Source organism: Tranquillimonas alkanivorans, assembly GCF_900115595.1.
Classification (GTDB): domain Bacteria; phylum Pseudomonadota; class Alphaproteobacteria; order Rhodobacterales; family Rhodobacteraceae; genus Tranquillimonas; species Tranquillimonas alkanivorans.
The window spans coordinates 56,093-169,099 of record NZ_FOXA01000003.1 but is presented as its reverse complement, the minus strand read 5'-3'; the positions used below and the strand labels follow the sequence as shown (position 1 = coordinate 169,099).

Genomic DNA, 113,007 nt, shown 5'->3' with positions numbered 1-113,007 from the left:
GGATGTCGAGGTCACGGTCGTCGAGACGGATCATGCCCCGACCCTAGCGCCTGCCCGCGGCGGTTGCATCCCCGTCCGACGCGGGACGCGCACCCTGCATCATCTCTGGTCTGTAAATATCCCCGCCGGAGGCACCCGCGCCCACCACGCGCGCCGCCACCGGCACAAGGGCGCGGACGGCCGCCAGGGACCGCCCGGTCACGAGGCCGCCCGGTGCCCCGGTGCGACCTCGCTCAGGTTCAGGCGCGTGGGCGGGTCGCCGATGCGGCGGATCGGGCTGCCCAGCCCCGGCTCGGCCTCGGCTCGCGGCGGACGGCGGCGGTGCGGGTCGGGGATCGGGACCGCCGACAGGAGGCGCCGGGTATAGGGGTGGCGCGCGTCGTGAAGCACGGCGTCGCGCGCGCCCTCCTCGACCACTTGCCCCAGCCGCATGACCATGACGCGGTCGGCCACCTGCTCGATCACCGCCATGTCGTGGCTGATGAACAGGTACGCCAGGTCGTCCTGCGACTGGAGTTCCTGCAACAGCTCCAGCACTTGCGCCTGCACCGAGACGTCGAGCGCCGAGACGCTCTCATCTGCAACAATCACCCGCGGCGACAGGCTGAGCGCGCGGGCGATGCAGATCCGCTGGCGCTGCCCGCCCGAGAATTCGTGCGGGTAACGGTCCATCATGTCGGCCTTCAGCCCCACCCGGCGGAACAGGTACTCCACCCGGTCGTCAAGCTCCGCCCCCTTGGCGATGCCGTGCACCCTCATCGGTTCGGCCACCTGGTCGCGCACGGTCATGCGCGCGTCGAGCGACGCTCCCGGGTCCTGGAACACCATCTGGATGTCGCGGCGCACCGGCTTGAGCATCCGGGGCGACAGGCCATGCGTCTGGCGTCCGGCCACCCGGATGCTGCCCTCCCACGGGACGAGGCCCAGGAGCGCCTTGCCGATGGTGGACTTGCCGCAGCCGGACTCGCCCACCAGCGCCAGCGTCTCGCCCTTGCGGATGTCGAAGCTCACGCTTTCGACCGCGTGGACGCGGGCGACGGGGCGGTTCAAGACGCCGCCGGTGATGTCGAATCGCACCGTCAGGTCGTCGACCTCGACCACCGTCTCGCCCAGCTTGCGCTGGGGGCGCGCCGGGGCCGCACCCAGGCGCGGAACGGCGGCCAGAAGCTCGCGGGCATAGTCGCTGCGCGGGGCGTCGAACAGGTCCTTGACCGGCGCGGCCTCGACCTCCTGCCCGTGACGCAGGACGATCACGCGGTCGGCCATCTCGGCCACCACGCCCATGTCGTGGGTGATCATCAGGACGGTGGTGCCGTGCTCTTCCTGAAGCAGGCGGATGAGGTCGAGAATCTCGGCCTGCACCGTCACGTCGAGCGCGGTCGTCGGCTCGTCGGCGATCAGCACCTCGGGCTCGCAGGCCAGAGCGATGGCGATCATCACGCGCTGACGCATGCCGCCCGACAGCTCGTGCGGGTATTGTTTCAGCCGCCGCTCGGGTTCGGTCAGACGGACGTCCTTGAGCAGCGCGAGCGCGCGGGCCGGTGCCTCGGCGCGCGAGCAGGTGTCATGCTCCAGCAGGACCTCGACCAATTGCTGCTGCACCGTCATCAGCGGGTTGAGCGAGGTCATCGGCTCCTGGAAGATCATCGCGACGCGGTTCGAGCGCACGTCGCGGTAGCCGGCCTCGCTCAGCTCGGTCAGCTCCTGCCCGCCCAGCTTGATCGAACCGCCGGTGATCCGAGCCATGGGCTTGGGCAGAAGACCCATGATGGCCAGCGCCGTCATCGACTTGCCCGAGCCGCTTTCGCCCGCAAGGCACAGCGTCTCGCCCGGCATCAGGTCGAAGGACAGCCCGTCGAGCACGGTCTTTGCGCCGCCGGTCGTGGCCACCTGCACCTGCAGATCGCGGACGGTGAGGACAGGGCGCGCGCCGCCCTGCCCGTCGGTGTTGGCCGTGGCCGTCATTCGAAAACCACCCGGGGGAAGTAGAACGACACCACCCAGTTCGGCATGTCCACGATCTCGGAAATGCGCAGATCGCCGCAGACCGAGCAGAGGAGGTACGCATCCTCGGCCGACAGCCCGTGCTGCTTGCCCAGCAGGTCCACCATGGCCGACACCGCGTCGCGCGCGCCGGTCATCATGTCCGGCCCGATGCCGGTGGTGACCTCGTAGCCCTTGGCGTCGAGGTGCCGCGTGACCGGGCCCGGCGTGGTAAAACGCGGGAAGGCCAGCTTCTCCTGCTTGATGAGGTCGAGCTTGAGATCAACGTTCATCGGGCTCTCGATCGCCGTCCCGCAGACCTCTCCGTCGCCCTGCGCGGCGTGGGTGTCGCCGATCGAGAACAACGCCCCCGCCACCTCGACCGGCAGGTACAGCGTCGTGCCTGCCGCCAGGTCGCGGATGTCGAGGTTGCCGCCCATCCGGCGCGGCGGCACGACCGAGTGCAGCCCGGCCTCGGCCGGGGCCAGCCCGATGGTGCCCGCGAACGGCTTGAGCGGCACGCGCGCGAGGTCCGAGAAGACCGACGGCGCCAGCGTCTCGGGGTCGTACTTCCACACCTTCAGGTGCGGGTCCTTGAACTGGTCGGCCAGCAGGCCGAAGCCGGGAATGTTCGCCGTCCAGCCGAAGCCCGAGGGATGGAATGCCTGGATTTCGACCTTCAGGACGTCGCCCGGCTCGGCCCCGTCGACATAGACAGGGCCGGTGACGGGGTTGATCTTGCCGAAGTCCAGCGTCTCGACATCGGCCGTGACGCTGTCGGGCGTGAACTGGCCGCCCGAACTGTCTAGACATTCGAAGTGCAGGGTCGATCCGGGTGCCACCGTCTCGACGGGCGGGATCGAATGATCCCACCCGTGATGATGGTGCGCCCCGTGAATCGTGTAGTCACAGTGCTTGCACATGAGGTTACTGCGCCTCGGTCGAGTAGACGTAGTCGTAGTTCACCGGGATGTGGACCGGGTCCACGAACAGGCTGTCGTCACCGGCCAGACGGTCGGACGTGTAGGTGAAGCGCTGCTCGTTGAAGACCGGCACCCACGGCGCGTCTTCCATGACGTCAAGGTAGATCTGGCGCCACGCGTCGATGCGCGCCTCCGCCTGGTCCGGATCGGTCATCGAGTCCGCCTCGGCCGCGCGCGCGTCGAGCTCCTCGTTGCAGTACCACGCCCAGTTCCAGCCGCCCTGCACCGCGCCGCCGCAGCCCAGGATCGGGCCGTAGAAGTTCGACGGATCGGGGAAGTCCGCGATCCACGCCATGCCGCCCGACCAGATCATCGGCGCCTGGTCCGGCTCGCCACCCGCGGCGATGACGTTGGCCTGCGCGAGATTGCGGATCTCGGCGTCGATGCCGATGGCCGAGAGGTCCTGCTGGATCGCCTGCGCGATACGCGGGTTCGGGTCCACGTTCATCACGTAGAGCTCGGTCGAGAAGCCGTCGGGATAGCCTGCGTCGGCCAGCATCTGCTTGGCCTTCTCGGGATCAAAGGCGTAGCCCTCGTAATCCTCGGCATAGCCCGGCATGGTGGGCGGCAGCGGCTGGTTCGCCGGAACGGCGCGGCCGTTGATGATGCGGACGATGCGATCCTTGTTGATCGCCATGTTGACCGCCTGGCGCACCGCCTTGTCGTCGAACGGCTCCATCTGCGTGTTCAGCGTGATATAGCCGGTGTGAAGCTGGCCGCCTTCGACTACGTTGTCGGCCTGCTCGGGGTCGTTCATCACCTGCAGGAACTGCGCCGGCGGGATGCCGTCACCCGGGATGTCGGCCTGGCCCTGCTGCATCCGCAGAAGCGCGACGGTCGGCTCAAGCCCGATCTCGAAGGTGATCTGGTCGAGCTTCGGGACGCCCGCGCGGTGGTAATCCTCGAACCGCTCGAACACGACCTGCTGGCCCGGCGTCCAGTCGGCGAGCTTGTAGGCGCCCGAGCCCACGGGTTCGCGACCGAAATCCTCGCCCGAAGCTTCGACGGCCTCCTGCGGCACGACCGACGCGAAGTTGAGGGCCATGACGTGCCCGAAGGTGGCGTCGGGGCGGTTCAGCGTGATCTCGACGGTCTTGTCGTCGATGACCTTCACGCCCGACAGGCCCTCGCCCTCGCCCGCGTTCCAGTCTTCGAAGCCCTCGATCATGCCGAAGAAGCCGGCGCCGGGGCTGCGGGTCTCGGGGTTGGTGACGCGCTCGAGCGAGTACTTGACGTCCTCGGCCGTGATCTCGCGCCCGTTGTGGAACTTGATGCCGTCCTTCAGCGTGAAGGTGTGCACGAGGCCGTCGTCCGAGATGTCGTGGCTGTCGGCCAGTTCGAGCCGGAGAGTCGTCGTGCCGGGCTCGTAGCCCATCAGCCCGTCGAACAGCGACTTGATCATCGACCAGTTCTGCCAGTCATAGCCGATGGCCGGGTCCAGCGTGGCCACGTCGTCCTTGTAGGTGACGATCATCGAGCCGCCGGTCGGCGCGTCCTGGTCCACCTGCGCGATGGCGCCCGTGGCGCTCAGCGCGATCCCGGCGATGCCGGCGTAAAGCAGCTTTTTCATGTCATTACTCCTCTGTCGGTTACTTGGTCTTGATGCGCGGATCGATGAGCGGCGCGACGAGGTCGGCCAGAAGGTTGCCCATCACGATCGCGGTGGCGGACACCATCGTGACGCCCATGATCACGGGGATGTCGACGCGCTGGATGGCCTGCCAGGCAAGCTGCCCGATGCCGGGCCAGCCGAAGACGCTTTCGACCACGACGATGCCGGACATGAAGAGGCCGATGTCGATGCCGATCATCGCGATGATCGGAAGGATCGCGTTCGGCATGACGTGGCGCAGGATGATGCGGCCCTTGGACAGGCCCTTGGCGCGTGCGGTTCGCACGAAGTCCTGCGCCAGCACGTCGATCATCGACGACCGCATCATCCGGCTGTACCAGCCCGCACCCAGGAAACCGAGCGTCACCGCCGGCAGCACGAAATGCGCAGGCGTGCCGTAGCCGCCGATGGGGAACCAGCCCAGCTGCACCGCGAAGACATAGAGCAGCAGGATGCCGATCACGAATTGCGGGGCCGAGATCGAGACGAAGCTGAAGATCATCAGCGAATGGTCGGCAAACTTGTTGCGGCGCAGCGCCGCGACCACGCCGATGGTCAGGCCCATGATCAACTCGGTCACGATTGCCGCGACCATCAGCATCAGGCTTGCGGGAAGCCGTGCCGCGATCAGCTCGGACACCTCGGCGCGCTGGAGGTAGCTGCGCCCCATGTCGCCCTGGAACAGGTTGCCCAGGTAGCGGGCGTACTGGACGAAGAACGGGTCGTTCAGGCCAAGCTGGTCGCGAATGTTCTGCACCGTCTCGGCGGTGGCCGAGCGCCCCGCGATCTGCCGCGCCGGGTCGGCGGGCACGAGGTAGAGCAGGATGAACGTCACGAGCGTGATGCCCAGGAGGATCAGCGCGCTCTCGAACAGGCGCCGGATGATGTAGCCGCGCATCAGTGCCGTCCCTTCAGCGTCGGATCGAGGATGTCGCGCAGCGCGTCGCCCACGAGGTTGAAGGCCAGCGCCAGCAGCACGATGGCCGCGCCGGGGAAGAACACCAGCCAGGGCGCCGTGCTGAAATAGGTCTGGTTCTCGAAGATGATGTTGCCCCAGGACGGCGTCGGCGGCTGCACGCCCACGCCGAGGTAGGAGAGCGTCGCTTCCAGCAGCACCGTGGTCGAGATTCCGAGCGTGCCGAAGACAACGATCGAGGACAGCAGGTGCGGCAGCAGGTGCGAACCCAGAACCCGCAGCGTGCCCGACCCGATGGAGCGCTGGACCTGGATGAACTCGCGTTCCGCGAGGCTGCGCGTCTCGGTATAGATCACGCGGGCCATCTGCACCCAGTTCACCATCGCGATCACCAGCGCCACGATCAGCAGCGAGGGCTGGAAGATCGCGGCCAGAACGATGGCCAGCAGCAAGGCCGGGAACGCCATCATCAGGTCGGTGAAACGCATCAGGATCGCACCGATCCAGCCGCCGAAATAGCCGGCGGTGATGCCAACACCCGCGCCCAGGATCACGGCGATGCCGTTGGCCAGCACCCCGATGATCAGAGACGTCCGTGTGCCCAGGATCAGACGTGAAGCCAGATCGCGGCCCAGAAGGTCGGTGCCCAGCGGGAACTCTCCGCCCGGCGGCAGAGGCGCGCCGGCCAGCGTCAGGCCGTCGAAGCTCTGCTCGAACGGGTCGTGCGGCATCAGCCACGGCGCGAAAACGGCGGCGATGGCCATGATGGCGATGACGATCAGGCCGAACGCCGCGCGCGGGCGGCGCATCAATTCGCCGAGGACGGCGGCAACCTTGCGGGCGCGGCCGCGGCGCGCGACGGCGGGCGGGTCGATGACGCTCACTGCATGCCCCTCCGCGCGGCCGGGTTCTCGGACAGGTAAAGCGCCGCCGCATCCTCGAGCGATACGCGCTCGACCATGGCGAAGGCGCGCAGCTGCTTGAGCGCGACAGCCTCGTCCACCCCGCTCTCCTGCATCAGCTTGAGCACGGCGCGGATCACGTCGAGCCGCCGGCTGGACCGCCGCGCCGTTTCGGCGTCGCGATCGCGCTGTTCGACCTTCGCATCGAACGTGGCGCGCGCGATGACCAGCGCCGAATAGATGTTGCCCAGTGCCGCCAGCGGGAGGAACGCGTCGACCCGGTTCTCCAGCGCCCAGGCCAGCCGGCCTGGGCTTTCCGAGCCGATCAGCGCCACCACCGGCATCGGCGCCTGCGCCCGCTGCCACGGGAACTGGTCGTCGTGGGCCAGGTCGGTGTCGAGGATCAGGAAATCGGCCTCGCGGTCCGCTTCCTCGAGCTTCTCCCAGCGGCCCACGGCGTGGACGCCCAGGACCTTCAGCCGCGCCGTCAGGCGGTCGCGCACGTCGTCGGAGTGATGCAGCACGACCGCGGTCGCGCCCGAGAAGTGGTGGGTCAGATGCCGGCTCATTGGACAATCCTCAGGTCGGGTCTGAACGGCCGCGCCTTCCCGGCCGGCATGTTCGTCAGGTAAGGATCGGCGGGCACGGGGGCCTCGGCCGATTGTATCACGTGAAAGTCGCCCTGCCCCGCCAGCGCGAGGTGCGGGCGCAGGGCCGCGTGGCGGGTCACCGCGTCGATGTCGAGCGGGCCGAGCACGGTGTCGGTCGGAGCGCCGGAGGCCGCCCGGAACACGGCCCGCGGATCGTCCGTGCCGGCCCGCGCCACCGCCTCGGCCAGCGTCTGCACGGCCGCGTAAGAGGTGGCCAGGAACGACGACACCCGCCCGTTCGGCGCGCGCGCGGCGACGCGGCGGCGGAAATCCCCGTCGGCCAACTCCTCGAAGAAGCTCGCCGCCGACAGCATTCCGTCGCCCGCCGGGCCCAGGTCGGCCAGGTCGACTTCGGTCTGGTTGCAGCTGACGACGCGCCCCGGCTCGCCGCTGCCCCAGCCGGGCCGTTCGCCCAGCGCCCGCATGAACGCCACGTTCGACGGGCCGATCAGGCTGTTGACGATGACGTCGGGGCGCTGGTCCTCGATCTCTTTCATCACGTGCGCGAAGTCGGTCGAGCCCAGCGGGATGTACCGCTCCCCCGCCACCTCGCCCAGCCGCATGCCCAGCCGTTCGCGCGCCAGGCGCAGGGTTTCCCAGCCCCAGACGTAGTTCGAGCCGATGAGATAGGCGCGCCGCGCCCCCGTCTCGGCCACCCGGTCGATAAGCGGCAGCATGTGGTGGTTCGGCGCGGTGCCCAGGTAGACGACGTGATCGTTGCTCTCGAACCCCTCGTAGGGGCACGGGTACCACAAGAGCCCGCCGTGCCGTTCGAGCACCGGGATCATGTCCTTGCGGCTCCACGACGTGATGGCGCCGACCACGTGCCGCACCGCGCCCGCGCCCAGCACGTCCGCCGTCGCGCTTTCGTACCGCGCGGGATCGCCGCCCGGGTCGCGCAGGACCGGCTCGATATCCGCCACGCCCGCCGTCCGCAGGTCGTCGATCGCCATCGACGCGCCGCACAGCGCGCTCTGGCCCAAAGCGGCATACGGGCCGGAGGTGGAGAAGATCAGGCCAAGCTGGAAGCGGATCATGAAGCCCCGAACGAAAAAAGCCCCGACTCCCGTTGCACGGGAGAGCGGGGCGCGATTGCCGACGGCCGCGATCCGGCCGGTTGTTGTCCCTTCTTACCAGACGAGACGCGCCTGTCGACACGGTTGACGCAAGAATATTCCTTCGATACCCGCAGCGCCCGAATTTAAGGCACGATTCAGCCCGCGATGCGCATCAAGGACGCGACCCTCGGCCGGATGCGAAGCTCGTTGTGCACAAACGCTCTCTCTCTGCATCCGCGGCTCCCGGCCCTGCAGCCCATCCCAAGCCCTCGGCTGGCGCGCGACGGCGGATTCGTCGCGCGCCAAGGCGGTGCCTACAGGCAGGCCTCCAGCAGCTTGCGCGTGTTGTCGTAGGTCATCTCGACCGGGTTGCCGCCCACGCTGGGGTCGGTCAGCGCGGACTTCGTGAGCACGTCGAGGTCGGGATCGGTCACGCCCAGCTCGGTCAGCGTGCGGGGTATGCCGAGCGAGGCGTTGAGTTCGTCCACGAAAGCGCAGAACCCTTCATAGCCGCCCTCGATCCCCAGATAGGCCGCCGCGCGGTCCAGCACGCCCTCGGCCGCCGGCCGGTTGAAGCGCAGCACGGCCGGCATGACCACCGCATTGGTCGTGCCGTGGTGGGTGTGGTGATGCGCGCCGATCGGGTGGCTGAGCGCGTGAATCGCACCGAGGCCCTTCTGGAACGCCGTGGCACCCATGGCCGCCGCGCTCATCATGTGGGCGCGCGCCTCGATGTCCGCGCCGTCGGCATAGGCGCGAGGGAGATACTCCTTCACCAGCCGCATCCCTTCGAGCGCGATGCCCTGGCTCATCGGGTGGTAGTGGGGCGAACAGAACGCCTCGACGCAATGCGCGAAGGCATCGAGCCCGGTGCCGGCGGTGATGTGCTTGGGCATCCCGACCGTCAGCTCGGGATCGCAGATCACCACGGCGGGCAGCATCTTGGGGTGGAAAATGATCTTCTTTTCATGGGTCTCGGAGTTCGTGATCACCCCGGCGCGCCCGACCTCGGAGCCTGTCCCGGCGGTGGTCGGCACCGCGACGATGGGCAGGATCCTGGACGCGTCCGCGCGGGTCCACCAGTCGCCGATATCTTCGAAGTCCCACAGCGGGCGCGTCTGTCCGGCCATGAAGGCCAGCGTCTTGCCAAGGTCGAGCCCCGAGCCGCCGCCGAACGCAACCACGCCGTCGAAGCCGCCGTCGCGCAGGACGGCCAGCCCGGCCTCGACGTTCTTCTCGTTCGGGTTCGGGTCGACGTCCGAGAACATCGCGCGGCCCAGCCCGGCCTTGTCCAGCAGGTCGAGCGTGCGCGCGGTGATGTCCATGCCCGCCAGCCCCTTGTCGGTGACCAGCAGAGGCTTCGACATGCCGGCGGCGCGGCAGGCCTCGGCGATCTCGGCGATGCGGCCCGCCCCGAAGCGCACGGGGGTCGGGTAGGACCAGTTTCCAACCAGTTTCATCTGTCAGGCTTTCTTCAGGTGATACGATTTCGGCCGGGTCAGCGCGTGGAAGCCCAGCACCGACAGCCCTGCGCCGCGCCCGGTGTCCTTGCACCCGGTCCAGCAGAGCGCCGGGTCGAGATAGTCGGCACGGTTCATGAACACCGTCCCCGTTTCGAGCCGCGCGCCGATGGCCTCGGCCGTCTGCGCGTCCTTGGTGAAGATCGCGGCGGTCAGGCCGAAGACGCTGTCGTTCATCAGGCGGATCGCCTCTTCGTCGTCCTTGACAGGCATGATGCCGACGACCGGTCCGAAGCTTTCGTCGCGCATCACGCGCATGTCGTGATTGACGTTGGTGAGGATCTGCGGCGTGAGGTAGGCGCCGCCGTCGTCCTCGGGAAAGCGTTCGATGTGGGCCACGGCGCCGTCGGCCACCGCCTCCTCGATCTGCGCACGCACCTCGGCGGCAAAGCGGACGTTGGCCATCGGGCCGATGGTCGTCTCCTGCTCCAGCGGGTTGCCGAGCTTCATGCCTTTCACCAGCGCGACGGCCTTCTCAACGAAGGCGTCATAGAGGCTTTCGTGGACGTAAATCCGCTCGATCCCGCAGCAGCACTGGCCCGCGTTGAACATCGCGCCGTCCATCAGCCCGTCGACCGCCGCATCCACGTCGGCGTCGGCCCGGACATAGCCGGGATCCTTCCCGCCAAGCTCGGTCGCCACGGGGGTGAAGGTGCCGGCGGCGGCGCGCTCCATCGCCTGTCCGCCCTTCACCGAGCCGGTGAAGTTGACGAAGTCGAAGGCGCGCGAGGAAATCAGGCCGCTGGTCGTGTCATGATCGAGGAAGACGTTCTGGAACACGTCCTCGGGCACGCCCGCGGCATGGAACGCCTCGGCCAGCCGCTCGCCCACCTGCAGCGTCTGCGTGGCGTGCTTGAGGATGACCGCGTTGCCCGCGATCAGCGCCGGGGCGACCGTGTTGATCGCGGTCATGTAGGGATAGTTCCACGGCGCGACGACCAGCACCACGCCGTGCGGCTCGCGCAGGATCTTGCGGGTGAAGGCGCCGCTGTCCTCGATCACCATCGGCGCGAGAGCTGTCTCGGCGATGTCGGCCATGTAGCTCGCGCGTTCCTCGAACCCGCCGAACTCCCCGCCATAGCGGACGGGGCGGCCCATCTGGTGCGCCAGTTCCACCGCCATCCGGTCGGTCGTCTTGCCCACCTCGGCCACGGCGGCGCGCACCAGGTCCACCCGTTCCGAAAGCGGGCGGGCGGCCCAGGCGGTCTGCGAGGCGCGGGCGGCCGAGACGGCGGCGTCGGCCGCCGCGCGGTCGAGCACCGGGCGTTCCAGGTATACCGACCCGTCGATCGGCGAGATGCACTTGAGCGTCTTGGTCATGTCAGGCCCTTTCGAAGCCGCGCGCGATTTCCCAGTCGGTGACGACCCGGTCGAACTCCTCCTGTTCCCACTCGGCGCAGCGGGTGTAGTGGTCGATCACGTCGTCGCCCATCGCCGCGCGCAGCATGTCCGAGCCCCGCAGCGTCCCGGTCGCCTCGCGCAAGGTATGGGGGACGTCGCCGGACGACTTGTCCTCGTAGATGTCGCCGCGCGTGGCGGGCGCAAGCTCCATCTTCTCCTCGATGCCCCTGATCCCGGCGGCGAGCAATCCCGCCTGCGCGAGGTAGGGGTTCAGGTCCGAGCCGCCGATGCGGCACTCGATCCGCACGCCCTTCGTCCCCTCGCCGCACAGCCGGAACCCGGCGGTGCGGTTGTCCACCGACCATGCGGTCTTGGTCGGTGCGAAGGTGCCCTTGGAGAAGCGCTTGTAGCTGTTGACGTAGGGGGCCAGGAAGAACGTGATGTCGCGGGCATGGGCGATCTGCCCGGCCACGAAATGGCGCATGAGCTGCGACATGCCGTGCTCGCCGCTTTCGTCGAAGAAGGCAGGCTTGTCCCCTTCCCACAGCGACATGTGCACGTGGCTCGAGCTGCCGACCTTGTCGTGGTGCCACTTGGGCAGGAAGCTCGCGGCGCGGCCCTGCTGCCAGGCGATTTCCTTCACCGCGTTCTTGGCGATGGTGTGGTGATCGGCGCAGGCCAGCGCGTCGGCGTAGCGGATGTTGAGCTCTTCCTGTCCGGTCTCGGCCTCGCCCTTCGTATTCTCCACGGGGATGCCGGCGGCGTAGAGATGGTTGCGCACGGCCCGCAGCACGGCCTCTTCCTTGGTGGTCTGGAGGATGTGGTAATCCTCGTTGTAGCCGCTGATCGGGGTCAGGTCGCGGAAGCCGCCCTTGCGGATCTCGTCATAGCTCTTCTCGAACAGGAAGAATTCCAGCTCGGTCGCCATCATGGCGGTCAGCCCCATGGCCTCGAGCCGCTCGACCTGGCGCTTGAGCACCTGGCGGGGCGAATGCGGCACGGGCTGGTGCGTGTGGTGGTCGAGCACGTCGCACAGCACCATCGCGGTGCCGTCGAGCCAGGGCAGCCGGCGCAGCGTCGCCAGGTCGGGCTTCATCACGTAGTCGCCGTAGCCCGCGCGCCAGCTGGTGGCGGCATAGCCGTCGGGCGTGGCCATCTCGAGATCGGTGGCCAGCAGGTAATTGCAGCAGTGCGTTTCTTCGTGCGCGCTGTCGAGGAAGTTCTGCGCGTGGAAGCGCTTGCCCATCAGCCGCCCCTGCATATCGACGAGGCACACGAGCACCGTGTCGATCTCGCCGGTCTGCACCGCCGTCTGCAGCGCCTCGAATGTCAGATTGCCAGCCATCTGGGGCCCTTTTCTTTGTCGTGTCGGACGCGCGCGGCCCCGACGGATGCCGGGGCCGCGCAGGATCTCTCAGGCCGTCAGCTCGCGGTGTAGCGATAGGGCCGGCCGGCGTTCTGCATGTCGGCGTTGTACTGCTTGAAGATCTCGACGACCCGGCGCTTGGTCTCGGACTCGGCCGCGATCTCGTCCCAGAAGGTGCGCGCGGCCTCCTCGACGGTGTCCCACTCGTCGTCGGGAATCGAGGTCAGCTCCATCTTCTCGCCGTGGACGCGCAGGCGGGCCTCGCCGCCCCAGTACCACCACTGGCGGTAGTAATGCGACTGATCGGCCGCGAGCTGGAACAGCATCTTCAGGTCGTCGGGCAGCTCCATCCAACGCTCGTTGTTGGCGAAGAAGTGCCCGATCCACGCGCCCGAGATGTTGTTGGTCAGGAAATAGTTGGTCACGTCGGCCCAGCCGACGGTGTAGTCCTCGGTGATGCCCGACCAGGCGATGCCGTCAAGCTCGCCGGTCTGCACCGCGACCTCGATATCCTCCCACGGCAGCGTCACCGGAACGACGCCGAACTGCGACAGGAAGCGGCCCGCCGTGGGGAAGGTGAAGACGCGCTTGCCCTCGAGGTCCTTGAGCGATCGGATCGGCTCTTTCGTGGCGAAGTGGCACGGGTCCCACGCGCCGGCCGAGACGTGCTTCACGCCGACCTTGGAATATTCCTCCTCCCAGATCTCCTTGAGCCCGTACTGGTTGAACAGCACCGGCACGTCGAGCGAATAGCGCGAGGCGAAGGGGAAGTAGCCGCCGAACACCGTCACCTCGGTGGGCGACTGCATCGAGTCGTCGTCGGACTGCACCGCGTCGATGGTGCCGCGCTGCATGGCGCGGAACAGCTCGGACGTGGGCACCAGCTGGTCCGCGAAGAACAGCTCGATCTGCATCCGGTCACCGGCGATCTGGTTAAACATGTCGATCGCCGGCTTGACCACGTGCGCGGCCAGCGCCGGTCCGGCATAGGTCTGCATCCGCCAGGTGATGGTCGATTGCGCGACCGCCGGGGCGGCCAGCGCCGCGGGCGCCGTGGCGGCGGCGCCGGCAAGGAACTTGCGTCTTGTCGTCATGGGAACCTCCTGTTGAAAGGCACTTTCGTGATGTCGCATCGCTTCATTCGCTGAAGTTCTGGTTGTTATCTTCCGTAAACATAGTCGGGCAGCCACAGCGCGATCTGCGGGAACATCATCACCAGCGTGAGTGCGCAGACCATCACCAGGACGAAGGGCAGGATCGAGCCGTAGATGTCGCGCAGCGTGATCTCGGGCGGGGCCATCGCGCGCATCAGAAACAGGTTATAGCCGAAGGGCGGGGTCATGTAGGCGATCTGCGTCGTGATGGTGTAGAGGACACCGTACCATATCAGATCGAAGCCCAGCGCCCCCACCAGCGGCACGTAAAGCGGCGCGACGATCACCAGCATCGCCGTGTCGTCCAGGAACGTGCCCATCACGATGAAGCTCAGCTGCATCAGGATCAGGATCACCCACGGGCTCAGGCCCAGCCGCTCGGTGAACAGGTCCTCGATGGCGCGCACCGCCCCCAGCCCGTCGAACACGGCGCCGAAGGCCAGCGCGGCGAGGATGATCCACATGAACATGCACGAGATGGCGAGCGTCTGGCGCACGCTGGTCTCGAACACCGCCCAGGTCATGCGCCGCTTGAGCACCGCCGCCAGCAGCGCCGCCAGCGCGCCGATGGCCGAGCTTTCCACCAGCGACGTCCAGCCGTTCACGAACGGCACCATCATCACGAAGAAGATGCCCAGCGGCAAAAGCCCCGCGCTCAGCAGCCGCAGCTTTTCCGGCCAGCCCACGTCGCGCTCCTCGGGCGACAGGACCGGGCCGAGCGACGGGGTGATCTTGCAGCGAATGGCGATGTAGATGACGAAGAACGACGCCATCACCAGCCCCGGCACCACGCCTGCGAGCCACAGCTGCCCCACCGGCTGCCGCGCGATCATGGCGTAAAGCACCAGCACGACCGACGGCGGCACGAGGATTCCCAGGGATGATCCCGCCTGGATGACCCCCGTCACCATCCGCTTGTCGTAGTTCCGGCGCAAAAGCTCGGGCAACGCGATGGTCGCGCCGATGGCCATGCCCGCCACGCTCAGCCCGTTCATGGCCGAGATCAGCACCATCAGCCCGATCGTCCCGATGGCCAAGCCCCCCGACAGGCCGCCCATCCAGACATGGAACATGCGGTAGAGGTCGTCGGCGATGCGGCTTTCCGACAGCACATAGCCCATGAAGATGAACATCGGCAGCGTCAGCAACGGATACCACTTCATCAGCTTCATCAGCGCCGAGAAGCCCAGGTCGTACCCGCCCCGGTCGCCCCAGAGCAGCAGCGCCGCGACCACGGCAACAAAGCCGATGGCCCCGAAGACCCGCTGGCCGGTCAGCAGCATGACCATCATGGTCGAGAACATGAGGATGGCGATCAGCTCGTACGGCATCAGATGTCCTCGCCCCGGAGCCTGAGGATGTCCTTGGCCAGCTCGGACAGCGTCTGTAGCAGCATCAGCGCGATGCCGGTGCACATGATGATCTTGATCGGCCAGAGATACGGCCGCCACGCCGTGGGGCTGCGCTCGCCCCCGTACTGAAAGGCATAGATCGTACTGTCGATCCCGCCCCACAGAAGCACGACGAGATAGGTAATCAGGAAAAGCGCCGTGACGGTATCCACCGCCGCCTTCCGCCGGTCCGACCATTCGCCGTACAGCAGGTCCATCCGCACATGCGCGCCCATCTGCATCGAGTATGGCCCGCCCAGGATGAAGTAGGTGACCATCGCGAACTGCGCCATTTCGAGCGTCCAGATCGACGGCAAGAAGAACGTCTTCGAGATCGAGGACCACAGCAGGATCCCCATCATCACGAAGATGCCGAACATCACGATCCTGCCGATCAGCCGGTTCGCGCCGTCCACCCACCGGATGTAGGCTTTCGCTGCCCCCATCGCGCCCATGCTCCCCTCGTCCTGCCGGCCCGTCACGCGCGGGCCTTTGTCGTTCTTTCCAGCCCCGGCACCGCGTCCCGGACCATCCCCTCGAGCCCCTGCGCCACGCGCTCGATGCCCGCATCGTCGCGCAGAAGGTCGTTGCGCACCTCGATCATCACGTTCGGCAGGCCGCGCGGGATCGCGTGCGCCCGCAGCGTGTGCGTCACCCCGTCCGCGGCCGCGTAGGGTTCGTTCAGCCGGGTCTCGAACTCCAGGTGCTCCGGCGCCGCGCGCAGCATCGCCTGCGCCAGCGCCGCATCCTCGTCGTGCAGCAGCCCCAGCTCCACCTCGCGCGGCGCGCCGAAATAGACCGGGGTGAAGCTGTGCACCGTAACCACCGCGCAGCGGCCCTTGGCATCGAGCGTGCGGGACAGCAGGTCGCGGAACGGCTCGTAAACCTCGCGCACCCGCGCCGCACGCGCCTCGGCGGACAGGTCCCGGTTGCCCGACACCTCGATGACCTCGCTCTTGGCGGGGACGGCATCGGCCCGCTCGGGCGGGCGGTTGCAGTCATAGACCAGCCGCGAGATGCGCGAGAGGACGAGCGGCGCGTCCAGCGCCGCGCTCAGCGCCCGCGCAAGCGGCTCGGCCCCGATGTCCCACGCGGCGTGCGAAAGCCGCGCCGCCTCGTCCAGCCCCAGCCCGTCCAGCGCGGCGGGAATGCGGCGGCTGGCATGCTCGCAGACCAGCACCAGCGGCGCGGCGCCGTCCGGGCACACGACTTCGGCGACGGGGGCCTCGTCGGCTGATATGATGTTGCGCGGGTTCGGAGCCATGTGAAATGTTAATTACAGCCGAGCCGCGCCTGTCAACATCGTTTCTGTAGACGCCGTTTCAGCGCTGCAATATCCTGAAGCAGGTTTTACAGAAGGACGCGCGATGCCCACGGCCCCTGTGCTGGTCAAGCAGATGATCCGCAGCAGCATGGAGACGCTCACCCCGTCGGAACGCCAGCTCGCCGACGTGCTGCTCAGGGATTATCCCGTGGCGGGGCTGCAATCGATCACCCGGCTGGCCTCGGCCGCCGGTGTCTCGACCCCGACGGTCATCCGCATGGCCCGCAAGCTGGGGTTCGACGGCTTCCCCGACCTGCAAGAGCGCCTGCGCGAAGAGGTGTCCGAGCAGATCAAGAAACCGATCTCCAAGCGCGACCCGTGGCAGACCCGCGCGGGCGACGAACACGTTCTGAACCTGTTCGGCCGCGCCGTTTCGGAAAACCTCCACCACACGCTCGACCGGCTGGACCCCGAGGTCTTCGACCGCGTGGCGGCGCTGCTGGCCGACACGTCGCGCGACGTCTACCTGGTGGGCGGGCGCATCACGCGGTCGAACGCGGACTACCTGTTCAACCACCTCCAGATCATCCGCCCGAACGTCACGCTGCTCAGCCAGTCGGCCAACGTCTGGCCGCAATACCTGCTGGACATGGACGCGCGGTCGATCCTCATCGTCTTCGACATCCGCCGTTACGAATCCGACCTGCAGAAACTCGCCCGCCTCGCCGCCGACCGCGGCTGCGACATCGTGCTGTTCACCGACCAGTGGGGCTCGCCCGTGGGCAAGGTCACCGACCTCGTGTTCAACGCGCAGGTCGAGGCCCCGTCGAGCTGGGACTCGACCATCGCCATCATGCTGATCGTCGAGGCGCTGGTCGCCGAGGTGCAGACCGCCCGGTGGGAGGAGAGCCGCGAGCGGATCGAGGAGCTCGAGTCGATGTTCGGCGCGACCCGGCTTTTCCGAAACTTCAACTGAGCGGGCCGCCCGACCCGCTCAGGAAGGTCATCGGCCGGGCGGGCCGCACAACCGTCCCCCGGCCCAAAGCCTCAGGCCACGCCGGTGCCGATCGGACAGCTCACCCCGGTCCCGCCGATCCCGCAATAGCCGGCGGGGTTCTTCGCAAGGTACTGCTGGTGGTAATCCTCGGCGAAGTAGAACTCGGGCGCCGGCACGATCTCGGTCGTCACCGAACCGAACCCCGACTGCGCCAGCTTGGCCGCATAGGCGCGCATGCTCGCCTCGGCCGCCTTCCGCTGCTCGTCCGAGTACGTGTAGATGCCCGAGCGGTACTGCGTGCCCATGTCGTTGCCCTGCCGCATGCCCTGCGTCGGGTCGTGGTTTTCCCAGAACGCCTTGAGCAGGTCCTCGTAGCTCACCACCGACGGGTCATAGACCAAGCGCACCACCTCGTTGTGGCCGGTCCGCCCGGTGCAGACCTCCTCGTAGGTGGGGTTCGGCGTGTAGCCGCCGGCATAGCCCACCATCGTGAGGTGCACGCCGGGCACCTGCCAGAAGATACGCTCCACGCCCCAAAAGCAGCCCATGCCGAACAGCGCGACCTCCATCCCCGGCGGCACGTCCGCCGTCAGCGCCCGGCCCGACACGAAATGCGTCTCGGCGGTCGGGATCGGCTGGGCGCGTCCGGGAAGGGCGGCGTCCTTCGCCACCATCTCCATCTTCTTGCGCTGGAACAGGTTCATCTCGTGGCTCCTCGTGCTCGCGTGGCCCTGATATAGGGGGCCGCCTCGCCCGGGACCATCCCTGTCACTCCGCCGGCGTCGGCAGGCGGCCCGCGAACACCGTCTCGTGTCCCGGCGCCGGGTGGCGCGGGATCATCAGAGCCAGCCCCAGCGACGTCACCGCCATCCCGGCGGCCAGGCCGAACACCGCCCCCGGCGCCGTCACCCACAGATAGCCCAGCAGCGCCGGCAGGAAGACGGCGGCGATGTGGTTGATGGTGAAGGCCACGGCGGCGGTAGGGGCGATGTCGCCCGGATCGGCGATCTTCTGGAAATATGTCTTCATGGCGAAGGCCAGCGCGAAGAACATGTGGTCCACGACGTACAGCGTCGCCGCCAGCACCACGCCCCAGCCAAAGGCATAGATCCCGCCGTAAAGCAGGAACACCAGCGTCAGCCCCGCATACTCGAACACCAGCGCCGCGCGCTCGCCGAACCGGCCCACCGCGCGGCCCATGATCGGGGCGAAGATGATGTTGGCGACGAAGTTGATCAGGAACAACGCCGTGACCTCGTGCACCTCGAAGCCGAAGCGCTCGACCATCATGAAGGCGGCGAAGACGGTGAAGATCTGCCGCCGCGCGCCCGACATGAACTGCAGCGCGTAATACAGCCAGTAGCGCCGGCGCAGCACCATCCGCTTGACCTGCGGGGCCGGCGCCTCGAACTGCGGATAGGCGAACAGGCAGACCACCGCGATGGCCACCGTGATCCCGCCCGAGACCAGGTAGACAAGGTTGTAGCTCAGCTCGAACGCCCGCCACGTCACCACCAGCAGGCCATAGGACAACAGCGCCGCGGCGGAGGCGACCGACAGCAGCCATCCCAGCACCTGCGGCGCGCGGTCCTTGTCGATCCACTGAAGCTGCAGCGACTGGTTGACCGTCTCGTAATAGTGGAACCCGATCGACGAGATCATGGTCACCGCCAGCAGCCCGCCCAGGCTGGGGAACCACGCCGTCACCGCCGTCGCCGCCCCCAGCATCAGAAGCGACACCAGCCCCAGCACCTGCTCGCGCATGAAGATGATCACGGCGATCACGCCCACGGCAAGGAAGCCGGGGATCTCGCGCACGGTATGCAGCCAGCCGATCTCGACCCCGGTGAACCCCGCGACCTCGATGACGAAGTTGTTCAGAAGCGCCGACCACGTGGCGAACGCGATCGGCATGGCAAAGGCCATGAGAAACAGAAGCGTCACGGGCCGTCGCCAGAGCGGGAGGTCCCGGGCCTCGGCGAGGGGGACAGTGCGCATGGCCCCGCTCATAATCCCGTCCCACGGACGGGGAAAGCCCCCACCGCGCCTCGCCTCAGGCCCGCGCCGGCCGCGCCGCGTCCGCCGCGATGGCCCGCGCGTCCAGGCCCGACTGCCTGAGCTGCCCCTCGGGCGAGGCCTTGAGCGAGGCGAAGTAAAGCCCCGGCCACGCCGTCCGCCCGCCCGTCACCCGCGGCCGGCCTCCCTCGTCCAGCACCTCGGGCGCATCGCCCAGCAGCGGCCGCAGGTCCACGGCATAGCCCGTCGCCAGCACCACCGCGCCGTACGCCTCCCGCGCGCCGTCTGCGAAGACCACCGCGTCCCCCTCGAACCGCTCGATCCCCGGCCGCACCGTCACGCGCCCCGCCCGGATCGCCGCAAGCGCGCCGTGGTCGATCAGCGGCACCTTCCCGTCCTCCACCAGCTGCGCCATCGGCCCCTTCTTCGGCACCGGTAACCCGTAATCGGCCGGCGAGCCCAGCTTGCGCCGCAGCACCGGCGCGGTGATCCGGTCGGCCAGCCGGTACCCGAAAAGCCGCCGCAGCAACGTCATCGAGGTCGTGGGAATCCCGAACAGCTCCTTCGGCACGATGTTCACCGGCCCCCGCACCGACAGGTCCACGCGCGCCACCACCGCCGACAGGTCCACCGCGATGTCCCCGCCCGAGTTCCCGAACCCCACCACCAGCACCCGCTGCCCCGCGAAGGGCGCGGCCGTGCGGAACTCCGAGGAATGCAGCACGCGCCCGCCGAACCCCTCCATCCCCGGCCAGTCCGGCCGCCGCGCCGCCCCGTTCAGCCCCGTCGCCACGACCACGACGTCCGCCGCCTCGACGCCGCCGTCATGCCCGACGCGCCAGCCCCCGTCCGCGCGCCGCACCGACGCCACCTCCGTGCCGAAGCGCGGCGCGATTCCGAAACGATCGGCATAGGCCTCCAGGTACTCGATCATCTGCGCGCGCGTCGGGTACCTCCCCCAGTCGCGCGGCATCTCCATCCCCGGCAGGCCCGAGCGCGACCGCGCCGTATGCAGCTTCAGCCCCTCATAGTGTCCGCGCCACGATGCGCCGACCGCGTCCCGCCGCTCCAGCACCCGCACCTCCGCGCCCTCGCCCTTCAGGCAGGCCGCGCAGGCCAGCCCCGCCGGTCCCGCCCCGATCACCACGGCCCTCGGTCCCGCCATGCTGTCCCCTCCCTCTCTGGTCCCCGAAATATCCCCGCCGGAGGCACCGCGCCGGGCGCACGCCCGGCGCCAACCATCGCGTCGCGCCGCAGGCGCGTCCTTTTGCTAGCACATCCTCAGAAGAAACTCTGCGGATCGATGTCGATGCTCAGCCGCAGGTTCGCCGGCAGCTTCAGCTGCGCCGACCACACCGCCAGCGCCTCCTGCAAGGGCGCGGCCTTCTCCGCCTTCACCAGAAGCCGCACCCGGTGCCGCCCCCGGATGCGCGCGATCGGCGCGGGCGCCGGCCCGAAGACCTGCGCCCCAATCCGGCGCAGCGGCGCGTCCCGCCGCGCCAGTTCCCCGGCCACGTCGAACACCTCCTGCACGTCCGGAGACGACAGCACGATCCCGGCCATCCGCCCGAATGGTGGCACGCCCGCCGCCCGGCGCTCGTCCGCCTCCGCCCGCCAGAACCCCTCCTCGTCGCCCGCCAGGATCGCCCGGATCACCGGGTGCTCGGGCTGGAACGTCTGCAAAAGCGCCGTCCCCGGCCGTTCCGCCCGCCCTGCGCGGCCCGCCACCTGCCGCATCAGCTGGAACGTCCGCTCCGCCGCCCGCAGGTCCGACCCCTGAAGCCCAAGGTCCGCGTCGATCACCCCCACCAGCGTCAGCAGCGGGAAGTTGTGCCCCTTCGCCACGATCTGCGTGCCGATCACGATGTCCGCGCCGCCCCGCGCGATCTCCTCGATCTGCGCCTTCATCGCGCGGGCCGAGCCGAAGAGGTCCGACGACAGCACCGCGATCCGCGCCTCGGGAAACTGCGCCGCCGCCTCCTCGGCCAGCCGCTCGACACCGGGCCCCACAGGGGCCAGCCGGTCCTCGGCCTCGCAGGACGGGCAGACGGTCGGCATCGGCTTCGTCTCGCCGCACTGGTGGCAGACCAGGCGCTTGAGGAACCGGTGCTCGACCATCCGCGCATCGCACTGATCGCAGCCGATCTGGTGCCCGCAGGCCCGGCACAGCGTGATCGGCGCATAGCCCCGGCGGTTGAGGAACAAGAGCGCCTGCTCCCCCTTCTCGATCCGCGCGTTCACCGCCCGTGCCAGCGTGGGCGAAATCCAGCGCCCCGAGGGCAGGTCCTCGTTCCGCATGTCGATGGCGCGCATCTCTGGCATCACCGCCTCGCCGAAACGCGCCGTCAGCTCCAGCCGCGCGTACTTCCCGGCCTCGGCGTTCACCCAGGTCTCGAGCGACGGCGTGGCCGAGGCCAGCACCACCTGCGCCCCGCAGATCGAGGCCCGCAGCACCGCCATGTCCCGCGCGTTGTAAAGCACCCCGTCCTCCTGCTTGTAGGAGGTGTCGTGCTCCTCATCCACGACGACGAGCCCCAGGTCGCGATACGGCAGAAACAGGGCCGAGCGCGCGCCGACCACCAGCTGCGCACCTCCCTCGCCCACCATGCGCCAGCAGCGCCGCCGCTCGGTCATCGTCACGCCCGAGTGCCACTCCGCCGGCTTCGCGCCGAAGCGCTTTTCGACCCGCGTCAGGAACTCCGAGGTCAGCGCGATCTCTGGCAGCAGGACCAGCGCCTGCCGCCCCTGCCGCAGGCACTCGGCCACCGCCTCCAGGTACACCTCGGTCTTGCCCGACCCGGTGACGCCCCGCAGCATCGTGGTCCCATAGCGCCCCGTCGCCACCGCAGCGCGCAACTGTTCCGCCCCCGCCGCCTGCTCCTCGGTCAGCGTCACGCTGGGCAGGTCCGGGTCGAGCCGCGGATAGGGCGTGTCGCGCGGGCTGTCCTCCTCCAGCACCGCACCTTGCTTGACCAGCCCCTTCACGACCGAGGACGTGACCCCGGCCATGTCGCACAGCTCCTTCTGCGTGAAGGCCAGCCCGCCGTAGTCCCGCAGCACCTCCAGCACCCGGCCCCGCGCGTCGGTCATCCGGTCGGGCGCGGCATGGCCCAGCCGGTACACCTTGCGCATCGACGGAGGGTCGCCCAGCCCCGGCGAGCGGGTGGCGAGCCGCAGCATCGCGGGCATCGGCGTCAGCGTGTAGTCGGCGACGCGGCCCAGGAAGGTCTGCATCTCCTCGCGCATCGGCGCCGCGTCGAGCACCCGGATGACCGAACGGACCTTCGCAAGGTCGTATCCGCCCTGCCCCGGCCCCCAGACCACGCCCAGCACCTTGCGCGGCCCCAGCGGCACCTCGACGAAGGCCCCGGCGAAGCATCCGCCCTCGGGCGCGCGGTAATCCAGCAGCCGGTCCAGCGGCTGTGTCGTGAGAACCGAGACGAGCGCCCCTTCGTCGAAGTATGATGTGCTCACGCCATCCCCCCACTCCGGGCTTTCGAGCCCGTCCGGGTTGGGGTATCAGGACGGCGAAACGCTGGCACGGACAACGGGACACACCTCATGAAATTCTTCGTCGATACCGCCGATGTGGACGCGATCCGCGAACTGCACGAACTCGGGATGGTCGATGGCGTGACCACCAACCCCTCGCTCATCATGAAATCCGGGCGGAACATCAAGGAGGTCACCAAGGAAATCTGTGACATGGTCGACGGCCCCGTCAGCGCCGAGACCGTCGCGCTGGATGCCGAGGGCATGATCGCCGAGGGGCGGGAGCTGGCCAAGATCGCCGACAACATCACCGTCAAGGTGCCGCTGACCTGGGACGGGCTCAAGGCCTGCAAGACGCTCAGCGACGAAGGCCGCATGGTCAACGTCACGCTCTGCTTCTCGGCCAACCAGGCGCTGCTGGCCGCCAAGGCCGGCGCGACCTTCATCTCGCCTTTCATCGGCCGGCTCGACGACATCAACATCGACGGGATGGACGTGATCGCCGAGATCCGTCAGATCTACGACAACTACGGATTCGAGACGCAGATCCTCGCCGCCTCCATCCGCACCGCCAACCACATGAAGCAGGCCGCCCTGATCGGCGCGGACGTGGCCACCGCGCCCCCGGCCGTCATCCAGTCGATGGTCAAGCACGTGCTCACCGACAAGGGCCTCGACGCCTTCCTCAAGGACTGGGAAAAAACAGGGCAGAAAATTCTCTGATCCTCGGCTATAGTCCCCCCTATCGAGCTGATAACAATGAGAAGTGAAGGGGCAGGCATGGGCAAGGGTGCCGCTATCGAGGATGATCTGCGTGCGCGGATCATCTCTCAGCCCGACGTCATCCTCGAGGATATCGACGTGATGCGCGCGCTCGTCTCGGCGAACGAACGGGCGCGCGGCGCGAACGTGGTGGACCTGCGGTCGGTGGCGATGGAACGGCTTGAGGCGCGCCTCGACCGGCTCGAGGACACCCACCGCAGCGTCATCGCCGCCGCCTACGAAAACCTCGCCAGCACCAACCAGGTGCACCGCGCGATCCTGCGGATGCTCGACTCGGACGATTTCGAGACGTTCCTCCACGACCTCGGCGGCGAGGTCGCGGACATCCTGCGCGTCGACACCCTGCGCCTCGTGCTCGAAACCGAGCGCGAGGACGACGACGACCCGGCCCTGCGCAAGCTGGGCGACGTGCTCTGCACCGCCGAGCCGGGCTTCGTCGACGCCTATATCGAGACCGGGCGCGACCGCGCCGGGCGGCAGGTCACCCTGCGCAAGCGCGACCGCGACGACGCGCGCATCTTCGGCGACCGCGCCTCCTGGGTCCGGTCCGAGGCCTGCCTGAGGCTCGACCTGGGCACCGGGCGGCTGCCCGGCATGCTGGCGCTCGGCTCCGAGGATGCCGAACGCTTCAGCCCCACCCACGGCACCGATCTGCTGTCGTTCTTCGCCAGCGTGTTCGAGCGCACCATGCGGCGCTGGCTGTCGTGATCTCGCCCGCCGCGCGCGACGCGCTCGAGGACTGGCTGGCCGGTCTCTCGGCGCTCGGCGGCGCGGCGCAGGCCACCCGCGACGCCTATCGCGCCGATGTCGTGGGCTGGCTGAGCTTCCTGCAAAACCACCTGGGCGGGCAGGCCGGGCTCGCCCCCCTCGCGCGGGTCACCGTCTCGGACATGCGCGCGTGGATGGCGCACGAACGCGCCCGCGGCGTCTCGGCCCGCTCGCTCGCACGCGAGCTGTCGGCGGTGAAGTCCTTCACCCGCTGGCTGGCCGAGCGCGAGGATTTCGATCCCACCGCCATCCTCTCGACCCGCTCGCCCAAGTTCCAGCGCAAGCTGCCCCGCCCCTTGGCCGAGGACGCCGCGCGGCAGGTGCTCGACACAGTCGAGCTGCAATCCGAGGTCCCCTGGATCGCCGCGCGCGACGTCGCCGTGGTCACGCTGCTTTACGGCTGCGGCCTGCGCATCTCCGAGGCGCTGTCGCTCACCGGCGCCGACCGGCCCCTGCCCGACACGCTGCGCATCACCGGCAAGGGCGGCAAGGAACGGCCCGTCCCGGTCCTGCCCGCCGCCCGCCGCGCGGTCGAGGCCTATGCCGCGCTCTGCCCCCACGACCTGTCTCCGGGCGAGCCGCTGTTTCGCGGCGTGCGCGGCGGCAAGCTGAACCCGCGCGTCATCCAGAAGGTGATGGAGCGCACGCGCCTCCAGCTCGGCCTGCCCGCCACCGCCACGCCCCACGCCCTGCGCCACTCGTTCGCGACCCACCTTCTGGGCGCGGGCGGCGACCTGCGCGCGATCCAGGAGCTTCTGGGGCACGCCTCGCTCTCGACCACGCAGGCCTATACGTCGGTCGACACCGCGCGGCTGATGGAGGTCTACGACAAGGCGCACCCCCGCTCATGAGCGCCACGCCGTCCCGCGCCGGGTCAGGCGGGAAGGCCGGAATTTGCCGGACATGGCGGCCTTGCACGCATGGAAATCGGCACCGTCGTTGCCGGTTATCAAGATCGCCGGAACGGACGCCAGCGGACAACTTGGGACGCCTGAATGCGAGCCCTCGGTGTCGCGACTTCCTCCGCCCCGGCGCAACCGACGCGCGGGCGAAGTGTTTGCGCAACGGCACCTTTTGCTTCATGAGGAACACATGACGCCCCAGCGCAGCGCCCTTCTCGTCCACCTGCTCACCGCCACGGGCGCGGTCTTCGCCATGCTTGCGATGCTCGCCGCCGCGCAGGACCAATGGGGCCTGATGTATGTCTGGCTGGTCGTGGCCTTCGCCGTCGACGGATTCGACGGCCCGCTGGCACGCAAGTACGAGGTCAAGACCAATTCGCCGCGCTACGACGGCGTGTTGATGGACCTGATCATCGACTACCTCACCTACGTCTTCATCCCGGCCTTCGCGCTGTTCGAATCCGACCTCCTCGAAGGCTGGACCGGCTGGATCGCGATCATCGTGATCACCTTCGGCAGCGTGCTGTATTTCGCCGATACAGGCATGAAGACGAAGGACAATTCCTTCGCGGGCTTTCCCGGCTGCTGGAACATGATGGTGGTGGTGATGTTTGCGCTCGAGCCGAATTTCTGGATCATCCTCGCCATCGTGGTGCTGCTGACGGTGGCGATGTTCCTGCCGCTGAAGTTCGTCCATCCGGTGCGAACCGAACGCTGGCGCCCGCTTACCCTGCCCCTCGCGCTCCTCTGGACCCTCCTGGCCATCCGCGCCGCCTGGGTCGACTTCGACACCGGCGTCTGGGTGAACTGGGGCCTCGCGTTGACCTCGATCTACCTGGTCCTCGCCGGCATCCTCCAGCAGGTGATCCCCGCGCGACGCTGACCGCCCAGCCCGCGGCAGCCGAGTCCGGGAGGCCGGTCGCGCCAACGGCTCGACAGGGTTCCCGCTCCCTTCAGCCGTCTAACGCCACCGCAAAGGGCAGAGCCCGGCCGCGGGTGGGGGCAAAGCGCCCGCAACCGGCGATAAGCACAAGGCACTACGACTCCTCCGCCGTCTCACACCACCCCAAAGGGCAGAGCCCGAGCGCGGGCGGGTGCGAAACGCCCGCCCACGGGGGCGGCCGGGCGCGGCCCGGGCCACGGGCCCGGGCGCAAGAGCGGAGAGACCGGCACTCCTACACATCCATCCCGAGCATCGCCCCCCTCCCCACCGTTTGCCATCCGCCCCGCCATCCGACAAGCTCCCGCCGAACCCGAACACGGAGGCCATCCCATGCGCATTCTCTTTACCGGCGGCAGCGGCAAGGCCGGGCGGCACGTCATCCCCTACCTGCTCGAACAGGGCCACCGCGTGGTGAACCTCGACCTCGCGCCGCTCGACCACCCTGGGGTGGACAACATCACCGCCGACATCACCGACTCGGGCCAGGTCTTCGGCGCGCTCACCTCCTACGCCGACCTCGACGAACTCAAACCCGGCACCGGCGTGCCCCGCTTCGATGCCGTGGTGCACTTCGCCGCCGTGCCGCGCATCCTGCTCAGGCCGGACGTGGAATGCTACCGCGTCAACACCATGGGCACCTACAACGTGATCGAGGCGGCGGTGAAACTCGGCATCCGCAAGGTCGTCTTCGCCTCGTCCGAGACGACCTACGGCATCTGCTTCGCCGACGGAGAGCGCAAGCCCGAGTACCTGCCCGTGGACGAAGAGCACCCGACCATCCCCGAGGACAGCTATGCCATGTCCAAGGTCTGCAACGAGGCGACGGGCCGCAGCTTCCAGCGCCGTTCCGGCTTCGACATCTACGCGCTGCGCATCAACAACGTGATCGAGCCGCACGAATACGAGCAGAACTTTCCCGCCTACATGGAAAACCCGGACCTCCGACGCCGCAACTTCTTCGCCTATATCGACGCCCGCGATCTCGGACAGATCGTCGACCTGTGCCTGAAGACCGACGGCCTGGGCTACCAGGTCTTCAACGCGGCGAACGACGGCCACTCGGTCAACCTCCCCACTTCCGAACTGATCGCGCGCTACTACGAGGGCGTGCCCGTGAAGCGCGAGATGGGCGAGGACGAGACCTTCTACTCGAACGCGAAAATCCGAGAGGTTCTGAGTTTCCGCCAACAGCACGACTGGCGCATGTACCTGACCGACCCGGAGGGCTGAGCGCCACCCGGACGGGCGCTCTTGCCGCCTCGGAAAGCTTCGGCTAACGCCCGTCCATGACCCATGCCACGACGATGCCCCGGCGGACCCTCGCGGGCCACGCTCGCGCCGCCCTCGCGCTTGGCCTGCCGCTGATCGGCAGCCACGTGGCGCAGTTCGCCATCACGCTGACCGACGCGATGATGCTGGGCTGGTACGACGTGCAGGCGCTCGCCGGGCAGGTGCTGGGCGGAACGATGTTCTTCGTGCTGTTCATCATGGGCTCGGGCTTCGCCTGGGCGGTGATGCCGATGATCGCCCACGCGGCCGGGGCGGGCGACGCGACGCAGGCGCGGCGGGTCACCCGCATGGGCCTGTGGCTCTCGCTCGCCTTCGGGGCGCTCTGCCTGCCTGCCTTTCTCGCCGCCGAGCCGATATTCCTCGCCGCAGGGCAGCAGCCCGGCACCTCCGCGCTCGCCGGCGACTACCTCCGCGTCGCGGGTTGGGCGATCTTCCCGGCGCTCGTGGTGATGGTGCTGAAAAGCTACCTCGCCGCGCTCGAGCGCACGCGCGTCGTCCTCTGGGTCACGCTGGGTGCGGTGGCGGTAAACGTGGTGGTAAACTAGGCGCTGATCTTCGGGCACTGGGGCTTTCCCGAGATGGGGGTGGTCGGCGCCGCCTGGGCCTCGCTCGCGGTCAACATGGTCTCGGTGATCCTGCTCGTGGGCTACGCTGTCTCTGCCACGCCCGAGCACACGCTCTTTCAGCGCTTCTGGCGCCCTGACTGCGAGGCGCTGGCCGACGTCTTCCGCCTCGGCTGGCCCATCGGCCTCACGAACCTGGCCGAGGTCGGGCTGTTCGCCGCCTCCTCGATCATGATGGGCTGGCTCGGGACGATCCCGCTGGCCGCCCACGGCATCGCGCTGCAGGTCTCGTCGGTGACCTTCATGGTGCACCTGGGCCTCTCGAACGCCGCCACCATCCGCGCCGGCAACGCCGCCGGGCGCGGCGATACCGAGGGCCTGCGCACCGGCGCCGCCGCGGTCACCGCGCTGTCGATGATCGCCGCGTTCCTGACGGTCGCGCTGTTCCTCGGCCTGCCCGAACCGCTCATCCACCTGTTCCTCAACCCCGCCGATCCCGACCGCGCGGCGGTCACCGCGATTGGCTCGGGCCTTCTCGCCGCCGCCGCGCTCTTCCAGGTGGTTGATGCCGGTCAGGTGATGGCGCTGGGCCTTCTGCGCGGGGTGCAGGACACCCGCGTTCCGATGCTAATCGGAGCCGTCAGCTACTGGGTCATCGGCATCAGTTGCAGCTACGCGCTGGGCTTCACGCTCGGCTGGGGCGGCGTCGGCATCTGGCTCGGCCTCGCCGCCGGCCTCGCCACCGCGGCGGTCCTGCTGAACTGGCGCTTCTGGACCCGCTTCGCCCGCGCCTGACTCCGGCAGCAAAGCGCCCCTGCCCCATCTTCGGTCCCTAAATATCCCCGCCGGAGGCACCGCGCCGCCCGCAGGGCGGCGCAATCAAGAACGAACAGACAGAACAATAGACCTGACCCTGACCATCCGAACCGGACGGGCCCCCGGCCCGGCCAGCGCCAGCCGTGCAGAATGAACGAAAAGTAACCTACCCGAACGGCCCCTCGGGATACCCCACCCCCACCAGGTACAACCCTTGCGGCGGTGCCACCGGCCCGCAGGCCGCGCGGTCCCGGGCTTCCAGGGCCGCCGCCACGTCCCCCGGCGACCACGCCCCCGAGCCGACCCGCTCCAGCGTGCCCACGAAACTCCGCACCTGGTTGTGCAGGAACGACCGCGCGCGGAAGCGGAAGCGGAATTCCGTTCCCACCGGCAGGGAAACCGCCTCCACCGACGCCTCGTCCAGCGTCTTCACCGGAGAGGTCGCCTGGCACATGGTCGAGCGGAACGTGGTGAAGTCGTGCCTGCCCACCAGCACCTCGGCGGCGGCCTGCATCGGCTCCAACGACAACTCGTGACGCACGTGCCAGGCCAGCCCCGCCTCGTGGGTCAGCGGCGCGCGCCGCGACACTAGGCGATACAGGTAACGCCGCTCCACCGCTGAGAACCGCGCGTGCCAGTCGTCCGCCACCCGCGCACAGGCGGTGATCGCCACCGGGTTCGGCCGCAGGTGATGGTTCAGCGCCTCCGACAGGCGGAACGGGTCCCACTCCTTGGCCAGGTCGCAATGCGCCACCTGCGCCGTCGCGTGCACGCCCGCGTCCGTGCGGCCCGCCGCGGCGATGCCGGGAGCGTCGGGTTCGAGCTTGCGGATCGCCTCCTCCACCGCCTGCTGGACGGAGGGGTGCTCGGACTGGCGCTGCCAGCCGGCGAAGGGGGCGCCGTGGTATTCGACTTGCAGGGCGAAGCGGGGCATGCGCGCGCCTCTAGCGTGCCGCGGCGGTCTTGGCAATCGCGCGGGCTGGAAGGGGGCGGCGCGGCCCCTTATGTTGGCCCTCGACGTCAGAAGGGGACAGCCACTTGATATTCGGCGACATCGCAGACGGGCTGACCCGCGGGGCGGAGCGGCTGCAATCCACCGTGTCCGAGGCATTTTTCGAGCCGGTGATCCGCCTCGGCGTCACCGGCCTCAGCCGCGCGGGCAAGACGGTGTTCATCACCTCGCTCGTCGCCAACCTGGTGAACCGGGGACGGATGCCGCAGCTCGTGGCGGCGGCCGACGGCGCGATCCGCACCGCCTATCTACAGCCGCAGCCCGACGACACGGTGCCGCGCTTCGACTATGAGACCCACCTCGCCGCGCTGACCGGTCCCGCGCCGCACTGGCCCGAGTCGACCCGCGCGATCAGCGAGCTGCGCCTTTCGTTGCGGGTGCAACCATCGGGCCTCCTCTCGGGCTTTCAGGGTCCGCGCACGGTGCACCTCGACATCGTGGATTACCCCGGCGAATGGCTGCTGGACCTCGGGCTGCTGGAAAAATCCTATGCCCAGTGGTCCGAGGACACGCTGAAACGCATCGCCGACCGCCCCGCAGCCGCCGCCTACTTGCGGCAGGCCGAGGAGGCGCGCGAAACGAAGGAGTGGGAAGAGCCGCAGGCCAAGGCGCTGGCGCGCGGCTTCACCGACTACCTTGCCGCCGCGCGCGTGGCCGGCTTCTCCGACCTCACCCCCGGCCGCTTCCTGCTGCCGGGCGAGATGGAGGGCTCTCCCGCCCTGACATTCGCGCCCCTCCCGCCCGAGGAAAACGCCCCTCGCAAGGGACTCTGGCGCGAGATGGAGCGGCGCTACGAGGCGTACAAGCGGCAGGTGGTCAAGCCGTTCTTCCGCGACCACTTCGCTCGTATCGACCGGCAGGTGGTGCTGGTCGACGCGCTCGAGGCGATCAACTCCGGACCCCGGGCAGTCGAGGATCTGCGCCGCACGCTGACCGACATCCTCTCGGCCTTCCGTCCGGGCCGAAACGCCTTCCTGTCGCAGATCTTCCTGGGCAAGCGGGTCGAGAAGATCCTGTTCGCCGCGACCAAGGCCGACCACCTGCACCACCGCCAGCACCCCCGCCTGACCGGGATCATGGAGGCGCTGGTCGCCGACGCCAAAAGCCGCGCCGACTTCGCCGGGGCCGAGACGGCGGCGATGGCCGTGGCCTCGCTGCGGGCGACGACCGAGGACAGCGTGGAGCATGACGGCCGCACCCTCGACGTGGTGCGCGGCGCGCTGCTCGAAGGCGGGAAACGCGCGGCGTTCCATCCGGGCGAGCTGCCCGAGGACCCGGCGCGCCTGCTGGTTCCCGCGCGCGAAGGGGCGGAGCGCTGGCTCGACGGCGACTACGCCGCGATGCGCTTCGCCCCGCAGCCGATCACGCTGAAACCGGGCGAGGGCCCGCCGCATATCCGCCTGGACCGCGCGGCTCAGTTCCTGATCGGGGACCGGCTGTGACGGGCGCGGCGAGTAACCCGTGGATTACGTTGCGCGACCCGCGTTCGCCCTTAGCGTGCACGTGCGACAGGAGGCTGCACCATGGCTGACCGCCACGGCCCCGTGCTGATCGAGGAAGACATCGGCGAGACGCCCAAAGCCTCTCCCGCCGACGTGCCGCCCGTGCCCGACATGGCGGTCGAGCCGCCAACGGGACAGGCGATGCAGACCATGGCCGCGCTCGCCGCGCGCCGCCCCTCGCGTCTTGCCCGCTGGTTCTGGCGCACCGCCGGGGCGCTGCTGGCCTTCATCGTCTCGGTCGCGGCATGGGAGGCGGTGACGGCGCTTCTTGCCGCGAACCCGCTGCTCGGCTACGTCGCGATGGCGCTGACAGGCGCGTTCCTGCTGGTCACGCTGCTGATCGTGATCAAGGAATGGGCGGCGCTGGCGCGGCTCGAGAGACTGGACCGGGTGCACAAGGCGGCCGAGGCGGCGCTGGTCGAAAACGATCTGGCCGAGGCGCGCAAGGTGACCGACCGGCTGGTGGCGCTCTATGCAGGCCGCGACGCTCTGGCCTGGGGGCGGCAGCGGATGGAGGAGCGGCGCGGCGACGTGTTCGACGCCGAGGGGCTGTTCCACATGGCCGAGGCCGAACTGCTGGCCCCTCTCGACCAGGCCGCCCGGCGCGAGGTCGAGGCGGCGGCGCGGCAGGTGGCGGCCGTCACTGCGCTGGTACCGCTGGCGCTGGCCGACGTGGCCACGGCGCTGGGGGCCAACCTGCGCATGATCCGCCGCATCGCCGAGATCTACGGCGGCCGCGGCGGCACGCTGGGGTCCTGGCGGCTGACGCGGGCGGTGATGACGCATCTCGTGGCGACCGGCGCGGTGGCGGTGGGCGACGACCTGATCCACTCGGTCGCGGGCGGCAGCCTGCTGACCCGCGTCTCGCGCCGCTTCGGCGAAGGCGTGGTCAACGGCGCGCTGACCGCCCGCGTCGGCGTCGCCGCGATCGAGGTCTGCCGTCCCCTGCCCTTCAAGGGCCAGCGCAGGCCGTCGGTGTCGCGCATCATCAGCCGTTCGCTGACGGGCCTCTTCCCCGGCCAGAAGGAGGGCTGAGGCAGCGAATTTTCGACGAAAATTCGCTGATCCGATTTTTCGACGAAAAATCGGGGTCCAACGTGTCTTGATCCAGAGCAAGGCGGGGGCGCACGTCCCCCGCGAAGGTGCGGCCAGCCAGGGGGAACTCAGCCATGTCCGACGCCAGCGCCACTGCCGCCACCGACGCCACGCCCACGCGCGGCTACCTGCGCGACACCGTCTATGGCGCCATCGACGGCGCGGTGACGACCTTCGCCATCGTGGCGGGCGTCGCCGGGGCCGGGCTGTCGGTCAAGGTGATCATCGCGCTGGGCCTGGCCAACGTGCTGGCCGACGGCTTCTCAATGGCCGCCGGCAACTACTCGGGCACCAAGGCCGAACTCGACGACCTGCGCCGCCTGCGCGACCTCGAGCAGCGCCGCTATGACGCCGCGCCCGGCGAGGGGCGGGGCGATCTGCGCGCGATCCTGCGGCGCAAGGGGCTGGCCGGGGCCGTGCTGGACGACGCGACCGAGGCCATCGCCAAGGATCGATCCGCCACGACCGAGATCTTGCTGGTCGACAAGCACGGCCTGTCGCCCGCCGAGCCGCACCCGATGCGGGCCGCGCTCGCGACCTTCGGCGCGTTCCTGCTCGCGGGCATGGTGCCGCTACTGCCGTTCGTGCTGGGCCTCGACGGCGCGTTCCGGCTGTCGGTGTGGTTCACGCTGGCGACCTTCTTCGCCATCGGCGCGCTCAAGAGCCGCTGGTCGCTGGCGCCCTGGTGGCGCTCGGGGGTCGAGACGCTGGCCATCGGCGGCCTGGCGGCGGGCATCGCCTACGTCGTCGGTTCTATGTTCGACACCTGAGCGTCTCTGGACGCTGGGGCCGCGCATGCCTATAACGCCGCCCATGACCCGGATATGCCCGATCATCCTGCGAATTAGCGGCCCGGCGCTCTGAGACACCGGAGCCGCCGGGACAAGGCGTCTGGACTTCCGCGCCGCTCTCACACCTCTCCACGCGACATTCCAAGGACGACACGTGATGTGCGCCGACACGCCTGACTACAAAGACACCCTGCACCTGCCGCAGACCGAGTTTCCCATGCGCGCGGGCCTGCCCAAGCGCGAGCCCGGCTGGCTGGAGCGGTGGGAGGAGATCGGGGTTTACGACCGCCTGCGGGAAAAGGAGGGGCGCGCGCCCTTCGTGCTGCACGACGGCCCTCCCTATGCCAACGGCCACCTGCACATCGGGCACGCGCTGAACAAGGTGCTCAAGGACATGGTGGTCCGCTCGCAGCAGATGATGGGCAAGGACGCCCGCTATATCCCCGGCTGGGACTGCCACGGCCTGCCGATCGAGTGGAAGATCGAAGAGCAGTACCGCAAGAAGGGCCTCGACAAGGACCGGGTGCCGGTCATCGACTTCCGCCAGGAATGCCGCCGCTTCGCCGAGGGCTGGATCGACGTCCAGCGCGACGAGTTCAAGCGGCTGGGCGTCACCGGCAAGTGGGAAAAGCCGTACCTGACCATGGACTTCCACGCCGAGCGCGTGATCGCCGAGGAGTTCATGAAATTCCTGATGAACGGCACGCTCTACCAAGGGTCCAAGCCCGTCATGTGGTCACCGGTGGAGAAGACCGCCCTGGCCGAGGCCGAGGTCGAGTACCACGACCACGAGAGCCACACGATCTGGGTGAAGTTCCCGGTGGTTGCGGCGAACATCATGCAGAATTCGCAGCCGATGAAGGCGCTAGAGGGCCCGGAGTGGGAGGAGCACAAAGCCGGAGCTCGGGAACAAGCCGCAGAACTTGAAGATGCACAGGTGGTCATCTGGACCACGACGCCCTGGACCATCCCGCAGAACCGGGCCGTCTGCTTTGGCCCCGGCATCTCGTACGGGCTCTACGAGGTCACGGGCACGCCCGAGGAATGCTGGGCGACCGCCGGCGACCGTTACCTGCTGGCCGATGCGCTGGCCGAGGAGGTGCTGGGCAAGGCGCGGCTCGACGATGACATGTGGCGGCGCGTCCGCGACGTGTCTGCCGACGAGCTGAAAAGGCTTGTCGCCGCCCACCCGCTGCGGGGCGTCGAGGGGGCCGAGGGCGAGTGGGACTTCGACGTGCCGCTTCTGCCGGGCGATCACGTGACCGACGACGCGGGCACTGGCTTTGTCCACACCGCGCCGAGCCACGGCGACGACGACTACAAGATTGGGCGCGAATACGGGCTGCCCATGACCTACAACGTCATGGAGGACGGCTCCTATCGCGAGAACCTGCCGCTCTTCGGCGGCAAGCGCATCCTCAAGCCGAACGGCAAGGAGGGCGACGCCAACAAGGCCGTCATCGACGCGCTGGTGCAGGCCGGGGCGCTGATCGCGCGGGGCAAGCTGAAGCACTCGTACCCGCATTCGTGGCGGTCGAAGGCGCCTCTGATCTATCGCAACACGCCGCAGTGGTTCGCGGCCATCGACCGCGAAGTGGGCGACGGCAAGGACCAGTACGGCAAGACGATCCGCGAACGCGCGCTGACCTCGATCGACGAACTGGTGACCTGGACGCCGCGCACCGGGCGCAACCGGCTTTACTCGATGATCGAGAACCGGCCCGACTGGGTGCTGTCGCGCCAGCGCGCCTGGGGCGTGCCGCTGACCTGCTTCGTGAAGAAGGGCGCCAAGCCGGACGAGCCGGACTTCCTGCTGCGCGATCCGGCGGTGAACGCGCGGATCGTGGAGGCGTTCGAGGCCGAGGGCGCGGACTGCTGGTACGCGGACGGCGCGAAGGAACGGTTCCTCGGGGGCGACCATGATGCCGAGCAGTACGAGCAGGTGTTCGACATCCTCGACGTCTGGTTCGACAGCGGCTCGACCCACGCCTTCGTCCTGCGCGACCGCGAGGACGGGTCCGAGGACGGGTTGGCCGACCTCTATCTCGAGGGCACGGACCAGCACCGGGGGTGGTTCCACTCGTCGATGCTGCAGGCCTGCGGCACCGTCGGGCGCGCGCCCTATCGCGGGGTGCTGACGCACGGCTTCACGCTCGACGCCAAGGGCAACAAGATGTCCAAATCGCTGGGCAACACCGTCGCGCCCGAGGACGTCACCAAGCAATACGGCGCGGACATCCTGCGGCTGTGGGTGGCGCAGTCGGACTATACCGCCGACCTGCGGATCGGGGACGAGATCCTCAAGGGCGTCGCCGACAGCTATCGCCGCCTGCGCAACACCCTGCGCTTCATCCTCGGCAACCTCGCCCACTTCCGCGAGGACGAGCGGGTGGAGGCGTCGGAGATGCCTGAACTCGAGCGCTGGGTGCTGCACCGGCTGGCCGAGCTCGACCGCACGGTGCGCGAGGGCTATGCCGCCTATGACTTCCAGGGGGTGTTCCAAGCGGTCTTCACCTTCGCGACGGTGGACCTGTCGTCGGTCTACTTCGACATCCGCAAGGACGCGCTTTACTGCGACGAGGACAGCCTGCGCCGGCGCGCGGCCCTGACCGTGCTGGACCTGCTGTTCCACCGCCTGACCACGTGGCTGGCCCCGGTGCTGGTGTTCACCATGGAAGAGGTCTGGCTGGAGCGGTTCCCGGGAGAGGCGAGCTCGGTGCACCTGGTGGATATCCCCGAGACGCCGGCGGCGTGGCTGGACCCCGCGCTCGCCGCGAAGTGGGAGCGGGTGCGCAAGGTGCGCCGCGTGGTGACCGCCGCGCTCGAGGTGCAGCGGCGCGACAAGGTGATCGGTGCCTCGCTCGAGGCCGCGCCGGTGGTGCATGTCGAGGAGGCCGAGACGCTGGAGGCGCTCAAGGGCGTGGCGTTCGAGGACATCTGCATCACCTCGGGGATCACCCTGACCGCCGATCCCAGCCCGCAGGAGGCGTTCCGCCTGCCGGAGGTGCCGGGCGTGGGCGTGGTGTTCGAGCGCGCCGAGGGCGAGAAGTGCCAGCGGTGCTGGAAAATCCTGCCCGACGTGGGCCGCCACGCGCATCCAGGGACCTGCGGCCGGTGCGCCGCGGCGCTGACCGAGATGGAGGTGCCGGCCTGAGGACCGGTGCGTCGCCGGGGACCGGCGGTGACATGAAGAAACGCCCGCATCCGGTTGGAGGCGGGCGTTTTTCGTTGGAGCGGGTTCGGGCTTGACAGGAGGCGCGGGGGGGTCGGTCGCCTGCCATTCCGGGGCGGCGCGCGTGTGGCGAGGAGTTGACGGGGGGCCGTCTGCCGCCCGGCGCCCTGCGGGCGCTCCCCCCGAGATTTGAGGACCGAAGATGGGGCGGGAGGCGCTGCGGGCGGGCGGGGCTGCGCGGGCGTGTCGCCGGTGTCGTGGCGGCGGGGCACTTTTCCCGGCGGAGCAAACCTGCTCTAATGCCCGGCACCATAATCAACCGAGCAGTGACAATGGCCGACGACCTTCTCGCGGGCGCTCCCGAGCCTTCTTACGACGCATCCTCCATCGAGGTTCTCGAGGGGCTGGAGCCCGTGCGCAAGCGGCCGGGGATGTATATCGGCGGCACCGACGAGCGGGCGCTGCACCACCTGGTGGCCGAGATCCTCGACAACTCGATGGACGAGGCGGTGGCGGGGCACGCCAACCGCATCGAGGTGGAGTTGCAGGCCGACTACTCGGTGACGATCCGCGACAACGGGCGCGGCATGCCGTTCGATCCGCACCCCAAGTTCCCCGGCAAGTCGGCGCTGGAGGTGATCCTGTGCACGCTGCACGCGGGCGGCAAGTTCTCGGGCAAGTCCTACCAGACCTCGGGCGGTCTGCACGGGGTGGGCGCCTCGGTGGTCAACGCGCTGTCGGACACGATGGTCGTGCAGGTCGCCCGCGACCGCAAGCTGGTGGAGCAGCGCTTTTCGCGTGGCATCCCGCAGGGCCCGGTCGAGGAGGTCGGGGCCGCGCCGAACCGGCGCGGGACGACCGTGACCTTCCACGCCGACGAGGAGATATTCGGGCATCACCGGTTCAAGCCCGCGCGGCTTCTGAAGATGGTGCGGTCCAAGGCCTACCTCTTCTCGGGCGTCGAGATCCGCTGGAAGTCGGCGATCGACGACGGCGAGACGCCGAAGGAGGCGACGTTCCACTTCCCCGGCGGTCTTGCCGATTACCTGGGCGAGACGCTGGGCAGCGCGGCGGTCTATGCCGACCGGCCCTTCGCCGGGAAAGTGTCGTTCCAGGAGAAGTTCGACCGGCCCGGCAGCGTCGAGTGGGCGATCAACTGGACGCCGTCGCGCGACGGCTTCATCCAGTCCTACTGCAACACCGTTCCGACCCCCGAGGGCGGCACCCACGAGGCCGGGTTCTGGGCGGCGATCCTGAAGGGCATCCGCGCCTACGGCGAGTTGGTGAACAACCGCAAGGCCGCGCAGATCACGCGCGAGGATCTGACCTCGGGCGGCTGCGCGCTGGTGTCGTGCTTCATCCGCGAGCCTGAGTTCGTGGGCCAGACCAAGGATCGGCTCGCCACCACCGAGGCGCAGAAGCTGGTCGAGGGCGCGGTGCGCGACCACTTCGACAACTGGCTGGCGGCGGACACGAAGTCGGCGGGCGCGATCCTCGACTACCTGGTGCTCAAGGCCGAGGAGCGGCTGCGGCGGCGGCAGGAGAAGGAGACCGCGCGGAAGTCGGCGACCAAGCGGCTGCGGCTGCCGGGCAAGCTGGTGGATTGCTCGACCTCGGCGCGCGAGGGCACGGAGCTCTTCATCGTCGAGGGCGACTCGGCCGGCGGCTCGGCCAAGATGGCGCGCGAGCGCAAGACGCAGGCGCTGCTGCCGCTCAGGGGCAAGATCCTCAACGTGCTGGGGGCCGCGTCGTCGAAACTGGGATCGAACGCCGAGATCAACGACCTGTGCCAGGCGCTCGGCGTCGGGATGGGGACGAAGTTCAACATCGACGACCTGCGCTACGACAAGATCATCATCATGACGGACGCCGACGTGGACGGGGCACACATCGCGTCGCTGCTGATGACGTTCTTCTTTTCGCAAATGCGGCCGATGATCGACGCCGGGCACCTGTACCTGGCCTGCCCGCCCCTCTTCCGCCTGACGCAGGGGGCCAAGCGGGTCTATTGCCTGGACGAGGCCGAGAAGGACGCCTGGCTGAAGAAGGGTTTGGGCGGCAAGGGGAAGATCGACGTGTCGCGCTTCAAGGGCCTGGGCGAGATGGATCCCAAGGACCTGAAGGAGACGACGATGGACCCGAATTCGCGCAAGCTGATCCGGGTGTCGATCGACGAGGACGAGCCGGGCGAGACCAGCGACCTGGTCGAGCGGCTGATGGGCAAGAAGCCCGAGCTGCGGTTCCAGTACATCAGCGAGAACGCGAAGTTCGTGGAGGAGCTGGACGTGTGAGGCGGCCGGGTCCGGCTTGAGGAAGACGCAGGCGGCTCCTTCGGGGGCCGCCTTTCGTTATGCTGGATGGTGGAGCGCCGGGCGCGCGCCTGCCCGTGAAGTGGCGCCGCGCGGGGGGAGCGGCGCGCTTTATGGTGTCCAGGTCGGGGCTTCGGTCGAGCGGAGCGCTTGGGTGGCCAAAGCGCCAGCCCGTGGGGACGGGCAGGCGCGCCCCCGGCGCCTTCGGCTCGTTTCCGGGCGGCAGTGCGGCTGCGCAGGCGTGGGATGCGGAAGCGATTGGTAGCAGTGAGCTGATCCGTGACTGAGCCCGGCAGTCCCGAAACGGCCTGCGTCCTCACTGCGCCGGGTGAGGGCCTCCCCCGGGATGGCGCCGCGCGTAGTGAGCAGCGCAATTCATAGCGGCCAACTCCTCGACGAGGCCGAGCGGCGCGCGCTGGCGGCCAAAGCGCCAGCCCGTGGGGACGGGCAGGCGCTCGCCCGGCGCCTTCGGCTTGATTCCGGGCGGGATGCGCTTGAGGTGGCGCAGCGTGCGGGGGCGGTCGCTGGCGACTTGGCGCACCGGGGACGCCGCTCGGATTCGCGGCCCGACCTTTCTGCCTCCTCCGAGGTTCGAAAACGCTGCTAACCGCCCTCTCCCAAGCGCTCGACGTAGCGGGCCAGCGCCAGCGCCCGTTCGGGAACGCGGACGCCGCCTTCGGGAGTGTCGAGCACGGTGAGGTCGCCGCCGATGTCGCCCCAGAAGCGGGGCATGGCGCCGTGGGCGTCGGGGCGGTCGCGGCCCAGAAGAGTCGAGACGACGTAGGCGGTGGGGAACGGGCCCCCGTTGCGGGTGGCCAGCGTGCGCAGGTCTGGCACCGGGCGCGGCCAGTCGCGAGCCGTCGGGCCGGTGCCGCTGCCGTCGGCGCCGTGGCACCCGGCGCAGAAGGCGGCATAGTCCTGCCGCGCCGTCCGCTCCTCCTGCCCGCAGGCCGCGAGCAGCGCCGCCGTTGCCGCCAGGGCCGTCCATGCCGCCATTCTTCGCATCTACTCCGCCTCCTCAACGTCTTGGCCGCGCCGGTGCGCCCGGCTCTCGCCAGAGGGTAACGCGGGCGCTAGGATTTCGCCATGCTGCGCCTTCTTTGCCTCGTGATCGCGCTTGCCGGATGCGGTCGGCCGCTGACGGACGTGGAGCGCGCCTTCGCGGACACTCTGCACGGCCCCGCGCTGAACGCCGACGCGGTACGGGTGGCGCGGGTGCCCCTGATCGACCGCTTCAAGATGGAGCGCCCGCCGCGTCCGCAGGTCGCCTGCCGCGAGCGCATCCATCCGCCCGAGACGGGACCGGTGGTGCGCGCCTCGGTCGCGGGGATCGTGCTGTTCGAGACGCTCTTCGCCTCGCACCCGGCGTGGCGGGAGGACTACCTGGCGGGCTACCCCGACACGCTGCCGCTGCGCGAGGCGATGTTCCTGGGCCACGAGCTGACCCATGTCTGGCAGTGGCAGAACCGGCGTCTGACGGGGTATCACCCGCTGCGCGCGGCGGCCGAGCATAAGCCGGGGGACGATCCCTACCTCTTCGCGGTGGCGCTGGACCGGCCGTTCTTCGACCACGGCTACGAGCAGCAGGCGGCGCTGGTCGAGGAATACGTCTGCTGCCGCGCGCTGGACCCCAAGGGCGCACGGACCGCGCGGCTGCGCGAATTGCTGCGCCCGGTCTTTCCCGCGCTCGCCCGCGACAGCCGGGTGCCGCGTGACGCGGTGCGGCTGCCGCCGGACGCGCCGAAGACGGCGGGGATCTGCGGCTAGATCGGCTCCTGCAGTTCTTGCAGATAGGCGATGAGGTCCGCGATCCCCTGCCCCATCACGATGGGCTGCCCGCTGGTGTCCTGGAGGATGACCGACCCGCCCTGGTCGAAGACGTCGCCGTAGAAGGGCATCGGCCCGCCATGGGCCATCACGGGGTCGCGGCCGTCGATCTGGCGGGCGACGCGGAAGACCGGGAAGGCGCCGTCGTTGCGCGCCGCCAGAGTGGTGAGGTCGGCGGGCGGGATCGTCAGCAGGTCGCGGATGGGCCCGTCGCCCTGCGCCTCGGCCCCGTGGCACGAGACGCAGTAGGTGGCGAAGAGCGCCGCGCCCTCGGCCGGGTCCTGCGCCGTGGCCGGACCGGCGGCGAGCGCGGCGAGCAGAGCGGTACGGTAGAGCATGGGGGCCTCCTGATCGGGGGATGTCGATCCCGCCACTGTCGTGCGGGCCGCCGGGCCCCGCCTTGATCCGCGTCAACGCGCCGCCGCGCGCTTTCCGTTGGGGAAGGCTGCACTATCTGGCGCAGTCATGCGGATGTTGATCTTTCTTCTCGCGCTTGTCGCCGCCGCGCCCCTGCGGGCGCAGGACGTCGAGGTGGAACTGGTGCTGCTGGCGGATTCCTCGGGCTCGATCGACGCCGAGGAGATCCGGTTCCAGCGGCAGGGCTATGCCGACGCCATCACCGACCCGCGCGTGGTCGAGACGATCACCAGCACCGCCTATGGCCGCATCGCGCTGACCTATGTCGAATGGGCGCGCGAGGGACAGGAGGACGTGGTGGTGCCCTGGACGATCATCGCCGGCCCCGAAGACGCGGCGCGCTTCGCCGAGGCGCTGATCGTACCACCGCGCCGGGCGTTCGGGCGCAACTCGATCGGTTCGGCGCTGCTGACCGGCAAGCGGCTGATCGAGGAAAACCACATCGAGGGCTGGCGCAAGGTCATCGACATCTCGGGCGACAGCGCCAACAACTGGAACGGCCCCTCGATCGAGGAGGCGCGGGCCGAGGTTCTGGCGGCCGGCATCGTGATCAACGGCCTGCCGATCCTGTGCCGCGACTGCCTCGTCCCGTGGTCGGACGACGGTCTTGAGCGGGAATACGAGGAGCGGATCATCGGCGGCCCCGGGTCGTTCGTCGTGGCCGCCACCGGGCCGGAGGACTTCGCCGATGCCGTCCGCCGCAAGCTGATCCTCGAAATCGGCGGGCGGATGCCCGGGACGGACGTGGCGCGGCGCTAGGGCGTGGACGCACGGCGCCGGGGCCCGGCCGTCAGGAAACCCGCCCCTCGGTCAGGTGCACCGTCCGGTCCATGCGCGCGGCCAGCTCGAGGTTGTGCGTGGCGATGACGGCGGCCAGGCCGGTCTCCCGCACCAGTTTCATCAGCGCCGCGAACACCGTGTCAGACGTCGTGGGATCGAGGTTGCCCGTCGGCTCGTCCGCCAGCAACAGACGCGGGGCATTGGCCAGCGCCCGGCAGAAGGCGACGCGCTGCTGCTCGCCGCCCGAGAGCGCCGAGGGGCGGTGCTCGGCCCGGTGGTCGACGCCGACGCTGGCCAGAAGCTCGGTCGCACGCGCGCGGGCGGCACGGTCGGGGGTTCCATTGGCCAGTTGTGGCAGGGTGACGTTCTCGAGCGCCGTGAACTCGGGCAGGAGATGGTGGAACTGGTAGACAAAGCCGATCTCGGCCCGCCGCGCGCGGGTGCGGCGGCGGTCGCCGAGATCCGTCATGTCGCGCCCGCCGAGCCGGACCCGGCCCGTGTCGGCGGTGTCGAGCAGGCCCGCGATGTGCAGAAGCGTGGACTTGCCCGCGCCCGAGGGCGCGACGAGCGCCACGACCTCGCCCGGCTCGACGGTCAGCGAGGCGCCGCGCAGCACCTGCACCTCGTTTGGGCGGCCGCGGTTGTAGACCTTCTCGATCGCGTCGAGGTGGAGGGCGTAATCGGTCACTTGGGACGGCTCCGGGTGGCGGGTGGGAGGTGCCGACCGCCGCTGCGCGCCGACGAGAGGGCGGCGCCCGGCCGCGGGAGGGCGCGGAAGCGTCCGTCCGGCGGGGCGGCCGGGCGCGGCCCGGACCGTTGGCCGGGGCGGGCGTTTGGCGCGGGGCAGCAAGGTTGGCTGGCGCTTCGCGTGTGGCGCGGGGTCGACGGGGGGCTGTCTGCCCCCCGGCGCCCTGCGGGCGCTCCCCCCGAGGATATTTCTGGACCGAAGATGCGGGCGGGGTGGTGCGTTCGGTCACTCATAGCGCAGGGCCTCGACCGGGTTCATGCGGGCGGCGCGGCGGGCGGGGAAGAGGGTGACGACGAAGCTGAGGCCCAGCGAGAGGACGATGGCGGCGAGAACGTCTGCCACCTCGAGCTTGGCGGGCAGCGCGTAGATGCCGCGGATCGACGGATCCCAGACGCCGCCGCCCATGACATAGTTCACCGCCGAGAATATCGGATCGATGTAGACAGCGAAGAGGCAGCCGAGGATCACGCCGCCGAGCGTGCCCAGAATGCCGGTCATCGCGCCGCAGATGAAGAAGACGCGTAGCACGGAGCCCTCGGTCAGGCCGATGGTGCGCAGGATGCCGATGTCGCGGCCCTTGTTCTTCACCAGCATGATCAGGCCCGAGACGATGTTCATCGCGGCGATCAGCACCAGGATCGACAGGATCACGAACATCACGTTGTCCTCGACGTCGAGCGCGCGCAGGAAGGCGCCCGAGCTGTCGCGCCACGTCCAGAAGAGGGTGCCGTCGCCGGCCGCGGCGCTGATCGGGCCGATGTAGCGGTCGATCTGCTCGGGATCCTCGACGAAGACCTCGATCTCGTCGGCGGCGCCTTCGCTGTTGAAATAGGTCTGCGCCTCGGAGAACGGCATGTAGACGCGGGTCTGGTCGATGTCGTAGCGCCCGGCGGTGAAGATGTAGGTGATCTCGTAGGTCGACACGCGCGGCGAGGTGCCGAAGGCGGTCTTCACCCCGTCGGGCGAGATCAGGCGGATGCGGTCGCCGACGCCCACGCCGAGATCGCGCGCCACGCCCGAACCCACCGCCACGCCTTCGGGGAAGCGGGCGATGTCGCCGCGCGCCTCCTCGGGCTGGGCGACGCGGGGGATGGTCTGCAGGTCCTCGGGCGCGATGCCGTAGACGGCGACGCCGGTATTGGCCCCTTGCGCGTTGGCCATGACCTGCCCGCGCACCAGCGGGGCGGCGCGGGTGACGCCGGGGACGGCGCGGATACGCTCGGCCATCTCGGCATAGTTGGGGATGTCGCGGGTGGTCTGGCCGGTCTCGCTGACGCGGGTCTGGCTGTAGACGGTGACGTGGGCGTTGGAGCCGAGGATGGTGTCCACGAACTCCTCGCGGAAGCCCGAGCGCACGGCGAGCGTGGCGATCAGGGCGAATACGGCGAGGGTGATGCCGATCAGGCTGATCCAGGTCATTACGCTGACCCCGCCCTCGGCGCGCCGGGCGCGGAGATAGCGCCAGGCGATCATCCATTCGAAACGGGAAAACGGGGCGGTCGTGCCGGCCAAGGGTACGCTCCTGTGAGTGGCGCGGGGAGTTAGCGGGGGTCGGGGCGCGGGGTCAAGCGAACTGCCGCCCGAAGATCACCCGGCGCAGGCCGTAGAGAAGCCCGGCGACCAGCCCCCAGCCCGCCGCGAAGCCGAGCCCGGCGCAGACCACGCCGGCGGGCGTGACGGGAACGGCCGGCGAGAAGTCGTCGGCGGTGCGCTGAACGAGCGTGGTGTCGCGGAAACGCCAGGGCTGGGCGAGGCGTTCGAGCGGGCCGGCCTGGGCGAGGCGGTCGTAGTCCTGCGACAGGCGTTCGTAGCGGCGGATCGAGGTGGCCATCGTCTCGCGCAGCTCGTCGGTGACGGCGTTGCCGCGGACCTGGCTCAGCGCCTCTTCGCGGGTCAGACCGGCGGCGGTGGCGGTGGTGTCGAAGGCGACGACCACGCCGCGCAGCTCATCCAGTGCGCCGGAGAGGCGCTGGAGGTATTGCTGCGAGAACTCGGGGAACTGCGACAGGCCGAGCGCGCCCGCCAGTCCGCCCGCCAGTGCCAGTGTCCGGATCATCCGTGCCTCTCTGCCCTGCGGTCTGCCGCCGCCTGCCCGCACGATACCAACCGCGCGCGGCGCTGGCCAGTTGGCCGGTGCGACAAGGTGCGCCCCAGCGGAAACCCGATGGCGCGCCAGGTGTTCGTCTGCCCGAAGGGAGACACGACATGGCGAATGCAAAACGGACGGACCCGAAGCTCTGGGAGAAGGTGAAGAAGGAGATTACCGAGAGCGACAAGGGCGGCGACCCCGGCCAGTGGTCGGCGCGCAAGGCCCAGATGGCGGTGCAGGAATACAAGAAACGCGGCGGCGGCTACGACGACAGCGGCGGCGCGAAGCAGAAGAACACCGACCTGCACAAGTGGACCGAGGAGGAGTGGGGCACCAAGTCCGGCGGCCAGAGCGGCGAGACCGGCGAGCGATATCTGCCCAAGAAGGTGCGGATGCTGCTGACCGAGGAGGAATATGCCCGCTCGACCCAGAAGAAGAAGGCCGCGGACAAACAGTTCGTGAACCAGCCGAAGGACGTTCAGGAGAAGGTCGCGCAGATCAAGAAGAACGGTCCAACCAAGAAGATGCTGGACGAGCGGGCCGCCGATCTTGGCATCGAGGGGCGGTCGAAGATGTCGAAGGACAAGCTGCTGCGCGAGATCGACAAGGCCACCGACAGGAACGGGCGCGGCAAGGGATCGCGCGCCGCGCTCGAGGAGATGTCGAAGCAGGAGCTTTACGACATGGCCCAAGACAAGGACGTCGAGGGCCGGTCGCAAATGAGCAAGTCGGACCTGGTGCAGGCGCTGGCTTCGTGAGCCAGCGCCAGGGGCGTTACTTGCCGTAGATTTCCGCCACGCGGGCGACGGCAACCTCTGGCGAAAGCTCTTCGCTCTCGCCGGTCTTGCGGCTGGTCAGTTCCACCACGCCGTTCTTCAGCCCGCGCGGACCGACGGTGATCCGCCACGGCAGACCGATCAGGTCCATCGTGGCGAACTTGGCCCCTGCCCGCTCCTCGCGGTCGTCGTAAAGCGGCTCGAGCCCCTTGGCGGTCAGCGCGTCGTAGAGCTGTTCGCAGGCGCGGTCGGCCTCGGCGTCGCCCTGCTTGAGGTTGACGATGCCGCAGTGGAACGGCGTCACGCCCTCGGGCCAGATGATGCCGTTGTCGTCGTGGCTGGCCTCGATGATCGCGCCCAGAAGGCGCGAGACGCCGATACCGTGCGAGCCCATGTGGACGGGCACGTGCTGGCCCTCGCGGTTGACGACGGTCGCGCCCATCGGCTCGGAATACTTGGTGCCGAAATAGAAGATCTGGCCGACCTCGATCCCGCGCGAGGTGCGGCGGCGCTCTTCGGGCACCTGGTTGAAGATCGCCTCGTCATGCGTCTCGTCGGTGCGGGCGTAGGGGGTCGTCCACTCCTTCACGATCTCGGCGCATTCGTCCCGGTTGTCGTAATCGACCTTGCGGTCACCGAACTTCAGGTCAGTGATGGCGGCATCGTAGAACACCTCGCTCTCGCCGGTATCGGCGAGGACCAGGAACTCGTGCGTGTCGTCGCCGCCGATGGGGCCGCTGTCGGCGCGCATCGGGATCGCCTGCAGGCCCATGCGCTCGTAAGTGCGCAGGTAGCTGACCATGTGGCGGTTGTAGGCGTGGATGGCGCTTTCGTAATCCACGTCGAAATTGTAGCCGTCCTTCATCAGGAACTCGCGCCCGCGCATGACGCCGAAGCGGGGGCGGATTTCGTCCCGGAACTTCCACTGGATGTGGTAGAGCGTCATCGGCAGGTCGCGGTAGCTGCTGACGTGGCTGCGGAAGATGTCGGTGATCATCTCTTCGTTCGTGGGACCGTAGAGCAGATCACGCTCGTGCCGGTCGCGGATGCGCAGCATTTCGGGGCCATAGGCGTCGTAGCGGCCGGATTCGCGCCACAGGTCGGCCGATTGCAGCGTGGGCATCAGCATCGGGATATGGCCCGCGCGCTGCTGTTCCTCGTGCACGATGCGCTCGACGTTGCGGAGCACCTTGTAGCCGAGCGGCAGCCAGGAATAGATGCCCGCCGACGCCTGCTTGATCATCCCCGCGCGCAGCATCAGGCGGTGGCTGACGATCTGGGCCTCGGACGGAGTCTCTTTGAGGACGGGCAGGAAGTAGCGGGTCAGGCGCATCTGGGCGAAAACCTCTTTCCGGGTCGTATCCGGCCCCGTCTAAGGCATCCCCCCTGCCCGCACAAGCGGCGCACCCTTGCGCGGCGGGGGCCGATGGGCGAAACCGGAAGCTGAACAAGAGGCTCGCGACGCATGGCGCTTCCCGTAAGGGATCAGGTGAAATACTGGGGGATCGCTGCGGCGGTCTTCCTGTTCCTGCTGTGGTGGCTGGGCGACGTCATCATGCCGTTCCTGCTGGGCGGGGCGATCGCGTACATCCTCGACCCGATCGCCGACCGGCTGGAGCGGCTGGGCCTGTCGCGGGCGCTGGCGACGACTGTGATCACGTTCTTCGCCTTGCTGATCTTCGTGTTGCTCGCGCTGCTGGTGGTGCCGACGCTGGTCAACCAGGCGGCGGCGCTGATCGAGATGCTGCCGCACTTGGTGCAGAACCTGCAGGCCTTCCTGACCGAGCGGTTCCCCGACCTCGTCGAGCCCGACTCGACGATCCGCCAGTCGCTGTTGCGGCTGGGCGAGACGGTGCAGGCGCGCGGCGGTGAGTTCCTGAACACGCTGCTGGCCTCGGTTTCGGGGATCTTCAACGTCCTCTTGCTGTTCGTGATCGTGCCGGTGGTGGCGTTCTACCTTCTGCTCGACTGGGATCACATGGTGGCGCGGGTCGACGCGATGCTGCCGCGCGACCACGCGCCGACCATCCGCCGGCTCGCGCGCGAAATCGACAACACGCTCGCCTCGTTCATCCGGGGACAGGGACTCGTCTGCCTGATCCTGGGGCTCTACTACGCCTTCGCGCTGATGGCGGTAGGGTTGCAGTTCGGACTGGTGATCGGGGCGATCGCAGGGTTCCTGACGTTCATCCCGTATGTCGGCGCGCTGGTGGGCGGGGTGATGTCCATCGGGCTGGCGCTGTTCCAGTTCTGGGGCGACTGGCTGTGGATCGTCGCGGTCTGGGCGATCTTCCAGTCCGGCCAGTTCGTCGAGGGCAACATCCTGACGCCGAAGCTGGTGGGCGGGTCAGTGGGCCTTCACCCGGTCTGGCTGCTCTTCGCGCTGGCCGCCTTCGGAGCGCTGTTCGGCTTCGTCGGTCTGCTGGTCGCGGTTCCGGTAGCCGCGGCGCTGGGCGTGCTGGCCCGTTTCGCCGCCGAACGCTATCGCGACAGCCGGCTCTATCGCGGGCTCGACACCGACGAGGAGGGCTGAGATGAGCCGTCAGCTGACCTTCCGCCTGCCCGTCCGCGAAGCGCTGGGCCGCGATGACTTCTTCGTGTCGCCCGCCAATGCCTGGGCAGTGGCGATGATCGAGGACTGGCGCGGCTGGCCCGCCGGCAAGTTGGCCCTCACCGGGCCGCGCGGGGCGGGCAAGACGCACCTCGTCCACGTCTGGGCGGCCGAGAGCGGCGGGCGGATCGTGTCGGCGGCGGAGCTGAGCGAGGACCTGGTGCCCGCGCTGGCCGAGGGCGACCTGGCGGTCGAGGACGTGCCGGCGATCGCCGGCGACAAGGTGCGCGAGCGGGCACTGTTCCACCTGCACAACCTGGTGCTGGCCAACGGGCACACGCTGCTTCTGACGGGGGCCGAGGCGCCGGGCCGCTGGCCGCTGGCGTTGGCGGACCTGACCAGCCGCATGCAGGGCACCCCCGCCGTCCGGATCGAGCCGCCCGACGACGCGTTGCTGGCTGCGATCCTGTTCAAGCGGCTCGCCGACCGGCAGCTGACGGTCGAGGCCGAGCTGATCCACTATCTCGTGCCGCGCATCGACCGCGACTTCGACACCGCGCGGCGGGTGGTCGAACGGCTGGACGCGCGGGCGCTGTCAGAAAAGCGTGAAGTTCGTGTGCCACTGGCACGCGAGGTTCTGGCCGAGATCACTCCGGAGGAGACATGACCGAGCATGACGCCGCTCTGAAGCCCGCCGAGGTCCGGCCCGTCCCGTCGGACTTCCTGCACGCTCCCCTGCCCGCGCCCGAAGAGCGCGACGTCGAGGGCCCGGCGCGCTTCATCAATCGCGAGCTCAGCTGGCTGGCCTTCAACTGGCGCGTGCTGGAAGAGGCCGAGAACCCGAAGGTGCCGCTGCTCGAGCGGCTGCGCTTCCTGTCGATCTCGGCCACCAACCTCGACGAGTTTTACACCGTGCGCGTGGCGGGCCTGCGCGAGCTGGCGCAGGCGGGCAACACCACGCCCGCCGCCGACGGGCTGACCCCGGCCGAGCAGCTCAAGCTGATCAACCGCGACGCGCGCGAGCTGATGGGCCGCCAGCAGCACGTGTTCGAGACGCTGATCGCGCTGATGCGCGACGAGGGCATTCACGTGCTAGGCCGCGACGACCTGAGCGCCGAGGACCGCGCGTATCTGGAAGACGTCTTCCTGGCGCAGGTCTTCCCGATCCTGACGCCGATGGCCATCGACCCGGCGCACCCGTTCCCGTTCATCCCCAACACCGGCTTCTCCCTGGCGCTTCAGCTCGAACGGCGGACGGACAAGCGCAAGCTGCGCGCGCTGCTGCCTATCCCGCAGCAGACCGACCGCTTCGTGCGCTTGCCCGCCCCCGAGGGGCAGATGCGGTACCTTCCGCTCGAGGACCTGCTGCTGATGCATCTCGACCGGCTGTTTCCGGGCTACGCCGAACTGGGCAACTGCGCCTTCCGCGTCCTGCGCGACAGCGACATCGAGGTTGAGGAAGAGGCCGAGGACCTGGTGCGCGAGTTCGAGGTCGCGCTGAAGCGGCGGCGGCGGGGCGAGGTCGTGCGGCTCAAGATCACCTCGGGCGCGCCTGCCGGCCTGCGCAAGCTGATCATGGACGAGCTGCACGCAAACGAGGATGAGGTCGTCGAGATCGACGGGCTGCTGGGCATCGCCGACCTGAAGGAACTGGTGCTCGACACCCGGCCCGACCTGCTGTGGCCGTCCTTCACCCCCCGCGTGCCCGAGCGGGTGCAGGACCATGACGGCGACATGTTCGGCGCGATCAAGCAGAAGGACATGCTGCTGCACCACCCGTACGAGACGTTCGACATGGTGGTGCGCTTCCTCAACCAGGCCGCCGCCGACCCGAACGTGCTGGCGATCAAGCAGACGCTCTATCGCACATCGAAGCAGTCGCCCATCGTCGACGCCCTGTGCGAGGCGGCGGAGGCCGGCAAGTCGGTCACCGCGCTGGTCGAGTTGAAGGCCCGGTTCGACGAGGCCGCCAACATCCGCCAGTCGCGCAAGCTGGAGCGGGCGGGGGCGCATGTCGTCTATGGCTTCATGAGCTACAAGACCCACGCCAAGGTCAGCTCGGTCGTCCGCCGCGAGGGCCGCGAGCTGGTGACCTATACCCATTTTGGGACCGGCAATTATCACCCGATCACCGCGCGCATCTACACCGACCTCAGCCTGTTCACCTGCGATGCCGCGCTGGGGCGCGACGCGACGCGGGTGTTCAACTATCTCTCGGGCTACGCGCAGCCCGAACGGCTGGAGAACATGGCGATATCACCGCTGAACCTGAAGTCGCATCTTCTGGACCTGATCGCGGCCGAGGCGGCGAACGCGGACGCGGGCAAGCCGGCGGCGATCTGGGCCAAAATGAACGCGCTGACCGAGTCCGACGTGATCGACGCGCTTTACGATGCCTCGCGCCGCGGGGTGAAGATCAGCCTGGTGGTGCGCGGCATCTGCTGCCTGCGCCCCGGCGTGACCGGCCTGAGCGAGAACATCCGCGTGAAGTCCATCGTCGGCCGGTTCCTGGAACATTCGCGCATCGTCTGCTTCGGCAATGGCGCGGACCTGCCCTCGACCCAGGCGCGGGTGTTCGTGTCGTCGGCGGACTGGATGGGGCGAAACCTGAACCGCCGGGTGGAAACGCTGGTCGAGTGCAACAACCCCACCGTGAAGGCGCAGATCGTCAGCCAGGTGATGGCCGCCAACATGGCGGACACGGCGCAAAGCTGGGTGCTGAACCCCGACGGCACCTTCACGCGTTACCCGCCCGACGAGACCGGCTATGCCTTCAACTGCCACCGCTTCTTCATGGAGAACCCCTCGCTTTCGGGCCGGGGCACGGCGGGGGCCGGTGACGTCCCGCAACTGGCGCACGCCAGAGATTGACCTGAGGGCACGGGCGGCTAAGGTCCGCCCCGCAGCTTCGAGGGGGACCGCATGGACGACGCGACGCCTGCCAAGGAGGACTGGGGCATCTTCGGACGCCCGCTGTTCGACGACCCGTCCGCCCGCGCGCTCAGCCGCGTCGGCGTCGTGGACGTGGGGTCGAACTCGGTCCGTCTCGTCGTCTTCGACGGCGCGGCCCGCTCACCCGCCTATTTCTTCAACGAAAAGGTCATGGCCGGGCTCGGCGGCGGGTTCAACGAAACCGGCCGCCTGCACCCCGAGGGGCGCGTGCGCGCCATGGCGGCGCTCAAGCGCTTTGCCCGGCTGGCCGAGGGGATGGGAGCCACGCCCCTGACCGTCGTGGCCACCGCCGCCGTGCGCGAGGCCGAGGACGGCCCAGCCTTCGTCGAGGAGGTCGAGCGCCAGACAGGCCTGAAGCTTTGGGTCATCGATGGGCGCGAGGAGGCCCGGCTGTCGGCGCAGGGCGTGCTTCTGGGCTGGCCGGGTGCGCGGGGACTGGTCTGCGACATCGGCGGTTCGTCCATGGAGCTTGCGCAGATCGGCGACGGCGCCGTGGGTCCCCGCCAGACCTCGCCACTCGGCCCCCTGCGGCTCCAGGGCGTGCCGGGCGGCAAGAAGGGGCTGAAGGCCGAGATCGCCCGCGTCATGGACGGGCTGGTCGAGGAGATGGGGACCGACCACAAACGCCTGTTCCTGGTCGGCGGGTCGTGGCGGGCCATCGCCCGGCTGGACATGGAGCGGCGTGGCTATCCGCTGCACGTCCTGCACGAATACCGCATGTCGCCCTCGGCGGTGATGGACACGGTCAAATGGATCGGCGAGCACGAGGTGTCGGAGCTGCGGTCCAAGACCGGGATCGGCGAGGCGCGGATGTCACTGGTGCCGCTGGCCAGCCAGGTGCTCAAGGCGCTGGTGCGCAAATTCAAGCCCAAGGAGATCGCGGTGTCGAGCTACGGCATCCGCGAGGGGCTGCTTTACGAACAGATGCCCCAGCACCTGCGCGACCGCGACCCGCTGATCGAATCCTGTCGCTTCGCCGAGAAGAAGGACGCGCGCCTGCCCGGCTTCGGCCGCGCGCTTTACGACTTCGTGTTCCCGCTGTTCAAGGGCGAGCCGTTCAAGTGGCAGCGCATGGTCCGCGCCGCCTGCCTGCTGCACGACGTGAGCTGGCGCGCGCACCCTGATTACCGGCACGAGGCCTGCTTCGACAACGCCACGCGCGCCAACCTGGGCGGGCTGACCCACAAGGAACGGGTGTTCCTGGGCCTGTCACTGCTACACCGCTACAAGAACAGCCGATCGGGTACGCGGCTGGGCGACGTGATCTCGATCCTGGCCCCCGAGGACCTGAAACGCGCCGAGGTGCTGGGCCGCGCCATGCGGTTCGGCGCGATGTTCTCGGCCTCGACCCCCGGATCGCTGGGCGAGTTGCGGTGGTATCCCAAGCTGAAGAAGCTGGAACTGTTGCTGACGCCGGAAGCGAGCGACCTGTTCGGCGAGGTGGCGCAGTCCCGTTTCAAGGCGCTGGGCTCGGTGCTGGAGGCCGAGACGGTCGTGAAATCAAAGCGCGCACGCGGCTGATCCGGCGTGGCCGGGGGGCTGTCTGCCCCCCGCGCCTGGCGGCGCTCCCCCCGAGGATATTTCTGGACCGAAGATGGAGCGGGCGCTTCGGCGGCCTTAGAGTTCGATCTCGCTTTCGGGGTCGCGGGGAAACGGCGGCTCGTCGGGGGCGAGCGGGGTCTTGCGGCGGATGATGATGTCGCCGTTGGGCAGCACCTCGGGCGCGTGGTAGTTCGTCAGATCGTCCACGCTGAGACCTTCGAGGTCCCAGCCCTCGAGCGCCTCGGCCATCTCGCGCATGTGCGGCTCGACCTCGTCGAGCAGGCCGCGCAGAAGCGTGCGCGCGCCTTCCGACAGCAGGTCGACGCCCTCTTCCATGTCTTGCCGCGGGGCCTCCTGCGCGGCGAGCGGCAGGGGGGCGGCGAGGGCGAGGGTGATGAGCAGGGTTCGGATCATACCCCGGATATAGTGCACGGGCCGCACCGTTGAAGGCTCAGATGTCGATGTCGAGGGTGACGGGAAAGTGGTCGGAGGCGGTCAGCAGCGCCTCGCGCAGCTCGGGCGTGTCCCGGCATCCGGGGTCGTCGAGCGGGTGCCAGATGCGCCACCTGCCCTGCCGCGCGGCGAGATCCGGCGATACCATCACGTAGTCGAGCAGCGCGGTGAGGCAGCGATCCTCCTCGGGCAGGAAGAACCGCGCGGTGGTGGGGGCGCGGTCAGGCCGCGCGATGGCCGCGCGGGCGTGCGGGTCGTGGAGCGGCGCCCCCCCGTCGCCGTCGAGCACGATTTCCAGACCCGAGCGGCCCAGGTCGCGTTCGTGCGCGTCGAGGCCCGGACCGTCGTTGAGGTCGCCCAGCAGGATCAACGGGTCACCGGCGGCGAGATGCTCGTCGGCGCGACCGCGCAGCCAAAGGCACTGCGCCACGTGCTTGCGGCGGGCCGCGCGCGCGCGGCGGCGGATCTCGGCCTCGCTACGCGCGCCCGACGGCGCCTTGGACTTGGCGTGCACGCCGATCATGCGCAGGCGCGTTCCCTGCGCCGTGGTCACCGCAAGCTCCAGCGGCGGTTTCGACCAGGTCACCCGCTCGCTTCCCGCGCCGTTGCCGAGGTCGACCTTGAAGCGGGAGTCGAAGCGCGGGAACGCCCCTGCGCGCTGCACCGGGTCGCCCCTCGGGTCATGCTCGGCCATCAGCTTGTCGGGGTCTTGAAGCAGGATGATCTCTTGCTTGGTGTCGTTGGCGAAGCCGATCACGGCGCGGCGCGTGCGCAGGTCGAAGTACCGTGCGAAGCTTTCCAGCGCCCGCACGCCCGAGCGGTGGGGGCTGGTGTCCGGTGCCTCGATCACCATGACCGCGTCGGCGTCCATGGCCGTGAGCACGATGGCGATGGCGGCAAGCTGGTCGGCGCGGTTCACGCCTTCGCGCCACGAAGGCTCGGCATCGTCCAGCACGCGCCCGTCGTCCGCGAAGAGGGCCGAGAACCACTCGACGTTCCAGGTCGCGATGCGCACCGGCCGGCCCTCAGGCCCGTCCCGCGCTGATTTCTTCCCAGGCGCGGTTCACGTCGATCAGGCGGCTTTCGGCCAGGCGCACGGCTTCCTCGGGCACGCCACGCGCGAGCATCCGGTCGGGGTGGCTTTCGCGGACGATCCGGCGCCAGGCGGCGCGCGCCTCGTCGAGCGGGGCGCCGGGCTCGACGCCCAGCACCTCCCACGGGTCGGGGTCGGCGTCGGGGACGAAGCGGGCACGGATGGCGCGGAAGGCGCGGTCGCGCATGCCCAGCCGGCGGGCGACGGTCTGCAGGAATTCCTCTTCCGCGGGGTGGAAGTCGCCATCGGCCATGGCGATGTGGAAAAGCCCCTCCATCAGGTCGCCCAGAACCGGATCGTCGGGGCCGAACATGGCGCCGACGCGGCGGGCGTATTCGTCGAAGCCCGCCACGTCCTGCCGGGCGAGGTTGTAGACACGGGCCGCGTTCTGTTCCTGCCCCGGCGGGATCAGGAAGACCTCGCGGAAGGCCATGACCTCGTCCCGGGTCACCAGCCCGTCGGCCTTGGCCATCTTGGCGCCCAGCGCGATGACGGCGATGGTGAAGGCGACCGAGCGCTGCGGCGGCGCGCGCAGGCGGTCGAAGACAGCGGCCAGCCCCTCACCCGAGGCGAGGGCCGAGAGCGCGTCGGCGATGAGGGTCCAGATCGACATGGGCGCAGACTAATGCCCCGGCGCGGCGGTGTCAGGCCCGCCTAAAGCCGCAATTGCATCAAATGGAGGTCGAGCCAATGGTCGTTCTTGAAGCCGACTTTGGGCAGCACCGCGACCTCCTCGAACCCCAGCCGGGCGTGGAAGGCGCGCCCGACGGGATTGCCCGAGCTCACGCCGGCGAACAGGCTGTGCGCACCGCCCGCGCGGGCGTGGGCGATCAACTCGTCCATCAACGCGCGACCCGTTCCCCTGCCCTGCGCGGCCGGTGACAGGAGCACGGTGTGCTCCATGGTTCGCGCATAGCCCACACCGGATCGGAACTGGCCGTAGGTGGCGAAGCCGTCGATCCGACCGTCACTGTCGGCGACGAAGGTGCCGTGGCCGTCGCGTGCCCGGCCCGAGATCAGCGCCGCGACGTCCTCCGGCGTCTTCTCGATAGGGTTGAAGGTGACCAGCGTGTCGCGGATGAACCCGTTCCAGATGGCGCAGATGCCGGGCGCGTCGTCCGGCCGGGCGGGCCGGATCAAGACAGGCTCCGCCGCCCGTGCGGTGTCTCGATCGAGGCGGTGAGGCGCAGCGTCGGCCCCTGCCGCAGCAGCACGTCGGGCAGCGTCATCAGCGCGGGCCAGGCGGTGGCGAGTTCGGCGGCCTCGGGATGTTCGATCACCAGCGCCTTCAGCCGGCAGCCGGAGTCGGGCAGTCGCCGGGCCGGGTGATCCGCGCAGTGCCATTGCAGGAGCGCGGGCGAGGCGCCGTCGAACGGCAGCAACCCGTCGCACGGCACCGCCATGCGCCAGCGCAGGTCGCCGCGGGCGAGGTCGAGCGGATCGCCCGATCCGGGCGGCGCGGCGGCCAGGTCGTCGTCGAGCGCGTCCGAACGCAGGATCCAGTTGGTCATCCGCGGCGGCCCCGCGAACCCGTCGAGCCCGAACCAGCGGCGGCGCTTCGGCGGTGCGGCGGCCGGGTCCACGGCGATCACCTCCAGGTAAAGATCGGGGCCGAGCGACAGCAGGCGGTTGTGCGTGCCCATGTCGGGATGCCGCCCGCCGGGCGCGAGCGCAACGCCAAGCGCCGTTTCGACATGCGCGACACCGCCGTCGAGGGTCTCGGCCGAGACCGCGAGATGATCGAGGGCAATCGCCACGACTTTACCTCCTGCACATCTGCGCGAGCCTATGCGCTGATTCGGCATCCGGGAAGGCCTGAATCTTCCAGCGCCACCGCAGCTCTCGGGCCGGGCCGCGGGAAACTTACGCGGCGCGATGCGTTGTGGGGGAAAGTTGAACCGTAAATTGCGAGGACGATCATGCTGACCCGCATCACGACGACCAGCGCCCTGGCGCTTCTTCTGGCCGCGCCCGCCGGCTTGGCGCAGGACGACCTGACGCCCGACCTGTCGATGTACGACGTAGACGAGGACGGCTTTCTCGACGCCGACGAGTACGGCGTGGGCTTCGACGAAAGCGGCACGTTCGACGACTGGGACATGGACGACGACGCCCGGCTGAGCATCACCGAGTTGTCGGACGCCACCTACGGGATGATGGACCTGGACAACGACGGCACGCTTACCATCAGCGAATGGGACACCTGGGTGGACACCCGCGTGGGCGAAGAGACGGTCGACCTGTCGCCCGCCGTCTGGGACCCGGACGGCAACGACATCATCTCGCGCGAGGAATTCTCGGCCGCGATGGGTGGCAACTATAACATGTTCAGTGGGTACGACATCGACTCGGACGGCTACTACGACGAGAACGAGATCGGTGATCTGACCTACGACTACGCCGACTGGAACAACGACGACCTGATCGACGACGACGAATTCCTGCTGGACGATTTCGGTATCTGAGGCCGGATCGTTTGTCTTCTTGGAATGGCCCGCCCTCGTGGCGGGCCTTTCTCGTGAGTGGATCGCGGTCGCGCCGGCCGGACGGGCGAAACGCGACCGCGTCCGCCTGGAAGGACAGTCACGCGGCCGCTCGTAGCGCCCTGCCCTACGCCGCCGTCCGCGTCTCCCGGATCAGGCGCAGGATGTCGCGGGCGGCCTCGGGGATGTTCGTGCCCGGTCCGAAGATGGCCTTCACGCCGGCCTTCTTCAGGAAATCGTAATCCTGCTGCGGGATAACGCCGCCGCAGATCACCAGGATGTCGCCGGCGCCCTGCGCCTTCAGCGCCGCGACCAGCTTCGGCGCGAGCGTTCGGTGGCCTGCCGCCTGGGACGAGATGCCGACGATGTGCACGTCGTTGTCCACCGCGTCCTGCGCCGCCTCCTCGGGCGTCTGGAACAGCGGGCCGACGTCCACGTCGAAGCCGATATCGGCGAAGGCGGTGGCGATGACCTTGGCGCCGCGGTCGTGGCCGTCCTGCCCCATCTTCACCACCAGCATCCGGGGGCGCCGGCCCTCTTCCTCGGCGAAGGCCTCCACGTCCTTCTGAATGGCGGCGAAGCCCTCGTCGCCCTCGTAGGCCGCGCCATAGACGCCGGCGAGCGTCTTCACCTCGGCCCTGTGGCGGCCGAACACCTTTTCCATCGCCATCGAGATCTCTCCCACTGTGGCCCGTGCCCGTGCGGCCTCGACCGCGGCTTCCAGAAGGTTGCCGCCCTCTTTCGCCCGGCGCGACAGCTCTTCGAGCGCCGCGTCGCAGGCCGCCTGGTCGCGCTCGGCGCGCACCTTCTCCAGCCGCCGGATCTGGCCCTCGCGCACCTTCACGTTGTCGATGTCGAGAACGTCGATCTCTTCTTCCTTCTCGAGCCGGAACTTGTTGACGCCGACGATGACCTCTTCGCCCCGGTCGATGGCCGCCTGCTTGCGCGCCGCGGCCTCCTCGATCCTCAGCTTGGGCATGCCGGAGGCCACGGCCTTCGTCATCCCGCCCATCTCGTCCACCTCGCGGATCACTTCGCGCGCGGCGTCGATCAGGTCGGCGGTGAGCTTCTCGACGTAGTAGGAGCCGGCCAGCGGATCGACGACGTTGGTCACGCCCGTCTCGTTCTGCAGGATCAGCTGCGTGTTCCGCGCGATGCGCGACGAGAAGTCGGTCGGCAAACCAATGGCTTCGTCGAAGGAGTTCGTGTGCAGCGACTGCGTGCCGCCCAGCACTGCGCTCATCGCCTCGTAGGCGGTGCGCACGATGTTGTTGTAGGGGTCCTGCTCGGCCAGGCTCACGCCCGAGGTCTGGCAGTGGGTGCGCAGCATCGAGGATTGCGGCTTCTTCGGCCCGAACTCCTGCATGATCTCGTGCCACAGGAAGCGCGCGGCGCGCAGCTTGGCGGCCTCCATGAAGAAGTTCATGCCGATGGCGAAGAAGAACGACAGCCGCCCGGCGAAGGCGTCCACGTCCATGCCGCGCCCCACAGCCGCCTTCACGTATTCCTTGCCGTCGGCAAGCGTGAAGGCGAGCTCCTGCACCAGGTTCGCCCCGGCCTCCTGCATGTGGTAGCCGCTGATCGAGATCGAGTTGAAGCGCGGCATCTGGGTCGAGGTGAACTCGATGATGTCGGCCACGATCCGCATCGAGGGCTCGGGCGGATACACATAGGTGTTCCGCACCATGAACTCCTTGAGGATGTCGTTCTGGATCGTGCCCGAAAGCTGCGCACGGTCCACGCCCTGCTCCTCCCCGGCGACGATGAAGCTGGCGAGCACCGGGATCACCGCGCCGTTCATGGTCATCGACACGCTAATGTCCTGAAGCGGGATGCCGTCGAAGAGGATCTTCATGTCCTCGACCGAATCGATGGCGACCCCCGCCTTGCCCACGTCGCCCTCGACCCGTTCATGGTCGCTATCGTAGCCGCGGTGGGTGGCGAGGTCGAAGGCCACCGACACGCCCTGCTGCCCGGCGGCGAGCGCGCGGCGGTAGAAGGCGTTGGATTCCTCGGCCGTCGAGAAGCCGGCGTACTGCCGGATGGTCCACGGCCGGCCCGCGTACATCGTTGCACGGGGGCCGCGCGTGAAGGGCGGCACGCCCGGCATTCCGCCCGCGTGCTCGAGCCCCTCGACATCGTCGGGGCCGTAGACCGGCTTCACGTCGATGCCCTCGGCCGTGTGCCAGGTCAGTTCGTCCAGCGGCCGGCCCCTCAGTTCGCGTTCGGCAAGGCTCTTCCAGTCGCTCATGGCTTATCCTCTCCGCCTTCGGGCACACGGGGCCGTGACAGACCCATCGTACCCTTCGTTTTCGCGCGGCCCTGCCCTATATCTGAGGTAACAGGAGGGATAATGCGCGCGATCTTTTCACTGATACTCTCGGCGACCCTTGCGCTTCCGCTTGCCGCGCAAGATGCCGGCGGGGCCGAGACCCCGGTGGCCGAGCAGCTTCCCGACGCCGAGATCCTTTCGCCGATCGAGGCGTGGCAGGCCGATCCGACCACCGTCTTCGACGCCAGCGAGGTCGATATCGACACGTTCAAATGGATCGCCCGGCCCATCGTCGTGTTCGCCGACACGCCCGTTGACCCGTCGTTCCAGGAACAGATCGACAACCTGACCCGTGATCCGGGCGAGCTGGTGCGCCGCGACGTGGTGCTTATCTCGGACAGCGATCCGTCGCAGAGGTCGGACCTGCGCAGCCGCCTGCGCCCGCGCGGGTTCGCGCTGGTGCTGATGGGCAAGGACGGCGACGTCGAGTTGCGCAAGCCGTTCCCGTGGAGCGTGCGCGAACTGTCGCGGGCCATCGACAAGATGCCGCTGCGCCAGCAGGAAATGCGCGACCAGAGCCGCGGCTGAGACGCCGCGCGTTGCGCGATGCCGCCCGGTTGCTTATATCTTGGGTAACGGTCGCCGGGGCATCCTGTCCCGCCGACGCCAGAGGAGGACGCGACATGGCTGCCGCAAAGCCTCAGAAATCCACGGGCCCGTTCGAGGGTCGCAACGGGCCGCGCCCCGGCTACTGACGCCGGGCGCGGGGCGGTGGGCCGCGCGCTCATGCCTGCGCCTCCCGCCGGGCCGCGCGCCGTTTCTCCGACACTCTCCGCGCCTTCCGCCGCCCGCCCTTCGCGTAAGCGTCGATGGTGGCCAGCGCCTCGTTCCCGTACTCGATCAGCCGCAGCTTGATGCCGATGTAATCGGTATAGATGTCGGCCCGCCTGAGCGGCGACATCGTCTTGAAGCTGTCGCCCCGCATGTCGTCTACCAGCGCGTCCAGCGCGGCGAGTTGGCTGTAATACTGCACCACCGGGTCGATGCTGGTGCGCGGAAGGATGTGGATCTCGGACACCAGCGCGCGGAAAACAGTGTCGTTTCGCTCGCGCGGGATGAAGGGGACGAAGCCGTCGGCGTCGCGGATGCGGCCGAGCATCTCCTGCCCGAAGCCCTGCAACTCTTCCGCCGTGCCGAGGTTGCCGAGGTTGTGCTGGATCTCGGCATAGAGCGCCCGGTGCGCGTCGCGCAGCCGTTCCGAGCGGCTGAGTTGCTGCCCGATCTCGCGCAGCAGAAAGCCCATGAACCAGCCGGCAGCCACCACGACGGCGGCGATCGTGGCCTGCTGCACGCGCACCTCTGACCAGTCGAACGGCACCGCCCACAGCACCAGCGCCGCCAGCGCGACCGCGCCGGCACCCGTGGTCCAGAGAAGCGCTGCCCTGGTCATCGGCTCACTCGAACTCCATGATCACCTCGTCCACGGCCAGGCTGTCGCCCGGCCCGGCGTTGATCTTCGACACGACGGCCTTTCGCTCGGCGCGCAGGATGTTCTCCATCTTCATGGCTTCCACGGTGCAGAGCGGCTGGCCCTCCTGCACCTCCTGCCCCTCTTCCACGTCGATCTTCACGATCAGACCCGGCATCGGGCAGAGAAGGAGCTTCGAGGTGTCGGCCTCCTGCTTTTCGGGCATCAGCGCGGCGAGTTCGGCCTGACGGGGCGAGAAGACGTGCACCCGCAGGTCCGCGCCACGGGTGCGGATGCGGAAGCCGCCGGTCATCTTGCCGACCTTCAGGATCAGCGGCGCGCCGTCCACGTCGAGCACGGCCAGCGGCTGGCCCGGCGTCCAGTCCGAGGCGACGCGGTGCGCCGTGCCGTCCCCGAACGTCACCGTCGCACCCTCGCGGTCGGCGTCCACGGTGCAGGCGAAGCCCTCGCCGTCGATCCACACGACCCAGTCGCGGCCCACCTTGCGCTCGTGGTTGTCCATGCGGCCCGACACGCGGGTGCGCCGGATCTCGGCCACCCGGTGCATCGCGGCGGCCGAGGCCGCGACGCGCCGCAGCTCCACCTGCCCCAGCGTCACGCCGTCGAAGCCCTCGGGATACTCCTCGGCGATGAAGGCGGTGGTCATGTCGCCCGCGACGAACTTCGGATGGTCCATCACCGCCGACAGGAACGGCAGGTTGTGCCCGATGCCCTCGACCTCGAAGGAATCCAGCGCCACGCGCATCCCCTCGATCGCCTCGGACCGCGTCGGCCCCCAGGTGCAGAGCTTCGCGATCATCGGGTCGTAGAACATGCTGATCTCGCCGCCCTCGAAGACGCCGGTATCGTTGCGCACGACTCCGGTGCCGTTGGCGAGCTCCTTCGGCGGGCGATAGCGCGTGAGACGGCCGATGGAGGGCAGGAAGTTGCGGTACGGATCCTCGGCATAAAGCCGGCTCTCCATCGCCCAGCCGTTCAGTTTCACGTCCTGTTGCGCGATCGACAGCGGCTCGCCGTTCGCCACGCGGATCATCTGCTCGACCAGGTCGATGCCGGTGATCAGCTCGGTGACCGGGTGCTCGACCTGAAGGCGGGTGTTCATCTCGAGGAAATAGAAGTTCTTTTCCCCGTCCACGATGAACTCGACGGTGCCAGCGCTGGTATACCCCACCGCCTGCGCCAGCGCGACGGCCTGCTCGCCCATCGCCTTGCGCGTCGCTTCATCAAGGAACGGCGACGGCGCCTCCTCGATCACCTTCTGGTTCCGCCGCTGGATCGAGCATTCGCGTTCGCCGAGATAGATGCAGTTGCCGTGCTGGTCGGCGAGGACCTGGATCTCGATGTGGCGGGGCTGGGTGACGAACTTCTCGATGAAGATGCGGTCGTCGCCGAAGCTGGACGCGGCCTCGTTCTTCGACGACTGGAAGCCCTGCCGCGCCTCGTCGTCGTCCCAGGCGATCCGCATGCCCTTGCCGCCGCCGCCGGCGCTGGCCTTGATCATCACCGGGTAGCCGATGTCGCGGCTGATGCGTACGGCCTCCTCGGCGTCCTCGATCAGGCCCATGTAGCCGGGAACGGTCGAGACCCCGGCCTCCTGCGCGATCTTCTTCGAGGTGATCTTGTCGCCCATCGCCTCGATCGCCTTCACCGGCGGGCCGACGAAGGCCACGCCCTCGGCTTCCAGCGCCTGGGCGAACTTCGGGTTCTCGGACAGGAAACCATAGCCGGGATGCACCGCCTGGGCACCCGTCTTGCGGATCGCCTCGATGATCCGGTCGATCACGATGTAGGACTGGTTGGCCGGCGGCGGGCCGATATGCACCGCCTCGTCCGCCATCGACACGTGCAGCGCGGTCTTGTCGGCGTCGGAATAGACGGCGACGGTGGCGATGCCCATCTTGCGCGCGGTCTTGATCACGCGGCAGGCGATCTCGCCCCGGTTGGCGATCAGGATTTTCTTGAACATCTCCGTCCCCTTCCCTCGTCCCCGGCCCCTCTGCGCGGGCGCGAAGAATAGAAAACGCCGCCGGGGCACACGGCCCCGACGGCGTTCGAATGCGTGTCGAGCCGCGCGCGGGGCGCGGCCGGAAAATCAGTACCCGCGGTAGTTCGGGCAGAGCTGCGGCGCGACGTCATCGCACATGGCGCCAGCGGCACCGCCGGCCAGCGCGCCCAGCACCGGATCGTTGTCGGTCGCGGCAGCCGCGAAGGCGCCGATGCCCGCACCGCTTGCGCCGCGCGACAGGTCGGTCTGCCCGCAGGACGCGAGCCCCAGAAGAGCGATGCTGCCGATGATGAGTGTCTTGCCCATATTCGTCCCCTTGAATGGTCTGCCTCGCGCGCAGAAAGACGCGTTTCCGCCGCCTGCGCAACGTTAATTCGCGAGCGAAGGATAGGGGTGGCAAGAAGCCGCCCAGCAGACGCACTGGACGAAAGACGCGCGGCATAGAGAGCCACGCGATCCTGTAAAGCGGTCAGATGGCGCGGGCGGGAGCGCTCCGGCCCCGCCCACGCGCCGCCCGGATCAGTTGGCGGTGAGCACGCCGCCCGCACCGCCGATCGCGGCACCGGCCAGCGGCTCGTCCGCCACGACCTCGCCCGCGACCGCGCCCGCGGCGGCGCCGGTCGCGCCACGCTCGAAATAGGTGTCGCCGCAGGCCGCGAGGCCCAGGGCACCGGCGAGAAGCAGCAGGACGTTCTTACCCAGCATCGGAAATCTCCTTCTTGGTTGATCGCGAGCCCAACACGCGGAAGCGCGCGACGTTCCAAGACACCTGCAACCGACAGGAAACAGGGAAGAAAAAGTGGTTCGCCCGGGGGGACGAACCACTCAGAAGGGGAAGGGTAACGGTATTGACAACACGAGGCGGCCTCGGTGCTGGAGGGAACCGCCTCGAAACAAACTGTCGCCGGATTCGCTCCAGCCGAGAAGGCGAAAACGGACGCCGCGTCACCATGCGCCAAATCCCGCCGAGCCTGCCCTGCCCCCGGCGCGATCACGCCGATCCCTCGTCCGCGAAGACCTCTGGAAAGCTCGCCTCGGCCCGGGCGCGGTCGATACGCAGAAGCGCTTCATAGCTTTCGGGATCGAACGGATCCTCGGCCGCCACGACCTCGCGCCCGAAAAGCCACGAAAGCCGCCCGGCGTCGAGGTTGCCGCGCTCGAACGGCTCTTCCCCGAATTGCTCCCACAGGGCCGCCATGAAGAACACGTCGGCGCGCCGGTCCGCCGGGCGGCGGTCGGCATAGCGCTCGCGCCGGATGATCGGCGTGGCCCCACGCGGGTTCGGACGGCGGATGGTGAACTGGAAATCGGTGCCGGTCAGGCGGCCGGGAAAACCGCGATGCTTGATCATGCCGCGCCCTCCGGCCGGGGGGCGGCGGGGATGCGGACGGGCGCGAACGCCCGTCCGTCCAAGTACTCAGTACTTGTTGTAGACGGGCTCGGCCTGAACAGGGGCCGGCTCGACGTAAACGACTTCTTCCTCGGCCGGGGCGCAGGCAGCGACGAACGCAACGAGGCCCAGGGCCATGACGGCTTTGATGCTCTTCGACATCTCAGTCTCCTCTTACACTTGTGAAGAACCGTGAGACCGGCGGCGCCGGCCCTTGATTCCCCGAAAGGCGGGACCCCGCAGGGCCCTCCGGGCAGCACAATACCGCACCGAAAAGAGGATGAATACCGGATATTTAGAGGGCATCGGAGATGTTGCCGGGCTGCGCCAAGGGCCGTTTCGGCGGCCGGACGTTGCTCAAGATGTTGTGTGCGCATCAGGGTTCCTCCCACACGCGTGTGCCTGCTGCGGCGGACGCCCGCCGCCGGTGTGTCCGCGCCCGCCGCCGGTCGGGCGGCGCGGCCGGTCACAGCGGAATGTTGTCGTGCTTCTTCCACGGGTTCTTCAGCTGCTTGTTGCGCAGCGAGGCGAAGGCCCGGCAGACCCGGCGGCGGGTCGAGTGCGGCATGATCACCTCGTCGATGAAGCCGCGCTCGGCCGCCTTAAAGGGATTGGCGAAGTTCGTCTCGTACTCCTTCGTCCGCGCCGCGATCTTCTCGGGGTCGCCCAGTTCGGAACGATACAGGATCTCAGTCGCCCCCTTCGCGCCCATCACCGCGATCTCGGCGGTGGGCCAGGCATAGTTGAAGTCGCCGCGCAGGTGCTTGGACGCCATGACGTCATAGGCCCCGCCATAGGCCTTGCGCGTGATCACCGTCACCTTCGGCACCGTCGCCTCGCCATAGGCGAACAGCAGCTTCGCCCCGTGCTTGATGACGCCGCCGTGCTCCTGCCCCGTGCCGGGCAGGAAGCCGGGGACGTCCACGAAGGTCAGGATCGGGATCTCGAACGCGTCGCAGAAGCGCACGAACCGCGCCGCCTTTCGCGAGCTGTCGATGTCTAGGCACCCGGCCAGCACCATCGGCTGGTTCGCCACGACGCCCACGGTCGAGCCCTCGAGGCGGATGAAGCCGGTGACGATGTTTTTCGCGAAATCCTCCTGGATCTCGTAGAAGTCGCCCTCGTCCCCGACCTTCGCGATCAGCTCCTTCATGTCGAAGGGCATGTTCGGGTTCTCGGGCACCAGAGTGTCCAGGCTGTCCTCGACCCGCGCCGGGTCGTCGAAGAAGGGCCGCTTGGGCGGCTTCGCCTGGTTGTTGAGCGGCAGGAAATCCACCAGCCGCCGCACCTCGATCAGCGCCTCGACGTCGTTCTCGAACGCGGCGTCGGCCACGCTCGACTTCCTGGTGTGGGTCGAGGCGCCGCCCAGTTCCTCGGACGTGACGTGCTCGTTCGTGACCGTCTTCACGACCTCCGGGCCGGTGACGAACATGTAGGACGTGTCACGCACCATGAAGATGAAGTCGGTCATCGCGGGCGAATAGACCGCGCCGCCCGCGCAGGGGCCCATGATGACGCTGATCTGCGGGATCACCCCCGAGGCCAGGACGTTGCGCTGGAACACCTCGGCATACCCGGCGAGCGAGGCGACGCCTTCCTGGATGCGCGCCCCGCCCGAGTCGTTCAGCCCGATCACCGGCGCGCCGTTCTGCATCGCCATGTCCATGATCTTGCAGATCTTCTGGGCATGCGTTTCGGACAGCGACCCGCCGAACACGGTGAAGTCCTGGCTGAAGACATAGACCATGCGCCCGTTGATCGTGCCCCAGCCGGTTACCACGCCGTCGCTGGCGGGCTTGCTGGCCTCCATCCCGAAATCCGTGCAGCGGTGGGTGACGAACATGTCGAACTCTTCGAACGAGCCCTCGTCGAGCAGAAGCTCGATCCGCTCGCGCGCGGTGAGCTTGCCCTTGGCGTGCTGCGCCTCGATCCGCCGGGCGCCGCCGCCCATGCGAGCGGTCTCGCGCCGCGCCTCGAGTTCGTCGAGAATGTCGATCATGTCCCGCTCCCTTCGTTTCCGCGCGAGCCTAGTGGAGCGCAGCGCGGCGCAAAAGCCTGAAGGCGCAAATTTGCAAACTGTTTTGCAGCACCGTCGGGAAAACTGCGAACCTGCAAATCTCAGGATGCGCAAGCCCGCACATGCGCCCCGTCCGGCGCGCGCGATGGACAAGACCGGGGCCGGAGGCCTAAATCCCCTGCATGTCAGACGCCAAGACGGTCCGCTTCCTCGACCGCACCACCCCGCCCCATATCGGAACGCTGATCCTGCTTGCCGGGATCTCGGCGCTGTCGATGAACGTGTTCCTGCCGTCGCTGCCCAACATGACCGCATACTTCGACACCGAGTACCGGATCATGCAACTTTCGGTGGCGCTGTACCTCGCCGTGAACGGTGCGTTGCAGATCCTCATCGGTCCTCTGTCGGACCGCTATGGCCGCCGTCCCGTCATGCTGACGGCGATCGCGCTGTTCGTCGTGGCCAGCATCGGCTGCATCTTCTCGCCGACGGTCGAGATCTTCCTGGGCTTCCGCATGGCGCAGGCGGTGATCATCACCGGCATGGTGCTCAGCCGCGCGGTGGTGCGCGACATGGTTCCCCAGGAACAGGCGGCATCGATGATCGGCTACGTTACCATGGGCACCGCCGTCGCCCCGATGCTGGCCCCCGCGCTCGGTGGCGTGCTCGACGGGATTTTTGGCTGGCAAGCCAGCTTCTGGCTGCTGGCGATCCTGGGCTGCGTCACGCTGTGGATCACGCACCGTGACCTGGGAGAGACCGCGGCGGCGCAGTCGGCCAGCTTCCGCGAGCAGATTGCGGAGTATCCCGAGCTTCTGACCTCGCGCCGGTTCTGGGGCTATTGCGCGGCGGCGGCTTTGTGTTCGGGCGCGTTCTTCGCCTATCTCGGCGGCGCCCCCTATGTCGGGTCGGTCGTGTTCGAGATGGAACCGGCCACGCTGGGCGTCTTCTTCGGCGCGCCGGCGGTGGGCTACATGGTCGGCAACTTCGTCTCGGGCCGCTACTCGGTGCGCGTGGGCATCAACGGGATGGTCCTGACCGGCACGGTGCTGACGACCTCGGGCATGGCGATGGCGCTGCTGCTATTCTTGGCGGGCTTCCAGTCGCACTGGGTGTTCTTCGGTTTCATGACCTTCGTGGGCCTGGGCAACGGCATGGTGCTGCCCAACGCCACCTCGGGCATGCTGTCGGTGCGCCCCCACCTTGCGGGCACGGCCAGCGGGCTGGGCGGCGCGATGATGATCGGCGGCGGCGCGGCACTGTCGGCCGTCGCGGGCGCGCTGCTGACGCCCGGAAGCGGGGCGACGCCGCTTCTGTGGCTGATGGTGACGACCTCGGCCCTGGCGCTGCTGTCGATCCTCTACACCATCCGGCGCGAGCGCGTCGTGGTTGGCTGAGACTTGCGCCGCCGAGTTTGCAAAGGCTACTTTGCTGCTGCAAAGACGGAGGCGGGATGGCGACGCGCAAACTCTATGCCGGGGTGAAGCTGCGCGAGCAGCGGCTGAAGCTGGGACTGACGCAGAAGGCCTTTGCCGAGAAGCTGGGCGTCTCGCTTCCCTACCTCAACCAGATGGAAAACAACCACCGCCCCGTCTCGACCCACGTCGTGCTGGGGCTGGCGACTGAGTTCGGCTTCAACGTGGGCGAGTTGGCCGCGGGCGAGGCCGAGCGAATGGTGTCGGACATGCGCGAAGCGCTGGCCGACCCGGTCTTCGGCGGCGATGCGCCGCCGCTCGCCGACCTGCGGCTGGCCGCCTCGAACGCGCCCGGACTGGCGCGCGCCTTTCTCGACCTGCACCGGGCCTACCGGCAGAGCCACGAGCGGCTGGCGTCGCTCGACGAGGCGCTGGGGCGCGACGACGCGCGGGTGCAGCCCTCGCCTTGGGAAGAGGTGCGGGATTTCTTCCACTATTGCGGCAACTACATCGACGCCGTGGACCGTGCCGCCGAGCGTTTCGCGGGCGACGGCGACCCGGCGGCGAAGGCCGAAAGCATCTTGCGCGACCTGCGCATCCGCATGACCACGACGGACACCGAGGCGCTGCGTGTCTACGACGCCGGCGCGCGCACGCTGACGCTTTCGGCGCGGGCCGCTCCGGCGACGCGCCGCTTCCAACTTTTGCACCAGGTGGCGCTGCTGACGCAGGACTCGCTGCTCGAGGCGACGCTTGACCTTGCCCGGTTCCAGACCGAGGAGGCGCACGCCATCGCCAAGATCGGCATGGCGAATTATTTCGCGGGCGCGGCGCTTCTGCCCTATCGCCCGTTCCTGGCAGCGGCGCAGGAGGCGCGGCACGACCTCGAACGCCTATCGGACCGCTTCGGCGCGTCGATCGAGCAGGTGGCGCACCGGCTTTCGACGCTGCAACGGCCGGGAATGAAGGGCATCCCCTTCTTCTTCGTCCGCGTCGACCAGGCGGGCACGATCACCAAGCGCCACTCGGCCGCGCCGCTGCAATTCGCGCGGTTCGGGGGGGCATGTCCGCTGTGGAACGTGCACCGCGCGTTCGAGACGCCGGGCCGTTTCCTGCGGCAACTGGCCGAAACCCCGGACGGCGTGCGGTACCTGCTCTTGGCGCGCGACGTGTCCAAGCCCGGCGGGGCCTGGGGCGCACCCACCCGCCGCTTTGCCATCGCGCTGGGATGCGAGACGCGGCATGCGGGCGATCTGGTCTATGCCGACGACCTGGACCTGACCAACCCGCGCGCGTTCGAGCCCATCGGCATCTCGTGTCGCATCTGCGAACGCCGAGACTGCCATCAACGCTCGGTCCCGCCGCTGGAGCGGCGGCTGACGGTGGACCCCGACTGCCGCCGCACCCTGCCCTACGAGGTCGCGCGCTGAGGCTTTACCCGTTCGCGCCGGCGCGGTAGCACTTTGCGGCAACCGCAGGGGGAGACACGCGCATGGAACTGACCGGCACCCGCACCATCGCCGCCGATCGCGAAACCGTCTGGACGCATCTGAACGACCCGGAGACGCTGTGCGCCTGCATCCCCGGATGCGAGGAACTGACCGGGAACCCCGACGACGGCTTCGATGCCGTGGTCAAGCAGAAGGTCGGCCCGGTCCGCGCGACCTTCAAGGGCCATGTCGAGCTGTCGAACGTGAACGCACCGGAAAGCTATACGCTCGCGGGCGAGGGCAAGGGCGGCGTCGCGGGCTTCGCCAAGGGCCGGGCCGACGTGAAGCTGACCGAGGTGCCCGAGGGCACGGAGCTGAGCTATGTCGTCGACGCCAAGGTGGGCGGCAAGCTGGCGCAGCTGGGCAACCGCCTGATCGACGGCACCGCGCGCAAGCTGTCGGACGAGTTCTTCGACCGCTTCAAGGCGCGGGTCGAGGGGCCGACCGAGGGCGAAGACGACGGCGGCGAGCCTTCGCCCGCCGCCTGATCATCCCGGCTGTCCCGGCTTTCAGGCCGCTCTCTCGGAGAGTTTGCGCGCGATCTCGTCCTTGAGCGCCATGCGCTGCTTGCGCAGATCGTGCTCGTGCGCGTCGTCGGTGGGCTCGACCTGCGTCTCGGCGCGGTGCACGGCGCGGTTGACGTCGTGGTACTCCTCGACGAGCCGGGCGAAGTGCGTGTCCTTCGCCTTGAGCTCCGCGATCTTCTGCTGCTGACCCGGGAACTCCTCGGCAAGCTCGTGGGGCGTGTGCGACATCTTCGGTGTCCTCTCCTTCGTGTTTCAAGAGGACGATAGGCGGCGGCGACGGGGCGCGCCTTGAGCAGGATCAAATGCGGGGCGGTCATAGCCACGGAAGTGTCAACCGCACGAGGGCGTCATCTCCACGAGCGTGTCATTCCCACGGAAGTGGGGACCTTTCACCGTTCAACCCGTGCCCGGAGCGGTGCGCCGAAGGTGGGAGGCCCCCGCTTGCGCGGGGGTGACAAAGGGTGGAGACAGCCGGGCGATAGAGTGGTTCGGGCGACGCGCCCTTCAAGATGGGGTGTGAGCTTCCCGGCCCTAACGGTCGGTCATAGCTTCGGCGCGTATTTCAGGATCACCGGCACGACGAGGTCCTCCTCGTCGGTCAGATGCCGGTCGATGAAGCTCTCGAACCCTGTCAGCGCCGTGTGCAGCTTTCCGGCCGCGTCGCGCCCGCCCGGCTGGTTGACCGCGTGCAGGAAGCCGTTGGTTGTCTTGGCCAGCGCGTGGATGTGGCCGTCAAGCGCCTGGTGGTCGGCGTCGAGCAGTTCGAACCCCTCGCCCAGACGCGCGTCGAGTCCCACCAGCGCAGGGAAGTAGTGCATGTCCTCGATGTGGTGGTGGGCGTGCAGCTCGTTGAGCAGGAAACCCGCGTAGCGCGACGTCTCGCGCGCGTGCTTCACGCGGTCGACGTTGCCGTCGAGGAAGGTCTCGCTGTCTGTCCGCAGCCGCCCCAGCACGTCGCGGAACATCAGGTGGCGCTGCAGCCAGAACTGCACCATGCCGTTGAAGTTGGGGTGCGCCTCCCAGCCCGAGCGGGGAAGCGCGTCAAGCAGGACGCGCAGGTGGTCGGGCAGGCCGTCGCGGCGTTCGAGCGTCAGGTTCTGATCCATGCCGCGCATCTAGGCATGCCTCGCGCGTCTGTCCATGTGCATCCGCGCAGGGCTATCTCTGCGATGTCTGCCAGCGCGGGTTGATCCAGGGCTCGGACTCGTCGCGGGGCAGCGGCCCCTTGCCCAGCACGTGGTCGGCGATCTTTTCGCCCACCATGATCGACGGCGCGTTGAGGTTGCCGTTGGTGATGCGCGGGAAGATCGAGCTGTCGGCGACGCGCAGCCCCTCGACGCCGATCACCCGGCCCTCGGGGTCCACCACCGCGTCGGGATCGTCCGCCGCGCCCATGCGGCAGGTGCCGCAGGGGTGATAGGCGCTTTCCGCGTGCTCCTTGATGAAGGCGTCGAGTTCGTCGTCCGACTGCACCCCGTCGCCCGGCTGGATCTCGTGCCCGTAGTAGGGCGCGAAGGCCGGCTGGCGGAACAATTCGCGCGTGAGGCGGATGCAGGTGCGGAACTCGGCCCAGTCGTCGGGGTGGCTCATGTAGTTGAACCGGATCGAGGGCGCGGCGTCGGCGTCGGTCGAGCGCAGGCTGACGCTGCCGCGCGACTTCGAGCGCATCGGCCCGACGTGGGCCTGGAAGCCGTGACCTTCGGCCGCCGCCTTGCCGTCGTAGCGCACGGCGAGCGGCAGGAAGTGATACTGGATGTCGGGATACTCGATCCCGGCGGCCGAGCGGATGAAGGCCGCGCTTTCGAACTGGTTCGAGGCCCCCGGCCCCGTTCCCGTCAGCATCCAGCGGGCGCCGACATAGGCCTTGCCCAGAAGGCTCCAGTAGCGGAACAGCGTGACCGGCTGCGAGGCGGCGACCTGGAGATAGAGTTCCAGGTGGTCCTGCAGGTTCTGCCCCACGCCGGGGCGGTCGGCGATGACGTCGATGCCGTGCTCGCCCAGGTGCGCGCCGGGGCCGATGCCCGAGAGCATCAGCAGCTTCGGCGAGTTGATGGACGAGGCCGAGACGATCACCTCGCGCCGGGCGCGGATGACCTCGCGCGAGCCCTTGCGGTCGAGCTCGACGCCGCGGGCGCGCCCCTCCTCGATCACCACGCGGGTGGCGAGGCCGCGGACGATCGAGCAGTTCTTCCGCTTCAGTGCAGGCTTGAGATAGGCGTTGGCCGCCGACCAGCGCCGGCCGCGCCAGATGGTCGCCTCCATCGGGCCGAAGCCCTCTTGCTGCTGGCCGTTGTAATCGTCGGTGACGGGATAGCCCGCCTCGCGCCCCGCCTCGACGAAGGCCTTGACCAGCGGGTTGTCCCGCAGGCCGCGGCTGACGTGGAGGGGCCCTTTCTTGCCGCGCCACGCCGGGTCGCCGCCGTGGCCCCGGTCGTGCCAGTGCTCGAGCCGCTTGTAGTAGGGCAGCACGTCGGCGTAGCTCCAGCCCCGCGCGCCCATCTCCTCCCAGGTGTCGAAGTCGCGGGCGTGGCCGCGCACATAGACCATGCCGTTGATCGAGGACGAGCCGCCGATCACCTTGCCGCGCGGGCAGACGAGCTGTCGTCCGCCCAGGTGCGGCTCGGGCTCGGTCAGGTAGCCCCAGTCGTAGCGCGGCATGTTCATCGGGAACGACAGCGCCCCCGGCATCTGGATGAACGGCCCGGCGTCCGAGCCGCCGTGCTCGATCACCAGCACGGAATGGCCCGCCTCGCTCAGGCGATAGGCCAGCGCACAGCCGGCCGAGCCGGCGCCCACGATCACGAAATCCGCTTCCATCATCTCACCGTTCTTCGGGCCGCCCGGCCCTCGTCGCTCGCGGACGGGAGCGGCCGGCCGCCGCCCCCGTGGTTTTCAGAAAGGCGCCTCGACCGGGCCCATGCCGACATAGACGGTCTTGAGCTGCGAGTAGTGCTCGACCGCCGCCTTGGCGTTCTCGCGGCCCACGCCCGACATCTTCACGCCGCCGAAGGGCACCTCGACCGGGGTCAGGTTGTACTGGTTGATCCAGCAGGTCCCGGCGCGGAAGCCCGCCGCCACGCGGTGCGCGCGGGCGAGGTCCTTTGTGAAGACGCCCGCCGACAGGCCGTAGGGCGTGGCGTTGGCGCGCTTCAGCGCCTCGTCCTCGGTCTCGAACGACAGGACCGACAGGACGGGGCCGAAGATCTCTTCCCGCGCGATGGTCATGTCGTCGGTCACGTCGGCGAAGACCGTGGGCTCCACGAACCAGCCGTCGCGGTCGGCGCGGTTGCCGCCCGAGATCAGGCGCGCGCCCTCGGCCTTGCCCTTGTCGATGTAGCCCAGAACGATCTGCATCTGCCGTTCGCTGACCATCGGGCCGAAGTTGGTGGCCTCGTCCAGCGGGTCGCCCATCACCGCGCCCTTCAGGCGTTCGGCCATCTTCGACAGGAACGGCTCGAGCACGTCCTTGTGGACGAAGACCCGCGTCCCGTTCGAGCAGATTTGCCCCGAGGAGTAGAAGTTGCCGTTGATCGCCGCCGACACGGCGTCATCGATGTCCGCGTCCTCGAACACCAGCATCGGGGACTTGCCGCCGAGCTCCATCGTGACGTGCTTCATCCCCTCGGCGGCAGCGGCATAGACGCGTCGGCCGGTGGGGACCGAGCCCGTGAGCGAGACCTTCGCCACCCGCTCGTCGCCGACGAGCGAAGCGCCGACCTCGCCCGCGCCCTGCACGACGTTGAACACGCCCGGGGGCGCGCCGGCCTCGACGAGGATCTCGGCCACCTTCAGTGCGCAGAGCGGCGTTTCCTCGGACGGCTTGAACACCATCGTGTTGCCGCAGGCGAGCGCCGGGGCGGCCTTCCAGCAGGCGATCTGGGTGGGGTAGTTCCACGCGCCGATGCCGACGCAGACGCCCAGGGGCTCGCGGATGGTATAGGCCCAGTCGCCGCCCAGCTGGATGTGCTCTCCGCCCAGGCTTGCCGCGATGCCGCCGAAGTATTCCAGCGCGTCCGCGCCGCTGGTGGCGTCGGCGACCAGGGTTTCCTGAAGCGGCTTGCCAGTGTCGAGCGTTTCCAGCTCGGACAGGTCTCGGTTGCGCTCGCGGATGATGTCGGCGGCACGGCGCAGGATGCGGCCGCGTTCCGTCCCGGTCATCGCCGCCCACTCGGCCTGCGCGGCCTGCGCGGCGGCGAGCGCCTGTTCGACGATGGCGGGCGTGCCCTTGTGCAGGCGCGCGACCTCTTCCCCCGTCGCGGGGTAGATGCAGGTCAGCGCGTCGCCGTCCGTGTCTTCGACGTAGCGGCCGTTGATGAAATGGCTCGCCTTCGGCTGAGCATTGCGTGTCATGGCATGTCCTTTCCGGGCGGCATGGGGCCGCCGTTCGCATTCGTCAGGGGCAAGCGCGGATACGCGCGCCTCACTCGCCTCGGGGGAACCGCTGCCGGTCCTCCAGCACGTTCAGGTCCATGTGGTTGCGCATGTAGCGCTCGGACGCCTTCTGCAGAGGCTGGTAATCCCACGGGTAATAGCCGCCCTGCCTGAGGGCCTCGTAAACCACCCAGCGCCGCGCCTGGCTTTCGCGCACCTCGGCGTCGAACTGCTCGAGATCCCAGCGCTTCGCGGCCTCGACCCGGAAGCGTTCCAGCACCTCGGCATGGGCCGGGTCCTCGGCGAGGTTGGTCAATTCGTGCGGGTCGGCGTCGAGGTCGAACAGCTGCTCGGGGTCGAGCGCGCAGTTGGTGTATTTCCACCGCCCGGCGCGCAGGGCGATCAGCGGCGAATACGACGCCTCGGCCGCGTATTCCATCGCGACCGGCGTGGTCCGCTCCGTCCCCCTGGCGAGCGACACGAGCGACTCGCCGTCGGTCCACGGCGCGACCTCGTCCATCGAGACGCCGGCGAGTTCGCACATGGTCGGGCCGACGTCGAGCGTCGAGACCGGCGTCTCGATCAGGCCCGGCTCGAGCCCCGGGGCCGAGATCATCAGCGGCACGCGCGACGAGCCTTCGAAGAAGCTCATCTTGAACCACAGGCCCCGCTCGCCCAGCATGTCGCCGTGGTCCGAGACGAAGAGGATCACCGCCTCCTGCCCCGTCGACTCGAGCGCATGCATGATGTTGCCGATGTGATCGTCGAGATAGCTGAGGTTGGCGAAGTAGGCCCGGCGCGACCGGCGGATGTCCTCTTCCGAGATGTCGAAGTTGCGCCAGTCGTTGGCGTCGAAGATGCGCTTGGAATGCGGGTCGTGATCCTCGTAGTCGAAGGCCGGCACCTCGGGCAGCAGGTGCTCGCAATCCTCGTAGAGATCCCAGTATTTCTTGCGCGCGACGTAGGGGTCGTGCGGATGGGTGAAGCTGACCGTCAGACACCACGGCCGCGGGTCGAGCCCGCGCGCGTAGTCATAGACCTTGCGCGTGGCGTGATAGGCGACCTCGTCATCGAACTCCATCTGGTTGGTGATCTCGGCCACGCCCGCGCCGGTGACCGAGCCGAGGTTGTGATACCACCAGTCGATCCGCTCGCCCGGCTTGCGGTAGTCCGGGGTCCAGCCGAAGTCGGCCGGATAGACGTCGGTCGTCAGCCGCTCCTCGAAGCCGTGCAGCTGGTCGGGGCCGACGAAGTGCATCTTGCCCGACAGGCAGGTGTGATAGCCCGCGCGCCGCAGGTGGTGCGCGAAGGTGGGGATGTCGGATTTGAACTCGGCCGCGTTGTCGTAGACGCCGGTGCGCGACGGAAGCTGGCCCGACATGAACGCCCCCCGCCCCGGTGCGCAGAGCGGCGAGGCGGTGTAGCTGTTCTTGAACCGGACGGACCTTTCGGCCAGCCGCTTGAGGTTGGGCATGTGCAGCCAGTCGGCCGGTCCGTCCGGGAACAACGTACCGTTCGCCTGGTCGACCATGAAGATCAGGAAGTTCGGTTGGGTCATGTTCTCGCTTTCAGCATGTCGTCCAGCACCGCCAGCACGTCGCCGGCGCCGCCCTTGCTGCCGCCGAAGGCGGCGCGGATGTAGAGCCCGTCGATCAGCGCGGCCAGTGCGTCGGCCACGGCGCCGGCGCGGTCGCCGACCAGCGGGCGCAGTTCGTGCATCAGGTTCGACTTCAGCCGCTTCTGGTATACGCGGAGCAGCCGCCCGGCCGCGGGAACCCGCTGCGCCTGGACGTAGAAATTCAGCCAGGCGCTCACCACTTCGCCGCGGAAGTGGTGCGCATCGAAGCTGGCGCGCACGATGGCGTCGAGCCGCTCGCGCGGGCCGCTGGCCTTCGCGAGTTCCCGGCGCACCACCGTTCCGTAGTCGCTGAGCAGATGCCGCATCGCGGCGACGAAGATCTGCTCCTTGCCGCCGAAGTAGTGATGCGCCAGCGCCGAGGAAACCCCCGCCTGCTTCGCGATTTGACCCACGGTCACGTCGAGCGAGCCGGCGCGGCCGATCTCGGTTATGGTGGCGCGTATCAGGGCATCGCGCCTGATGGGCTCCATGCCGACCTTCGGCATAAAAAAGCTCCCTTCTGGGGTGACAAACGCAATCTGATGGTTTTTAATTGATCCGTCAATCAAGAAAAAACGGGAGACCACGCACATGTGCTTCAAGACGTCCCTTTCCGCGCTGGCGCTGACCGCGCTCGCCGCGCCCGCCTTCGCGGATTGCGAGACCATCGTCTTCTCCGACGTGGGCTGGACCGACATCACCGCCACCACCGCCGCCACGACGGAGCTGCTCGAGGCGATGGGATACGAGACCGACGTGAAGGTCCTGTCGGTGCCGGTGACCTATACCTCGCTCGAAAGCGGCGACGTCGAGGTGTTCCTGGGCAACTGGATGCCCACGATGGAGGGCGACATCGCCCCCTACCGCGAGGCCGGGACCGTCGACACCGTCCGCGCCAACCTGACCGGCGCCAAGTACACGCTCGCGGCGAACGCGCCCGCGGCCGAGCTGGGCATCGACAGCTTCGGCGACATCGCGCAGTACGAGGACGAACTCGAGGGCACGATCTACGGGATCGAGCCGGGCAATGACGGCAACCGCCTGATCCTCGACATGATCGAGGGCGACGCCTTCGGTCTGGGCGAGTTCCAGCTTCGCGAAAGCTCGGAGCAGGGCATGCTGGCGCAGGTCGACCGTGCCACCCGCCGCGACGAGCCGGTGGTGTTCCTGGGCTGGGAACCGCACCCGATGAACGCCAACTTCGACCTGACCTACCTGTCGGGCGGCGACGATTTCTTCGGGCCGGACTTCGGCGGCGCGACCGTCTACACCAACACCACCTCGGGCTTCGTCGATGAGTGCCCGAACGTGGGCAAGCTGCTCCAGAACCTCGAGTTCACGCTCGAGATGGAGAACGAGATCATGGCCGCCATCCTCGACGCGGGCGAGCGGCCCCGCGACGCCGCCCGTGCCTGGCTGCAAGAAAACCCCGACGTCATCGAGCCCTGGCTCGAGGGCGTGACCACCGCCGACGGCGGCGAGGCGCTGCCCGCCGTGCGCGAGGCGCTCGGCCTCTGAGGCCGCCGACCGTAACCGATGCGACGGCCCCGGCCCGCCTGCCGGGGCCGTGGACGTGCGACAGCCCCGTACCGCGGCCGCCTTCGCCCGTCCCCGCGCACCATAATTCAGGAGGGCCGGCCCCATGGAGTGGCTGACCGAAAACAAGATACCCGTCGGTGACACGGCCGCTGCGGTCTTCGACTGGCTGCAGATCAACGGCGCCGTCTTCTTCGACGCGCTGTCCGACGCGATGGAGTGGCTGATCGACGCGCTGCTGTGGCTGTTCCAGACGCCGCACCCGCTGATCGTCGTCGCTGTCTTCACCGCCATCGCCTGGGGGCTGCAGCGCCGCTGGCAGACCGCGCTCGGCGTGGCGCTGGGGCTGCTGTTCATCCTCAACCAGGGCTACTGGGAAGAAACGACCGAGAGCCTGACGCTTGTCCTGTCGGCCTGCGTCGTGTGCATGGCGATCGGGGTGCCGGTGGGCATCGCCGCCGCGCACCGGCCCAAGCTTTACGCCGCGATCCGGCCGGTGCTGGACCTGATGCAGACGCTGCCGACCTTCGTTTACCTGATCCCGGCCATCGTCTTCTTCGGCATCGGCATGGTTCCCGGGCTGATCGCCACGGTGATCTTCGTGGTCCCCGCGCCCATCCGCCTGACGCACCTGGGCATCTCGTCCACGCCGATGCCGCTGATCGAGGCCGCGCGCGCCTTCGGCGCCACGCCGCGCCAGCTTCTGTGGAAGGTCGAGCTTCCCTCGGCCCTGCCGCAGATCATGGCCGGACTGAACCAGACCATCATGCTGTCGCTGTCGATGGTGGTGATCGCCGCGCTGGTGGGCGCAGACGGACTGGGTGTGCCGGTCGTGCGGGCGCTCAACCAGGTAAACACCGCGCTCGGCTTCGAGAGCGGATTCATCATCGTGGTCGTGGCCATCATGCTCGACCGGGTTCTGAGGGTGGGCCAGAAATGAGGCAGACCGCAGTAGAATTCGACAACGTCTCGATCGTCTTCGGCGACGAGCCCGAGGACGCACTGCCGCTGATGGACGCGGGCCAGTCACGCGCCGAGATCCAGTCCGAGACCGGGCAGGTCCTGGGCGTGCACAATTGTACGCTCGAGGTGCCCGAGGGCGACATCCTGGTGCTGATGGGCCTGTCGGGCTCGGGCAAGTCAACGCTCTTGCGCGCGGTCAACGGGCTCAATCCCGTGGTCCGGGGCGAGGTCCGCGTGCGCGAAAACGACGAGATGGTGTCCGTCACCAACGCCGACTCCGCCACGCTGCGGCGGCTCAGGCTGAACGACATCGCCATGGTGTTCCAGCAGTTCGGCCTTCTGCCCTGGCGCACGGTGGCCGAGAACGTTGGCCTCGGGCTCGAGCTCGGCGGCATGTCCAAGGCCGAGCGGCGCAAGAAGGTCGAGCGGCAGCTCGAACTCGTCGGCCTGTCCGACTGGGCCGACCGAAAGGTCGAGGAACTTTCGGGCGGCATGCAGCAGCGCGTGGGCCTGGCCCGCGCCTTCGCCACGGACGCGCCGATCCTTCTAATGGACGAGCCGTTCTCGGCGCTCGACCCGCTGATCCGAACGCGGCTTCAGGACGAGCTTCTGGACCTCCAGAAGGAGCTGGGCCGCACCATCATCTTCGTCAGCCACGACCTGGACGAGGCGTTTAAGATCGGCGATCGCATCGCCATCATGGAGGGCGGCCGCATCGTACAGGCGGGCACGCCGCGCGACATCTACACCGCCCCGGCGACGGAGTACGTGGCCGACTTCGTGGCCAACATGAACCCGCTGGGCGTGCTGACGGCCGAGGACGTGATGGCGCCGGTCGCGGCCGCCGAGGGCCCGACGATCGACGCGCGGACCCACGTGGCCGACATCATCGCGCGCATGTCCGAGGACGACACGCCGCTGGGCGTGACGCGGGACGGACAGGTGATCGGACAGGTCACCTCGGGCAGCCTGTTCTCGCACCTCGCGGGCCGGACCGGGTGACGTGCCGGAGGGGGCCGGCGGCCCCCTCTTCCGATTTTTCGTCGAAGAAACGGCTGTGCGAGTTTTCGATGAAAATTCGCTGCCTCAAACGCCGCTCTGCGCCTCGCGCGCGGCGCGGCGTTTCAGTTGCGCCTCGCGGAAGGTGATGAAGCTCACCGCGCCCAAAATCATCATGCCGCCGGCGATGACGAAGGCGTCGGGCTCTTCTCCGAAGGCGGCCCAGCCCAGGATTGTGGCCCAGACGAGCTGAAGGAACGTCACCGGCTGCGTCACCGTCACCGGTGCCGCGGCGAAGGCAAGTGTCATGGTGTAGTGCCCGCCGGTCGCCAGCGCGGCGACGAGGAAGAGCCAGGCCAGCTCTTCGCCCGTGGGTGGCACCCAGACGGCGAAGGCGAAGGGGGCGAGCCCGATGGTCACCGTCAGTGACAGCATGCCCACGACCACCGACGGCGGCACGCGGCCCGACATCACCTTGGCGATGAGGTAGGACCCGGCGAAAAGCACCGCCGTGCCCAGCATGGCGAGATGCCCGTCTGACACCTCGCGGAACCCCGGCCGCAGGATCACAAGCGCGCCCAGCAGCGCCACGCCAACCGCCGTCAGCCGGCGCCTGGCCAGCGTCTCGCCCAGCAGCAGGGCGGCGCCGATGCTGACATAGACCGGAGAGAGATAGTTCATCGCCGTGACCTCGGCAATCGGGATACGGGTCATCGCGAAGAACCACAGGATCACGCCCAGCGCGTGCACCAGCCCCCTGAGCGAGAACAGGCCCCAGTCGCGCGGGGTGAGCCGCGTGCGCAGCATCGGTCGCAGCATCGGGATCAGGAAGACAAGCCCCAGCAAGTAGCGCAGGAACGCCGACTCGGCGGCCGGGATACGCCCGCCCGCATGCTTGACCACCGCCGTCACGCCGACGAAGAGCGCGCCGGTTACCAGCATCCATGCCACGCCCGCGAGCGGTCGCGCCGGCGCTTGCCCCTCGGCCACGCTCACAGCACCAGCCCCAGCGCGATGGCCCACATGGTCACGCCCACCACCGCCTCGAGCACCCGCCACGCGGCCGGCTTGGCGAAGAGCGGCGACAACGCCCGCGCGCCGTAGCCGAGGCTGAGGAAGAACACGAACGACGCCATCACCGCGCCCGCGCCGAAGGCCCAGCGCGACCCGTCCCATCCCGCCGCGACCGAGCCCAGCAGCACCACCGTGTCCAGATAGACGTGCGGGTTCAGCCACGTCAGCGCAAGGCAGGTGGCCAACGCCGCGCCGAGCGTGCCGGCGCCGCGATCCGCCGCCTCGAGCCGCTCGCCCGAGGTGGCGGCGGCTCGGAAGCTGAGCGCGCCGTAGACGAACAGGAACGCCGCCCCCGCCCAGCGCATCGCCGGCACCAGCCATGGCGCCTTGCCCACGATCCAGCCGAAGCCCGCCACGCCCGCGGCGATCAACACCGCGTCAGAGGCCGCGCAGGTCAGGCAGACAGGCAGCACGTGCGCGCGCCTGAGTCCCTGGCGCAGGACGAAGGCGTTCTGCGCCCCGATGGCGAGGATGAGGGACAGGCCCAGCGCGAAGCCGGACGCGGCGGCGGCGCCCACTGGCGATCTCCAGAAACGGTTCCCGGACTGGCTAGACTGCCGCGGCGGAAATGAAAAGACGCGCCGCTGCAACCCCGTCCTCGCCGCAACCGAGACTGACGCTACAGCAGGGTGCCAAGAATTCGCCGCAGACTCGGCGGAATACCGCTTGAATCGTCGTGTCAGCTCACCCTGCGGCCTTCCGAGCTGCGACGGCGGGGACGGTCGCGTGCTCGGTCGAGGCGCAGTCAGTCGGGAAGGACCATTCAAATGCCACAGTTCCGCGACCTCCGGCACCACGGCGCGCGCTTCCTGCGCGGTCGCGACGGGTCGAGCACCATCGAGTTCCTGTTGTGGCTGCCGCTGATGGTGTTCTTCCTCGTGCTGGCAGTGCAGGTATCGATCCTTTTCCTGGCGCAGTCGAGCTACTGGAACGTCGCGCGCGAGACCGCGCGGCTCGTGTCGCGCCACGCCATGGACGCCACCGCCGCGCAGGCCTATGCCACCGAGCGCGCGACGCTCTTCGGCACGGCCCCGACCGTCGCGGTCACGACCGGTGCGAGCACGGTGCGGGTTGAGCTGTCCTCTCCCGCGCTGGCGCTCAGCTCGCTCGATCCGCTGGGACTGACCGAGAGCTTCACCATCTCGGCCGCCATCGAACACGTGCTGGAGCCGATCTGATGCGCCGCGTGCTCCTGCCCCGCCTCCGCGCCGAGGACGGCTCGACGCCCTTCTCGCTGCTCTGGCTCGCGCTCCTGATCCTCGTCGCCGGGATCGCGGTGGACGTGACGAACGCCTACCGCAACCTTCAGCTGATGCGCGACACCGCCGACGCGGCTTCGCACGCCGGTGTCGTCGCCATCGCCAACGATGCGACAGACGCGGCAGTGGTGGAGCAGGTGCGCGCAACGGTCGAGCGGAACATGCCGGCCGCCGTCTACGGCGCCCTCTTCCAGGACCCCGTGCAGGACATCCGGCTCGCGAACTACGACCCGGCCACCGGCGCCCTGTCCGACTTCGGCGAGCGGAACGCGGTGACGGTGTCGCTACACCGCACCCGCGCGCTCGGCAACCCGGTGGGGACGTTCCTGCTGCGCATCGCCGCGCTCGTCGATCCGAACACCAGGTTGGACGCGTGGGAGGTGCGGGCCGACAGCACCACCGCGTTCACCGACACCCAGCGCTGCGCCAGCCATAACTACCTGTACGCCGCCGGCGAGATAGATCTGACCTCCTCCAACGCCTTCGGGTCGCGCTACTGCGTGCACGCGCAAGACGAGATCTGGATGAGCCAGCAGAACAGTTTCGGCAGCGACGCCGGCCTTTCGATGCCCGACCTCGCCAACTGCGGGACCAAGTGCAGCGACGCCGCCAATCCCGGCAGCGAAGCGGCCGCGCACGAAAGCAACCTCTTGCTCGACAGCGTGGACTCGCAGATCGGCACGACGCTTGCCGACTTCCTGTCGAACGGGCCGCTGCACGCGGCCTTCTTCGCCGACAAGCCGATCTCGGGCGATCTGAGCGTGCTGGGCCCCGCCATCGATCCGGCCACGGCGACGCCCGGCCAGGTCGTGCAATTGAGCCGTAGCGAGTTCGAGGCGCTGCCGGAGGTGCCCGGCGGGCTGGTCTACGATGTCTTTTGCGGCAACGGGAACAAGGGCCTGTCGATCAGTCAGCCGGCCACAGGCAGCTTTTCGGACGTGGCGATCATCACCGATTGCGGGCTCGAGTTCAGCGGGACGACCGACATCACCTCGTCGCTTTTCCTGTCGACGAAGGTGAGCTCGAACGCCAGCCTCACCGCCAAGCAGGGCGCGCGGATCGGCTCCTCGACCGCCACTTGTCAGCCGGACGCGGTATCGTTCGTCATGGCCAAGGGGAGCATGCACGCGCCGGCCGATTTCTTCGGCTCGAACGTCGCGGTGATGCTCGGCGGCGACGTCAACCTCGCGGCGACGTCCTCGTCCACGACGCTGAACCATGTCGGGCTGAGCCTGATCGCGGACGGCGACATGCATATCGCGGCAAGCCACACCTTCACCTCGTGCGCGTTGCCGCCCGGCGGCCTGACGCCGCGCCTGCGGGTGATCCGACATGTCGCGCCGACCTCTGGCTCCTACACGCTCGCGGCGAACTGATCCGGCCGCGAGGCAAGAACTCCACAGCACAGCCGCTCTCTCAAAACGCGAGTTTACATTTCCCCCTTCGCGCGGGCACTATACTTTCGAGAGGTCCGGCGCGTGGCGTGTACGCGGTAGAGGGCGATCGACGATTTCCGGCGCCGCCGGCGTAAGGGTTGGAGGGAGTATTGGCGCAGGTCGCCCGTCCGAATTTCCGCAGTCTGGTCTCCCCGTTCAGTCTCATCGCGCTCTTCTCGGTCGGCCACGTCGTCACCGCCATCGCGCTTCAGAGCGTCAGCCATGTCGCGCCGTGGGTCGACGGCTCGCCGCTCAACGTGATGAACGGCACGCTTCTGTCGATCAGCGCCGCGCTCGCCCTGCTCATGGCGCTCCTGACTACGGCCGCACCGACGCGCGCCGTGCCGTGGCTGGTCGCCGGGCTGGTCTTCGCTGCCGTGGCGGTCGAAGAGGTGTTCCCGCTCGAGGCGCTGGCGGAGCAGCTGCGCGGCGATGGCGCAAAGGTCGGGCTGGCCGTCCTTACCGCCTTTGCCATCTCGCTGACCGTCCGGTCGCCCTTCGTGCCGGGGCGCGCCGTCGCGCTGTTGGGGCTGGGCTACGGCGCACAGCTCAACTTCCTCCTGGTCGAGCTCGGAGACGGCACGCTGTTCACCTTGCCCGGATTCTCGTTGCAGGAACTGCGCCTGCTGGAGGAGTACCTCGAGTTCGGCGCCGCCTCGCTCTACTTCGCCGGCATCTCCGACGTCGTGCTGACCGAGATCGGCGCGTCCGGACCGGACCCGGCGCATCGGGTGGAGGACGCGTAACGGGCGACCCGGCACGAAAAAGGGCGCCATGCAGCGCCCTTTGAAACGTCTCCGATGATGCCGCCCGGCCGGCTCTCAGAGCGCCGCCATCACCTCGTCGGACACCTCGAAGTTGGCGGTGACGTTCTGCACGTCGTCGTCATCCTCGAGCGCCTCGATCAGCTTCATCAGCTTCTGCATGTCCTCGAGCTCGAGCTCGGTCGTCGTCTGCGGCCGCCAGACCAGCTTGGTCGATTCGCTTTCGCCCAGCTGCTCCTCGAGCGCGCTCGACACCTCGTTCAGGTCGGTGTCGGCGCACCAGATCACGTGGCCCTCGTCCGAGCTTTCCACGTCCTCCGCCCCGGCCTCGATTGCGGCCATCATCACGTCGTCCGCGTCACCGACCGAGGCCGGATAGACCACCTGCCCCTTGCGGTCGAACATGAACGACACCGAGCCCGTCTCGCCCAGGTTGCCGCCGTGCTTGCCGAAGGTCGAGCGCACGGTCGAGGCGGTGCGGTTGCGGTTGTCGGTCATCGCCTCGACGATGATCGCCACGCCGTTGGGGCCATAGCCCTCGTAGCGGATTTCCTCGTAGTTGTCGGCGTCACCGCCCTGCGACTTCTTGATGGCGCGGTCGATCACGTCCTTGGGGACTGAGTTCGACTTGGCTTCCTTCACCGCCAGCCGCAGGCGCGGATTCTTTTCGGGGTCCGGGTCGCCCATCTTGGCGGCGACGGTGATCTCCTTGGAGAGCTTGGAGAAAAGCTTCGACCGGGCGGCGTCCTGGCGCCCCTTGCGGTGCTGGATGTTCGCCCATTTCGAATGGCCTGCCATGTGCCCGTCTCTCCGTCCTCGAACCTGGAATGACGCCCTATATCGTGGTTCACGCCACCGCTTCAAGTCGTGCCGGTCTTCGCGTCACGACGACGTCGCGCGCAACGTGAAAGCCAGCGGACCGTCCGGCGTCTGAAGCCCCACCGCCGCCGGTGCGCCGGGCGCGGCCGGGGCCAGCAGGCTGCGCGGTCCCTGCCCCTGCGGCCGCACCACCACGGGCCAGGTGTAAGGACAACCGATAAGCCGCCCTTCCCATGCTCCCGAAGGCGGGCGCGGCGCGACGCAGAGCGTGCCGTCGCGCATCTCGACCGTCAGCGTGTCGCGGTAGAGGATGGCCTCGCCCACCTGCGGCCGCCGCTCCGGCGCGGCCGCGGCGCAGCCGGCCAGCGCGAGGATCAGCCACAGCCGCCGCATCACACCGGCCAGATCAGCGGGATCACGAGGCTCGCCGTGACGCCCAGCAGAAGGTTCATAGGCACGCCCACCTTCAGGTAATCGGTGAAGCGATAGCCGCCGGGCCCGTAGACCATCATGTTCGTCTGGTAGCCGATGGGCGTCGAGAACGCCGCCGAGGCCGCGAACATCACCGCGACGACCAGCGGCCGAGGGTCGAGCCCCAGCGCCACGCCGATCTGGATCGCGATGGGCGTCAGGATCACGCCCACGGCGTTGTTCGACACCAGCTCGGTCAGCGTCGAGGCGATCACGTAGATCGCGAAGATCACCAGCACCGGCGGCAGGTCGGCCAGGAAGGGCTCGATCCCGCTGACGATAAGCTCGACCGCCCCGGTTTCCTGAAGCGCGGCCCCGATGGCGAGCATCGCGAAGATCAGCGCCAGCAGCCGCCCCTCGACGAAGGAAAACGCCTCGTCCGCATCGACGCAGCGGGATAGCAGGATGACTGCCACCGCCAGCACCGCGAGCGCCAGGATCGGCGCGACGTTCAGCGCGGCGAGCACGACGACCGCGCCGAGCGCCCCCACCGCCACCGGCGCCTTGGAGCGGCGGAATGCCTGCGCGGCCGGACGCGCGATGTCGACCAGCTCCATGTCCTGCGCGAGGCGCTGGATGTCCTCGGGCGCGCCTTCAAGCAGCAGCGTGTCGCCCACGCGCACCACCACGTCGTCCAGCTGCCGGCCCAGGTTCTGGTTCCGCCGGTGCACCGCCAGCGGATACACGCCGTAGCGCCGCCGCAGCCGCATCGAGCCCAGCGAGCGCCCGATCATCCGGCAGCCGGGCGAGATCAGGACCTCGACCGTCTCGGTCGCCACCGACGACAGCTTGTCGACTGCGCGCAGGTCGCGGTTCTGCTGAAGGCCCAGAAGCTCGGCCATCTCGGTGCGCAGCACGACGCGGTCGCCCGGTTCAAGCACGACGCCCTGCATGTCGCGCCTCAGCGAGGCGTCGCCGCGCAGCACGTCGACCACGCGCACGCCCTCGCGCTGGAATATGTCAACGTCCAGCACCCTCTGCCCGATCAGCGCGCTGTCCTCGGGCAGCGCGACCTCGGTGAAGTACTTCATCTTGCGCCGGTCGCTCAGCATAACGCCCATCGAGTGCCGCTCGGGCAGCAGGTGCCGCCCGACGAGCGACAGGTACAGCCCGCCCACGACCACCTGCACGAGCCCAAGGGGCAGGATCTCGAAGATGCCGAACGATTCCAGCCCCTCGGTCCGCGCCACCCCGTCCACCAGGAGGTTCGTCGAGGTGCCGATCAGCGTGAGCGTACCGCCCAGGATCGCGGCATAACTCAGCGGGATCAGCACCTTCGACGGCGGGATGCCCAGCCGCTTGGCCAGTTGCACGAAGACCGGGATCATCACCACGACGACCGGCGTGTTGTTCATGAAGGCCGAGCCTACGGCGACGACGCTGAGGCTTGCGATAAGCGTCAGGATGGGCCGGGTTTCGCTGCGCCGGTCGGCATGCTCGGTCAGCCACTGCACCGCACCCGTCCGGACCAGCCCGCCCATGACCAGGAACATCGCGGCGATGGTCCAGGGGGCGGGGTTGGCGAAGACCTCGAGCGCGGCGTCGTAGGGCAGAAGCCCCAGCGCGAACATCAGCGACGCGCCGGCGATCGCGACGACCTCGGTCGGGTAGCTTTCGCGCATGAACACGACGAACATGCCGGCGACGATCAGGCACGCCAGAACAGCCTGGATCATGGGGTCGAACACGAACGGGAACATGGTGTGCGGGTCGTCTCCGGTCTCCGGGCCGCGTCAGACCTTAGCGGTTGCGGCGCATGGTACAAGCGCCACGCGCGACGTGCCGACGCCGCGTCGCGACCTCAGGGCGCGGCCGGTTGAAGCAGCCCCCCCTCGCGTACCATCTCCACACGCCGTGCCCGGCCGGTGGTGTCGTCGGTTTCGACGAAGACGCCCGACAGCGTCGCGGGGCCGGCCGCCGGCGTGAACCGCGCCCGGGGCATCCCGGTGAGGAAGCGGCGCATGGGCTCGGCCGGCTCCATCCCGATGATCGAATTGTAGTCGCCGCACATGCCGGCATCGCTCAGGTAGGCGGTGCCGCCCGGCAGCACCATCGCGTCGGCCGTGGGCACGTGCGTGTGCGTGCCGACCACGAGGCTGGCCTTGCCGTCGCAGAAACGGCCCATCGCCATCTTCTCGGACGTGGCCTCGCAATGCATGTCCACGATGGCGGCGTTGACCTGCACGCCCAGCGGCGCGGCCTTCAACACCGGCTCGATGGCCGAGAACGGATCGTCGAAAGCGCGCTTCATGAAGACCTGGCCGAGCACCTGCGCCACCAGCACCTTGCGCCCGCCCGGTGCGTCGAAGACCCGCGCCCCGCGCCCCGGCGCCACCTTCGAGAAGTTGATCGGCCGGACGATGCGGGGCTCGGTCTCGCAGAACTGCAGCATGTCCTTCTGGTCGAATGCGTGATCGCCCAGCGTCAGCACGTCGGCCCCGGCCTCGAGCAGCAACTTGGCGTGATCGGGCGACAGCCCGGCGCCGCTGGTGGCGTTCTCGCCGTTGACCACCACGAAATCGAGCTTCCACGCCTCGCGCAGCCCCTTGAGCCGGCCGCGCACCGCCGCGCGCCCCGCCCGTCCCATCACGTCGCCCAGAAAAAGTATACGCATGCCGGGGACCTAGGCCGGTGCCGCAAGAAGAGCAAGGCCGCGCCCGGCCGATCGGTCCGGCATCTAGCGCCGGTGTGGGAGGCCGGGACCCAACGGCGCGGCTTTGCCGAAACGCGCGGAAATGGCGAGATGATGTGGACGCCAAGGCCGACAAAGACTATGGGTTGGGGTAACCACAAGCCGGCCGAACGGCGATTCCCGGCCGCGAAACAGAGCAGATTTTCAGGCGTGCAGTTCTCAAAGTCCAAAGGCCGCCCCGAGGCGCAAGTCACCACCGTCCAGCCGTTCCAGATCCGCGGCCGGTTCTTCACCGCGCTCGCGCTTCGCATCGCCGGTGCGCCGGACGAGGCGTTCTTCGCCGCGCTCGACACGCAGTTGCAGCAGACCCCGCGCTTCTTCGCCGAGGCGCCGCTGGTCATCGACCTCGACCAGGTGAAGGGAACGCTGCGTGGCGACGAGCTGGTGCATATCGTGCACAAGCTGCGCAGCCGGAAGCTCAGCGTCTTCGGCTTCCAGCACGGCTCGAAAGAGCAGGCCTCGGCGGCGGGCTCGGTCGGGCTGATCGAGCTTTTCGGCGGCCGCGAAGCCCCGGCGCGGGCCGCGGCCCGCAAGGAAAGCGCCCCCGCCGCCCCGGCCACCGAGGCGCCGGCGCCCGAGAACAAGCTGATCACCACGCCCGTCCGCTCGGGCCAGACCGTCTTCGCCGATCGCGGGGACCTGGTTGTGGTCGGGCCGGTCGGGTCGGGCGCCGAACTGGTCGCGGCGGGCAACATCCACGTCTACGGCACGCTGCGCGGGCGCGCGCTGGCCGGTGTCAACGGCGACGAGTCGGCGCGCATCTTCTGTCAAAGCCTTGACGCCGACCTTCTGGCCATCTCAGGCCTCTACCGGACGAACGAAAGCCTTGACGCGTCCGTCCGCAAGCAGAGCGTCCAGGTCTTCCTCCAGGGCGAGGACCTGCGCATCGAACCCCTCGGCAACCCTCAAACCCGGGACAGGAGCGCTCAGTGAGCAAGATCATCGTAGTTACCTCCGGCAAGGGCGGCGTCGGCAAGACCACGTCCGCCGCCGCCATCAGCGCCGGTCTCGCCAAGCGCGGGCACAAGACCGTCGTCATCGATTTCGACGTGGGCCTGCGCAACCTCGACCTGATCATGGGGTGCGAGCGCCGCGTGGTCTTCGACTTCATCAACGTCATCCAGGGCGACGCGAAGCTGAAGCAGGCGCTGATCAAGGATCGCCGCCTCGACACGCTGTCGATCCTGCCGACCTCGCAGACGCGCGACAAGGACGCGCTGACGCAGGAGGGGGTCGAGAAGGTGCTGAACGAGCTGCGTGAAGAGTTCGACTACATCGTCTGCGACAGCCCCGCCGGCATCGAGCGCGGCGCGCAGCTGGCGATGTACTTCGCAGACGAAGCCGTCGTGGTCACCAACCCCGAGGTATCCTCGGTCCGCGACAGCGACCGCGTGCTGGGCCTGCTCAACAGCAAGACCCATCGCGCCGAGACACCCGACAGCGAGCCGATCAAGGCGCATGCCCTGCTGACGCGCTATGACACGCAGCGCATCGCCAAGGGCGAGATGATGACCGTCGAGGACGTGCTCGAGATCCTGGCCATCCCGCTTCTGGGCGTCATCCCCGAAAGCCAGGCCGTGCTGCGCGCGTCGAACCTCGGCACGCCGGTCACGCTGGACGATGAAGGCTCCCGCGCGGCCAGCGCCTATGACGAGGCCGTCGCGCGGCTGGTGGGCGAGCAGGTGGAAATGCGCATCGGCGGAGAAGAGCGGCAGGGCTTCTTCCAGCGCCTCTTCAAGAGGACGGCCTGACCATGTTCGGACTCTCGTTTCGCCCCCGCAAAGCGAACACGGCGCAGACCGCCAAGGAGCGCCTGCAGATCCTCCTCGCACACGAGCGCACCGATGGCTCGACGCCCGACGTTCTTCCCATGCTCCAGCGCGACATCCTCGCGGCGATCCAGAAGCACATGAAGATCGGCAAGGACGCCGTGGACATCCGGATGGAGCGCGGCGACGAGCTGTCGAGCCTAGAGATCAACATCGATCTGCCGAACTCCCGCGGCAACGGCCAGGGCGCCGAAAGCTGAACACCGCCGGCGGACGATACGTCCGCCGGTCGGCAACTCCTGCTCCGCCGAGCGGTCGGAGCAGGCCGGCGCCCGATCAGGGCGTGCTGCCGCATCCTCCGCGAACGCCGGTCGCGACCGCTTTCAAGGCAGCCTCAGGAAAACTGGGAAAGCCAGCTCAGCCCGGCCTCGGTATCGCCGTGGCGGGGCCGATACTCGGCCCCGATCGCGCCAGCATAGCCAATGTCCCGCATCGCGGCGATCAGGCGCGGATAGTGGATCTCGCCCTCGTCGGGCTCGCCCCGGTCGGGCACGGCGGCGATCTGCACGTGGCCGATCAGGGGCAGGTGCGCGCGGAACCTCTCGGTCAGGTCGCCCTGCATGATCTGCGTGTGATAGCAGTCGAACATGATGCGAAGGCTGTCGCGGCCCAGCGCCTCGATGATCTCGGTGGCGTGCTCGACACGGCTCAGGTGATAGCCCGGCGCGTCGCGGTGATTGATCGGCTCGATCAGGATCGACAGGCCCCGCGCCTCGGCTGCATCGCACGCAAAGCGCAGGTTGCCGCGATAGGTGGCCTCGGCCTCCGCGGCGCCGCCGGACTTGCCCGCCATGACGTGAACCGCTCGGGCGCCTATGGCCGTCGCGTACTCCACCGCCTGCGTGATTGCCGCGCGCGCCTCGGCCTCCCTCCCCGGCAGGGCCGCGATCCCGAAGTCGCCCGCCTTCACGTTCCCCCGCACGGTGTTCAGGCCCAGCATCGGCAGCCCCGTCTCGTCCAGCGCGGCCTTCACCTGCTCGGGCGGGACCTCGTAGGGGAAGTGGCACTCGACCGCGGCGAAGCCCGCGGCCTTCGCCGCCCGGATGGCGTCGGGCAGCGGCCGGTCGGTGAACAGGAAGCCCAGGTTGGCGGAGAACGTCATCAGTCCCAATCCACTTCGAATTTCGTCACCACGTCCGTGATCTGCTCGTGTGTAAGGTGCACCGCGTTCGCCCCGCGCAGGAGGATCGCAAGCTTCGCCGTCTCCTCCAGTTCTTCCATCGCATAGACGGCGGCCTCGAGGTCCTTCGACGCCACCACCGGACCGTGATTGGCCAGCACCACGGCCGAGCGCTTCCCCGCCAGCCCGCGCACCGCGTCGCCCATCGCCGGATCGCCGGGTCGGAAATACGGAAGGAGCTTCACCTTGCCGAGCCGCATGATCGAGTACGCCGTCAACGGCGGCAGCATGTTGTCGGGGTCGGTCTCGGGCAGCATCGACAGCGCGACGGAATGCGTTGAGTGCAGGTGCACCACGGCCCCCGCCGAGCGGCGTGTTTCGTAGAACGCGGCGTGCAGCGGCATCTCCTTCGTCGGCTTGTCGCCGCCGATGTGATTGCCCGCCGCGTCGAAACGGCTCAGCCGCGCCGGGTCCAGCCGCCCGAAGCTCGACCCCGTCGGCGTGACCAGCAGCCCCCCGTCTTCGGTCCGGACCGAGATATTGCCCGACGCGCCGCCGGTCATGCCACGATTGAAGATCGACGCCGCCTGCCAGCAGATATCCTCGCGCAGCTTCGTCTCACTCATCGTCAGCTCCAAGAATGCGCGCGGCCTTGGCGAAGAAGTCGTCGCCCCCGAAATTGCCGGATTTCAGCGCGACGACGAGGTTCTTGCCCGCCCGCATCGCCGGCACGCCGGGGTCGATCTCCGGCCCGATCTCCAGCCGCCGCGGGGCGAGCGCCTCGACCACCGCGCCGGAGGTTTCTCCGCCCGCCGTGATCAGCCGCGTGACGCCGCCGTTCACCAGAGCGCGGGCGGTGTCGGCGAAGAAGCGCTCGAACGCGTTCGCGATGGTCTCGCGCCCATGGCGCTTCTGCGCCGCGCGCACCGTGTCGGGATCGGCCGAGGAGAAGGCCAGAGGCAGCCCGTCCTGCGCCAGCATCCAGTCCGCGACGCCCCGCGCGGTGACAGCGCCACTCATCAGATCGTCCGCGCTGACCTCGAGCGCCGGTGCCTCGCCTTGATGCCGCGCAACCTGCGCGCGGGTTGCCACAGAGCACGACCCCGACAGGATCGCCGCCCGCCCCTCCTGCCCGCGCCACGCACCCGCCTGTCCCGACAACTGGTTACGGAAGTTGTCCGGCAGCCCCAGCGCGATACCCGAACCGCCAGTGACCAGCGGCAGACCGGCGGCCGCCTGCCCCAGCACGCGCAGGTCCTCGTCCCGGATGGCGTCGGCGACCAGCAGGCGATGGCCCGCCGCGTCCTCCGACTCCATCCGCGCACGCACCGCGTCCGGCCCCGCGAAAACGTCCGTGGCCGGAATGTGCCCCACCGTTCCCCGGCATTGCCGCGCCAGCCAACGGCGCAGGTCGGCGTCGATCATCGGCGTCAGCGGGTGGTTCTCCATCCCGCTTTCGTTCAGCAGCTTGTCCTTCACGAACAGGTGGCCCTGGTAGACCGAGCGCCCGGTCACAGGGAACGCGGGGCAGACAATCACCTTCCGCGCGTCCAGCGCATCGGCCAGCGCCTCGGCCACCGGTCCGATATTGCCCTCGGGCGTGGAGTCGAAGGTGGAGCAGTACTTGAACAGGAACTGCTCGCAGCCCTGTTCACGCAGCCAGTCGAGCGCGTCGAGCGACAGCCGCACCGCCTCGTCCACGGGGATCGACCGCGACTTCAGCGCCACCACGCCGGCCTCGACATCCGACTCCGCCGGGTGGTCGGGTACGCCGACATACTGCACGGTTCGCATGCCCGACTTGGTCAGCGTATTGCCCAGGTCGCTCGACCCGGTGAAGTCGTCCCCGATACAGCCCAGCAGCATCAGTCGTCTCCCGGCAGTTTCAGCCCCGCGGCGCGGGCATAGACGCGGACCACAGCTGCGTCGTCCACGCCGCCGTCCCCGGCCTCGGCCGCCGCGCGGAACTGCGCCAGGGCGGCGGCCGTCAGCGGCACCGGCAGGCCGGCCCCCTCAGCGATCTCGCTGACGATGCCGAGGTCCTTCGGCCAGATGTTGACCGCGGAACGCGGGGCGTAGTCGTTGTCGACCACGTGCGGCGCGCGGTTCTGGAACATCCAGGAATTCCCGGCCGAAACGCCGATCACGTCCACCACCCGCGAAAGGTCCAGCCCCTGCGCCGTGGCGAAGGCCAGCGCTTCCCCCATCGCCGCGATGTGCACACCCGCGAGAAGCTGGTTCACCGCCTTCATCGCCGACCCGGCCCCGGCCTCGCGCCCGAGGTCGTGCACCGTCTCGGCCATCGCGTCGAGCGCGGGGCGCGCGGCGGCAAAGGCATCTTCGCTGCCCGAGGCCATGATCGACAGCTTCCCCTCGGCGGCCTTGGCCGCGCCACCCGAAATCGGGGCGTCGAGGTATACAAGCTCGAGCGCCGCGGCCTCGGCCGCCATCTCGCGGGCGAATTCGGGCGGGACAGTTGCACACGCAACTATCACCGCGCCGGGCTTCAGCCGTCGGGCCAGGCCCGCCTCGCCGAACAGCACCTCGCGGGACTGCGTCGCGTTCAGGACGACGCACACCAACACCTCCGCATCCGCCGCGGCTTGTGCCGGATCCCGGTCCGATCCGCCGGCCTCCACCAACTCCTCTACCCGCGACCGATCGATATCCGCGCCGGTGACATCGAAGCCGACACGGACGAGGGATTTCGCCATGCCCATGCCCATTGAGCCCAGGCCGACGACGACCGCTTTTCCCGACATTCGCGATACTCCTCCCGCAGCGTCCGGTTCATGTGCATCAGTCGCATGGGGTCCACCTGATTGCAAGATTGTCTGGCAATCTGCTGCAAACCGTCTAAGGTCGCCTCGACTCTGGAGGAGGAGGAGAAACCAGATGAACCTCAAGACCCTGTTCATGGGCGCCACCGCAGCGCTCGCCCTGACCGCCGGTGCAGCGGCCGCCCAGCAGACGACGCTGCGCATTCAGACGCATCACTCGCCCGAGGCGCCGTCGGGCCAGCTTGCGCAGGAATTCGTGGACAACGTCGAGGCCATGTCCGACGGCGAAATCGACATCGAGATTTTCTATTCGTCGGCGGTGGTTAAGTCGGCCGAGGCCTTCGACGCGGCCGCCAGCGGCATCCTCGACTGCGACATGACCAACGGCAGCTACCAGACCGGCAAGAACCCGGCCTTCCAGTTCGTGGCCGACGTCATGGGCGGCTACGACACGCCGCTCCAGTTCCTGAGCTGGATCACGTACGGCGGCGGTGCCGAAGAGATCAACGCGCTCTACAATGCGCACGGGATGGAATTCGTCGGCGCATGGGTCGGCGGGCAGGAATCACTCAACTCCACAAAGCCGATCGCCGGCATCGAGGATCTGAAGAACTTCAAGTTCCGCTCGCCCCCCGGGATGGAGAGCGAGATCTTCGCGTCGCTGGGCGCCAAGCCCGTCGTCATGGACTTCACCGAGATCTTCACCGCGCTCGAAACGGGCATCATCGACGGCGCCGACGCCTCGAGCCTGGCCAACAACGTGGGCTTGGGGATCTACGACGTGGCCGAGTACACCACCTATCCCGGCTTCCACTCCATGTCGGCCGACCACCTCGCCTGTTCCAGCAGCGTGTGGGACAGCCTGCCCGACGACCAGAAGCAGATCCTCAAGACCGCCATGAACGAACTGGCGCTCAAGACCATGATGCGCGTTCTCGTCGACAACGGCGAGGCCAAGGCGATGCTGCCCGAGAAGGGCGTGACATTGCACGACTGGTCCGAGGAAGATCGCGGCCAGTTCCGGGCGGCGGCCAAGGCGGCATGGGACAACTGGGCGACCAAGACGCCAGAGACCGAGTCGATCGTGAACAGCCACAAAGAGTTCATCGAGCGCATCGGGCTCGGCGGCTGACGCCGCCGCACCTCGACATCGCGCCACGGCGCGTCGACGGGGCGGCGGGTACTCCGCCGCCCCTTTGCAGCTTCAAAAACAGACACAGAGGCAGAGATGAACGTTCTGATAATCGGCGGCGGCGGCTTCCTGGGCACCAAACTGGCGCATGCGCTGACAGCCAGGGCCGAGCTGCGCGGCCGGCCCATCACAGGCCTGACGCTGGTGGACCTGTCGGCGCCGGACACGCCCGACGCTCCGTTCGACGTCGCCTCCAAGGCCGTGGACATCACCGATCCGGACAGCGTCGCCTCGCTGATCGACGGGTCGAACGACGTCATCTACCTGCTCGCCGCCGTCGTTTCGGCCCATGCCGAGGCCGATTTCGAGACCGGCATGAACGTGAACCTGCACGGCGTCCTCAACGTGCTGGAGCGCTGCCGCGCGCTCGAGTCCGCGCCGGTGCTGGTGTTCACCTCGTCCCTCGCCGTGTTCGGCGGCGACGTTCCCGATCCGATCGAGGACTGGACCATCCCGAACCCGCAGACCTCCTACGGGGTGCAGAAGGCGATCGGCGAGCAATTGGTCAACGACTACTCGCGCCGGGGCTTCATCGACGGGCGCACGCTGCGCCTGCCCACGATCTCGGTCCGGCCGGGCAAGCCGAATCGGGCGGCCTCGTCCTTCATGTCGTCGATCATCCGCGAACCTCTGAACGGGCAGGAAGCCGTTTGTCCCGTCGATCCGGACTTCGAGCACTACTACCTCTCGCCCCGCCGTTGCGTCGAGAACCTCGTCCGGACTGCCGAACTCGACGCCGGCGACCTAGGCCAGAGCCGCACGATCACCCTGCCCGGCCAGACCCTCACCGTGCAGCAGATGATCGACGCGATGACCCGCGTGGCAGGGCCGGAACCAGCGAAGCTGATCCGCTGGGAGAAGCAACCGGAGGTAGAGAAGATCGTGCGTGGCTGGCGCTCGAAGTACAATGCGCGTAAAGCCCAGGCCCTCGGACTGGTGAACGACGACGGGTTCGAGGACAACGTGCGGGCGTACCTGGAGGACGACCTTCCCTCCGCCTGACGCCCCGCGCGGCCAGGGCCGCAGAGAGACGACGACGTAATGAAGCCGATACAACAGATGCCCCGCTACCGCCTCGTGGCCGAGGAGATCGCGGCGGAGATACGCGCCGGGGAACTTGCGCCGGGGTCCAAGATGCCGCCGGACAAGGAGCTTGTGGAGCGGCTTCAGGTCAGCCGTGCCACGGTGCGCGAGGCGATGATCGCGCTCGAGCTCATGGGCTACGTCGTCACCCGCTTCGGCGCGGGCGCCTATGTCGCCGACACCCTGCCCGACCGCCCGGTGGAGCCGAAGGGCCTGCCGGGCTTCTTCGAGCTCGTCGAGGCGCGCTACCGCATCGAGCCCGAGATCGCGGCCATCGCGGCCGAAACGGTGGGCGCGGAAGACCTGGCCGTCCTGCGCCGGAAGGTCGACCTGATGATCGACCCCGCCCGCCCTTTCGCGGAAAGCGAGCGCGACGACCGCGACTTCCACGTTACCATCGCCCGCAGCACCGGCAACTCGGTCTTCGTCTCGATCGTCGAGGACTTCTGGCGCGCGCGCCTGCGCTTTCCCGAGTGGACGCGCGCCAACAATCGGCAAAATGAGGAAGACATCCGCCGCTTCTACCGCGACGAGCACATGGCGGTGATCGAGGCGCTGGAGGCCCGCGACCCGGCCGCCGCGCGCCGCGCGATGCAGGTCCACTGCCGAAACTCCGGCCAGCCCATGCTGGAGCGCTGGCGTCGGCTGGAAGAGGCGCAGGCCGCCCCCGACGACCGCGTGGTCACCCGGATCTCCACATGGTGAGGCCGTGGGCCTTTTCCGTTCGCTTGCGGTACGCCTAGCCGCGCATCGCTCACAAGGGCGGCGCCCCTCATCCCCGAGGAGCGCCGGCCTTGGATTATGCGTAGCTCCCTTCGGGGAACGCCCGACGCGCGGAACGCCTGAGCCTGTCCCATCCTGCTGCCGCGCGTGGTCGGGTCACGAGGCGTAGGGCGCGATCTCTCCGGACCTGACCTTGCCGAAATACGCGTTCATCTCGCGCTTGACGACCGGCATCAACACGTAGAGCGCAATGATGTTGGCCACCGCCATCGCGAAGATCATCGCGTCCGAGAAGTCGATCACCGCACCCAGTTGCGCCGCCGCCCCGATCACGATGAAGACACAGAAGATCAGCTTAAAGGTCAGCTCGGTCTTCTTCCCCTCGCCGAACAGGAAGGTCCACGCCTTCAGCCCGTAATACGACCAAGAAATCATTGTCGAGAAGGCGAAGAGCACCACCGCCAGCGCCAGCACGTAGGGGAACCACGACAGCCCGGTGGCGAAGGCGGCCGACGTCAACTGCACGCCCGACACGTCGCCCACCGTCGCGATGGCCCCGTCGTCCAGCACGAACCTGCCGGTGTCGGGATCGGTGATCAGCACGCCCGAGATGGTGATGACCAGCGCCGTCATCGTGCAGATCACAACGGTGTCGATGAAGGGTTCGAGCAGCGACACGACGCCCTCGGTGATCGGCTCGTTCGTACGCACGGCCGAGTGGGCAATGGCCGCCGAGCCGACGCCGGCCTCGTTCGAGAAGGCGGCGCGCCGGAAGCCCTGGATCAGCGCGCCGACGAGGCCACCGGCCACGCCGAGCCCGGTGAACGCGCCCACGAAGATCTGCCCGAAGGCCCAGCCGATCAGTTGGTAATTCGCGATCAGCACGATCAACGCCGCCCCGACATAGAGGATGCCCATGAACGGCACGACCTTCTCGGTGACCCGCGCGATGGACTTGATGCCGCCGATGATGACGGCGAACACGACGGCCGCGAACACGACGCCGGTGATCCAGCCGGGATAGTCGCCCAGGATACCGGCGATCTGCGCGTGCGCCTGGTTGGCCTGGAACATGTTCCCGCCACCCAGCGCCCCGCCGATGGTGAAGATCGAGAAGATCACCGCCAGGATCGCGCCGCCGGGCACGCCGCGCTCGGCGAAGCCCTTGGTCATGTAGTACATCGGCCCGCCCGAGACATGGCCGTCCGGATACTCGTTGCGGTACTTCACGCCCAAAGTGCACTCGGTGAACTTCGACGCCATGCCCAGAAGGCCCGCCAGGATCATCCAGAACGTCGCGCCCGGCCCGCCGATTCCGACGGCGACGGCCACGCCCGCGATGTTCCCCAGCCCCACCGTGCCCGACAGCGCCGTGGCGAGCGCCTGGAAGTGGCTCACCTCGCCCGCGTCGTTGGGATCGGAGTAGTCACCCCTCACCAGCCGCAGGGCGTGGCCGAAGGCGCGGAACTGGATGAAGCCGAAATAGATCGTGAAGATGCTGGCCGCGACGACCAGCCACAGCACGATCCACGGGAAGCTCGTGCCGGGGATGGGCGCGAAGATCAGGCTGACGAACCAGCCGGTCGAGGCGGCGAAGACGTCGTTGACGCGCTGGTCGAACGACACCGCAGCCTCCTGCGCCAGTGCCGGCAGCGGGAGCAGGCACGCCGCGGCGGCGGCTCCCCGGGAAAGGTACTTCATCTCGCGGGCCTCCTGCCTAGGGAACGATGGTGACGGGAACCGAGGACGTGGCGATCAGCCGGGCGCTGACGCCCCCGAAGAGCCGCTCCATCATACCCTTCGTAGCGACCCGTCCGATGATGATCTGCGTTGCGCCGCGGGTTCGGGCCAGCCGGTCGAGGATCTCGGCCGCGTCGCCGTGCGCCACGTGGTCCTCTACGGTGAAGCCCTCGTCCCGCGCCGCCTTTGCCGCCGGATCGACGACACGCTCGTGCGCCAGCGCGATCTCTTCCTCGCGGCGCTGGTGGCGCTGCTCGTTCTCCTCGGGCGTCTGGAAGGTATAGGGCGACCACTCGATCACGTAGCAGATGAGGATCAGGCAGTCGCCGAGAGCGCGCGCGCGGTCCTTTGCGAAGTCGAGGGCCTTCTGTCCGGTCGGACCGCCGTCCAGTCCGACGACGAGGGTGGTCGTCATGGGTGCTTCCCCTTCCCGGGCGCGTCCGCCTGACCGGCCGAGCGCTGTGCGATTCGGGACAAGGTAGCACCATTTCGCCGATCCATGTGACGCGAGGTCATCCAAATCTGCGGATTCCGGCCGAAACCTCCCGATGAACTGTGGAAAGCGCCGGTTCTTGCGGCACCCGGCTCACCAGATGAAGTTCGCGCCAGCCCCCAGCACGGCCAGCAACGTCACCGTCAGCGCGACCGAGGCCGCGCCGAGCCCCAGCCCCGTCAGGACGGCCAGACCGTCGCGCTCGATGAAGCCCAGCCCCACGATCAGGATCGATACGGCCGGGAACCAGCCGGTGAAGGGAACCGGCAGGAACAGCGCGAAGGCGATGCAGAACAGCGCGACGCCCAAGGGGCGCTCGTTTCTGGCCGCGAAGATCCACGGCGTGCGTGGCTTGATCACCTTTTCGATCTGCCGGGTAACGGCGCGGGCCCGCACGACCGCGCGGCGGAACTTGTCGATCTTCAGGCGCCGGCGCGTGATGAATTTGGGCAGCCGGACATAAGGGAAACCAAGCGCGAGCTGCGCGGTGATCAGAAGCAGCGGAATGCCGGTGATCAGCGATGCGCCGGGCGGTAGCGGCAGGAAAGTAATGATCGAGAAGAAGGCCAGCAGCCAGCCGAATGACCGCTCGCCCAGCCGCTCGATGATGTGGCCGACCGCGACCGTCTCGACGCCCGGGGGACGTCGCGCGGCGCGCACCAGTGACCGCGAGATGGACCCCGAGGGACGGGTCAGGCCATCCCCCGCATCCGTTTCCTCGTCGGGCGCGCTCATCGTCCGGCTCGCCGGGTCCGCGTCGTCGCGCGGCGGGAAGTTTCCGTCGGCGGACACGTCACGACCAGTCCTTCGGCGGCGCGATGATCTCCGCCTCGGTCACGATCAGGTCCAGCGGCTGGTCCGTCTCCTCCCGCGGCAGCCCCTCGTCCTCCTGCGCGGCGAAGGCGAAGCCGATGGCCGTGACGGGTCCGGCGGCGCGGAGACCGGCCAGCGTCCGGTCGTAGAACCCGCCGCCATAGCCCAGACGTCCCCCCGCCCGGTCGAAGGCGACGAGCGGGACGATCAGCACCTCGGGCACGACCGGCTCCCCGCTTGCGGGGATCATGGCGCCGAAGGGCCCCTCGACCAGCGTGCAATGCGGTGTCCAGCTGCGGAAGGTCAGCGGAAGGCCCTTACCCTCGATCACCGGGACGCCGACGGGCCCGTGCTCCGCCGCCTCGGCCATGACCGGCAGCGGGTCGATTTCGGTCCGGATGGGCATGTATCCCGACAGCGGCTTGCCCCGATGCTCGGCGACGACCTCGGCCAGCAGCGTGTGCGCGTCCGGCCCGGCGGCGGCCTGCGCCGCCTTGCGCCGCGCGAAGGCCAGCGCACGCGCCTTCGCCTTGTCCTCGGCCAGCGTCACAGCAACAGCACCGCGGCAAGGCCGAGGAAGGCGAAGAAGCCCACCACGTCCGTCACCGTCGTCACGAAAGCCCCCGACGCCAGCGCGGGATCGACCCCCGCCTTGTCCAGCGTGAGCGGCACCAGAATGCCGGCAAGTCCGGCGATCACCAGGTTGATGACCATCGCCGCCCCGATCACCACGCCCAGCATGGGCGTGCCGAACCACAGGATGCCGACGACTCCCATCAGCACCGCAAAGACGCAGCCGTTCAGGAAGCCGGCCACAATCTCGCGCCGGATGACGCGCAGCGCGTTCGCCCCCGTCAGGTCGCGCGTCGCCAGAGCCCGCACCGCGACCGTCAGCGACTGCGTGCCCGCGTTGCCTCCCATCGACGCCACGATGGGCATGAGCACCGCCAGCGCCACCACGGCGGCGATCGTCGCCTCGAACTGCGCGATGACCAGAGAGGCCAGGATCGCCGTGATCAGGTTGACGAACAGCCATGGAAACCGCTGCCGCGCGATGTCGAAGGTGCGGTCGTTCAGGCTTTCGTCGCCCACACCGGCGAGGCGCAGGATGTCCTCCTCGTTCTCTTCGTTCAGCACGATCATGGCGTCGTCGATGGTGATCACGCCCACCAGCCGGCCGTCGTCGTCCACCACGGGGGCCGAGATCAGGTGGTACTGGTTGAAGGCGTATGCGACGTCGCCCTCCTCCTCGTCCACGCGGAACGTGCGGAAGTCGGGCTCCACCAGGTCGGCCAGCTTCGTCGTCCTGCGCGAGGACATGATCTTGCCCAGCGTCACCTGCGCCACGGGCTTCATCCGCGGGTCCACCAGGATCACGTGATAGAACTGCTCGGGCAGGTCGTCGTGGGCGCGCATGAAATCGATCACCTGCCCCACGCTCCAATGCTCGGGGGCGGCGACGACCTCGCGCTGCATCAGGCGGCCGGCGGAATATTCCGGGTGGCTGAGCGCCTGCTCCACCGCCAGCCGGTCCGAGGCCTCGAGGATCTCGAGGATCGCGTCCTGCGTCGGCTGCTCGAGGTCCTCGAGCAGATCCACGACATCGTCGCTTTCCAGCTCGCGCACGGCTTCGGACAGCACTTCGGGAGACAGCGCCGCGATCACTTCGGCGCGGATGCCTTCCTCGAGTTCCGACAGGATCTCGCCGTCGAACTCGGTGCCGTAGAGGCGCACGAACGCCTCGCGCTCCTCGTGGTTCACCTGCTCCAAAAGGTCGGCGATGTCGGCTGCGTGGAACGGCTCCACCAGCTCCTTCAGGCGGTCGGCATCCTGTGCCTCCACCGCCTCGAGGATGGCCTGGACCGTGCGCGGGTCGAGCGAATACGCACCCTCCTCGCGGGTCTCGGGGTCATCCAGGATGATGTCTTCCTCGGGCATAGCCGACTCCCCTGCTCAGGCCGCCGCGAACATAGGGGAGCACCGTCGTGCCCGCCAGTGCCCGACGTCGCGATTTACCTTGTCCGCCCACGGAAATAGGGTGCGCCCCGAACAACGACGAGGGCCGGAATGGCAGAGCTTCTCATCGGCCAGACCCTGGCCTTCCACGGCGACCCCTTCGCCATGCCGCCGGAGGACGCGGCGCGCCACGAGACAAGTGGCGGCGTGCTGGTCGAGGACGGCGTGATCCGGGCCGTGGGGCCGGCGGACGAGCTGCGCGCGGCGCACCCGCAGGCGGCCGTCACCGATCACGGCGACGCGCTGATCCTGCCGGGCTTCGTGGACGCGCATGTGCACTTTCCGCAGACCGCGATGATCGCGAGCTGGGGCAAGCGACTGATCGACTGGCTGAATCTCTATACCTTCCCAGAGGAGATGCGCTTCGCGGACCCCGCCTACGCGTCGGAGATCGCCGAGCGCTACCTCGACCTGACGCTCGCGAACGGCACGACCACGGCGGTCAGCTTCTGCACCATCCACCCCGAGAGCGTGGAGGCGATCTTCACCGCGGCCGAGGCGCGGGGCGTCCGGCTGGTGGCGGGCAAGACCTGCATGGACCGCAACGCGCCCGAGGGGCTGCGCGACACGCCGCAATCGGCCTATGACGACAGCAAGCGGCTGCTTGAGGAATGGCACGGCCGGGGGCGACTGTCCTACGCCATCACGCCGCGCTTCTCGCCCACCTCGACGCCCGAGCAGCTCGCGGCGATGGGCGCGCTCTGGGTCGAGCACCCGGACTGCCTGATGCAGACGCACCTGTCCGAGCAGACCGACGAGATCGCCTGGGTGCGCGAGCTCTTCCCCGAGGCGCGCGACTATCTGGATACCTACGAGGCGCACGGGCTGCTGGGGCCGAACGCCCTCTACGGCCACGCCATCCACCTCGACCCGCGCGAGCGCGACCGGATCGCCGAGGTCGGCGCGGCGCTCATCCATTGCCCGACGTCGAACGCTTTCATCGGATCGGGCCTGATGCCACTGGCGAAGCTGAAGGCCGCGGGCCACCGGATCGGGCTGGCCACCGACACCGGCGGCGGCTCGTCCTTCTCGATGCTGCGGACGATGGCGGCCGCCTACGAGATCGGGCAGCTGTCGCGCACGGCATTGCACCCCGCGCAGCTTTTGTGGCTGGCGACCGCGGGCTCGGCGGAAGCGCTGCGCATGGGCGACCGCATCGGCCGGCTGGCACCGGGGATCGAGGCCGACCTCGTGGTGCTCGACCTTGCCTCCACCCCCGCCATCGCGCAGCGCGCGGCCCGGGCCGGGGACATCTGGGAAGCCGTGTTCCCGACCATCATGATGGGCGACGACCGCGCCGTGCGCGAGGTGCGCGTGGCCGGCAACAAGGTCTGAGCGCGATGCGCTGAGCCGGCGGCCAGCCACCCGCGCCAAAACTTTTCCCTATTATCCACGAGAAAAAGCAAGGCTCCCGAAAATGCTCAGCCTGCTTGCCTTGCGAAGGTCCCAGCTTCGCCAGAACGTAGCCACTTCCGGTTAGGAGAAATCAGCCAATCTTCTGGGTTCCCCTGAAGCGAGGCCACTCCATGATCACCGAACTGAAGTCCGTCCGCGATGTCTGGAAGAAGATGCCGACCGAACGTCACGCGCGGCTCTTCCTCGAGAACGCCATCTGGGGCGATGATCGGTTCTGTCCACATTGCGGCAGCTTGAGTTCGCGCCCGTTGCGCGGGGCATCCATGCGCCCCGGGCTGTATCAGTGCGTCGAGAGGGAATGCCGCAGCCAGTTCACTGTCACCACGAGGACGCCGCTCCACGCGACGAAGCTGGATCTCCGGATCTGGATCGCCGCAATGTTCCTCGTGCTGACCTCCTCCAAAGGCATCTCTTCGGTCGTGATGGCGCGCTTTTTGGGCGTGAACCAGAAGACCGCGTGGAAGCTTGGCCATGCGATCCGCGAGATGATGGATGATCGGCAGGGCATTGCCGGTCGACTGACGGGAGTGGTCGAGGTCGACGAGGCCTTCGTCGGCGGCAAGCCGAAGTTCCGCCACGGCGTCAAGAACAAGCGAGGACGAGGAACAGGCAAACCGATCGCGCTCGTTGCTGCGGCGAGAAACGGTCAGGCTCGAGCCGTGCTCATACCGAATGCTCAAGGGCGCACCATGAAGCCCATCATCGAGGGTTGGATCGATTCGACCTCGGCGCTCATCACCGACAAGAACCCAAGTTACGGAAAGATCGGGGCATCTTTTTCCAGCCACCATACAATCCAGCACAACAAGCGCCAGTATGCGAACACGAAGACCGGGGCGCACATCAACACTGTGGAGGCCGTAAATGCGGTCGTCCAGCGCGCTCTGATCGGCGTGTATCACCGTCTCGGACGGAAGCACCTACAGCGATACCTGGACGAGATCATCTGGCGGTGGAACCACAGGACCCCGGAGAGCAAAGTGCGGAAACGGAAGTCTTCATCGGGCCTCTCAACTGCTGAGACCACGACAGTATGGAAGCCAATCCCGGTTGTGGACCAGATGCGGGGCCTGCTCTGCGGAGCCGTCGGCCGCCAGATGAGACGCACGCCGTCGTGGGGTCTTCGGTGGCCATGACCCCGTCACTGCAAAGGTCCGCTCAGAGCCCAGACTCACCGATGCTGCGGGGCGCGCGAATGTCGGCTTTCGTCCGGCGCGTCGCACCATGATGGAGTTAGTCAGCTTCCACCAAGTCACTCCGGGCATCGCGGATGATCATCCACGACGAATGCAGGAAAAGCCCCGCGATCGCGAACGCGACGATCAGGTCGGGCCATGCACTGCCAAGCCACGCGACCAGCCCGGCGGCGATGACCACGGCGAGGTTGCCGATGGCGTCGTTGCGAGAGAACAGCCAGACGGCTCGCATATTGGCATCACCCTTGCGGTGCTTTAGCAGCGGCAGCACCGCGAGGATGTTTACGATCAGCGCACCTACCGCGAAGGCTCCCATCAACCCGGCTTCTGGCGTGGTCTGGTTGAGGACACGCCAGAGCGTGCTGCCGACAACGCCAAGGCCCAGAAGGCCCAGAAACACGCCTTGGATCATCGCCGACCGCGCCCGCCATGTCAGGCTCCAGCCGATGGCGAGCAGGCCCAGAAACGTGATCGCACCATCGCCCAGAAAATCGAGCGCGTCTGCCTTCAGCGCCTGCGAACCGGACAGGAACCCGCCGAACATTTCGACCACGCCGTATCCGAGATTGAGCGCGACCACGATCCAGAGCGCGCGGCGATAGCTCGGGTCCTTGTAGGCCGGATCGGACGATGTATCGCCGTCCTCGATCTTCTCGAAACCGTAGCCGGTCGCGTCGAGCGCGGGCCGCACTTTCGGCAGATCGCCGTCCGCGATCCGCAATGTCATGATGTGGGTGGCGGCGGACACTTTCACGTCGCCTTCGGCCACGCCCGCAGACCGGGCCGCGCGCTCGATCTCGGCGGCATCTTTCGCGCAGTCCATGCCTTGCACCCGCATTCGGATCGGGGAGGAGGCTGTCGCCAACTTGCTGTTATCGGGCTGGCTCATGTGCGATCCTTTTTGTGGTGGCGGGCGAAAAGGTACGCTGCTAACGTATCAGTGGATAATGATATGACAGCGCAAAACATTCAAGACGATCTTTCGGCACCCGATACACTGGAACTGCGGGCAAAGCTCTTCCGGGGCCTAAGCGATCCCAGCCGTCTGACGATCCTCGATGCGCTGGTGTCGGACGAACGCAACGTGCAGGAAATCGTCGGGCATACGGGTTTGGGTCAGCCCAACGTCTCGAACCATCTGCGCTGTCTGCTGGAATGCGGGCTGGTCAGTCGCCGCAGCAAAGGCCGCTTCGTTCGGTATCGTCTGGCGGACAGGCGGGTCGCCGATCTCATCCGTGATGCAGATCAGCTACTTGCCTCGACAGCCAACGGAGTTGATGCCTGCCAAAGCTATACGGACTAACCGGCGCGACCTGCTGCAATGTCCTATCGGTGCGCCAAACCTGAAGCAGCCATCTGCGCATCCGCAGCGAATGCACCCTTTGTCCGCGAAGCTGCCATTTGCGAGCCTCTACGGCTGCTGCTTTTTCTCGTGGATAATAGGGAAACTTTTCATAAGAGTTTTGACAACTTCCTTCTAAGGAAGTTGCGGCGGAACCGCCGCGCGCACCTCCGGTTGATTTCCGTAGCGTCAACCGGAGGAGCCCCGCATGAGACCCGTCCTGATCGCTTCGATCTTCACCTGCCTCGCGGCGCCCGCCGCCGCGCAGGACGCCGACTGGCAGTACCCCGCCGTCCCCTACGGGCCCGTCGTCGAGCTTCCCGGCACGACCGCCGAGCGTCCCTCGGGCGAGCCCTACAGCGTCGTCTTCGACATTCGCGACGCCGCTCCCGGCGACGAGCGGGTGAGCCGCGACCTCGCGCTCGTGGGGCGCTTCGTGAACCTGCTGGCGCAGTCGCAGATGGAGCCTTCGGATTCCGACCTCGTCGCCGTGCTGCACGCCGCCGCGACCCCGGCGATCGTCACCGACGCCGCCTACCGGGCGCGCTACGGCACGGACAACCCGAACGAGGGTCTCATCATCGCGCTGGAACGCTACGGCGTCGACGTGGTGGTCTGCGGGCAGTCGCTGACCGCGTCCGGCTTCACGCCGGACGACGTGCTCGACCCGGTGGACGTGTCGGTGTCGGCTATGACGACGCTCGCCGACCTCCAGCTTCGGGGTTACGCGCTGATGCCCTGAGCCTCAGGCGGTCAGGCCCTCGGGCTCGGGCAGGCCGTGGGTGCGGCAGGCCGCCGTCAGGGTGTTGGCCAGCAGGCAGGCGATGGTCATCGGGCCCACGCCGCCCGGCACCGGCGTGATCGCGCCGGCGACCTCGGACACGCTATCGAAGTCGCAGTCGCCCACCAGCCGCGTCTTGCCGCCGCCGGCGTCGACCCGGTTGATGCCCACGTCGATCACCGTCGCGCCGGGCTTGATCCAGTCGCCCGTGACCATGCCGGGCCGACCCACGGCGGCCACGACGATGTCGGCGCGGCGGACCACCTCGGGCAGGTTCTGCGTACGGGAATGCGCCACCGTCACCGTCGCGCTGTCGCCCAGCAAAAGCTGCGCCATGGGTTTGCCGACGATGTTCGAGCGGCCGATCACCACGGCCTCCTTCCCCTCGAGCGAGCCGAGCTGCTGGCGCAACAGCATCAGGCAGCCCAGCGGCGTGCAGGGCACCATCGCCGCCTGCCCCGTCGCCACGCGGCCCACGTTCAAGATATGGAAGCCGTCCACGTCCTTCGTGGGGTCCACCGCGTTGATGACGAGGTCCGAGTTCATGTGCGCGGGCAACGGGAGTTGCACGAGTATGCCGTGCACCTGCGGGTCGGCGTTGAGGTGCTGGATCAGGCCGAGCAGTTCCTGCTCCTCCGTGTCCTCGGCCAGGCGGTGCTCGAAGCTCTGCATCCCGGCTTCGACCGTCATGCGCCCCTTCGAGCGGACATAGACCTGGCTTGCCGGGTCCTCGCCCACCAGCACCACGGCGAGGCCGGGGGTGATGTCCATCTCGTCCTTCAGGCGTGCGACATGGGCCGCCACCTTCTCTCGTATCGTCGCCGCGTAAGCTTTGCCGTCGATGATGGTGGCGGTCATGGCGTCCTCGGGTTGTACAACATGTGCATTTTCAGGCCATAAATGTACGGTCGGCCCCGTCAGAACAACCCTTCGATCTGCCCCGCCTCGTTCAGCCGGATCGCCTCGGCTGACGGGCGGCGCGGCAGGCCGGGCATGGTCATGATCTCGCCGCAGATCACCACGACGAAGCCCGCCCCCGCCGACAGCCGTACCTCGCGGATGGGAACCGAGTGACCGGTGGGCGCACCGCGGCGGCTGGGATCGGTGGTGAACGAGTACTGCGTCTTCGCCATGCAGACGGGCAGGTTGCCGTAGCCCTGCGCCTCCCACTCGCGCAGCTGGTCGCGCACCTTCTGGTCGGCCAGGATTTCGTCGGCGCGATAGATGCGCCGGGCGATGGTGTCGATCTTGTCGAACAGACTCATGTCGTCGCCGTAGAGCGGGGCGAAGTTGGCGCGGCCCGAATCCGCGATCTCGGCCACGCGGGTGGCGAGCGGCTCGATCCCAGCGCTGCCCTGCGCCCAATGCTTGCAGACGAACGCTTCGCTGCCCTGGCTGGTGACGAATTCCTGCACCTGCGCGATCTCGGCGTCCGTGTCGCCGGCGAAGTGGTTGATGGCCACCACGACCGGCACGCCGAAGGTCTTGAGGTTCTCGATATGCCGCCCGAGGTTGGCGCAGCCAGACTTCACCGCGGCCACGTTCTCGGTGCCCAGGTCGTCTTTCGCCACGCCGCCGTTCATCTTCATCGCGCGCACCGTGGCGACCAGCACCACGCAGGCCGGCGACAGACCCGCCTTGCGGCACTTGATGTCCATGAACTTCTCGGCCCCGAGGTCGGCGCCGAAGCCGGCCTCGGTCACCACGTAATCCGCCAGCCGAAGCGCGGTGGTCGTGGCGATGACCGAGTTGCAACCGTGCGCGATGTTGGCGAAGGGGCCGCCGTGGACGAAGGCGGGGTTGTTCTCGAGCGTCTGGACGAGGTTGGGCTGCATCGCGTCCTTCAGAAGCACCGTCATCGCGCCGTCGGCCTTGATATCGCGGGCGAAGACGGGTGACTTGTCGCGCCGGTAGGCCACGATCATGTCGCCCAGCCGGCGTTCGAGATCCTTGAGGTCCTTGGCCAGGCACAGGATCGCCATGACCTCGGACGCCACGGTGATGTCGAAGCCGTTTTCGGCCGGAAAGCCGTTGGCGACGCCGCCGAGCGAGGTGACGACCTGCCGGAGCGCGCGGTCGTTCATGTCCATCACCCGCCGCCAGACGACGCGGCGGACGTCGATCTCCTGTTCGTTGCCCCAGTAGATGTGGTTGTCGATCATCGCCGACAGCAGGTTGTGGGCGCTGGTGATCGCGTGGAAATCGCCGGTGAAGTGAAGGTTCATGTCCTCCATCGGCACGATCTGCGCATATCCGCCGCCGGCCGCGCCCCCCTTCATCCCGAAGTTGGGCCCCAGAGAGGCCTCGCGGATGCAGATGGCCGCGTTCTTGCCGATGGCGTTGAGCCCGTCGCCCAGCCCCACGGTCGTGGTGGTCTTGCCCTCGCCCGCGGGCGTCGGGTTGATCGCGGTGACGAGGATCAGCTTGCCCTGCGGGCGGTCCTGCACGCTGTCGATGAAGTCCTGGCTGACCTTCGCCTTGTCGTGGCCGTAGGGCAGCAGGTGCTCGGATGGAATGCCCAGCCGCTCGCCGATCTGCTGGATCGGGCGCTTGTCGGCCTCCCGCGCGATCTCGATGTCCGTCTTGTGTGCCACGTGGCTCCTCCCTCTCGCGCCGGTGATCCCTGCCCTCTCGTAACGCGGAAGGGGCGGGTCGCGTGAGGGAAATTGCGACGCATCCGCCACCGGATGCGTCCCGGCGAGGGCGGGACGTCAGGCAGGCTTTTCCACCTTTCCACGAAACGATCCACAGGCATGCGCGTTGGGGACGCAACATGACGGGAGAGTCACGATGAAAAGCGCAACACTTGCCATCCACGCCGGATTCCTGGTGGGCGTCAGCCTGTCGGCGCTTCTCCTCATCTGAGGCGGAGCAGTGCAGGCGGGGCGGCGGCGCGGCCGGAACAGGCCCGCCGCCGCCCGTGTTTTCCGAACAGACCGCCTCAGCCGCCCCGCGCGGCGGCGACATGAACGGAGGAGCGACATGACACGCGCCACGACATCGGCTCTCGCCCTTGCCCTCACGCTGGGCACCGTCCCGGCATTGGCGGAGCAGCACATGCCGGAGACGGCGGCCCAAGGCTTCTGCCAAGCCGGGTTCGAGCTTGCCGACCTCGACAATGACGGCAACCTCGACCGCGACGAGGTGGCCGAGATGCAGCGCCGCGAGTTCGCTGCGCTGGACGCGGACGAGGACGGCACCGTGCTGAAGTCGGAGTATTCCGACTGCCGCATGCAGGCCGCGCAGCAGAACGAGGCCTACAACCCCCGTACGCCTGACAGCTTCGCCGACATGGACATCGACGACGACGGGCGCGTGACGGCGGCGGAGTACCGTGCCGCGACGACCACGCGCATCGAGCAGGTGACCGGCGACATGACACCCGACGACTACCCGCTGTTCGTCTTCCTGCCCGAGGGCGCCGAGTCGGCGGGCATGGGCGCCGACGAACTGGCGGCACGCGCCAGGCTGCTGTTCGTGCGGCTGGACGACAACCGCGACGAGGTGCTGACCGAGGAAGAGTATGTCGACACGGCAGTCGTGGACACCGACATCAGCCGCACCCTGAGCCGCGACTTCGAGACGCTGGACGAGGACGCCTCGGGCGGCATCAGTTCCGAGGAGTACGCCAAGTGGGGCGAGGTGCGCACGTACGAGGCGCTGGATCAGGCCGAGGCCTGGGGCGTGGAGGCCGATACCATGGCCGATTCGCAAGACCCCGAGGCGTCGGACGGCGACGCGCGAAGCGCCGCCGCAGCCGAGGTCGGAGCGCCGGTGGTGTTTTACCGGTTCGAACAGCCGTTCTGAGGCACGGCTCCGATCGACCTGTCAGGCCGTCCGCATCGCGGGCGGCCTTTGCATCTCGGGCTGCCAGGCCCGCTGCTCGGGCACGAAGAGCCTGAGCGCCTCGCCCACCCGCAGCGTGCCCTCGCGCTCGACCCAGGCAGTGACGCCGCGCCGTCCTTCGGCCACTGGCTTGAAGCGCTTGCCGTAGCCGGGGCGCGCGGCGTCGATCGTCTTGGCGGGGAACTGGCAGGGGCCGTTCTGCACGTCAACCGTAAGGGTCGTCCCGTCCGGGCCTTGCAGGCGCGAAGCGGGCGGCAGGTGGCTGAAGTCGAGGATCCCCTCGACCACCACCGACGCCCCCAGCCACGCCGGGTCCAGCTCGTCGAGCCCCAGATCGGCGGCAATCCCGGCCAGTTCCTCGGCGCTGATGAGGGACAACTGGCGGGTGTTCCTGATCTCGGTCCCCCGCTCGTAAAGGGCCAGCACGCGCGAACAGGAGGGGCGCGTGAGGCCGGCATGGGTTTCGCCCGCCGTGCCGGCGAAGGTCAGGGGCATCTCGCGCAGCGGCTCGCACTCGATCTCGGCCCGCTCGCGATGCGGCACGCGGCCGAGCCAGGTGATGGAGGCGACGTGGTCGGTGGGGACGAGGGCAGGCATGGCGGGTTTTCCTTCGGCTCGCGCCCGACGATAGCGGCGGATGCGCGCGGCACAAGAGTCGCGGGTGCCGTCCAAGAAAAAGCCCCGGAGCGGGGCTCCGGGGCTTTTCCAAGTGTGTGTGGACCGGGTCAGGTCGGCTCCGGCTCCAGTCCGCCGCCGTCGGGCTTCCCCTTCGGCTTCGAGGTCTTCGGGATCGCCGTGATCGACGGCTTGTCGCCCGGCGACGGCATGTTGTCGTCGTCGTCGCCGCGATTCAGCGCCTCGCCGGCGATGACCTTCAGGATCTCGTTGCCGGTGAGCGTCTCGTATTCCAGCAGGCCCTGCGCCAGGCGGTGATGCTCATCCGACTTCTCGGTGAGGATGCGCTTGGCGGTCTCGTAGCCCTCCTCGACGATCTTGCGCACTTCGGCGTCAATCTTCTCCTGCGTCTCGGGCGAGATGTTGCCCCCGCGCGAGTAGGTGCCGAGGTACGACTGCTCTTCGTTGGCGTAGTCGATGTTGCCGAGTTCGTCCGAGAAACCGAACTGCGTGACCATCGCGCGGGCGATCTTGGTCACCTGCTGGATGTCCGAGGCCGCGCCCGAGGTCACGTTCTCTTTCCCGAACACCAGTTCCTCGGCCACCTTGCCGCCCATCGCCATGGCGATCTTGGACTTGTACTTGGTATAGGTCACCGAAAGCTGGTCACGCTCGGGCAGCGACAGCACCAGGCCGAGCGCGCGGCCGCGCGGGATGATCGTCGCCTTGTGGACCGGATCGTGCTGCGGGACGTTCAGACCGACGATGGCATGACCGGCCTCGTGATAGGCGGTCAGCTTCTTCTCGTCCTCGGTCATGACCATCGAGCGCCGCTCGGCCCCCATCATGACCTTGTCCTTGGCGTTCTCGAAATCCTCCATCGTCACGAAGCGACGGCCCACGCGGGCGGCCATCAGCGCCGCCTCGTTCACGAGGTTGGCGAGGTCTGCGCCGGAGAAGCCGGGCGTGCCGCGCGCGATGATGCGCAGGTCCACGTCGGGGCCCAGCGGCACCTTGCGGGCATGGACGCCGAGGATCTTCTCACGCCCCTTGATGTCGGGGTTGGGCACCTGCACTTGGCGGTCGAAGCGGCCCGGACGCAGCAGCGCGGGGTCCAGCACGTCGGGACGGTTGGTCGCCGCTACGATAATGATGCCCTCGTTCGCCTCGAAGCCGTCCATCTCGACCAGAAGCTGGTTCAGCGTCTGCTCGCGCTCGTCGTTGCCGCCGCCGTAGCCCACGCCACGCGACCGGCCCACGGCGTCGATCTCGTCGATGAAGACGATACAGGGGGCGTTCTTCTTGGCCTGCTCGAACATGTCGCGCACGCGGCTGGCGCCGACGCCCACGAACATCTCGACAAAGTCCGAGCCCGATATAGTGAAGAACGGCACGCCCGCCTCGCCCGCGACAGCGCGCGCAAGCAGGGTCTTACCGGTGCCCGGAGGGCCCACCAGCAGCGCGCCCTTCGGGATCTTGCCGCCCAGGCGCGAGAACTTCTGCGGGTTGCGCAGGAACTCGACGATCTCTTCCAGGTCGTCCTTCGCCTCGTCGATGCCGGCCACGTCGTCGAAGGTCACACGGCCCTGCTTTTCCGTCAGCAGCTTGGCCTTGGACTTGCCGAAGCCCATGGCGCCGCCGCGTCCGCCGCCCTGCATCCGGTTCATGAAATAGATCCAGACGCCGATCAGCAGAAGGAACGGCAGGAAGGTCATGAGCACCGTGGTGAAGCCCGACTGCTCCTGCGGCTTGGCGTTCACGGTCACGCCCTGGTCGATCAGCCGGTCCGTGATGTCGGCGCCTTCGGGGCGGATGGTCGAATATTCCTGTCCGCCTTCGCCGCGGAACAGCACCCGCTCGCCGTCGAGCGTGACCGACGACACTTCGCCGTCCTCGACCGCCTCCACGAACTCGGAATAGCTGATCGAGCGCGAGGACATGGTCGACTGCCCGCCCGAGAACAGGTTGAACAGCGCCAGGATCAGCAGAAACAGGACCACCCAGAAGGCGATATTTCTCGCGTTGCCCAAGGAAATCTCCTCATGTGTGCGGTGGGGCACCCGGCCCGACCGTTTGCACACAAGATAAGGATCGGGCCGGTATCTTCAATGAGAGAAGCCCGCGGCGGCGAAATCGTCGCGCCCGTTCGCCAGCTCTGCGGACCATCCGTCGCGTAAACCTGCCAGCGGCGCCGCCACCAGTTCGCCGCCGCGCCGGACCGCCGGAGAGGCCGCGAGGCTCGCGCGCGGCAGGCCGGTGTCGCGCCAGTCCGGGCAAAGCGGCAGGTCGGCCTCGGTCAACGCCGAGACATCCAGCTCGGGCGCATGCGGCCCGTCGAGCCGCCAACGCCCGTCCCACAGGGCCGTCGTGGCAACGCTGCCCGCCCGTTTCGCCGCCTCGGGCTCGCGCGAGATGCGCAGCCGCGCGCCATCCCCGCGCAACAGGCAGCCGTGCAGCGTGCGATCGACCGAGGGGGAGGTGACGATCTGCATGACGCTTTCGGCCCGCGGTGGATAATCCGCGCCCGACACCCACCGCAGAGCCGCGTTCAGCAGTCGCCGCGCCATGTCCGGCGGAAGCCCGCCGAGCCCGCCGGCGTCGATCAGCAGGTCTCCGCGATCCTGCGCCACGTGCACCCGTGCCCAGTCCGCCAGCGTCCGCGCGAGCGCCGCCCGAGTGTCGCGCAAGTTGGCGATGGAGCGCGACAGGTGCGCGGCGCCGATGCCCAGCTCCTCGAGCGTCGCGAGCGCACGCCGCACGCGCACACGGTCATAGGCCGGGTCCTCGTTTGACGGGTCGTCGCACCACCCCACGCCCTGCCCGCGCAAATACTCGCGCAGCGCCTCGCGCCTTGTGCCGAGCAGCGGGCGCAGGAAGGTCACGCCGTCGCGCCGGAACCCAGGGCGCATGCCGGTCAGCCCGTCCAGCCCGGCGCCGCGGGCCAGCCCCATCACGAAGGTTTCGGCATTGTCGTCCTGCGTGTGGCCGAGCGCCACCGCCGCCACGCCCTGCCCCGCCGCCCAGTCGGTCAGCAGACCGTAGCGCGCGCGCCGGGCCTGGTCCTGCAGGTTGCCCTGCCCCGTCCAGCCTTCCCACCTGAGCGTATCGTGCGG

Annotated in this window: 106 protein-coding genes and 1 pseudogene (2 of these 107 only partly in view); 41 read left to right on the top strand and 66 right to left on the bottom strand. The window is 68.5% G+C overall.

The window, feature by feature from the left end; translation table 11 throughout:
- The 15 genes from BM162_RS06010 to BM162_RS05940 all read right to left on the bottom strand — a co-directional run.
- Positions 1-34: the 5' end (the start) of an Lrp/AsnC family transcriptional regulator gene (locus tag BM162_RS06010; RefSeq protein WP_177215077.1), read on the bottom strand. It extends 452 nt beyond the left edge of the window; 34 of the gene's 486 nt are visible here — the first part of the coding sequence; its start codon is at positions 32-34; the stop codon falls past the left edge of the window.
- 164 nt (positions 35-198) lie between these two features.
- The gene (locus BM162_RS06005; RefSeq protein WP_093419123.1) at positions 199-1,965 is read right to left on the bottom strand and encodes an ABC transporter ATP-binding protein; all 1,767 of its coding nucleotides are present in this window, start codon (positions 1,963-1,965) and stop codon (positions 199-201) included.
- Positions 1,962-2,906, bottom strand: a complete 945-nt coding sequence (locus tag BM162_RS06000; protein ID WP_093419121.1) for an acetamidase/formamidase family protein — start codon at positions 2,904-2,906, stop codon at positions 1,962-1,964. The genes BM162_RS06005 and BM162_RS06000 overlap by 4 nt, the downstream gene beginning before the upstream one ends.
- A 4-nt stretch (positions 2,907-2,910) precedes the next feature.
- On the bottom strand, positions 2,911-4,536 hold the full coding sequence (locus BM162_RS05995; protein ID WP_093419119.1) for an ABC transporter substrate-binding protein: 1,626 nt from the start codon (positions 4,534-4,536) through the stop codon (positions 2,911-2,913).
- A gap of 19 nt (positions 4,537-4,555) precedes the next feature.
- Entirely contained in the window at positions 4,556-5,476 is a 921-nt protein-coding gene (locus BM162_RS05990) for an ABC transporter permease (RefSeq protein ID WP_093419117.1), read from the bottom strand.
- Positions 5,476-6,378: an ABC transporter permease gene (locus tag BM162_RS05985; protein ID WP_439332819.1), complete on the bottom strand. Its 903-nt coding sequence runs from the start codon at positions 6,376-6,378 to the stop codon at positions 5,476-5,478. The genes BM162_RS05990 and BM162_RS05985 overlap by 1 nt, the downstream gene beginning before the upstream one ends.
- Complete coding sequence (locus BM162_RS05980; protein ID WP_093419115.1) at positions 6,375-6,965, bottom strand: ANTAR domain-containing response regulator; 591 nt, start codon at positions 6,963-6,965, stop codon at positions 6,375-6,377. The genes BM162_RS05985 and BM162_RS05980 overlap by 4 nt, the downstream gene beginning before the upstream one ends.
- Positions 6,962-8,083: a transporter substrate-binding protein gene (locus BM162_RS05975; RefSeq protein ID WP_093419102.1), complete on the bottom strand. Its 1,122-nt coding sequence runs from the start codon at positions 8,081-8,083 to the stop codon at positions 6,962-6,964. Before BM162_RS05975 ends, BM162_RS05980 begins: the two co-directional genes overlap by 4 nt.
- 335 nt (positions 8,084-8,418) lie before the next feature.
- A complete protein-coding gene (locus BM162_RS05970; RefSeq protein WP_093419093.1) occupies positions 8,419-9,564 on the bottom strand; it encodes an iron-containing alcohol dehydrogenase in 1,146 nt (381 codons plus the stop codon).
- Positions 9,565-9,567: 3 nt separating this feature from the next.
- Positions 9,568-10,944: an aldehyde dehydrogenase family protein gene (locus BM162_RS05965; protein ID WP_093419092.1), complete on the bottom strand. Its 1,377-nt coding sequence runs from the start codon at positions 10,942-10,944 to the stop codon at positions 9,568-9,570.
- A gap of 1 nt (position 10,945) precedes the next feature.
- Entirely contained in the window at positions 10,946-12,310 is a 1,365-nt protein-coding gene (locus tag BM162_RS05960; RefSeq protein WP_093419082.1) for a glutamine synthetase family protein, read from the bottom strand.
- Between the two features lie 77 nt (positions 12,311-12,387).
- Positions 12,388-13,425 (bottom strand): TRAP transporter substrate-binding protein, encoded by a 1,038-nt coding sequence (locus BM162_RS05955; RefSeq protein ID WP_093419079.1) that lies wholly within the window; start codon positions 13,423-13,425, stop codon positions 12,388-12,390.
- 65 nt (positions 13,426-13,490) lie between these two features.
- Positions 13,491-14,816: a TRAP transporter large permease gene (locus tag BM162_RS05950; RefSeq protein ID WP_093419076.1), complete on the bottom strand. Its 1,326-nt coding sequence runs from the start codon at positions 14,814-14,816 to the stop codon at positions 13,491-13,493.
- The gene (locus BM162_RS05945) at positions 14,816-15,322 is read right to left on the bottom strand and encodes a TRAP transporter small permease subunit (protein WP_093419464.1); all 507 of its coding nucleotides are present in this window, start codon (positions 15,320-15,322) and stop codon (positions 14,816-14,818) included. The genes BM162_RS05950 and BM162_RS05945 overlap by 1 nt, the downstream gene beginning before the upstream one ends.
- 32 nt (positions 15,323-15,354) lie before the next feature.
- The gene (locus BM162_RS05940; protein WP_093419073.1) at positions 15,355-16,140 is read right to left on the bottom strand and encodes an N-formylglutamate amidohydrolase; all 786 of its coding nucleotides are present in this window, start codon (positions 16,138-16,140) and stop codon (positions 15,355-15,357) included.
- A gap of 103 nt (positions 16,141-16,243) precedes the next feature.
- Between BM162_RS05940 and BM162_RS05935 the strand changes: the two genes are divergently transcribed.
- Positions 16,244-17,116 carry a MurR/RpiR family transcriptional regulator gene (locus tag BM162_RS05935; RefSeq protein WP_093419070.1) on the top strand — a complete coding sequence of 291 codons (873 nt, stop codon included), beginning with the start codon at positions 16,244-16,246 and terminating at the stop codon, positions 17,114-17,116.
- Positions 17,117-17,187: 71 nt separating this feature from the next.
- On the opposite strand, the gene msrA is transcribed toward BM162_RS05935, so the two are convergent.
- The 4 genes from msrA to BM162_RS05915 all read right to left on the bottom strand — a co-directional run bounded on the left by msrA (position 17,188) and on the right by BM162_RS05915 (position 22,627).
- Positions 17,188-17,841, bottom strand: a complete 654-nt coding sequence (msrA, locus tag BM162_RS05930; RefSeq protein ID WP_093419068.1) for a peptide-methionine (S)-S-oxide reductase MsrA — start codon at positions 17,839-17,841, stop codon at positions 17,188-17,190.
- A gap of 64 nt (positions 17,842-17,905) precedes the next feature.
- Positions 17,906-19,135, bottom strand: coding sequence for an MFS transporter (locus BM162_RS05925; RefSeq protein WP_093419066.1), 1,230 nt, complete (start codon positions 19,133-19,135; stop codon positions 17,906-17,908).
- Positions 19,136-19,190: 55 nt separating this feature from the next.
- Positions 19,191-20,318 (bottom strand): flavin-containing monooxygenase, encoded by a 1,128-nt coding sequence (locus BM162_RS05920; RefSeq protein WP_093419065.1) that lies wholly within the window; start codon positions 20,316-20,318, stop codon positions 19,191-19,193.
- A 116-nt stretch (positions 20,319-20,434) separates the two neighbouring features.
- Positions 20,435-22,627, bottom strand: coding sequence for a primosomal protein N' (locus BM162_RS05915; protein WP_093419064.1), 2,193 nt, complete (start codon positions 22,625-22,627; stop codon positions 20,435-20,437).
- Between the two features lie 87 nt (positions 22,628-22,714).
- Here BM162_RS05915 and fsa point away from each other — a divergent pair, with 87 nt between their 5' ends.
- From fsa to BM162_RS05885, 6 genes and pseudogenes are all read left to right on the top strand, one after another.
- Complete coding sequence (gene fsa / locus BM162_RS05910) at positions 22,715-23,368, top strand: fructose-6-phosphate aldolase (protein WP_093419063.1); 654 nt, start codon at positions 22,715-22,717, stop codon at positions 23,366-23,368.
- 57 nt (positions 23,369-23,425) lie between these two features.
- Positions 23,426-24,136: a DUF484 family protein gene (locus BM162_RS05905; protein WP_093419062.1), complete on the top strand. Its 711-nt coding sequence runs from the start codon at positions 23,426-23,428 to the stop codon at positions 24,134-24,136.
- Complete coding sequence (locus BM162_RS05900; RefSeq protein WP_093419061.1) at positions 24,133-25,047, top strand: tyrosine recombinase XerC; 915 nt, start codon at positions 24,133-24,135, stop codon at positions 25,045-25,047. Before BM162_RS05905 ends, BM162_RS05900 begins: the two co-directional genes overlap by 4 nt.
- Positions 25,048-25,288: 241 nt before the next feature.
- Positions 25,289-25,981, top strand: coding sequence for a CDP-alcohol phosphatidyltransferase family protein (locus BM162_RS05895; protein ID WP_093419060.1), 693 nt, complete (start codon positions 25,289-25,291; stop codon positions 25,979-25,981).
- Between the two features lie 390 nt (positions 25,982-26,371).
- Complete coding sequence (locus tag BM162_RS05890) at positions 26,372-27,271, top strand: NAD-dependent epimerase/dehydratase family protein (RefSeq protein ID WP_093419059.1); 900 nt, start codon at positions 26,372-26,374, stop codon at positions 27,269-27,271.
- A gap of 74 nt (positions 27,272-27,345) precedes the next feature.
- A pseudogene (locus BM162_RS05885) lies at positions 27,346-28,689 on the top strand (MATE family efflux transporter).
- Positions 28,690-28,876: 187 nt separating this feature from the next.
- Here BM162_RS05885 and truA read toward each other — a convergent pair.
- Entirely contained in the window at positions 28,877-29,644 is a 768-nt protein-coding gene (gene truA / locus BM162_RS05880; RefSeq protein ID WP_093419058.1) for a tRNA pseudouridine(38-40) synthase TruA, read from the bottom strand.
- 104 nt (positions 29,645-29,748) lie between these two features.
- Here truA and BM162_RS05875 point away from each other — a divergent pair, with 104 nt between their 5' ends.
- The 5 genes from BM162_RS05875 (at position 29,749) to parE (ending at position 38,573) form a co-directional block, all read left to right on the top strand.
- Entirely contained in the window at positions 29,749-31,164 is a 1,416-nt protein-coding gene (locus BM162_RS05875; RefSeq protein WP_093419055.1) for a YcjX family GTP-binding protein, read from the top strand.
- Between the two features lie 81 nt (positions 31,165-31,245).
- Entirely contained in the window at positions 31,246-32,259 is a 1,014-nt protein-coding gene (locus BM162_RS05870) for a YcjF family protein (protein ID WP_093419052.1), read from the top strand.
- Positions 32,260-32,393: 134 nt separating this feature from the next.
- Positions 32,394-33,089, top strand: coding sequence for a VIT1/CCC1 transporter family protein (locus tag BM162_RS05865; RefSeq protein ID WP_093419030.1), 696 nt, complete (start codon positions 32,394-32,396; stop codon positions 33,087-33,089).
- 178 nt (positions 33,090-33,267) lie between these two features.
- Positions 33,268-36,264, top strand: coding sequence for an isoleucine--tRNA ligase (ileS, locus tag BM162_RS05860; protein ID WP_093419028.1), 2,997 nt, complete (start codon positions 33,268-33,270; stop codon positions 36,262-36,264).
- 350 nt (positions 36,265-36,614) lie between these two features.
- Positions 36,615-38,573 carry a DNA topoisomerase IV subunit B gene (parE, locus tag BM162_RS05855; RefSeq protein ID WP_093419025.1) on the top strand — a complete coding sequence of 653 codons (1,959 nt, stop codon included), beginning with the start codon at positions 36,615-36,617 and terminating at the stop codon, positions 38,571-38,573.
- A 621-nt stretch (positions 38,574-39,194) separates the two neighbouring features.
- On the opposite strand, the gene BM162_RS05850 is transcribed toward parE, so the two are convergent.
- Complete coding sequence (locus tag BM162_RS05850) at positions 39,195-39,587, bottom strand: c-type cytochrome (protein WP_093419023.1); 393 nt, start codon at positions 39,585-39,587, stop codon at positions 39,195-39,197.
- Between the two features lie 90 nt (positions 39,588-39,677).
- On the opposite strand from BM162_RS05850, the gene BM162_RS05845 reads away from it, so the two are divergent.
- On the top strand, positions 39,678-40,358 hold the full coding sequence (locus BM162_RS05845) for a hypothetical protein (protein ID WP_093419020.1): 681 nt from the start codon (positions 39,678-39,680) through the stop codon (positions 40,356-40,358).
- Here the strand turns inward: BM162_RS05845 and BM162_RS05840 are convergent.
- Positions 40,355-40,756, bottom strand: a complete 402-nt coding sequence (locus BM162_RS05840; RefSeq protein WP_093419017.1) for a c-type cytochrome — start codon at positions 40,754-40,756, stop codon at positions 40,355-40,357. The genes BM162_RS05845 and BM162_RS05840 overlap by 4 nt on opposite strands.
- A gap of 127 nt (positions 40,757-40,883) precedes the next feature.
- Between BM162_RS05840 and BM162_RS05835 the strand changes: the two genes are divergently transcribed.
- Positions 40,884-41,594, top strand: a complete 711-nt coding sequence (locus tag BM162_RS05835; RefSeq protein WP_093419014.1) for a DUF1194 domain-containing protein — start codon at positions 40,884-40,886, stop codon at positions 41,592-41,594.
- A 31-nt stretch (positions 41,595-41,625) separates the two neighbouring features.
- Here the strand turns inward: BM162_RS05835 and BM162_RS05830 are convergent, their stop codons facing one another.
- The 3 genes from BM162_RS05830 to BM162_RS05820 all read right to left on the bottom strand — a co-directional run bounded on the left by BM162_RS05830 (position 41,626) and on the right by BM162_RS05820 (position 44,419).
- On the bottom strand, positions 41,626-42,303 hold the full coding sequence (locus tag BM162_RS05830; protein ID WP_093419012.1) for an ABC transporter ATP-binding protein: 678 nt from the start codon (positions 42,301-42,303) through the stop codon (positions 41,626-41,628).
- A gap of 285 nt (positions 42,304-42,588) precedes the next feature.
- Complete coding sequence (locus BM162_RS05825; protein ID WP_093419009.1) at positions 42,589-43,875, bottom strand: lipoprotein-releasing ABC transporter permease subunit; 1,287 nt, start codon at positions 43,873-43,875, stop codon at positions 42,589-42,591.
- Between the two features lie 52 nt (positions 43,876-43,927).
- Positions 43,928-44,419, bottom strand: coding sequence for a DUF2937 family protein (locus BM162_RS05820; protein ID WP_093419006.1), 492 nt, complete (start codon positions 44,417-44,419; stop codon positions 43,928-43,930).
- 149 nt (positions 44,420-44,568) lie between these two features.
- On the opposite strand from BM162_RS05820, the gene BM162_RS05815 reads away from it, so the two are divergent.
- Positions 44,569-45,210: a Rho termination factor N-terminal domain-containing protein gene (locus tag BM162_RS05815; protein WP_093419003.1), complete on the top strand. Its 642-nt coding sequence runs from the start codon at positions 44,569-44,571 to the stop codon at positions 45,208-45,210.
- 16 nt (positions 45,211-45,226) lie between these two features.
- Here the strand turns inward: BM162_RS05815 and proS are convergent, their stop codons facing one another.
- Complete coding sequence (gene proS, locus BM162_RS05810; protein ID WP_093419000.1) at positions 45,227-46,561, bottom strand: proline--tRNA ligase; 1,335 nt, start codon at positions 46,559-46,561, stop codon at positions 45,227-45,229.
- Between the two features lie 132 nt (positions 46,562-46,693).
- Here proS and BM162_RS05805 point away from each other — a divergent pair, with 132 nt between their 5' ends.
- Genes BM162_RS05805 through BM162_RS05790 form a run of 4 tightly spaced genes read left to right on the top strand, consistent with a single transcriptional unit; the run spans position 46,694 to position 52,252 of the window.
- Positions 46,694-47,761 carry an AI-2E family transporter gene (locus BM162_RS05805; protein WP_093418997.1) on the top strand — a complete coding sequence of 356 codons (1,068 nt, stop codon included), beginning with the start codon at positions 46,694-46,696 and terminating at the stop codon, positions 47,759-47,761.
- Between the two features lies 1 nt (position 47,762).
- Positions 47,763-48,446 carry a DnaA/Hda family protein gene (locus BM162_RS05800; protein WP_093418995.1) on the top strand — a complete coding sequence of 228 codons (684 nt, stop codon included), beginning with the start codon at positions 47,763-47,765 and terminating at the stop codon, positions 48,444-48,446.
- Positions 48,443-50,650, top strand: coding sequence for an RNA degradosome polyphosphate kinase (locus BM162_RS05795; protein ID WP_093418992.1), 2,208 nt, complete (start codon positions 48,443-48,445; stop codon positions 50,648-50,650). The genes BM162_RS05800 and BM162_RS05795 overlap by 4 nt, the downstream gene beginning before the upstream one ends.
- Before the next feature lie 51 nt (positions 50,651-50,701).
- On the top strand, positions 50,702-52,252 hold the full coding sequence (locus tag BM162_RS05790; protein ID WP_093418989.1) for a Ppx/GppA family phosphatase: 1,551 nt from the start codon (positions 50,702-50,704) through the stop codon (positions 52,250-52,252).
- 96 nt (positions 52,253-52,348) lie between these two features.
- Here the strand turns inward: BM162_RS05790 and BM162_RS05785 are convergent, their stop codons facing one another.
- Genes BM162_RS05785 through BM162_RS05765 form a run of 5 tightly spaced genes read right to left on the bottom strand, consistent with a single transcriptional unit; the run spans position 52,349 to position 55,576 of the window.
- A complete protein-coding gene (locus tag BM162_RS05785; RefSeq protein ID WP_093418987.1) occupies positions 52,349-52,687 on the bottom strand; it encodes a hypothetical protein in 339 nt (112 codons plus the stop codon).
- Positions 52,688-52,724: 37 nt separating this feature from the next.
- The gene (locus BM162_RS05780) at positions 52,725-53,741 is read right to left on the bottom strand and encodes an endonuclease/exonuclease/phosphatase family protein (protein ID WP_093418984.1); all 1,017 of its coding nucleotides are present in this window, start codon (positions 53,739-53,741) and stop codon (positions 52,725-52,727) included.
- A 10-nt stretch (positions 53,742-53,751) separates the two neighbouring features.
- Positions 53,752-54,432, bottom strand: a complete 681-nt coding sequence (locus BM162_RS05775) for a molecular chaperone DjiA (protein ID WP_093418981.1) — start codon at positions 54,430-54,432, stop codon at positions 53,752-53,754.
- Positions 54,433-54,473: 41 nt separating this feature from the next.
- On the bottom strand, positions 54,474-54,959 hold the full coding sequence (locus tag BM162_RS05770) for a GNAT family N-acetyltransferase (RefSeq protein WP_093418978.1): 486 nt from the start codon (positions 54,957-54,959) through the stop codon (positions 54,474-54,476).
- On the bottom strand, positions 54,956-55,576 hold the full coding sequence (locus tag BM162_RS05765; RefSeq protein ID WP_342741148.1) for a VOC family protein: 621 nt from the start codon (positions 55,574-55,576) through the stop codon (positions 54,956-54,958). Before BM162_RS05765 ends, BM162_RS05770 begins: the two co-directional genes overlap by 4 nt.
- A 162-nt stretch (positions 55,577-55,738) precedes the next feature.
- Here BM162_RS05765 and BM162_RS05760 point away from each other — a divergent pair, with 162 nt between their 5' ends.
- Complete coding sequence (locus tag BM162_RS05760) at positions 55,739-56,284, top strand: EF-hand domain-containing protein (RefSeq protein ID WP_093418973.1); 546 nt, start codon at positions 55,739-55,741, stop codon at positions 56,282-56,284.
- Between the two features lie 145 nt (positions 56,285-56,429).
- Here BM162_RS05760 and scpA read toward each other — a convergent pair whose 3' ends face one another.
- Positions 56,430-58,553 carry a methylmalonyl-CoA mutase gene (scpA, locus tag BM162_RS05755; RefSeq protein ID WP_093418970.1) on the bottom strand — a complete coding sequence of 708 codons (2,124 nt, stop codon included), beginning with the start codon at positions 58,551-58,553 and terminating at the stop codon, positions 56,430-56,432.
- Between the two features lie 102 nt (positions 58,554-58,655).
- Between scpA and BM162_RS05750 the strand changes: the two genes are divergently transcribed.
- The gene (locus tag BM162_RS05750; RefSeq protein ID WP_093418967.1) at positions 58,656-59,162 is read left to right on the top strand and encodes a DUF4174 domain-containing protein; all 507 of its coding nucleotides are present in this window, start codon (positions 58,656-58,658) and stop codon (positions 59,160-59,162) included.
- Positions 59,163-59,358: 196 nt separating this feature from the next.
- Here the strand turns inward: BM162_RS05750 and BM162_RS05745 are convergent, their stop codons facing one another.
- The 7 genes from BM162_RS05745 to BM162_RS05720 form a co-directional block, all read right to left on the bottom strand.
- A complete protein-coding gene (locus tag BM162_RS05745; protein WP_093418964.1) occupies positions 59,359-60,024 on the bottom strand; it encodes a hypothetical protein in 666 nt (221 codons plus the stop codon).
- Between the two features lie 4 nt (positions 60,025-60,028).
- Positions 60,029-62,029 (bottom strand): acetyl-CoA carboxylase biotin carboxylase subunit, encoded by a 2,001-nt coding sequence (locus BM162_RS05740; RefSeq protein WP_093418962.1) that lies wholly within the window; start codon positions 62,027-62,029, stop codon positions 60,029-60,031.
- Positions 62,030-62,155: 126 nt separating this feature from the next.
- The gene (locus BM162_RS05735) at positions 62,156-62,374 is read right to left on the bottom strand and encodes a hypothetical protein (RefSeq protein ID WP_093418959.1); all 219 of its coding nucleotides are present in this window, start codon (positions 62,372-62,374) and stop codon (positions 62,156-62,158) included.
- A gap of 213 nt (positions 62,375-62,587) precedes the next feature.
- Positions 62,588-62,773: a hypothetical protein gene (locus tag BM162_RS05730; protein ID WP_093418956.1), complete on the bottom strand. Its 186-nt coding sequence runs from the start codon at positions 62,771-62,773 to the stop codon at positions 62,588-62,590.
- A 286-nt stretch (positions 62,774-63,059) separates the two neighbouring features.
- Entirely contained in the window at positions 63,060-63,419 is a 360-nt protein-coding gene (locus tag BM162_RS05725) for a hypothetical protein (RefSeq protein WP_093418954.1), read from the bottom strand.
- A 66-nt stretch (positions 63,420-63,485) separates the two neighbouring features.
- Positions 63,486-63,620 carry a hypothetical protein gene (locus tag BM162_RS23455; RefSeq protein WP_281243773.1) on the bottom strand — a complete coding sequence of 45 codons (135 nt, stop codon included), beginning with the start codon at positions 63,618-63,620 and terminating at the stop codon, positions 63,486-63,488.
- A 304-nt stretch (positions 63,621-63,924) separates the two neighbouring features.
- Positions 63,925-65,457: an acyl-CoA carboxylase subunit beta gene (locus BM162_RS05720; RefSeq protein WP_093418951.1), complete on the bottom strand. Its 1,533-nt coding sequence runs from the start codon at positions 65,455-65,457 to the stop codon at positions 63,925-63,927.
- Positions 65,458-65,657: 200 nt separating this feature from the next.
- Between BM162_RS05720 and BM162_RS05715 the strand changes: the two genes are divergently transcribed.
- The 3 genes from BM162_RS05715 (at position 65,658) to BM162_RS05705 (ending at position 68,868) form a co-directional block, all read left to right on the top strand.
- The gene (locus BM162_RS05715; protein WP_093418948.1) at positions 65,658-66,872 is read left to right on the top strand and encodes a multidrug effflux MFS transporter; all 1,215 of its coding nucleotides are present in this window, start codon (positions 65,658-65,660) and stop codon (positions 66,870-66,872) included.
- A gap of 56 nt (positions 66,873-66,928) precedes the next feature.
- Complete coding sequence (locus BM162_RS05710; RefSeq protein WP_093418946.1) at positions 66,929-68,320, top strand: helix-turn-helix domain-containing protein; 1,392 nt, start codon at positions 66,929-66,931, stop codon at positions 68,318-68,320.
- A 62-nt stretch (positions 68,321-68,382) separates the two neighbouring features.
- Positions 68,383-68,868 (top strand): SRPBCC family protein, encoded by a 486-nt coding sequence (locus BM162_RS05705; protein WP_093418943.1) that lies wholly within the window; start codon positions 68,383-68,385, stop codon positions 68,866-68,868.
- A 21-nt stretch (positions 68,869-68,889) separates the two neighbouring features.
- On the opposite strand, the gene BM162_RS05700 is transcribed toward BM162_RS05705, so the two are convergent.
- The 6 genes from BM162_RS05700 to betI form a co-directional block, all read right to left on the bottom strand.
- Positions 68,890-69,135, bottom strand: coding sequence for an HP1242/YdcH family protein (locus BM162_RS05700; RefSeq protein ID WP_093418941.1), 246 nt, complete (start codon positions 69,133-69,135; stop codon positions 68,890-68,892).
- 314 nt (positions 69,136-69,449) lie between these two features.
- On the bottom strand, positions 69,450-70,013 hold the full coding sequence (locus tag BM162_RS05695) for a hemerythrin domain-containing protein (protein ID WP_093419461.1): 564 nt from the start codon (positions 70,011-70,013) through the stop codon (positions 69,450-69,452).
- 52 nt (positions 70,014-70,065) lie between these two features.
- The gene (gene betA, locus BM162_RS05690; RefSeq protein WP_093419458.1) at positions 70,066-71,724 is read right to left on the bottom strand and encodes a choline dehydrogenase; all 1,659 of its coding nucleotides are present in this window, start codon (positions 71,722-71,724) and stop codon (positions 70,066-70,068) included.
- Between the two features lie 75 nt (positions 71,725-71,799).
- Positions 71,800-73,257 carry a betaine-aldehyde dehydrogenase gene (gene betB / locus BM162_RS05685; RefSeq protein ID WP_093418938.1) on the bottom strand — a complete coding sequence of 486 codons (1,458 nt, stop codon included), beginning with the start codon at positions 73,255-73,257 and terminating at the stop codon, positions 71,800-71,802.
- Between the two features lie 70 nt (positions 73,258-73,327).
- A complete protein-coding gene (betC, locus tag BM162_RS05680; protein WP_093418936.1) occupies positions 73,328-74,836 on the bottom strand; it encodes a choline-sulfatase in 1,509 nt (502 codons plus the stop codon).
- A complete protein-coding gene (gene betI / locus BM162_RS05675; protein WP_093418933.1) occupies positions 74,833-75,402 on the bottom strand; it encodes a choline-binding transcriptional repressor BetI in 570 nt (189 codons plus the stop codon). Before betI ends, betC begins: the two co-directional genes overlap by 4 nt.
- Positions 75,403-75,487: 85 nt before the next feature.
- Between betI and choX the strand changes: the two genes are divergently transcribed.
- From choX to choV, 3 genes are all read left to right on the top strand, one after another.
- Positions 75,488-76,414, top strand: coding sequence for a choline ABC transporter substrate-binding protein (choX, locus tag BM162_RS05670; RefSeq protein ID WP_093418930.1), 927 nt, complete (start codon positions 75,488-75,490; stop codon positions 76,412-76,414).
- A 124-nt stretch (positions 76,415-76,538) separates the two neighbouring features.
- Entirely contained in the window at positions 76,539-77,372 is an 834-nt protein-coding gene (choW, locus tag BM162_RS05665) for a choline ABC transporter permease subunit (RefSeq protein WP_093418927.1), read from the top strand.
- Positions 77,369-78,397: a choline ABC transporter ATP-binding protein gene (choV, locus tag BM162_RS05660; protein ID WP_093418924.1), complete on the top strand. Its 1,029-nt coding sequence runs from the start codon at positions 77,369-77,371 to the stop codon at positions 78,395-78,397. The genes choW and choV overlap by 4 nt, the downstream gene beginning before the upstream one ends.
- An 84-nt stretch (positions 78,398-78,481) precedes the next feature.
- Here the strand turns inward: choV and BM162_RS05655 are convergent, their stop codons facing one another.
- Both BM162_RS05655 and BM162_RS05650 read right to left on the bottom strand, forming a co-directional pair.
- Entirely contained in the window at positions 78,482-79,384 is a 903-nt protein-coding gene (locus BM162_RS05655) for a DMT family transporter (protein ID WP_342741147.1), read from the bottom strand.
- Positions 79,385-79,386: 2 nt separating this feature from the next.
- On the bottom strand, positions 79,387-79,986 hold the full coding sequence (locus tag BM162_RS05650) for a LysE/ArgO family amino acid transporter (protein ID WP_093418922.1): 600 nt from the start codon (positions 79,984-79,986) through the stop codon (positions 79,387-79,389).
- Between the two features lie 249 nt (positions 79,987-80,235).
- Here BM162_RS05650 and BM162_RS05645 point away from each other — a divergent pair, with 249 nt between their 5' ends.
- From BM162_RS05645 to BM162_RS05635, 3 genes are all read left to right on the top strand, one after another.
- Entirely contained in the window at positions 80,236-80,646 is a 411-nt protein-coding gene (locus BM162_RS05645; RefSeq protein WP_093418918.1) for a TadE/TadG family type IV pilus assembly protein, read from the top strand.
- Positions 80,646-82,103 carry a pilus assembly protein TadG-related protein gene (locus BM162_RS05640; RefSeq protein WP_093418916.1) on the top strand — a complete coding sequence of 486 codons (1,458 nt, stop codon included), beginning with the start codon at positions 80,646-80,648 and terminating at the stop codon, positions 82,101-82,103. The genes BM162_RS05645 and BM162_RS05640 overlap by 1 nt, the downstream gene beginning before the upstream one ends.
- Before the next feature lie 170 nt (positions 82,104-82,273).
- The gene (locus BM162_RS05635) at positions 82,274-82,909 is read left to right on the top strand and encodes a hypothetical protein (protein WP_093418913.1); all 636 of its coding nucleotides are present in this window, start codon (positions 82,274-82,276) and stop codon (positions 82,907-82,909) included.
- 75 nt (positions 82,910-82,984) lie between these two features.
- Here the strand turns inward: BM162_RS05635 and BM162_RS05630 are convergent, their stop codons facing one another.
- From BM162_RS05630 to BM162_RS05615, 4 genes are all read right to left on the bottom strand, one after another.
- Entirely contained in the window at positions 82,985-83,725 is a 741-nt protein-coding gene (locus BM162_RS05630; protein ID WP_093418910.1) for a YebC/PmpR family DNA-binding transcriptional regulator, read from the bottom strand.
- Between the two features lie 84 nt (positions 83,726-83,809).
- The gene (locus BM162_RS05625) at positions 83,810-84,139 is read right to left on the bottom strand and encodes a hypothetical protein (protein ID WP_093418909.1); all 330 of its coding nucleotides are present in this window, start codon (positions 84,137-84,139) and stop codon (positions 83,810-83,812) included.
- On the bottom strand, positions 84,139-85,917 hold the full coding sequence (locus BM162_RS05620) for an SLC13 family permease (protein ID WP_093418906.1): 1,779 nt from the start codon (positions 85,915-85,917) through the stop codon (positions 84,139-84,141). The genes BM162_RS05625 and BM162_RS05620 overlap by 1 nt, the downstream gene beginning before the upstream one ends.
- Before the next feature lie 101 nt (positions 85,918-86,018).
- Positions 86,019-86,831, bottom strand: a complete 813-nt coding sequence (locus BM162_RS05615; protein ID WP_093418904.1) for a TIGR00282 family metallophosphoesterase — start codon at positions 86,829-86,831, stop codon at positions 86,019-86,021.
- A gap of 228 nt (positions 86,832-87,059) precedes the next feature.
- Between BM162_RS05615 and minC the strand changes: the two genes are divergently transcribed.
- Genes minC through minE form a run of 3 tightly spaced genes read left to right on the top strand, consistent with a single transcriptional unit; the run spans position 87,060 to position 88,938 of the window.
- A complete protein-coding gene (gene minC, locus BM162_RS05610; protein ID WP_245759181.1) occupies positions 87,060-87,842 on the top strand; it encodes a septum site-determining protein MinC in 783 nt (260 codons plus the stop codon).
- Complete coding sequence (gene minD, locus BM162_RS05605; protein WP_093418899.1) at positions 87,839-88,660, top strand: septum site-determining protein MinD; 822 nt, start codon at positions 87,839-87,841, stop codon at positions 88,658-88,660. Before minC ends, minD begins: the two co-directional genes overlap by 4 nt.
- 2 nt (positions 88,661-88,662) lie before the next feature.
- A complete protein-coding gene (minE, locus tag BM162_RS05600; protein WP_093418896.1) occupies positions 88,663-88,938 on the top strand; it encodes a cell division topological specificity factor MinE in 276 nt (91 codons plus the stop codon).
- A gap of 134 nt (positions 88,939-89,072) precedes the next feature.
- On the opposite strand, the gene BM162_RS05595 is transcribed toward minE, so the two are convergent.
- From BM162_RS05595 to ltnD, 4 genes are read right to left on the bottom strand one after another with little or no spacing between them, the layout of a single operon-like run.
- On the bottom strand, positions 89,073-89,840 hold the full coding sequence (locus BM162_RS05595; RefSeq protein WP_093418894.1) for a hydroxypyruvate isomerase family protein: 768 nt from the start codon (positions 89,838-89,840) through the stop codon (positions 89,073-89,075).
- Positions 89,840-90,484, bottom strand: a complete 645-nt coding sequence (gene otnC, locus BM162_RS05590; protein WP_093418891.1) for a 3-oxo-tetronate 4-phosphate decarboxylase — start codon at positions 90,482-90,484, stop codon at positions 89,840-89,842. Before otnC ends, BM162_RS05595 begins: the two co-directional genes overlap by 1 nt.
- Positions 90,477-91,724, bottom strand: a complete 1,248-nt coding sequence (gene otnK / locus BM162_RS05585) for a 3-oxo-tetronate kinase (RefSeq protein ID WP_093418889.1) — start codon at positions 91,722-91,724, stop codon at positions 90,477-90,479. Before otnK ends, otnC begins: the two co-directional genes overlap by 8 nt.
- Entirely contained in the window at positions 91,724-92,620 is an 897-nt protein-coding gene (ltnD, locus tag BM162_RS05580; protein ID WP_093418886.1) for an L-threonate dehydrogenase, read from the bottom strand. Before ltnD ends, otnK begins: the two co-directional genes overlap by 1 nt.
- A 133-nt stretch (positions 92,621-92,753) precedes the next feature.
- On the opposite strand from ltnD, the gene BM162_RS05575 reads away from it, so the two are divergent.
- The 3 genes from BM162_RS05575 to BM162_RS05565 all read left to right on the top strand — a co-directional run bounded on the left by BM162_RS05575 (position 92,754) and on the right by BM162_RS05565 (position 95,618).
- Entirely contained in the window at positions 92,754-93,770 is a 1,017-nt protein-coding gene (locus BM162_RS05575; protein WP_093418884.1) for a TRAP transporter substrate-binding protein, read from the top strand.
- 96 nt (positions 93,771-93,866) lie between these two features.
- Positions 93,867-94,832, top strand: a complete 966-nt coding sequence (denD, locus tag BM162_RS05570; RefSeq protein ID WP_093418881.1) for a D-erythronate dehydrogenase — start codon at positions 93,867-93,869, stop codon at positions 94,830-94,832.
- A gap of 57 nt (positions 94,833-94,889) precedes the next feature.
- Positions 94,890-95,618, top strand: a complete 729-nt coding sequence (locus BM162_RS05565; RefSeq protein ID WP_177215075.1) for a FadR/GntR family transcriptional regulator — start codon at positions 94,890-94,892, stop codon at positions 95,616-95,618.
- A gap of 174 nt (positions 95,619-95,792) precedes the next feature.
- On the opposite strand, the gene BM162_RS05560 is transcribed toward BM162_RS05565, so the two are convergent.
- The 5 genes from BM162_RS05560 to mgtE form a co-directional block, all read right to left on the bottom strand.
- Positions 95,793-97,337, bottom strand: coding sequence for an alanine/glycine:cation symporter family protein (locus tag BM162_RS05560; RefSeq protein ID WP_093418876.1), 1,545 nt, complete (start codon positions 97,335-97,337; stop codon positions 95,793-95,795).
- 16 nt (positions 97,338-97,353) lie between these two features.
- Positions 97,354-97,791, bottom strand: a complete 438-nt coding sequence (locus tag BM162_RS05555; RefSeq protein ID WP_093418873.1) for a universal stress protein — start codon at positions 97,789-97,791, stop codon at positions 97,354-97,356.
- Between the two features lie 171 nt (positions 97,792-97,962).
- The gene (locus BM162_RS05550; RefSeq protein ID WP_245759180.1) at positions 97,963-98,661 is read right to left on the bottom strand and encodes an exopolysaccharide biosynthesis protein; all 699 of its coding nucleotides are present in this window, start codon (positions 98,659-98,661) and stop codon (positions 97,963-97,965) included.
- A gap of 1 nt (position 98,662) precedes the next feature.
- Positions 98,663-99,232 (bottom strand): 5-formyltetrahydrofolate cyclo-ligase, encoded by a 570-nt coding sequence (locus tag BM162_RS05545; RefSeq protein ID WP_093418871.1) that lies wholly within the window; start codon positions 99,230-99,232, stop codon positions 98,663-98,665.
- Complete coding sequence (mgtE, locus tag BM162_RS05540; RefSeq protein ID WP_093418868.1) at positions 99,229-100,620, bottom strand: magnesium transporter; 1,392 nt, start codon at positions 100,618-100,620, stop codon at positions 99,229-99,231. The genes BM162_RS05545 and mgtE overlap by 4 nt, the downstream gene beginning before the upstream one ends.
- A 129-nt stretch (positions 100,621-100,749) precedes the next feature.
- On the opposite strand from mgtE, the gene guaD reads away from it, so the two are divergent.
- Positions 100,750-102,033, top strand: a complete 1,284-nt coding sequence (gene guaD, locus BM162_RS05535; RefSeq protein ID WP_093418865.1) for a guanine deaminase — start codon at positions 100,750-100,752, stop codon at positions 102,031-102,033.
- Between the two features lie 191 nt (positions 102,034-102,224).
- Positions 102,225-103,250, top strand: coding sequence for an IS1595 family transposase (locus BM162_RS05530; RefSeq protein ID WP_093418863.1), 1,026 nt, complete (start codon positions 102,225-102,227; stop codon positions 103,248-103,250).
- A 97-nt stretch (positions 103,251-103,347) separates the two neighbouring features.
- On the opposite strand, the gene BM162_RS05525 is transcribed toward BM162_RS05530, so the two are convergent.
- Positions 103,348-104,199: a cation diffusion facilitator family transporter gene (locus tag BM162_RS05525; RefSeq protein WP_007803328.1), complete on the bottom strand. Its 852-nt coding sequence runs from the start codon at positions 104,197-104,199 to the stop codon at positions 103,348-103,350.
- A 63-nt stretch (positions 104,200-104,262) separates the two neighbouring features.
- Here BM162_RS05525 and BM162_RS05520 point away from each other — a divergent pair, with 63 nt between their 5' ends.
- Positions 104,263-104,613 (top strand): ArsR/SmtB family transcription factor, encoded by a 351-nt coding sequence (locus tag BM162_RS05520; RefSeq protein ID WP_007803330.1) that lies wholly within the window; start codon positions 104,263-104,265, stop codon positions 104,611-104,613.
- A 247-nt stretch (positions 104,614-104,860) separates the two neighbouring features.
- Positions 104,861-105,394 carry a DsrE family protein gene (locus tag BM162_RS05515; protein WP_093418860.1) on the top strand — a complete coding sequence of 178 codons (534 nt, stop codon included), beginning with the start codon at positions 104,861-104,863 and terminating at the stop codon, positions 105,392-105,394.
- Between the two features lie 3 nt (positions 105,395-105,397).
- Here the strand turns inward: BM162_RS05515 and folD are convergent, their stop codons facing one another.
- Both folD and BM162_RS05505 read right to left on the bottom strand, forming a co-directional pair.
- On the bottom strand, positions 105,398-106,291 hold the full coding sequence (folD, locus tag BM162_RS05510; protein WP_093418856.1) for a bifunctional methylenetetrahydrofolate dehydrogenase/methenyltetrahydrofolate cyclohydrolase FolD: 894 nt from the start codon (positions 106,289-106,291) through the stop codon (positions 105,398-105,400).
- Positions 106,292-106,350: 59 nt separating this feature from the next.
- A complete protein-coding gene (locus tag BM162_RS05505; RefSeq protein ID WP_093418853.1) occupies positions 106,351-108,027 on the bottom strand; it encodes a formate--tetrahydrofolate ligase in 1,677 nt (558 codons plus the stop codon).
- 388 nt (positions 108,028-108,415) lie between these two features.
- Between BM162_RS05505 and BM162_RS05500 the strand changes: the two genes are divergently transcribed.
- On the top strand, positions 108,416-109,240 hold the full coding sequence (locus BM162_RS05500) for an EF-hand domain-containing protein (protein ID WP_093418851.1): 825 nt from the start codon (positions 108,416-108,418) through the stop codon (positions 109,238-109,240).
- 21 nt (positions 109,241-109,261) lie between these two features.
- Here the strand turns inward: BM162_RS05500 and BM162_RS05495 are convergent, their stop codons facing one another.
- The 3 genes from BM162_RS05495 to tilS all read right to left on the bottom strand — a co-directional run.
- Positions 109,262-109,876: an MOSC domain-containing protein gene (locus tag BM162_RS05495; RefSeq protein WP_093418848.1), complete on the bottom strand. Its 615-nt coding sequence runs from the start codon at positions 109,874-109,876 to the stop codon at positions 109,262-109,264.
- 128 nt (positions 109,877-110,004) lie between these two features.
- A complete protein-coding gene (gene ftsH, locus BM162_RS05490; RefSeq protein WP_093418844.1) occupies positions 110,005-111,924 on the bottom strand; it encodes an ATP-dependent zinc metalloprotease FtsH in 1,920 nt (639 codons plus the stop codon).
- A 75-nt stretch (positions 111,925-111,999) separates the two neighbouring features.
- Positions 112,000-113,007, bottom strand: partial view of a tRNA lysidine(34) synthetase TilS gene (gene tilS / locus BM162_RS05485; protein ID WP_093418841.1) — the 3' portion only. The gene runs 240 nt beyond the window's last position; 1,008 of the gene's 1,248 nt are visible here — the last part of the coding sequence; the start codon falls outside the window, past its right edge — the gene reads right to left on this strand; the stop codon is at positions 112,000-112,002.

What these genes read in the sequence shown, in the direction of transcription:
- BM162_RS06005 (WP_093419123.1), bottom strand. Translation starts at nt 1,965, where the DNA reads ATGACGGCCACGGCCAACACCGACGGGCAGGGCGGCGCGCGCCCTGTC.
- BM162_RS06000 (WP_093419121.1), bottom strand. Translation starts at nt 2,906, where the DNA reads ATGTGCAAGCACTGTGACTACACGATTCACGGGGCGCACCATCATCAC.
- BM162_RS05995 (WP_093419119.1), bottom strand. Translation starts at nt 4,536, where the DNA reads ATGAAAAAGCTGCTTTACGCCGGCATCGCCGGGATCGCGCTGAGCGCC.
- BM162_RS05990 (WP_093419117.1), bottom strand. Translation starts at nt 5,476, where the DNA reads ATGCGCGGCTACATCATCCGGCGCCTGTTCGAGAGCGCGCTGATCCTC.
- BM162_RS05980 (WP_093419115.1), bottom strand. Translation starts at nt 6,965, where the DNA reads ATGAGCCGGCATCTGACCCACCACTTCTCGGGCGCGACCGCGGTCGTG.
- BM162_RS05975 (WP_093419102.1), bottom strand. Translation starts at nt 8,083, where the DNA reads ATGATCCGCTTCCAGCTTGGCCTGATCTTCTCCACCTCCGGCCCGTAT.
- BM162_RS05970 (WP_093419093.1), bottom strand. Translation starts at nt 9,564, where the DNA reads ATGAAACTGGTTGGAAACTGGTCCTACCCGACCCCCGTGCGCTTCGGG.
- BM162_RS05965 (WP_093419092.1), bottom strand. Translation starts at nt 10,944, where the DNA reads ATGACCAAGACGCTCAAGTGCATCTCGCCGATCGACGGGTCGGTATAC.
- BM162_RS05960 (WP_093419082.1), bottom strand. Translation starts at nt 12,310, where the DNA reads ATGGCTGGCAATCTGACATTCGAGGCGCTGCAGACGGCGGTGCAGACC.
- BM162_RS05955 (WP_093419079.1), bottom strand. Translation starts at nt 13,425, where the DNA reads ATGACGACAAGACGCAAGTTCCTTGCCGGCGCCGCCGCCACGGCGCCC.
- BM162_RS05950 (WP_093419076.1), bottom strand. Translation starts at nt 14,816, where the DNA reads ATGCCGTACGAGCTGATCGCCATCCTCATGTTCTCGACCATGATGGTC.
- BM162_RS05945 (WP_093419464.1), bottom strand. Translation starts at nt 15,322, where the DNA reads ATGGGGGCAGCGAAAGCCTACATCCGGTGGGTGGACGGCGCGAACCGG.
- BM162_RS05940 (WP_093419073.1), bottom strand. Translation starts at nt 16,140, where the DNA reads ATGGCTCCGAACCCGCGCAACATCATATCAGCCGACGAGGCCCCCGTC.
- BM162_RS05935 (WP_093419070.1), top strand. Translation starts at nt 16,244, where the DNA reads ATGCCCACGGCCCCTGTGCTGGTCAAGCAGATGATCCGCAGCAGCATG.
- msrA (WP_093419068.1), bottom strand. Translation starts at nt 17,841, where the DNA reads ATGAACCTGTTCCAGCGCAAGAAGATGGAGATGGTGGCGAAGGACGCC.
- BM162_RS05925 (WP_093419066.1), bottom strand. Translation starts at nt 19,135, where the DNA reads ATGCGCACTGTCCCCCTCGCCGAGGCCCGGGACCTCCCGCTCTGGCGA.
- BM162_RS05920 (WP_093419065.1), bottom strand. Translation starts at nt 20,318, where the DNA reads ATGGCGGGACCGAGGGCCGTGGTGATCGGGGCGGGACCGGCGGGGCTG.
- fsa (WP_093419063.1), top strand. Translation starts at nt 22,715, where the DNA reads ATGAAATTCTTCGTCGATACCGCCGATGTGGACGCGATCCGCGAACTG.
- BM162_RS05905 (WP_093419062.1), top strand. Translation starts at nt 23,426, where the DNA reads ATGGGCAAGGGTGCCGCTATCGAGGATGATCTGCGTGCGCGGATCATC.
- BM162_RS05895 (WP_093419060.1), top strand. Translation starts at nt 25,289, where the DNA reads ATGACGCCCCAGCGCAGCGCCCTTCTCGTCCACCTGCTCACCGCCACG.
- BM162_RS05890 (WP_093419059.1), top strand. Translation starts at nt 26,372, where the DNA reads ATGCGCATTCTCTTTACCGGCGGCAGCGGCAAGGCCGGGCGGCACGTC.
- truA (WP_093419058.1), bottom strand. Translation starts at nt 29,644, where the DNA reads ATGCCCCGCTTCGCCCTGCAAGTCGAATACCACGGCGCCCCCTTCGCC.
- BM162_RS05870 (WP_093419052.1), top strand. Translation starts at nt 31,246, where the DNA reads ATGGCTGACCGCCACGGCCCCGTGCTGATCGAGGAAGACATCGGCGAG.
- BM162_RS05865 (WP_093419030.1), top strand. Translation starts at nt 32,394, where the DNA reads ATGTCCGACGCCAGCGCCACTGCCGCCACCGACGCCACGCCCACGCGC.
- ileS (WP_093419028.1), top strand. Translation starts at nt 33,268, where the DNA reads ATGTGCGCCGACACGCCTGACTACAAAGACACCCTGCACCTGCCGCAG.
- parE (WP_093419025.1), top strand. Translation starts at nt 36,615, where the DNA reads ATGGCCGACGACCTTCTCGCGGGCGCTCCCGAGCCTTCTTACGACGCA.
- BM162_RS05850 (WP_093419023.1), bottom strand. Translation starts at nt 39,587, where the DNA reads ATGGCGGCATGGACGGCCCTGGCGGCAACGGCGGCGCTGCTCGCGGCC.
- BM162_RS05845 (WP_093419020.1), top strand. Translation starts at nt 39,678, where the DNA reads ATGCTGCGCCTTCTTTGCCTCGTGATCGCGCTTGCCGGATGCGGTCGG.
- BM162_RS05840 (WP_093419017.1), bottom strand. Translation starts at nt 40,756, where the DNA reads ATGCTCTACCGTACCGCTCTGCTCGCCGCGCTCGCCGCCGGTCCGGCC.
- BM162_RS05835 (WP_093419014.1), top strand. Translation starts at nt 40,884, where the DNA reads ATGCGGATGTTGATCTTTCTTCTCGCGCTTGTCGCCGCCGCGCCCCTG.
- BM162_RS05820 (WP_093419006.1), bottom strand. Translation starts at nt 44,419, where the DNA reads ATGATCCGGACACTGGCACTGGCGGGCGGACTGGCGGGCGCGCTCGGC.
- BM162_RS05815 (WP_093419003.1), top strand. Translation starts at nt 44,569, where the DNA reads ATGGCGAATGCAAAACGGACGGACCCGAAGCTCTGGGAGAAGGTGAAG.
- proS (WP_093419000.1), bottom strand. Translation starts at nt 46,561, where the DNA reads ATGCGCCTGACCCGCTACTTCCTGCCCGTCCTCAAAGAGACTCCGTCC.
- BM162_RS05805 (WP_093418997.1), top strand. Translation starts at nt 46,694, where the DNA reads ATGGCGCTTCCCGTAAGGGATCAGGTGAAATACTGGGGGATCGCTGCG.
- BM162_RS05800 (WP_093418995.1), top strand. Translation starts at nt 47,763, where the DNA reads ATGAGCCGTCAGCTGACCTTCCGCCTGCCCGTCCGCGAAGCGCTGGGC.
- BM162_RS05795 (WP_093418992.1), top strand. Translation starts at nt 48,443, where the DNA reads ATGACCGAGCATGACGCCGCTCTGAAGCCCGCCGAGGTCCGGCCCGTC.
- BM162_RS05790 (WP_093418989.1), top strand. Translation starts at nt 50,702, where the DNA reads ATGGACGACGCGACGCCTGCCAAGGAGGACTGGGGCATCTTCGGACGC.
- BM162_RS05785 (WP_093418987.1), bottom strand. Translation starts at nt 52,687, where the DNA reads ATGATCCGAACCCTGCTCATCACCCTCGCCCTCGCCGCCCCCCTGCCG.
- BM162_RS05775 (WP_093418981.1), bottom strand. Translation starts at nt 54,432, where the DNA reads ATGTCGATCTGGACCCTCATCGCCGACGCGCTCTCGGCCCTCGCCTCG.
- BM162_RS05760 (WP_093418973.1), top strand. Translation starts at nt 55,739, where the DNA reads ATGCTGACCCGCATCACGACGACCAGCGCCCTGGCGCTTCTTCTGGCC.
- scpA (WP_093418970.1), bottom strand. Translation starts at nt 58,553, where the DNA reads ATGAGCGACTGGAAGAGCCTTGCCGAACGCGAACTGAGGGGCCGGCCG.
- BM162_RS05750 (WP_093418967.1), top strand. Translation starts at nt 58,656, where the DNA reads ATGCGCGCGATCTTTTCACTGATACTCTCGGCGACCCTTGCGCTTCCG.
- BM162_RS05745 (WP_093418964.1), bottom strand. Translation starts at nt 60,024, where the DNA reads ATGACCAGGGCAGCGCTTCTCTGGACCACGGGTGCCGGCGCGGTCGCG.
- BM162_RS05740 (WP_093418962.1), bottom strand. Translation starts at nt 62,029, where the DNA reads ATGTTCAAGAAAATCCTGATCGCCAACCGGGGCGAGATCGCCTGCCGC.
- BM162_RS05735 (WP_093418959.1), bottom strand. Translation starts at nt 62,374, where the DNA reads ATGGGCAAGACACTCATCATCGGCAGCATCGCTCTTCTGGGGCTCGCG.
- BM162_RS05730 (WP_093418956.1), bottom strand. Translation starts at nt 62,773, where the DNA reads ATGCTGGGTAAGAACGTCCTGCTGCTTCTCGCCGGTGCCCTGGGCCTC.
- BM162_RS05725 (WP_093418954.1), bottom strand. Translation starts at nt 63,419, where the DNA reads ATGATCAAGCATCGCGGTTTTCCCGGCCGCCTGACCGGCACCGATTTC.
- BM162_RS23455 (WP_281243773.1), bottom strand. Translation starts at nt 63,620, where the DNA reads ATGTCGAAGAGCATCAAAGCCGTCATGGCCCTGGGCCTCGTTGCGTTC.
- BM162_RS05720 (WP_093418951.1), bottom strand. Translation starts at nt 65,457, where the DNA reads ATGATCGACATTCTCGACGAACTCGAGGCGCGGCGCGAGACCGCTCGC.
- BM162_RS05715 (WP_093418948.1), top strand. Translation starts at nt 65,658, where the DNA reads ATGTCAGACGCCAAGACGGTCCGCTTCCTCGACCGCACCACCCCGCCC.
- BM162_RS05710 (WP_093418946.1), top strand. Translation starts at nt 66,929, where the DNA reads ATGGCGACGCGCAAACTCTATGCCGGGGTGAAGCTGCGCGAGCAGCGG.
- BM162_RS05705 (WP_093418943.1), top strand. Translation starts at nt 68,383, where the DNA reads ATGGAACTGACCGGCACCCGCACCATCGCCGCCGATCGCGAAACCGTC.
- BM162_RS05700 (WP_093418941.1), bottom strand. Translation starts at nt 69,135, where the DNA reads ATGTCGCACACGCCCCACGAGCTTGCCGAGGAGTTCCCGGGTCAGCAG.
- BM162_RS05695 (WP_093419461.1), bottom strand. Translation starts at nt 70,013, where the DNA reads ATGGATCAGAACCTGACGCTCGAACGCCGCGACGGCCTGCCCGACCAC.
- betA (WP_093419458.1), bottom strand. Translation starts at nt 71,724, where the DNA reads ATGGAAGCGGATTTCGTGATCGTGGGCGCCGGCTCGGCCGGCTGTGCG.
- betB (WP_093418938.1), bottom strand. Translation starts at nt 73,257, where the DNA reads ATGACACGCAATGCTCAGCCGAAGGCGAGCCATTTCATCAACGGCCGC.
- betC (WP_093418936.1), bottom strand. Translation starts at nt 74,836, where the DNA reads ATGACCCAACCGAACTTCCTGATCTTCATGGTCGACCAGGCGAACGGT.
- betI (WP_093418933.1), bottom strand. Translation starts at nt 75,402, where the DNA reads ATGCCGAAGGTCGGCATGGAGCCCATCAGGCGCGATGCCCTGATACGC.
- choX (WP_093418930.1), top strand. Translation starts at nt 75,488, where the DNA reads ATGTGCTTCAAGACGTCCCTTTCCGCGCTGGCGCTGACCGCGCTCGCC.
- choW (WP_093418927.1), top strand. Translation starts at nt 76,539, where the DNA reads ATGGAGTGGCTGACCGAAAACAAGATACCCGTCGGTGACACGGCCGCT.
- choV (WP_093418924.1), top strand. Translation starts at nt 77,369, where the DNA reads ATGAGGCAGACCGCAGTAGAATTCGACAACGTCTCGATCGTCTTCGGC.
- BM162_RS05645 (WP_093418918.1), top strand. Translation starts at nt 80,236, where the DNA reads ATGCCACAGTTCCGCGACCTCCGGCACCACGGCGCGCGCTTCCTGCGC.
- BM162_RS05640 (WP_093418916.1), top strand. Translation starts at nt 80,646, where the DNA reads ATGCGCCGCGTGCTCCTGCCCCGCCTCCGCGCCGAGGACGGCTCGACG.
- BM162_RS05630 (WP_093418910.1), bottom strand. Translation starts at nt 83,725, where the DNA reads ATGGCAGGCCATTCGAAATGGGCGAACATCCAGCACCGCAAGGGGCGC.
- BM162_RS05625 (WP_093418909.1), bottom strand. Translation starts at nt 84,139, where the DNA reads ATGCGGCGGCTGTGGCTGATCCTCGCGCTGGCCGGCTGCGCCGCGGCC.
- BM162_RS05620 (WP_093418906.1), bottom strand. Translation starts at nt 85,917, where the DNA reads ATGTTCCCGTTCGTGTTCGACCCCATGATCCAGGCTGTTCTGGCGTGC.
- BM162_RS05615 (WP_093418904.1), bottom strand. Translation starts at nt 86,831, where the DNA reads ATGCGTATACTTTTTCTGGGCGACGTGATGGGACGGGCGGGGCGCGCG.
- minE (WP_093418896.1), top strand. Translation starts at nt 88,663, where the DNA reads ATGTTCGGACTCTCGTTTCGCCCCCGCAAAGCGAACACGGCGCAGACC.
- BM162_RS05595 (WP_093418894.1), bottom strand. Translation starts at nt 89,840, where the DNA reads ATGACGTTCTCCGCCAACCTGGGCTTCCTGTTCACCGACCGGCCGCTG.
- otnC (WP_093418891.1), bottom strand. Translation starts at nt 90,484, where the DNA reads ATGAGTGAGACGAAGCTGCGCGAGGATATCTGCTGGCAGGCGGCGTCG.
- otnK (WP_093418889.1), bottom strand. Translation starts at nt 91,724, where the DNA reads ATGCTGCTGGGCTGTATCGGGGACGACTTCACCGGGTCGAGCGACCTG.
- ltnD (WP_093418886.1), bottom strand. Translation starts at nt 92,620, where the DNA reads ATGTCGGGAAAAGCGGTCGTCGTCGGCCTGGGCTCAATGGGCATGGGC.
- BM162_RS05575 (WP_093418884.1), top strand. Translation starts at nt 92,754, where the DNA reads ATGAACCTCAAGACCCTGTTCATGGGCGCCACCGCAGCGCTCGCCCTG.
- denD (WP_093418881.1), top strand. Translation starts at nt 93,867, where the DNA reads ATGAACGTTCTGATAATCGGCGGCGGCGGCTTCCTGGGCACCAAACTG.
- BM162_RS05565 (WP_177215075.1), top strand. Translation starts at nt 94,890, where the DNA reads ATGCCCCGCTACCGCCTCGTGGCCGAGGAGATCGCGGCGGAGATACGC.
- BM162_RS05560 (WP_093418876.1), bottom strand. Translation starts at nt 97,337, where the DNA reads ATGAAGTACCTTTCCCGGGGAGCCGCCGCCGCGGCGTGCCTGCTCCCG.
- BM162_RS05555 (WP_093418873.1), bottom strand. Translation starts at nt 97,791, where the DNA reads ATGACGACCACCCTCGTCGTCGGACTGGACGGCGGTCCGACCGGACAG.
- mgtE (WP_093418868.1), bottom strand. Translation starts at nt 100,620, where the DNA reads ATGCCCGAGGAAGACATCATCCTGGATGACCCCGAGACCCGCGAGGAG.
- guaD (WP_093418865.1), top strand. Translation starts at nt 100,750, where the DNA reads ATGGCAGAGCTTCTCATCGGCCAGACCCTGGCCTTCCACGGCGACCCC.
- BM162_RS05530 (WP_093418863.1), top strand. Translation starts at nt 102,225, where the DNA reads ATGATCACCGAACTGAAGTCCGTCCGCGATGTCTGGAAGAAGATGCCG.
- BM162_RS05525 (WP_007803328.1), bottom strand. Translation starts at nt 104,199, where the DNA reads ATGAGCCAGCCCGATAACAGCAAGTTGGCGACAGCCTCCTCCCCGATC.
- BM162_RS05520 (WP_007803330.1), top strand. Translation starts at nt 104,263, where the DNA reads ATGACAGCGCAAAACATTCAAGACGATCTTTCGGCACCCGATACACTG.
- BM162_RS05515 (WP_093418860.1), top strand. Translation starts at nt 104,861, where the DNA reads ATGAGACCCGTCCTGATCGCTTCGATCTTCACCTGCCTCGCGGCGCCC.
- folD (WP_093418856.1), bottom strand. Translation starts at nt 106,291, where the DNA reads ATGACCGCCACCATCATCGACGGCAAAGCTTACGCGGCGACGATACGA.
- BM162_RS05500 (WP_093418851.1), top strand. Translation starts at nt 108,416, where the DNA reads ATGACACGCGCCACGACATCGGCTCTCGCCCTTGCCCTCACGCTGGGC.
- BM162_RS05495 (WP_093418848.1), bottom strand. Translation starts at nt 109,876, where the DNA reads ATGCCTGCCCTCGTCCCCACCGACCACGTCGCCTCCATCACCTGGCTC.